The organism is Methanococcoides methylutens (assembly GCF_000765475.1).
GTDB classification, from domain to species: domain Archaea; phylum Halobacteriota; class Methanosarcinia; order Methanosarcinales; family Methanosarcinaceae; genus Methanococcoides; species Methanococcoides methylutens.
The window spans coordinates 1-114,397 of the sequence record NZ_JRHO01000002.1 but is presented as its reverse complement, the minus strand read 5'-3'; the positions used below and the strand labels follow the sequence as shown (position 1 = coordinate 114,397).

Below are 114,397 nucleotides of genomic sequence, written 5' to 3'. Positions count from 1 at the left end.
CTCATAAGACGCAGTATTTCTATGCAATTATGGAGTCGCTGGAAGAGTGAGGTAAGAGTTTACAGTGTGTTTTAGGTTTGGTATTCTGCTCCATATCGTGCAAAAATGGATATATAAAAAACTAAGATATTCTTTGTTAAGGGAATTAAAAGGTGGGAACAATGGAATTAGGCGCATTTTCAGTTAGTCTTAATGTAAAGGATATTGAATTGTTCCAAAAAAAGTTGCTGTAAAAAGTAATAATATTTCATTTAATGAATATTAAAAAATAAGATATTCCTCATTATCAGGACAATAATATGCTTAGACCCTGATCAGCCCAAGTAAACCCAAAGTATAGAGGAATATCATTAAAAATGCAGCAGTTGCCTCTCGTTTAGTCCATCCTTTCTCTCCGTTCACAAGTCCTTTCAATGCGGATATGTAACTTATGAGTTGATCATTTTCATGATATTTTGTTTTCCTTGCTTCTTTTACTTCGGCGATCGAAAGGCATATCCAGAGAAGGAAAACGTATCCTGCTATCAGGGAAAGTAGTGAAAAATCCGGATGTGACCATGTTCCAAGTGTTTCTCCTGCAATTTCATTAAGAAGAGTGAAGAATCCTGTAAAGTATGCAAGTCTTAAAAGGCTTAAATTTGTAAACAGCATAAATGAAGCTATAAATTTAATAGATATGATCAGGGGGTTCTTTGTCAGATCAAAGAGTATGAAATCTGCCAGTATAAGCAGAATAAAACTTAAGATGACGAAATGATCTGTAAAATTGAACCACTTGGATCTTGAATATTGTTTTTCGAATATCTTCCAGAGGTTGTGAGCTGACCAGAATATTGCTCCATACCCGGGTAATATCCAAAGCGGAACATTTCCTAATACACCACTGATGTATGTAAAATATCCGTATTGTACGCCCAATAATTCATGTATGAAACCAAAAATGGATGCTATCAAAAGCAACGTTTTTCCTTCAATTTTGCTGTTCTTCCAAAAAACGATCCATAATACAGAGAGTATAACTGCAGGAGCAAATTCATCCTTTGTCTGGATATAATATGCAAGAATACCAAGTATTGTACAAAGCATGAACAGAAAAAAGTACAATGGAGTATTGACAAGTATTCTGCTTTTGTTTTCAATATACTTCAGGGGGAAGAATCCACTCATAAAAAGTTCTCCTTGATCTTAGACTGATAATCGTTCCAATTTTCATCTTAATAAGTAATTCTTACAAGTTGAAATGGATCATCTGTTAATGTTTCTAATTATACTTTGCCACTAAAGTTTATTTGATAGGGGTGTCGGGCATAGCGATAGCTATCACCCTAATTCTTCGATCTCTCCTTTACATGAGTGTTGAGAGCAAAACTAAAAATTACTTCCATCTCTTTAATTTTGGAAGATTCTGTTGGCTAATCTTTTTTGCTTCTTCCAGTGACATGATCCCATTTTCATCAATTGCTTTGGAGCATTGCTCTATCATTTCATCCAAAGTAATGTTGGGCTGTGTGAACTCGCCATTCTGGTAACAATAATTGCAATATTCTTCACTCTTTGAACCATCTGCATTGGTTCCAAAATCCTCGTCCTTCCCCAAAGGCATTCCACAACTCTGGCAAAAGACCAGACCTTCCAGCTCCTTCATATCCATGCTTTACCCCTGCTCCATTAGTTAAGTACCCGTATAATTATTGTACAGCAGACTATATCAATTTGACTGTGTAAAAAATATTAAACTAAATATTAATAACACTCACCCAATTTCTCCAACCGCTTAAGTGCCTGATTGTTAGGGTCAACGATCCATCACTTTTTGTATTCTCCATCATATAATGTAAAATCGCCTTCGGAGATCCCATGTTCTTTCATTTAACATAAGTCATATCCAGAATCATCCTCTCAGGCATCATAAAATACCCTGATGTCATCGACCCATATAGATCAAATAAACAATGAGAGGATATTTATACACATAAAGTCCCTAAATATACTGGGGAGTATAAATGCTCAGATTAAGATTCCATGGCAGGGGTGGCCAGGGAGCAAAGGTTGCCAGCAGAGTGCTCGGTACTGCTGCATTTCTGGATGGTTACAATGCTCAGGATTTCCCGTTATATGGTGCCGAGAGAAGAGGGGCACCTATCACTGCGTTTACCCGTATATCAAGAGATGATATCATGGAGCGGGGCTTAGTTTCTGATCCTGATATTGTGATCGTTATGGACGAAACCTTACTCTCGGATCCTCAAGCTATGCCATTATCAGGACTTAAAAAAGGTGGTATTGTTTTTGTAAACACACCTCTTAGTCCTCTTGAAACAAAGGAAGAGTACGGGATCGAAGACCATGTGATCACACTGGATATCACAAAGGTCAGCCTTGATATGATCGGAAAGTCCGTCCTCAGCAGCCTTGCAGCTGGTGTTGCTTCCAGGATCGCTGGTATTGGGGAGGAGGCTTTAAAGGGTGCCCTGGAAAAGGAACTATCCGGAATCATATCGGACAGAGATCTTCTAGGAAAAAATACAGAGGCTGCACTTTATTGTTACAATACTTTAGTACCGGTCCAGGTAAAAACTGCTGAGACAATCAGGGAAAAAGAGAATGTTATCACATTACCTTTTGAAACTGCCCGTGTATCCAGTCCTGCCATAAATGCTACCGGCAATACTCCCTTGCGAAGAACAGGAAACTGGCGTGTGTTCAGACCTGTCTGGAATTATGACATCTGCACCAGGTGTATGACCTGTGTTTCCAGGTGTCCTGAGGGTTGTATCCGGCTGAACGAAGACGGCTATCCGTATGCGGATTATGACAATTGTAAGGGATGTTTGGTATGCGCCGAGGAATGTCCGGTAAAAGCTATCACTAAAGTTCGGGAGATTCACTCCCGGTCCGAAGAGGGGGATCAATAATGGGAAAAGAGATGCTTACCGGTAACAGTGCTGCTGCCTGGGGAGTGCGACTGGCAGAGGTGGATTATATTCCGGCATATCCTATAACTCCCCAGACTGAGATAATTGAGACAATTGCAAAGTGGATATCCGATGGGTCTATGGATGCGAGTTTTGTCACCATGGACTCGGAACATTCCATGATCACGGCTGCAGGGGCTGCTTCAGCTACCGGTGCCAGGACCTTTACGACTACGTCCAGCCAGGGACTGCTGTATGGTTTTGAGATGATATATACAGTGGCAGGGTGGAGGGTTCCTCTGGTGATGGTCAACGTATCGAGGGGTTTATCCTCACCGATCACCCTGGGTCCGGACCATAACGATATTCTGGCAGTCCGGGATTCGGGATTCCTGCAGATCCATTGCGAGACCTGCCAGGAGGTACTTGATTCTGTCCTGATGGCATACAGGCTGGCAGAGGATGAGCGTGTGCTCCTGCCGGTGATGGTTAACATGGACGGTTTTTACCTTTCATTTACCAGGGAAGCTGTGGAGATCCCTGATGTGGAGAAGGTCAGGAGTTTCCTGCCAGAATACAGGCCGGAACATGCCTTTTTCAAGGCAGCCAGGCCAATGGCCCAGGGAGTAGCGGTCCTTGGCGGGGATTATTATTCTTATTTCAAGTACCAGATGCACCTTGCAAGTCAGAATGCTCTTGAGATCTACAAAGAGGTCTGTGATGATTTTGAAAGGATATTTGGCAGGAAATACGAGGTCATTGACGAATATATGATGGAAGATGCCGAATATATCCTTGTGATGACAAACTCATTCTCAACTCTCGGGAAGGCTGCTGTGAAAAGGGCACGGGAGGATGGGGTCAAAGCCGGCTTATTAAGGCCGAGGTTCTTAAGGCCATTTCCGGAATCTGAAATAAAGAACGCATTGAAAGGAAAGAAAGCTGTGGCTGTCATCGACCAGAACATCAGCGTAGGAAAGGGAGGTATCATCTATTCAGAGATGGCAGGTTGCTTGTACAATGAGATTGACAGGCCTCTTTTGCTATCTTTCATTGGAGGACTTGGAGGCAAGAACATCAGCCAGAAAGAGTTCGAGTTTATCTTTGAGAAAATGATCAGTGCATCGGATACTGGAATTGTTGAACCTCCTTCTCTACTCTATACGGAAAGTGAGTTGGAAGGCATAACAAAACTGAAAGAGATCGCAGGGAAGGAATAAAGATATGGATACATCAACCATCAGATCCATAAAGGAACTGCCACCTGAAGAGAACATGCTGCCAGGGACTGCTGCATGTGCAGGCTGTGGCGGTCTCCTGACATTGAGGTATTGCCTGAAGGCACTGGGTGATAAGATCGTCATCGTAAATGCAGCAGGATGTTTTACCCTTCTTACCATCTATCCATTTTCACCATTCAGGAATTCCTGGCTTTATACGGCAATGGCCTGTGCACCTGCAGGAGCCCAGGGTGTCCGGGATGCTCTGGACATACTGATCAAAAAAGGGAAGCTTGATCCTGAAGAGAACCTGAAGGTGGTCGTGCTCTCCGGTGATGGTTCTGCATATGATATGGCACTCTCCTCCACATCCGGGGCAATTTACCGCAACCTGGACTTCTACTACATCTGTTATGATAATGAAGCATACGGAAATACCGGTTTCCAGCATTCAGGAGCATCTCCTTTTGGTTCAAGGACAGGAACAACCCCTCCCGGAAAGGAGGTCCCGGTTGGTTCACAGCTTCAAAAGAAGAACCTGTTCGACATCTGGAACAGTCACAAACCGCCATACATTGCAACTGTTTCACCGGCATATCCTGTTGACCTGATGAACAAGTTCAAAAAAGCAGAACAATTCAAAGGTCCAAAGCTTTTCATATCTCACATACCCTGTCCGCCCGGATGGGGATTTGATCCATCCCGATCTGTCAGACTTGCAAAGCTTTCAGTTGAGACAGGGCTCTGGCCATTAAAGGAGTCTGTCCATGGTGAGGTGGAACACACTTATGTCCCGAAGAAATTCAAGCCTGTGGAAGAGTACCTTAAAGAGCAGGAACGATTTTCACATCTTTTCAAACCGGTAAGACAGGAGGATGCTTTAAAAAGCATTCAGGAGATGGTGGATGAGTACTGGAAGAAACATGAGCTCCTTCCTTAAATCCCCCTCCCTCCTCCTTTGTTATACGAATCCCGGAGCTGATGAGAACAGTGACCATCGTCTGTAACCCATAGCCTTGTGGACCCTTGCAAGGGCAAGCTCCAGAGCAGCCTCCCGTGGAAGTATACTTTTGCTTTCTGAGTCAGTCAACACCAATCTGGTATTGAGACGTATCTTCTCCTCTATGGCCTGAAGTGCTGCACATTCACTGGCTCCCTCATATTCCATAGCAGCGCAGATCACTCCTCCTGCGTTGGCAATGAAGTCCGGAACGCACAGGATACCTTTCTCATGCAGGTACTTCTCAGCTTCAGGAGTTATTGGTATGTTGGCACCTTCAACAACAAGTTTTGTTTTCAGGCGGTGCACATTCCCCTCATTAAGGACATCCGGACGTGCTGCCGGGATCCATATATCACAGTCAACATCTATGACTGCATCGAGCTCGAGTTTCTGTCCTCCGGGATAATCGACCACGCTTCCTCCGGAGTCTTTTAAAGCTATCAACGCATCAACGTCGACCCCTTCTGAGTTATATAAAGTACCTCTGGAATCTGCTACTGCAACCACAACTGCTCCTTTTTCCACAAGGAAGCGTGCTGCGTTCTTGCCCACTGCCCCAAATCCCTGTACCACAACTCTGGCTCCTTCCAGTTTGAAGTCACAGAACTCAAGGGCAACTTCAGTTGAATGTCTGAGCCCCCATCCGGTAGCCCCTATCTCATCCAGGGGGATTCCTCCAAGGACTCTGGGCAATCCGACCACCCTGCCGATCTCATCCTTTACACAGGCCATGCAGTCCTCATCCGTACCCATGTCAGGAGCAAAGATGTATTCCTCTATCTCCCTCAATGAGCAGGCCAGGGCTCTTAGAAGTTCTACCTTTTTTTCAGGATCCATCTTCGGGTCAGCATAGACAACAGCCTTTCCTCCTCCATAGGGAAGGCCTGCAGCTGCATTCTTAAGGGTCATGGCCCTTGCCAGACGGAAACACTCCTCTGTGCTAACATCCGGAGCTATGCGTACTCCTCCAATTGAAGGTCCTGCCGCCACATTATCCACCACAAGCACAGCTTTCAATCCAACAGACGGTTCATATATATGGATGATCTTGCTCGGTCCAAGCTCATCCGCAAATCGAAAAATATCTTCCGTATAAACCCCTCCCTTATATATCTCCTGATTCACAAGATCACAGGACATCATGTAGTATTTTCTCTTTACTGAATAATAATATTTACCTACAGACCACACTTTTGATTGTTATTTCAATCGGCTCTTTGCCACAGCCCTTTTTCTTTTAGCTTTTCGATTACATCCATTTTTGTCTCGAACTCGGTGACCCTGAGCTCTTTGCGCTTGATCTTGCCACTGATGGTCTTTGGTAGTTCCCTTAAAAATTCGATTTCCCTTGGATATTTGTAGGGAGCAGTCACCTTTTTGACGTGATTCTGGATATCTTTAATAAGTTCTTCAGATGGCTCGAATTCCTTCCTCAGGACAACAAAGACCTTAACAACCTCTCCTCTTATTGGATCTGGACTCGGGATCATCGCCGATTCAATGACAGCTTCATGAGAATTTACTGCACTTTCAACTTCAAATGGACCGATCCTGTAGCCCGAACTTATACATATATCATCAGCCCTTGATTCGAACCATATGTATCCGTCCTCATCCAGCATTGCAAGGTCACCGGTCAGATACCAGTTTCCAACAAAGCATTCTCCTGTTTTTTCAGGTTTGTTGTGATATCCTTTGAAAAGCATAGGATGATCCCTTGCGACAGCGATTGTCCCCTTTTCGCCTGAGGGTAACTTTTCACCTGTATCGGGATCGACAATTGCCCCCTCTACACCGGGTGTGAACCTGCCCATGGACCCGGGCTTTATTTTCATTCCGGGCAGGGTGCAGGCAATGACACAGGTTTCTGTTTGTCCGTATCCCTCTCTCACAGATACCCCGAACTTTTCATCGAAGAAATTAACGATTCCCGGGGTACAGGGCTCACCTGCAGTTAAGATAACCTTCAGTTCCGTCAGATCGAATCTCTGGTCCGCATCTTCGATCGTTGCCATGGCCCTGAGTTCCGTTGGGGTAAAACATGCCTTATTTATATTCCATTTATCAAGCAGTTCAAACCATTTTTCAGGCTCAAATCTTCCGGAGTAATGAAAGTTGGTAGCTCCTGCATTTAGAACAGCACCGAACGGTCCCCAATACCATTTTGCCCAACCTGGCTCGGTTGTTGCCCAGCATAGCTCATCGGATCGTGTGTTCCACCAATAATATCGATTTAGCCTGTCGAAGCAGTACATCAATGAATGGTTATGCAATACACCCTTTGGTGCACCTGTGGTCCCGGAGGTGTAGTTGATGGCCAAAAGATCTCTTGCATTTAGTGTTTCGAGGTTCAGGTCTGTGGATGCAGAATAGATCTCCTTTTCATAATTTCTCCATCCTTCTCTCTGACCTGAAAAGAATAGGTTGATTTCCGGGATCCTGTCCTTTATTGCATCTACCTCATCAGCAACTGCAGGATCATCTGTTATCAAAGCCTTTGCTCCGGCATCCATTATCCTGTAGTCTATGTCCCTGCTTTTGAGCATGATCGTACTTGGAACGACAGCTCCACCTATGGCCCAGATGCCGAGACTCGCAACATAAACATCCGTTCCCCTGGGAAGTATTACTAGTACCCGGTCACCTTTATGGATGCCTGAACCCCGAAGGATATTTCCAAATCTCATTGCATTGTCCCAGACCTCACAGTACGCTGCTTTCTCAATCTTTCCGTCCGGGTGCTCGGTAACTGCCATCAACTTTTTTTCATTCGTTGCCCATTCCTTTATGGTATTAACAAAATTGTAATCTTCAGGAACATCCCAATTGAAATTCTTTCTTTCCTCTTCATAGTCGAATGCTGCCGTTTCTGTCCCCATTTAAATCTCCCCTCTTGATGGCTATGCTCATCCAAAATATGAATTCTCAGCTTTCTTTTCTTCTTCTCTGCCTTACTGGAATCTCGTGGTAATTATATCAGGCAGATCGTCCCGATTGACTTCATCAACTGTCAGAACCTCGAACTCCTCCCTTATCCTCTGCGCCAGCGGATGTTTGCTCGATCTATGAAGTACAGCAAGTATTGGCCTTTCCGAATCAAGGACCTTTTCCACAGCCCGGATAAAGTTATCAGATTTGAGTTCCATGGGCCCGACCTCATCTATTACTACAAGATCACAACCAATGGCATCCCTGATCGCCTTTGCACCGATATCATTAAGGTCTTCAAGGTTCACATGATATTTTCCCATCTTCGGGCCGGTGCATTCGACATGGCTCAGGATACCTTTTCTGCCAGTATCGATGTCCTCTATCGAAAATCCCTGGCGTTGACCTTCCACGCGTATTTCGGCAGCCCGGATTCCGCAGGCTTTTAGGTCAAGTTTTTCCACAATTTTTGACACTACAGTTGATTTTCCCACACCGGGCTTTCCTGTTATTGCTATTCGAAGCATCCGGTTTTACTCCCCTATATCCCCTATATATAGATGGATATGGTTGTATTTAACTTGAATTGGTTTTCGACTGGTCGATAATTTAAGGTGTATTATTTCTCCTTGTGAAGTGGTTCTGCAGAAACCCGATGTGTTAACTGTAAACAACCATATGATTTAATTATAAGAAATTCCTTGTAGGTGCAGATTAGGAGAAGAGAATAGGCTGAGCAGGTTCAAGTCAGACCTGTGAGTTACTTATTGCTGATCTTAAAGGCTGAGGTCATAGATTCTGTCTTTTTTACTTTTCTTTTATGATATTTAATTTCTTTTTTGTTACCAGATTGTATATCAAAAACAATTAGTAGTTTTAAAACATATACTCTATTACCGTATCATAAGTGATGCGGTGTGGCAGTGAATCAGAAGGTAGAACGCCATCGGGTATAAAACCCCATAATCTTTCAAGGTTTATATGGCATTTGTAAATCCTTTAGGTCGACCTGAGATGGGGGAGAACATCGGGGGAAAGGGTCGCCCAACGAGATGTTGTCCAATAAGGTCGACAGATCGATCCCTGATCACTGCCTTCAACTTACTTTTTTACGATTTATTTTTGTTTAGTTTTGGCTTTTTTGACTTTTCATAATCCAAGCCTCTCCTAGAGAATTCTATATAATCTGTTGTGGCTCATATTAAGAAACTTATACATCTTACCAATATGAAAAATGGAGAGTATAATAGATTTCAGAGACCATTTTCTTTCATTTATTTCACTTACTATATCACCAACTCCCACAAAATACTCGGGTCCACATTTCAAGTTTCTTGATGTATGTGCAGGATCTTTTTGGTCATGTAATTGCCGAGCTTGCTCAGGAGAGGATACTATTGTTCAAGACCGGTGATGTAGGGTGCTTTATATCGTTTAATTTATATTATGTGAACTTCTAATATTTATCAAGAAACTATAATGTAATATTTTTGGATGCTGGTGAAGGAGCTTGTCGAAAATCGATTGGCACCAGGAAGATATGAAAGTCATATCAAGTCATAAATAATAGATAAATATCATTCAAATGAGAATAAGGGGGTTATTAGATTTGGTCTCATCCACAATTATCCTTGTATTTTGTCTGGTAACATTTGCAGTTATTCACAGCTTTTTAGCAAGTCTGCCTTTCAAACGTTTTATAATGCAAATTTTGGGTTCCCGGGTAGAAACATTATTCAGACCAGTGTACAGCCTTATCGCATTGATAACCATATTACCACTCATCTACCTGCTATACAAGAATCCGGGACCTATCTTCTACATAGTACCTTCTCCATGGCGCTGGTTTATGGTTGGCGGTCAATTGATCGGTGCCATCATTGGTGCCAGAGGTTTGATGGATGCACCCCATAGGTTCAAGATCAGTGGACAGTTATCTGCACCAAATACTCCTGAAGCAGGTTCCCTGGATATTCGGGGCATTTACCGATGGATACGTGATCCCTTCCTGCTCTCAGGTCTGATCATTATCTGGCTGACTCCCTTTATGACCTTCAATCTGCTTATCATATACATTTTGTCTACGATATACATATATCTGGGTTCGCTGCATGTGGAAAAAAGACTGCTGTCACGGTTTGGTGACGAATACAGGGAGTACCAAAAAAAGGTTCACAGGATTATTCCTCATTTTGGAGGAGATTATTAAAAAATATTAAACAGCATATTTAATGATCTCAATAAGTATTTGTATTTCACAAGAACTTGGCTGTGAACCAATAGTCATCCAATGAAATATAGACATAGAAAATGCTAAGTATGTTCCTGCTCCCAATTTATAATTGGAAAACGGCCTATTTGCATTGTGTCTGACAGATTTTATAAGGGGGAAACCTATGGATTACAAATATATTTCATGTTTAATACTTATTTTTTGTATTTTTATTAGTGGTTGTGTGACTCTTACATATGATACTAAAGTCGATAGAGACGGTGAGATCTTAGAGCATACGATGATCATAGAGACTAGCTCATATGTATATTCACTAATGAACGAGGAAACCCAGATCAGAGAGATTGTGGCTTCTGAAGGTGGAGAATATAGTGAGATCTGGGATGGCGATAATGTGCAGATGATCATTAGTGGACTTATTCCACCAAACATCTATACGGAAACAGACGGGGATTACCTTATATACCGACATACGATAACCGACAACTTCACGACCGATTATTCAGAATACGGAGCTGCTGCTATAGATGTACATTATTATCTGGAGATGCCTGGTGATATTGTTGAATCTAATGCAAATGTAGTCGATGGAAATAAAGCAGAATGGCATATGGTAGGTAACACTCAGCCCGAAGATATCTATGCCCGGTGCGAGCTTCCTTCAATTCCGGGGTTTGAGACCTTAAGTTCTATTCTAGCGATCTTCGCGATAGCATTCTTCTTTAGAAAGGGATAAAATTCCTTTTTCATTTTTAGTTTAGAGCTTCAGTATTCCGGTTTTAGTTTCTTTCAGATATCTCAGATTAAACTTAGAGTAATCTTCCTTGCTCAAGCATCTAAAGCTAAATTTTAGTATTTCAGTATTTACGATTTCCGAATATTGCAGAACCAACACGTACCATCGTAGCCCCTTCCTCGATGGCTATCCTGTAGTCATTGGACATTCCCATTGATAATTCCTGGATATCGATATTATCTTGATCTACCTGTTTCATTTCATCAAAAAGCGCTTTCATTTTCTTGAAATATGAACGTGTTTGCTCAGGTGATACGTAAGGGGGTATGCACATTAGTCCTTTCACATCAACATTTTTGAGTGAATGGATTTCTGTTAGCACCTGACCGATCTCATCTGACCCAAAACCGAATTTTTGTGGCTCGTTGCCAATATTTATCTGAAGGAAGACTTTCTGTACCTTGTCAATGTCTTTGGCTTTCTTATCAATGTCCTGTATCAACTTTAGTGAGTCAACCGACTGGATCACATCAAAGTGCTGAACGGCTTTTTTAACCTTGTTTGTCTGTAAATGTCCTATAAGGTGCCTTTCACAGGGCAGGATCTCATCACATTTGTCCTCGAATTCCTGAACTCTGTTCTCCCCTATGATGGTGGCTCCGGCCTTGATGGATTCATTTATCCTGTCAGGGTCGATCGTCTTTGTGACGGAGACAAGTTTTGTTCTTCCAAGTTCCTTAAGGATCGTCTTTACATTTTCATCGACTGTCATTTAAGTTCCCAATACGATTTTTGTTCAAGATATAGTGCATTTAAGAGATTAATTTGCGGTCTATATTGACTAAGTACAATGAATTTTATATAAAACGTTCGTTTGGTTTTGCGGGCTTCTTCATCTAATGTAACGTATACTTTGAGGACCTTCTTTTCTTCCATTCAGCATACATGTTAACGATTTTTTTATCACCAGATCATAAATATCGTATTTCAATTGAGATAATGAATGCAAGAGCATAGGTTTACTTCACTGATTCTCGCAGATATCAGATAGCTTCGAAATATAGACCTGATATTTTTGTTCTTACTTCTCACTTTAACGCTTGCTAATAGAAAGCTTACATAAATAAGAATATATGTGATAATGTAAATCTTCTTTATGGGTTTGGGAGAAATGAAATGAAATTCTCTTACCTGATCAGCCGTAAGCCGGGGCTTTCGGCTATAATTAAATGAATGGATGAAATGTAAGTGAATTAAAGGGGAGTATAAAGAAATGTTGTTTATGGACATAATCACATTTGACTCAAAGGACATTAATGAAGTGAGAGAACGTTTTGAAAACTGGGAATATCCGGAAGGAATTACGATCATCGGTGAATGGGATGATCTTTCCAGTTGTCGGCATATTGTTCTATACGATGTAGAGAACTCTGAAGCTTATGCTGCGGGTATGTTCCCTTGGCTGGACATCTGCCGTTTTGACAGTTTTCCCGTGATGGCATCAAGTGACGTCGCGAAATTCGTGTCAGAGCACATGGGATATAATCCAGTAGTTTGATAATCCAGAGATTTCTGTTTTGTTATCGATTTTATATTTTCTTTTTTAATTTTTTCATCATTAAATGTTCTGCATTTGCTATTTTTCTTCTAATTGGATGGGTTTTCTATCTGGCAACTTCAGAAGGTGCAGGTTATGGACGCATGTTGTTGAGGAAAATATTAGCTATCGTTATGGCTCTCTTTGTTGTCAAGAGAAGAAGATGATCATCATTGTCTTAGCTCTACTTTAACTTCTCTGACCTGTTACTTTTTATTTTTGATAGTATACAGGCATCAGTAAGAATATGAGACTACAAGGATGTAACTATCTTATTTGAAGGTCCCAAGATTATAGTGATGTTCTCTGGCAAAATGCATAAATAAAAGTTCAACATCAATAGCTTTTAATACTTATTAAATGCTATGAAAGGTAGAAATTATGGAATGGATATACTTACTAATTGCAGGAATATTTGAAACCGGATGGGCAGTTGGATTAAAATATAGTGATGGTTTAACAAAGTTTTATCCAGTCGTATTTACAGTAGTTACTTTAATTTTAAGTATGTATCTATTGGAAAAAGCTTTGAGAACATTGCCTGTTGGAACAGCCTATGCGGTCTGGACAGGTATCGGGATCATCGGGACAACAGTATTGGGAATATTCCTTTTCAATGAATCAATGAATGTGACCAGGCTCTTCTTTATCGGACTAATTGCTGTTGGAATTGGTGGATTAAAACTGGTATCCGCTTGATCATGCATTTCCCAATATTTAATAGAAAATAATCGGATATACAAGTGAGAAAAATGACTGACATTGAAGAAAAGATAATTGACATTGGTCATGAGATCTTTAGAGGCTATGGAGTTGATGATTCCACTGCACAGATCTTATCGATACTTAATTTTGAATCCAAGGAAATAAGTATGGAGGAACTGGCACAGAGGACCGGATATAGCCTTGCTTCTATCAGCCTTAAGATAAAGAATATTGAACATTTCTGGGGTATAAAACGGATACATAAACCCGGATCCCGCAAGACATATCTTCATATGGAAAAGAATCTGTTGGATGCCTTTGCTATACAGATCAGGAATGGTTTTGAAACCGAATTAAACATTGCAAAAGAAAAGATAACTCCTCTTATAGAAGAGTATAGAGACCATGTCAATACTGAAGAGCAAAAAATAAAACTCCAAACGTATGAGAACTATCTCTTAGAGATCAATAAGTTTGAAGAACTGATCCATCACATATATGATCGAATAGATCAGTTAAAAAAGAAGCAGGTTTAAGCTGTTACTTGCTTTTTCCAATGCCTTTTTTGCATTAATTCAATTTTTAGGTATATGTTGCTTTTATATCATTCATTAATTAGAGGAATTATTTGATATCTTGATAGCTCTAATTATTATGCCAATTAGGCTGGGTCAGATCGTTAAGAATAAGCAAGTTTTCTCCTTTTTTTATTAATTTAAATCACTTCATTAAAGGCATACGTACCACTCTTTATTTAGTTTCAAAGTAATTCTTATTAGAGGGATTATGTGGATACATATACAATCGTAGAGTTTATCTTAAGGGTAATCGCAAGCTTATTTACGATCGTAGGAAGTATTTTAATAACGTATGGTGGCTTGAGATCAATCTATAAAGTGATCATGCTTGAGATCTTTAAGAAACCATATGAATATAATGGAGTCCGAAGAGACCTAACTAATAAAATAATATTCGGACTCGAATTTTACATAGCAGCCGATATTCTTGAGACGGTATTAGCTCCAACAACTGAAGAGCTTATACTTTTAGGTGCAGTCGTAGGTATCAGGACTGTTCTGGGATATTTCCTGGGTAAAGAAACAAAAGAGTATCAGTTAGATTGAATCTATGATGATTCAAAAGCAATGATATTGTAGTATCGATCATTGAATACATAACAAACACCTATATTTATTTTAACTGTTGAAGTGATCCATTATGCAAGAAAACGACCTTTCAATGAAAGAGATCGAAGATCTGGGTTACTATGATTTCATGAGTTACCTTGGGGTGCCATATTTTCATGTGGGTGGCTTAACATCGACAGAACGGTTGGCTGAACTGTGCCAGGTGAACAAGGACAGCAAGGTGTTGATGGTCGGATGTGGCACAGGATTTAGTGCTTGTTTTGTGGCTCAAAGGTTTGGCTGTTCTGTTGTTGGTGTCGATATTGCGGAGGTTTCCATCAGGAAGGCAAAGGAGCGGGCAAAATCATTAGGTCTTGGTGAGAGGGTGGAATTCCGTATGGGTGATGCCTACGACCTGCCCTTTGAGCCTGATACCTTTGATGTGGTGATCACCGAGTTCGTGGCTCAGTTCCTGGATACGAACAGGGCATTCAGGGAATTCGTAAGGGTGTTGAAGCCCGGAGGCATGGTGGGGATCAATGAGATGTACATGGATGCGGATATCCCTCCCTCCATAGCAGAAGAGATCCTGGAGGCTGAACACATCTTTGGTGAGATCACACAATTGCCTTTTTCACTTCCTTCTCCTGAGGAGTGGAAGCAATGGCTTGAAAAGGCAGGATTGAGCGATGTTCAGGTGCACAAAAATAAGATCTCTGTGAGTTTGAAGGAATTCAAATTGGTGACAAGAACAATAGGAGGTTTTGGAGAATTTGCCCGTTTGTTCATGAGCCTGATGATAGGAATGGCCAGATACACCATATCAAGCAAGACGATCAGGAATAGGTTCAGACAGCTCAGTAAAGGTAAAAGGATCCTGATGAGAAATAGATCTACTTCGAAGCATGTGGGTTACGTTCTTGCTGTTGGCAGGAAGGTCTAAAAATCAAATATGTTGAATTCTAATTAATTGCTAAGTTCCCCGGAACTACTGAGCTCCAGCATGTTTTCCTCAAACCATGCGAGTTCCTTCATCGTCTTTGCCAGACATGCGACAAGCCATTCCTTTAGAAGTGTTCTCTCTCCAAGCATTCTACTTGTTTCGCTTATCTCACCGTGCAGCCAGGCATTTTCTCCACATCTAGGGTGTGCACTGCCAATTGAGTCGGGATTAATGTCAATCTCCATCCTTCCAATGGATTCTATTATTCACAGGACATGATGCTTAAATTTAAAATGGCAGATTTCCAGCCGGGTGATCAGGTTGCGGATATCTTGTGCTACCTGTGGAAGGCTGCCTATGCGCTGCTCCAGCCGGTAGATCTCTATTATTTCGAAGTCCGGCTGCTCAAATCCGATATTTGCCCATGGCTCCAGCGGTATTTCTTCCGGCTTTGTAACAATTGTGTTATTCATTATCTTCTGCTCATTTTCCGGTATACTCCCGGTATTTTCTGGCAGTTTGTGACAGTCCCTTGTACTTTTTCTTCTCAAGCCTTTTCAGGCCAATCTCAGCTTTCTCTGACTGGAAAGCAGCTTCATTCATCAGTTTGTGGTAACTGTCAAACCTTTCCTGTGTGATAAGACCATTCTGAACTGCATTCCGGACAGCACAATGAGGTTCATTGTGATGTGTGCAGTCCTTGAACCTGCAACTATTAGATAGGTCAGCAATATCTGAAAATGTCCTATCGATGCCCTCTGAACTATCCCCAAGCTGTATCTCCCGGATACCGGGGTTGTCAATGAAGATGCCACCGTTTGGAAGAAGGAACAATTGCCTTACTGTGGTCGTGTGCTTGCCTTTATCGTCATCTTCGCGAACATCGTTGGTTTTCTGAAGATCTTCTCCAAAAAAGGCATTGATAAGCGTGGATTTCCCAACTCCCGAAGAGCCGATGAGTGCTACCGTTTCGTCGGTGTTGATGTAAGGAATGAGTGCTTCCAGTCCGTCCTTTGAAAGAGCGCTTATGGCAATGACTGGAACATCACCTGCAATTTCCTTTGTTTCTTCTATCACCTGTTCCGGGTCGTCAGCAAGATCGATCTTGTTTACCAGAATAACAGGCTTTGCACCTGATGAATGAACAATGGTAAGATATCTTTCAAGTCTTCGCAGATTGAGATCTTTTCCCACTGCTGTGACAATAAAAATCGTATTAATATTTGCAGCGATCACTTGTTCTTCACTGCTATCCCCCGGGGAGCCCCTTGCAAGACAGGTCTTTCGTGGCAGGATATCCACGATGGTGTATGAGCTTAGTTCAGCCTGGTCCAGCAGGACTACAAAATCCCCGACTACTGGCTGTTTACCTATCCGTCGCATTGCACCTGAGATCGCTGCCTGAACCATAGCACCTGGAATTAAAATATCGCAGACAGTTTTGTGCTGGGCTGCAACTCTTCCGGCTATATAAGTCCCTTTGTAAGCAGAAAATGCTTCTTCAAGCATATCATCCCATCCGGGAATTGAATAAGGATGATCAGGATCGGATTCTTCAGGCTTTTTGGATTTCGGTTGCTTGTCCATTAGAAGTAATTATAAATTCATCATGAATAGTTCTTTTGATTGTGCTTGGATGTGCTACTGCTTTTTGTCAGTTTCATGGCCTTTATATTCATCTATCTCTGGATATTTGTTATCATAAACTAATTGTAGCTATACGTTAATTACTTTTTATGGAAAAGTTCAGGGGTGTAGTTGTACAAACTATTAAAAAGTGGAACGCTGACGACGGGATATCTTTCAGTGCAGCTCTCACATTTTATTTAATACTCAGTCTTCCTTCCTTGCTTTTGTTCTCATTATCCATTGGTGGAATGTTTTTGAAAGTGGAAAGACTTCAGGAAACAATCATCGAGTATGTTTCACCTTTTGCAAATGAAGAGATCATAAACTCATTGAACCTGCTTTTCCAGCAATTACCGGAAACAAGTTCCCTTACCTTTGGATTGATGATCAGTTTCTTACTTTTCCTCTGGAGTGCCGGCAACATCTTTTTGCATTTCCAGAAAACGATCAATAAGATGTGGGGAGTTTTAGAGTATAAAAAAGGATTTGTTCGAAGAATTTTTAAAAAACGTATTTCTTCATTTGTTGCGGTTTTTATATTTAGCTTGTTACTGATCATGAGCATTCTTGCTGAGATATTTTTAGTAGTGATATCAAAAATACTTACGACCATTATTCCATTTTCTCTGGATATTATCCAATATGCTTCTTCTCTCGCAAACGTGTTCGTACTTACAATCCTTTTTATCTATCTTTACAAAACACTTCCTGAAAAGAAGATCGACATCAAGTATATTGCCATAGGTTCATTTCTTACAGTTTTTTTCATTACCATTGGCAAATATCTTTTTAGCTTATATCTTTCATACAGCAATTTAACAACGGTCTATACACAAATTGGGGCTTTTCTTGCAATCTTTTTGTGGTTGTATTATTCTTCTATTATAGTAACACTAATGGCCGAATTTATCAAGATCTATTCAGATATTGAACATCAGGTTGTTGGGGAAAAATGATACTTTTGTATGTGTCCATTATTTATTCAATAATAATTGGGCTATTGCCATGCACCTTTATCCCCTGATTAACTGAGTTCAAAATCTCATATGCTATTCCTCTAAAGAACCTGCGCAGAACACCTAAATAAATTGGATAGATATCTACATGAAGAATGTTTTACAAAATAGAGAATAACTTTCCCGAGGTTTTGTAAATAGATCGAATATCCATATGTCCTTCATATGGCAAAAACGAAGATGTTAATATGATAATATAATGTGGTGGGATCGGCTTGAGATATAATGTAGTTCTGGGTGTACTGGGTTCTATTCTCTGGCTGCTTGCCATATTTATGTTCATTCCATTGTTTGTGGCTCTTTATTATGATGAACCGCTTTTAACTTTTGGCTTACCTTTGATAATCACGATGCTTATTGCTTTTGTTTTTTCATTGTTCTTCACAAAAGTGGAAGAAGAATGGAATATGAAGGAAGGCTTTTTCATTGTAGCATCAGGCTGGCTTATTGCAGCAGTGGTCTATTCTCTTCCTTACATGCTCGAGGGTGTACCTCCGGTCAATGCCTTATTTGAATCCATGTCCGGTGTCACTGCTACCGGAGCGACTGCACTTGTCGATATTGAGAGCCATAGCAAAAGCCTGCTCTTCTGGAGAGGCATGACACAGTGGCTTGGTGGTATGGGAATTATCATGTTGTTCATTGCTATTCTGCCAAAGCTCGGTATTGCAGGACGGCAGATGTTCCGTGCGGAGGTTCCAGGTCTTCACGAAGAACAACTGCGACCGAGGATCAGGGAAACTGCCAAGATATTGTGGCTTGTTTACATTGCTCTGTCAGTTGCAGAAGTGATCGTTCTGGACCTTGCAGGATTGTCCTTTTATGATTCTATCACCCACACGTTCACATCCATCTCATGTTCTGGCTTTTCCCCTTATTCAGACAGCATAGCAGCTTTTAATGACCCTCTGGTAGAGGGTATTTTTATAGTTTTCATGTTCCTTGGAGGAGCAAACTTTGCCCTTCATTACAAAACGATATTTTCTGATAGGACGAGCCTGATAAAAGACCAGGAATTCAAATTCTATTTCGCTATAATTGCAATAGCGACCCTCGTTCTTGCCTATATGCTCTTCAGCACCCGGGTCTATTCACTTTCTGATGCTTTCAGGTACAGCAGTTTCCAGGTAATTTCCATCCTTACGACCACAGGTTATGCGACAGCGGATTTTAATCTCTGGCCAGACTCCTCAAGATTCATCCTCTTCCTGCTGATGTTCATCGGAGGTTGTGCCGGTTCCACTTCAGGCGGTGTGAAAGTAGTGCGTGTACTTCTCCTGCTAAAATACGCACAGAATGTGCTCTTCAAGGTACTTCACCCCAAAGCCATCAGACATGTCCGCTTTAACGGCAAGACAGTTCCTGAGGATGTCATTCATTCAATCGTATCCTTCATGGTAATTTACTTCATGATCTTCGTTGCCAGCTCGACCATGCTCTCACTAATGGGAATGGACTTCGTTACTTCCCTGAGTGCTTCCATTGCAACCCTTGGCAATGTTGGTCCCGGTCTTGGCCCTGTAGGCCCGATGGCCAGCTTTGATGCCATCCCGGACCTTGGCAAGCTGATACTCACTGCTAATATGTGGATCGGGAGACTTGAGGTATTTACAGTGATGGTGATACTGACGCCGGCTTTCTGGAGGAAGTGAAAATAAGTAGCTTAAAGGTTTTTTCATCTTCATTTTTCTTCGTTTTTTATCTTCATTTTTCTTCGTTTTTTATCTTCTGTTTTCTTACCCAACTTTATCCGTATACGCAATAAATAGTTTCGGCAACATCTCTTCTGAAAATTTGAAATATAGTATAATTATTCATCTTTACAAAATTAAAAAACTAATCTGCTTATCATATAAATATAAATATAATAAATGTACTATTTCTGATGGGGTTAATTAATTTGCATTGCTAATATCGGTCTGAACGATATTTCTAGTTTTGTAAATGGGGGCATTTAATGAATGAGTTTACATACTCAAAGACAATTCGTCGTGAACTTTCAGTTATTGCAGTTTTAACAATCTTCGTGGGAATTCTGTCTATAAATCTTGATTTATTTGAAGGAGTACTTCATTATGTGCATGTCAATGTACACAGTGATCTAGATGAAATTTTTTTAACATCTGTATTTTTATTGTTTTCTCTTTTTATTTTTTCATATCATCTATATGCTGAAGTAAAAAGAGAATCTATAAGTCTCGTTGAAGCTAATACAAATTTTCAAAATATTTTTGATAGCTCAAATGATTCGATCGTCGTTTATAGGAAAGGCGGTTCCATCGTAAATGCAAATAATGCTGTCATCAATAAACTGGGTTACAACAAAGACGAGTTACTTCAGATGCATGTTCAGGAACTATATGATCAGAATTCAAGATCTATAGAAATTACAGATGAAATTTTTCGACCTCAGGGAAAATCTTCATTATTAGAGATAGAAGCTATTCACAAGGATGGTTCAAGAATTCCTACGGAAGTAAGTAGTAGTTTATTTACGTCTAATGGTCTTCCTTATATTATTTCCGTTGGCAGGGATATTACGGAACGTAAGAGAATCCAAACTGCAATACTTGAAAAGAATAAGGCCCAAGAAGCCAGCCAGATCAAATCTGAATTCCTCGCAAACATGAGCCATGAATTACGCACTCCACTTAATTCTATCATCGGCTTCTCACAGTTGCTAAATAGCAATCCTTATGGGAACCTGAAAGAAAAGGAAATTAAATATTCATACAATATCATGAATGCAGGGAATCACTTGCTGGAACTTATTAATGACATTCTTGATATTTCTAAGGTTGAAAGCGGTAAAATTGAACTTGAATATGAAAAATTCTGTTTACATGCTTTCTTTTCTGAAGTAGAAGGTATAGTGCAGCATCTGGCAAGCAAAAAAAACATTGAAATATTTAATCATTTTAGTTCTGAAAGCATAGAAGTGTATGCTGACAAATTAAGAATGAAACAAATATTATATAATCTGTTAAGCAATTCCGTGAAGTTCACACCTGAAAATGGGTGTGTATAGGTAACTGCTATTGATCGTGATAACATGCTTGAGATATCTGTGTCGGATAACGGTATAGGCATTCCGAAAGATAAACACGATGAGATATTCGAGACCTTCAAACAGGTTGATTCTTCAACCTCAAAGCAATATGGGGGAACAGGTCTCGGATTAGCTTTGGCCAGGCGGTATGTTGAGCTGCATGGAGGAAACATATGGGTTGATAGTGAAAAAGATAGGGGTAGTACCTTTACGTTTACTATCCCTTTTAATTCTGTTTCTTAAATGAGCATATAAGTCCTTTTATTGCACTCAAAAAACGCTTCAATCGAGAGTCTTCTTCAATGTTATAGCCACAGAACTTGGCATCATAATAGTGATTGATATATTTATCTACAGAATCCTTGAATTTCTCTATCTCTTCGTCAGTAAGGGGATGGCATGAAATACAGAAATCATCTTTTTGAATTGGACGCCCCCCGTATTTTTCTAACAGGCATACAGCGTCAGTTCCAACAAAACTATTGTCCACTAGACAATATCCGGAAAGTTCTCCAAATATTCTCTTTAGTTTTTTACAATTATAGACACGAAGAGAGTCCTGGAAATCATCATAAATGAGAGTAATGTTTTGTAAGTCCGCATCCTGTTCTTCATCAAGGAAACGCCAATTGCTTCCTGCTTTTTCACACCTGCCACCTTCTATGACCTGAGGTGCATAGCAGCTAAGCTCTTCAGGAGAAATTATAAGCTTACTGCCTTTTTTAGCAAAAAAACCTTCTCTTGTAATGAAGTTGTCTGATTCGGAGACATACTTTCCGATTACTGCTACATCATTTTCAAGTACGTCTTTATTTTCAGACATACTATTATTTATGTGGGCTAATAATTTTATATACCTTTTGGTTTGCATGAGATTAATTCTCTTCAGATTCAAGGACAGAATACATGTCACTAACACTTTCCATAACCTTGAGGCCTTCTACTTTATATCTGCAACCTTGCCCTTTTGACCACAACTTCTGCTAAGACCTGTGAAGGATCTATCAATGGAACCGGCACTTCTTCTTTAAGTGAGAGCAAAGTAAGTTCAGTACAACCAAGTATTATGGCTTCAGCACCCTCTTTAATGAGCACTTCAATTATTTCTAAAATATCGTTCCGTGCACTTCCATCTGTATATCCTGCCTTTATCCCTTCTTCTCCATAAATAGAATTCATGACCTTTTCCTGTAACTCTTCATCTGGAGTTATTATTTCGATCCCCCAGATCGCATCGTGATATAGTCTGGTCATTATTGTCCCGGTAGTTGCCAATAGCCCTATTTTTTTGAGATCCGGTAATTCTTTATGGATATAGAATGCAGTTTCTGAGATCATGTTTATTATGGGGATCTATGTACTGCTTTGTAGTTCAGGATAAAAGTAATGCATCGTATTGCATGGTATCGCGATGATCTCGACACCAGCATTTTCGAGGTTCACGATGGACTTTTTTGCTTCCTCTACGGGACTTATGCCAAGTCCAAGTATTGCCAGCGTGCGGTCCGGTATATTTGGGTTATTATCAATTATTATCCTCAAATGGTCCTGATCAGTTTTGGCAGGAGTATTTTTGATAACCTTTAAGAAAAAACGCGCTGTTGATTCAGATCCCACGCCCCCTAAAATACCAACCGTTTTATCATGTGCTCTGACTTTCATTAAATTGCTCCCCAAACTTCCCCATTTGCAAGATTCCCCTTTGTTTTCACTTTGATTGCGAAATCAAGTACCTATATTTTTATAGGGCTATTATCATAAATCAATTTTGTATTCTTATCAATATATCAAAAAAATTTTATTATTTTATATCTGATATAAGCAAACTTATTTTTGGGATAAAAACAAACATTCTTTATTAATTTACTAATTTATTCATTAGTTACATTTGCAAGGGAATATTGGGGTGTAAAATGTGCTCACGTTAAAAAATTCCGTAACAATAAACCAACCACCGGAAGTTGTTTTTGAGTGGTTCACTCATTTTTGTGAAAATTACACTTCATGGCATCAGGACCATATAATTGCGAAATGGATTCGGGGGAAGGATTTTGAAAAAGGTTCGATTCTTTATGCTGAGGAATATCTCAACGGTAAACTGGAAAAATTAAGCTTTGAAATAACCAGATTCACAAAAGGTGAATTAATAGAATACAAACTATTATTCCCACATTCCATTATCTCTCCAGGTGGAGCATTTTACGTAGAACCTCTTGGTGATAATAGATGCTTGTTCACTGCTACGCTTTCTTTTCGATTTGGATGTTTGTTCTCGAAAATTGCAAAAAAAAGAATTGCTTCCCTCAGGATACATATGAAAGAAGAAGGAGAAAATCTTAAAAGTATATTGGAAAATTCAAATATTAATTCCCTATAATGGAGTCATCTCCAACAGTCAGGAACATTTTAATGTCAAATACTACAAACATCCTTCTCAGGAAATCCGCCTGAAAATATACGAGTTGGCTGTTTTAGTATATCCTATCCCTTTCCCAAGTTCCTTAAGGTATTCTTTTGTAACAGGGATCTGCTTTTTTGGAAAGAAATAAGATCCAAGGTCTCTGTTTGTGATGTGATATTTGCCACTCTTTACATAGACAGCTGCGATAAGTTCATAATCATCATCGATGAATGCTATCCCTGCGTCCCCGTGACTATTATTTGCAAGCAGTATTCCATCAATTTTCAGATATTTTTTACATTCCTGTGAAACAAAGCCAGCATACTGTGAGATGAGCAGATCGAAACTATTTTCTTTAAGATCAAGCGGTTTGGAGTAATCAGAAGATATGAACTTGAAAACAGCATCTGTGCAATAGGTCTTTTTCTTTGAGATCAGATCAGCCACTAAACTTCTTTGTTCAAAGAACTTCTTTGCTCGTGGATCATTATCCACATATACGACTTCAGGAATGAAAAAAGAAGGAGTTACATGGGCAAAGCTTCCCGGGTAAAGAGCGCTATCAATGTTGAATCTGGTTTTCAGGGTTTCAAACAGTTCTGCTCTTTCAAAGTTGTTGTCAACATAGGATTCCCTGTACAGTTCCTGTACGTCGACTTTTCTCATAAAATGTAAGAAGGCTTTCAATTTTATAAATGCATTTGTAAAATGAGTTGTTCTTATTTTTAGGTAAAATTGATAATTGTGTCAGCTTTGTGCTGGGGAAATAAATCCCCTTTTCTGCAAGATCAACCATGCGATCAGTATCAGGAAACCACATCCCAGAGATATCAATCCAAGTGTGTTTATCTTGTCCTCCCATTCCAGGGAGATTAGCCACATTCCCACAGCACCCATGGTGAAGTATGTGAAGATTAGCAGCGAGGAAGCCGAGCCTACATCCTTATCGACCTGTTCGAGTACAAGGTTGTTGCTGGGTGGACGGCTCAAACCGATGGAAAATGTTACAAGGAACATTGGAAGGGCAAATTCCCATGGGTACTGGTGCTTATTCATGACGAGAATAAGTCCTCCCAGAAAAATACCTATGAACCCGGCTGTCATTAGGTGCTTTGAGTTTATGAACTTTGTTAACCTAAGACAGAAGAAGGATCCTATCATCAGTGCGAGAGCATTGAACGCGAAAAAGTAGCTGTATTTCTGCTCGGTCAGTCCAAACCCGTTTATGTATATATCAGATGATCCTGCGATGAAGCTGTACATCGGGAAAAGGGTTGCTGACATGACAATGACCATGATGACATAGGTAGGTTTTAGCATCAATCTGCCATAAGCATGCATGATCCTGGAAAGGGGAACATTGGAAACATGAGGTAGAGTTTCCGGGAAGCGAAGGACCCCGATCAGCCCGATAGCTCCCAGAAGGCCCTGGCTGAAGAAGATCCAGGGCCATGAAAGTTCTAGCAGTATCCATCCACCAAGAATCGGAGCCATCATAGGGGCAATGGCCATGATGATCGCTATGTGTGCCAGTATCCTTTCCCTCTCATGACCTGAAAAAATGTCCTTTGTCATGGCCATGGACAGGGATGAGCTGGCTGCTGCTCCTGCAGCCTGGAGTACCCGGAAAAGGATCAGCATATGGGCTGTGGTTGCAAGAGCACAGAGAAAACTTGCAATTATGTATACGCCAAGTCCAAGAAGTAGAGGGCGGCGACGACCAAATCGATCAGAGATCGGGCCGTAGAAGAGAAGGAAGAATCCATAGGTTATGAAAAAGCAGACAAGGATCAGATTAACAACAGAAATTGGTTGGTTCCAGTTTTCTGAAAGTAACGGAATGGCTGGCAGGATCATGTCAGTTGAAAGTGCAGGAAATGCTGTCAGAAGGGCGAGAAGGGGAATTACTCCTTTTAAGCTGCTATTTGTGTTACCTTCACTTTGATTAAATGTCATAATAAAATACTTTTCCTTTTTTGCAAACCGATAGCTGCTATTAGCTGAGGTTGCTGATGATCACATGTTATATAAGTTCAATGTGTGGAGCAGTTCTGTTGATCTCCTATTCACTTTATACTTTTTATGTAGCAATAACAGGTGATTTTTTATTATTTAAATTGTAGCAGATCAGCTGAATTTATAGAAGAGGATTTCCACAAAACCATACTTTGATACAATTTAATTATGGGGAAAGATATATTAGTGGTCAACTTCAAGTTATAGCCTGTACAACCAATATAGAGTAGGTGTATTTTATTTTATAGGCGACAGTCAACGAAAGCGTGACTAAAATATCTATTATTTAAGGTCCAATATGCTTTTTTATGCCAATTTTGGATGTCAAATTATAGATACTATTTTGAAGCCGAAACCTTAGTCGTGGTATTTTGATGGAAAAATACAGTAAGCAACAAAAAGAAATAGCAACAATGATCGATTCTGATGACTTTCTGGACAAATGGAAAGATTGGAATTGGCAGTTAAAACATTCTATTCAGGACATTGAGACTTTCGAGAAACTTCTCGGAATAAGTTTTGAACCTTCTGAAAAAGCAAAGCTCGAAGAAACCCTTGAAAAGTTCCCTTTGTCAATCACTCCTTATTACTTATCACTGATCGACTCTGATGATTTCAGGAACGACCCTATCTTTCTCCAGGCTTTCCCTTCACCTGAAGAATTAAGTGTGTCAGATGAGGAACTTGAGGACCCTCTTTCAGAAGATACAGATAGCCCCGTTGAGGGCATAACCCACAGATATCCTGACAGGGTACTTTTCCACATAAGCAATGTATGTTCGATGTATTGCCGCCATTGCACACGTAAAAGAAAAGTTGGGGACATTGATTGTATCCCCGGAAAAGATAAGGTACTCAAAGGTATCGAATACATCAGGAATACTCCACAAATAAGAGATGTGTTACTTTCTGGTGGTGATCCTTTGATGCTGTCTGATGATTACCTGGACTGGATACTTACTGAGATCAGTAGCATTCCTCATGTAGAAGTGATCCGTATAGGCAGCAGGATGCCTGTAGTACTTCCATATCGTATCACAGATGAACTTGTAGATGTACTGAAAAAGCATCATCCTGTCTGGTTGAACACACATTTCAACCACCCACGTGAGGTAACAGCCTCTTCCAGAAGAGCACTTCGAAAGCTTGCAGACGCTGGCATTCCTCTTGGAAATCAGACGGTATTGCTTGCAGGCGTGAATGACTGCCAGAGGATCATAAAGAAGCTGGTCCATAAGCTGGTCCAGAATCGTGTTCGTCCGTACTACCTGTACCAATGTGACCTTTCCGAAGGACTATCACATTTCAGGACACCTATAGGAAAGGGAATTGAGATCATGGAGAACCTGATCGGTCATACGAGTGGCTTTGCAGTTCCTACCTATGTCATTGATGCTCCTCATGGAGGAGGGAAGATACCGGTCATGCCTAATTATATCATCTCATGGTCAACGAATCGCGTTATCCTCCGTAATTATGAAGGTGTGATTACAACCTATAAGGAACCGGAGTCATACAAACAGGTGTATTGTGACCGCAAGTGTGATGACTGCTATCTCCAGCTTAAGCTTGATGATGCTACTGAATACAAAGGAGTCGGAATTGCCAAACTGCTTGCAGACCATGACGACACCACCAGTCTTGTTCCTGAAGATAATGCAAGGATGGAGAGAAGGGCTTAATGGATTCCATTGGGAAAATAGGCAATTCAATCATTCAGCACGGCAGTTATAACGACCGGATCTATCTTATGAAACTGGATCCGGCAGACATGCCTTCACTTCTGGATGAAATGGATGCCCTTGCAGAAAGGGAAGGTTATTCCAAGATATTCACAAAGGCTCCGAGTTCTTTCAGGGAACTTTTTAGTGATCACGACTATCTGTGTGAAGCATCTATCCCGCGATATTACGATGGAGATGATGCTGTCATCATGAGCAAGTTCCTTGATGACAAAAGAAGCATCAACTCTCTGAATGATATCCATGAGGATGTCATAAAGACAGCTCTGTCTAAAGAAAGAGGCCTGAATTCCAGACTTCCATCCGGATATTCAATAAGGAAATGCGGGAAGCAGGATATTGAACAGATGGCTGAAGTCTACCAGAAGACGTTCGATACCTATCCTTTCCCTATACATGATCCGGAATACCTGATAAAGACAATGGAAGATAACGTTGTATATTTCGGTGTTTTCAGGGACGAAAAAGCAGTTGCACTTTCCTCTGCTGAAATAGACTTTGATAATTCAGCCGTTGAAATGACCGATTTTGCAACATTGGCCGATTTCCGTGGAAAGGGCCTATCCTCACATCTGCTTATGAGAATGGCAGAAGAGATGAAAGCAATGGGAATCAGGACCGCATTTACCATTGCAAGGGCAAGCTCTTACGGAATGAACATCGTGTTTGCAAAATGCGGTTATGAGTATTGCGGAAGACTTGTGAACAATACCAACATTTCAGGCAACATCGAAAGCATGAATATATGGCATCTTGATCTTGGATCAGATTGATATTTTATATCAATCTCTTTCTCTTTCTTTATGTTCTTCTTCTTTATTTTGTGGTTTTTGAGAGAATAAATTTATCTCTTCGCTTAAAATGCGTAACTCTTTTTATTCTCGCTATTTATTATTTTCATATATCTGAAAATACAATTGTCTATAATATAATTGCAAAGTTTCGGATAGAACTTGTACCAGAGATTTTTGTTAACTACTTAAATATGATGATCTCTAACACATCAATTACTTTTTAATACAACCAATCATATTTTTAATTATGAATATAAAATGTGTGTATGTATTAGCATCATCTATTCTTTTGATACTTTGTACAACTTCTACGTGTATTTGTTCTGATGAAAATACTATAGATGAAGCGATGATCGAATCATTGATACAGAATACGGGACATCCGGACGCATTTGTCAGAGTTGATGCGGTGAAAAGTCTTGTTGGGATAGGAGAGCCTGCAGTAGATACTCTGATCCAGTCACTGAATGAAGAAAACCCTAAGATCCGGGAAAATTCAGCAGCTGCTCTTGGGAAAATAGGAGATGAAAGAGCAGTACAACCTCTCATTAATTTGCTGGGTGACGAAAACAATGAGGTCCAGCGTGCTGCAGAATTTGCTCTTTGTGATATCGGGGACCAAGCAGTGGAGCCACTGGTTGATGCTATAAGTGATCCTAATGCAAATTGGGCTGTCCGGTTGAATGGAATACGTGTTCTTGAAACAATAGGGGATGAGAGGGCAGTAGGTCCACTGATCGAGATGCTTGGAGGTGCGGACGCCGTAGATGCTGCTGCAGCTTTAGGTAGTATCGGTGAATCAGCAGTTGAACCCCTTATCGATGTTTTAGGGGATGAAGATCCACACGTGCGGGCATATGCTGCCAGAGCTCTGGGTGGAACAGGTGATTCGCGGGCAGTTGGACCTGTTATTGAACTTCTCAACGATGAAAATGAGAATGTGAGAGCCAACGCTGCAATGGCACTTGGTAAGCTTGATGACAGAAGAGCGATCGAACCACTCACAAAATCTCTGGATGATAGTTCAGATAGGGTGCGTATTCTTGCAAGATCAGCAATCGATGATATTGAAAGACAGGTTAGCAGTTCTAAAGTTATGACCTTCTACGGAGAGGGAAGGGAGTTCTATACAGAAGACGAAAGGCGAAGCTGGCTTGATGAACTTGAAAGTATGAGGAACATAAGAGACGATATGGAGAAATACATGCATCCGGATGGTCCTGTTATTTCCTATGGACAGGGGTATGATGGCTATATATCAGTCACATTCCTGGAAGGTTCTGAGGTCAATGATTCTTTGATGGATGAAATTTATGGGGTAATTGACAAGAAAGCTGTTGAGAATGGTATCGATGATATACCTGTGAAATTCGAATTTGAGGAGATGCCCGTGCTAGATGAAGCACCGTCTGAAGCTCTCATAGAAGAGGACATTGAGACTCCCAATACGCCAGGTTTTACAATTCTTTCACTTATAATGGCACTTTTTATCGTATTTAATAAGCAAAAGTGATTGAACTCACGAATTACCAAGTGGACGATTTCAGGAGCATTTGATCAATCCAATTCGTTTAAAGGTAGAGTAGTATGGTAAATATTGAAATGCAGAACATTCGATGGCTGGCTATAAGTGGTGTGGTGATATTGCTATTTGTACTAATACCACAACTGATTTTTTATATCGGTGAAAGCTTTATTCAAGTAGAACCGATGTGTGTAATTAAAAATTATGACCAGCATCCACATAACGCAACACTTCACATCATTGATTCTTCTGGTGAAATATATCTGGAAGAAAATTATCAACTCAGATCTGGGGAATCTGTTAGTATTCAAAAACCAGAATCGATTCTAGCATGGTCTAATCCACTCAAAAGTAAGGAACCTGAAAATGTATCAAAGGAATGGGACTTCTACTTTGAATCTGAAAATATTTCGACAAATTACAGCACTGTTCCACATCGGGTAAATACTGTGAATTTTAACCTGGTTAATGATAGCAATGGATTTGATATTGGAATAATTGAATATACATAATTTCTTTTAAAGGTGGTGTAGATGATAAGTAAACAAGTAGCAAAGAGAATTGTTCTAGTAACGATTGCAGTATTATCAATATTTGCGATAATTTTCTACAGGTGAAGCATTATGACAAATAATCAAATGCCAAATCGGATTACTCTATTCGCAATTGCAGCAGTGTTTATATTCATCGTATTGTATGCAATCCCATGGTTGCTTGCTGGACCAAGTGAACCAATTTACACAATCGTTAACGAAGACGAATATCCACACAATGCATCTATTTAGATAACACGACCTGATGGTAGCATATATGTAAACAAAACGTTCAGTCTCGAAGCAGGTGAACGCATCAGGGTAGGCAGACAATCTCTGGAATGGAATACACCACCAAAGCTGGGTTATGAACTTATTAAACCCGAATGGGATTATTGTTTCAAATCTGAAAATCAGACAGTAGGTTTTGATACTGAATCCCGTTGGGGAAATACGGTTACTTATATACTAACCAATGATAGCGGTGAAGTTGTTGTTGATGTTTCGGTCTTTACATAATAGGCCGATTATTAAAATTGCAGCAGCTTAGCTGAATTTGAAGATAAGGAGTTCTACAGGGTCTAAAAAGTTATGCAAACATATAAGTTACTATATTCAAATATTAAATTGATGTGGGTAATTATCAAAATACCGTGATCTCTAATTAATTGGTAGTTTCTTCTCTCCTGATAATGTATTAATCTCTTAGTACTGTGCTTGTTAAATAGAGGTGTTAGATATGGATAAAGGATTCTCAAAAGATCTTAGTGAATTGATGCAATTCCCTTCAGAGGGAATTTTCAGTACAGTTCTGGCAAAAGCTGAAGACTATAACTATACCCTGATGTGCCTTGCTGCCGGAACGAACATTGACGAGCATACTTCTACGAAAACAGGAGTTGTTCAGGTCTTGAAAGGAAAAGGTATTTTCAGGCTGTTCGATAATGACATAGAGATGAAAGAAGGGACCTTCATTTTCATGCCAGCAAATGCACCTCATTCTCTTCACGCGGATGAGGACCTGGCAATATTGCTATGTCTCACAAAGTGAGATCGATCGAATAAGGGTCTGCAAAGAATATTTGATAGATTTGAAAAGCTGTTAAGTTCCGGCTTAACAGTTTTTCATTCCAGCTCAATGTCATAAATATTTAACAGGGAGATAACTTCCGGGATAGAAAATTTTGTCTTTTTCAGGAAATTGTTATTTGGGTCTATATCATAGTTTTTTGCATTCCTGAACGACGTTAAGCTCAGGTTCGCATTCTGAATGAGACTTTTCTTAAGATCGGAATTTTCAAAATTCGCTTTTGTAAGGTTGGTATTCAGAAAATCACAATCATGTACCTGACAATTGATAAAATCCGTATTTTCCAAATTCAGATCGGAAAAGATCGACAGTGAAAGAAAAGAGTCTTCAAATCCAAAAGTGAGTATGAAATCATTACATTTTGAAAAATCCAGTCCCTGAATTTTGCAGTTCCTGAATCTAACATCCTGCAATTTTGTGTTGTCCAGATCGACGTTTGATAAATTGCAGTTCTCAAAAACACAATCAATAAACCTTGAATTTTTGAAAGATGCGTCCCTAAGGTCGGTATCCTTAAAGGTTTCCGCTTCAAATTCTTTGTTCTGGTACTGCATGCTCTGGAAATAATGCTGCTTTTTATATGAGTTCTTCGCACACGGGAGATGTGAGTTTATGATTCTGGAATCGATTGAAAAACTCTTAACTTTAATTTAAGCCTCTTTATTCCGACAAGATTTTTATGTAAATCTCAAGCTTCACATTTTTTAAGTGATACCAAAGAACTTATCTTTGTTGAACCAGATAATTTCTATTAATGAATGACCAATATGAGCCAGATATCTCTGGTCATTCCTGCACAAATACCCTTCCGGGTTGGAATAAGGAGCTGGAATCGGCTTTTTCTACCTATTCAGGTCCATGCTTAGCTGGAAGAGTGGTAGCTCGACACAGATCAGCCTGCGATATTCTTGTTTCAGATGAGATTCTAAGTGCAGAAACTGATGTCTCACTTCTTAAAACCAGTAAACAACCAGTAGTTGGAGACTTCGTCGTTCTCTCGGATCACCTGGGATCAGGCTCACATGTTATTGTGGACGTCTTGCCCAGAAACACTTGTCTATCACGAGGAGCTTCCGGGGATGGTCGTGAGGAACAACTGATCGCTGTAAATATTGATACCATATTTGTTGTAACTTCGATCGAAAAGGATCTTAATTTGCGAAGGCTTAAACGCTATCTTGCCATTGCGCATTCATCTGGTGCTAAACCATTGGTCCTGCTTAATAAGATCGACCTTGCAGATGATGCATCTCAAATGGTAAAAAGAATACATTCTGTTACAGGGGAAGTACCTGTTATTGCTGTCAGTGCTCTTTCAAAAGATTGCGCTTCTGTGCTTAGTCTTTACATTAACCCAGGCGATACTGTGGCACTTCTTGGTTCACCAGGGGTTGGAAAATCTACGCTTATCGGTTCTTTTATTGGCGAAAATGCTTCGGAAAAGATGGATGTTCGGGAAAACGATGGGTATAAAGATCACATAACTACAATGCGGAAGTCATTCCTTCTTCCCAATGGTGCGATCATTTTTGATGATCCGCATATTCCTTCATGAAATTGCCTGGATGCAGAGTTTCATTTTCTTCTCACATGAGCATTGAGGCTGAACGCTTCATCGATCTTCCCATTCTGTTTCATCCAGCATTCCGTCACATCAACCACCTTCTCCGCAGCATCAACTATAATACCATCAGCAGTTGCTATCACTGCACTTGTTCCCGCTTCCTTGAGATCGAAATCAACATGTTTTGAGGTCTTTGAATCGGCTTTGAAATTGTTACTTTCGGCTCTTTCCCTGATAAATTTTGCAAGTTTTCCACTGTTGCTCATCTGGGAATCAAGAAGGATGGTAGCTGACCTTAATTTCAAAGTTGAGAGTGTTGATAGCATCTCTTCAACTGCTACGTAGGTTGTGTCAGTGACCCTGTGGTTTCTGAATATTCCACTGGTATCGCGCAGGAATCCATCGTCTGCAGACCATATTGTTTCATTTTTCAGTGAGCTTTCTATGGTTATTATGACATTGTAGCCATCAACAAGGACATCGCAACCTTCTAGTTGGGAACATTTGAGTTTCTTTTTCATGCGGCTTTCTGCAGTTTCTGGTGAGAAAACCAGTCTTGCGAGTACATGCCTTTCATGTTCAGTCAGTTGGTAATGGTTGCTTACAAAAGTAATTGCAGTCTTTCTTACATATCCTCTTGAGAGCAGGTACCTTATGTCTATTGCAGGCTCTAAAAGCTTTTTTTTCAGTTCATCTACTGAAATCATATTTTCATGAGGCATTGCAAATACTTTGATTTGAGTAAGATTTATAGATGTCGCAGAACAATGTATTATTTTGATGAGTGGGAATACAGAAAAAGACAGAAATGATCAGTTTGATCCAGGAACATATCCTGTAGACCAGTCACTTGAGCTCGAACTTCCTGAACCGATTCTTGAAAGCAGTACTTCCATCGAACAGGCCCTTGCAGAAAGGCAGTCCGTTCGTTCCTATTCCGGCAGGTCGCTAGCACTTTCTGACGTGTCCCAACTTCTTTGGGCTGCACAGGGAATAACGCGGGATAGTTTCTTCAGGACAGCACCTTCAGCTGGTGCCCTTTATCCGCTCGAGGTGTATCTGGTTGTGGGTAATGTAGATGGGGTTGTTGCTGGTGTTTACAGATATGTGTCATCTAGGCATTCAATGTTACGCGTTCTTGATGGTGACAGGAGGGACGAGCTGTGCAGGGTCTCGTTGTCACAGCCACAGATCAGGGATGCTGCTGCAGTTGTTGTGATCGCAGCGGACTATTCACGCACGACGGTAAAGTATGGAATCCGTGGCATCAGGTATGCACATGTCGAAGTGGGCTTTGCTGCTGAGAACGTTTATCTGCAGGGAGTATCACTTGGTATCGGGACGTGTGCTGTGGGTGCATTTGATGACGGGGAGGTTGCTTCCATCCTTGACCTGCCAGTCAATGAAGAGCCATTGCTGATAATGCCGATAGGGTATGTGTAACATCATTACATATTGAGTTGGCGTAGTTACCGATAGCTACGTTCTGATATCGAGTTTTATCTTTCACGCATATACATTGAAACTTAAATTTACTAATATTTGATATCTGGTTGAGAATATATAGAATAACCCGGAATAGTAAATCGATACCTTCCACGTTGAAGATGGGATGTTTTTCGTTCAGAATATGATTCTGAAAGAGTCTGTGTTCAGGGACTAAGCCATGTCATAAAAAAGTATTATTCAAAAATAACAGTTTTGATAATATCAAATCCATGAATCTCATAGGGGATATGGTCTGGTGGTGATAAAAGATCCTATGAAAATAGGATCTCTACAAAGCAGACATTTAAAAAATATTCGAATACAATCAAGGGTTAGCCACTTTAATTATTTGTGCTTGCTAAAGCTGCGAGTATGGCACCAATTCCGGCAGCAGGAACTCCCGATAATGTTGCAATCCCTGCAACTGCACCATATTTGGCAACACCAAGTAGTGTGTTTACAATTGAATTCTTTGTTTGATCTGTATCATCTATCCACTCATATATTTCATCCAGGTATAGCTCTTCATCTTCATTATAATCTAAAGGCAAGAATTTATCCATCTCTATAAGGTAAACGAACCATGCATTTAGTATTTCCAGGTATGTAGCAAAACCATCGAAAATTGAATCTATTCCAGACTCTACTTCTTTACACTGAAGATTACGTGCGTCCAGATCTACAAGAAGAGAGAGCCCATATGGGGAAAAGCCGAATTTACATATATCCAATTCAAAATTTGCTGCTAGAAGACTATGCATCAACATGGGATCTAGCCAAAGCTGTTCATCTTCATCAAGTTCAGCTAAAACCATTTGTATCGTTATGATATTTCGATCGTAGGTTGCAATAAGTTCAACTTCAGTTCCATCTCCTGAAAGATCGGATTCAGAAATTGTATATGGTATTAGGATATGATCATCGTAGATTGTATACATTAGACCAGCTTCATCAAGAAGCTGGCAAAGTTTGCTTTTTAATTTTGTTATAATAAGTACCCCCAAACTCTAAGTGACAACAGATATTGTATAGCTTATTGAGATTTGGTTGGTTTTATAATATATCTTTTTCTAAAAATGGGTTTGAATACTTCAGATAGTATACCAAAACTCTTTCCCTGATACTTTAAAAATAAGCACAAGAAGTAAATTAGCAATTATAATAACTACATATTTATAATATCATCTCTTATTTTCTTGAAATTAGTTCATTAACTGAAGGTATTGTCATGCTATATCCTAGTTTATATTCATTTTTCTTGATTATTTCCGGTATCTTGCTTATAGTGATGGGACTGTATATCCGCCAGTTCAAGGATTCTGAATATATTACTTATTTTTCAATGCTACTATTTTCGGTTGCAATATATTCAATATTTTATGCTTTGGAAATATCTTCGACAACAATGAGGACTTCGTTGTTCTTTTATAAACTTCAGTATGTTGGCATCGTTTTGATCCCTGTTTTTTTGCTCCTATTCTCGATCAGCTATACAAGAGAAGAAAAATGGGCAACTCCTTCGAGGATCTTTGTTCTCTTTATTGTTCCAGTGATCACGCTGATCCTTGTATTCACTACTGAGATGCATTACCTGTTCCACGAAGTTATTTACATCAAGACTACAGGTCCACTTTTTGGTCTTTACTTTGAACCGGGTATTTACTATTGGTTCTATCAGTTCTATTTGATCATACTGGTAGTATTTTGTATTGTTATTTTCTTCAAGACGTACTTCTCTAACAGATCCTTTTTTGGTATACACCTGCTACTTCTAATTATCTGCTCTTTGTTACCTTTTTCAATATACCTGCTTTATCTGGCAGGGATCTTTCCTGAGGGTTTCGATCCTATACCTTTTGCTTTTACTTTAACTATGATAATGATATACATCGGTATATTTCGTTATAGATTACTCGATATAACTCCTCTTGCACGTAGTTTCCTTTTTGAGAATATGCCTTCAGGTTTCATAGTTCTTGATGGAAAAGGTAGAATTGTTGATGTTAACCAATTTGTAGAAAAATATATGGACTTGGGTGCAAAAGATATTGGCAAACCGGCATCAGAAGTGTCTGGATACTGGCATGAACTTCTGGATCTTGAACTTAATGATAATGATATGAAAAATATCGTGCTAAAGAAAAGCCTCGGTGGTACAACTTTCTGGTTTGCTGTTAATGTATCAATCCTTTGCAATGAACATGGTGACTTTCATGGAAAAATGATCGTTCTGGATAATATTACAGATAAAAAGCTTACAGATGATATTCTATCCATTCAGCATGATCTTTCAATTGAAATGGGGACACGTTCTGACCTTATTAGCACCCTGAATTCTCTGGTGGAACATCTGGTAACGATCGAAGCTATTGATTCCGGTGGGATCTATCTGGTAGGTGATAATGGGGACCTGGATATGATCGTACACAATGGGCTTTCACCAGAGTTCGTAGCACAAAGCAGCCATTACGATAAGGATTCATTGAATGCAAAAATTGTAAGGGATGGCAAAGCTGCATACATAAAGTATTCTGACATGCTATCAGGCAATCTTATCAATAGTATGTCCGAAGATTTTTTGTCTGAGGGATTGAAATCAATGACTGCAATTCCTATCCATTTCGAAGGCAAAGCTATTGCATGCATGAGTCTTTCATCTCACACTTACAACGAAATCCCGGAACAAACAAGGAATGGGCTTGAAAGTATAGCCTCTTTTGCAGGGGAATATATTGCAAGAGCAAAAATACAGGATATGATGAACAGGCAGAAAACAGATCTGGAAAACCTGTTCAATTCAATGGATGACCTGTTCTTTGTTCTGGATGAATCGGGCAACATCATATCAACAAATAAATCAGCAAGGTTAAAACTTGGATACAGTGAAGAGGAATTTTCATCAATGAAAGTTACTGATGTTCATCCTGAAGAAAGCATAGATCAGGTCATATCAGTTGTAAAGGAACTGCTTTGTGGTAAGATTGATTCATGTTCAATTCCTCTTGTTTCCAAAGATGGAACACACATACCCGTTGAGACAAGGGTCACGGTCGGTAAGTGGAACGGTCAAAAAGTAATGTTTGGAATTTCAAGAGATGTGAGTGAGCGTCAAAAATTTGAACAAGATATCATTGATGCTAAAAACAAAGCCGAAGAAGCTAACCGGATAAAATCTGAATTCCTGGCAAATATGAGCCATGAGCTACGTACACCTCTTAATTCGATCATTGGTTTCTCACAGTTGTTGCATAGCGATCCTTTCGATAACCTGACTGCAAAGGAGATTGGTTATTCTCAAAATATTGCAAGCAGTGGCAAGCATTTACTCGATCTTATCAATGATATTCTGGATCTTTCAAAGATCGAAAGCGGAGAAATGGAACTTGAATGTGAAAAGTTCAATTTGACTACTTTCATTTGTGAAGTGGAAGAGGTAATGAAACATCTGGCAAGTAAAAAGAACATTGAAATTCATAACAAGACTCGTTCTGAAAGTATCGAAGTGCATGCTGATAGATTGAGGATGAAGCAAATATTGTATAATCTGCTAAGTAATTCCCTGAAGTTCACACCTGAAAATGGCTGCATATAGCTAAATGCTATTGATCTTGATAATAGAGTAGAGGTTTCGATATCCGATAATGGTATTGGTATCCCACGAAATAAGCAAGCTGAAATATTTGAATCTTTCAAACAGGCGGATTCATCAACTTCAAAGGAATATGGGGGTACAGGCTTAGGGTTGACTTTGGTGAAACAATACGTTGAGATGCATGGTGGAAACATTTGGGTTGACAGTGGAGAAGGCTTGGGCAGTACCTTTACTTTTACTATCCCTTCGAATTCGGATTATTGTGACTAACATACTAGTTTTAGATTTACTATAATTTAAGGAAAACAGTCTATTGTTTTCTTAGAGGTCCACCAGCTTAACAGTTCTCAGTCCCTACAATAAATATATATGTTTTCATTTCACCTTTTTATCTTGGGGATTTTTGATATCATGTTTACAGGACAGATTGAAGTTACAAATGTAGAAGTGATTAATGAACGAGTAGGACTAATTCCATCACAGGGTTGGGAATAACATGGAACTAATTCCCTATTTTCATGTACTTGTTGGCATTCTTGTCTTTATTGTAGGGTTCATTTTCCATTGGTTAGGTCAATCTATCTCAGTATTGAATTGGGATCTTGCCACAAAAATAGGACTTCAGGAAAAGAAAATGATTCCTGAGTTTAAGGTATATGAGCATGCAATAGCTTTTGCTGATGTATCAATTGGCTGGATCTATGGGCTTGTGGCTATCGGTCTGGTCCTGAATTTACCATGGGCGTTTAAACTGGCATGGATCCCGGGTGTGATCTTTCTATATCATAGCTTAAGTTTTTGGTTTTGGGTCGGGAACCAGAACAGGTTAGGGTATCAGACCACCACGAACAGATTTAGGATCATCTGGTTCCTTACAAATTTCATAACCGGTATTCTGACAATTATAGTTGCGTGGTAATATGGTGTTGATCGAATATGATCACAAAATATGAAGCACATCTAATAAATTCAAAACGAATATAATATTTATTAATAAAATCCAAACTGAGGTTTAGAAGATGCAGGAACTTGAACTTCTGTCGCGAGTGACCTTATATGTTCTTTTGGTATTGTTCGGTTTAATTACACTAATCCTTGGATGGTTCCAGATCAATGTCTACAAAGGTAAAGCCATGGATAATCCGGATGGTTCAACCGATGATTGGCATGAGCAAAAGATACTATTTGGAATGTCACTTGCAGACATAATCATAATTTGTCCGGCTACTTTTGTAGGCATTGCCTTAATACTGATAGATTCCCACTGGGGCTTTTTCATTCTTGTAGTGCTTAGTTTCTGGCATGTGTGGGTGAATACTTCTTTTACAGTTACCAGCTTACGGTTTGAAAAGCCAGAAATGACTTTCATGTGGTTCATGGCTTATCCGTTTGGAATATTGCTTGGCATATCTTACCTTATTTGGATCGTTGTTCACTTTGATGTGATATTTTTCCCATAATGAAGTTGTGGAAAGGTACACAATCCTCGTCAACCATTATAATATCATAAGTTCACGATGATTTGTATTATGGTGGCCTGATGCACGGTTGGGGAACTGTGAACTCAGAAAGGGCACTTTCTTTGTTTATGTAAGTACTGGTATGAATTTCATCTAGTGATGGTGTGTATGGTTCAATTTGCAAAACTATGATCTACCGGTCCGTACATCAGCACTTCTTTTTTGTCTTCTTTGTGAAAGGCTGTAAACAGGATATCATCTATGTATAATTTTAAGTAGAAGGAATCTCAAATTTATTAATTAGCAAAGGGGGTATTTTATTTGCAAAAGAAAGAAAATAATTCATCAATTCAGCCAGAACCAATACCTTGTCCGGAACCTGAGCCAGAGCCATCGCCTGAACCTGTTCCATATCCTGAACCAACCAAAAAGCCAAGGGATAAGAAAGATTGAATAGAACATCATAATATTACAATGACCTCTGCTTTAGTAATTTGATCTTTAGATGCTTAGTTGAATTCAAGCATTTTCATCTTCAATTTCTTGAAATAAGCAGAGGGAGTCTGGGGGTATTCAATAATGATAACCAGAGTCTATATTTCCCACTCTGAGCAGGACATCGGCCTGGCCGAAGAACTGGAACAGGCCCTGTGGGCTGTGAATCTGGAGAGTTTTTCCTCTCTTACCAAAAAGACCGAATCAATCTCCGATGCGGAACTGATCAGCTTTGGGATCCGTCATTCTGATTGTGTGATTGTCATTCTGACAATGAATGGAGTGTTATCACCCAAAGTGAATGAGGAGATCGGTTTATCTGTGGGTACGGACCAACTGATAATTCCATTGTTGGAATACGGGGAAAAATTACCGTCTTTAATAAGCCACCTTCATTCAATCGGTTTTTCCAGGGATACCTATGAAGATGCACTGGGAGTGGTCATAAAAGATATACGTCAACTCACGAAACTTGACTGGCTGAAAATCAAATGTCCTCACTGCGGGGAAGAAATGACTCAATATATCACACCTCAGGAAGAGGTAGAGAAGGTTCTCCTGGAAGGTACTGATCTTAAGACCATGTGTAGCTACTGTGAAAATGTTGTCTATCTGAACCCGAGGACATTCAAACCTCGTTCTCCTGAGTGATCCTTGCAGGAGCATTCAGATAGATAGATAGATAGATTGATTGATTGATTGATTGATTGATTGATTGATTGATTGATTGATTGATTGATTGATTGATTGATTGATTGATTGATTGATTGATTGATTGATTGATTGATTTATCTATAGATCTATCAGATTTTAAACCAATTCAGATCAAACTGTATCCAAGTTTTGAAAGCTCCACAAGCAGAACAATAAGTGTAAAATTACCCGCAAGCAACGGAACTATCATTTTCCGGAACGGGAATTTCACAATTGCAAGTGCTATTGCGATCACATCACTTGGAAGGGGTGTGAGGGAATAAAGGAAGATCATTAACATTGTGATCCTGTCATCGATCCCTTCCATCCATTTTGTCAGGCGGAGAACATTGCCTTCATATTTTCCTTTTATGCATTGCCTGCCTTTTGAACCCATGTAGTAGAATACCAGATCGCCAAAAGTGAGACCTATGCTTGCGAAAAATGCGATCCAGAAAGAATTTACTCCTCCAAGGGATATTGTGATCAAGGCTGTGTAGAATGTGGTGGAAGTAAATGTGGAAACACCACCTATCATAGCCAGCAGGAAGACAAAAATGTAAACGTTGCGTACTCCCAGCCTTTCGACTATTTCTCCCGGGGGGTGATAATAAAGAAGAACTGACCAGGAAGCTATGAAGAGAACAATTAGCCCGAGAACCTGTATGTTCCTTTTACTATTATAATGGTGACAAAATTCCATTTCATTGTCATCTGCTTTTAATGGGATCAGCTTTTCATTTTTATCCTGCATTTAACCTCTAATAATTTGAATAGTTATAGGGTAAAATCCTTTCATTTATATTATATACTTCGCTATCAGGAAATAATACTTTTAAATGGATGTGGCTATAAGGGTGAATACAGTAATAAGAGTCCCGAATTTCAAATACTATTACGTTGCCACATTTTTATGATGGCATCCGATTCCTTATTTTGATTGCGTTTCATTTCACTCCAAATATTCAAATAGATTGCAAGCAGTTATTCTTATTATGAGCTCGATTCATGAAGATCTGGTCCGATCGCTCGATTCCAAACAGGCAGCTTATGTGAATCTGGAACTTCCGGACCCTACGAATGGGGAATATCTTCTTGGAGTTTTTCACTTTATTCCGGGGGGAGATCTGAATATATTGCAGGCAGCAGCGGAGATCGCAGCTGAATCATCAACTGGTACGAACTTTAAGGTCAATACTGAGACTAAGTTCTCACAGACGATGAATGCTCTGGTCTATCAGCTTGACCTGGAAAGAAACCTTGTCTGGATAGCTTATCCATGGAGACTTTTTGACAGGGGAGGAAATGTCCAGAACATCCTGACGTACATTGTCGGAAATATTCTGGGAATGAAAGAGGTAGCAGCACTGAAGTTGCTGGATGTATGGTTCCCGCCATCCATGCTCGAGCAGTATGACGGTCCTGGCTTTACTGTTGATGACATGCGAAAATACTTGGATGTATATAACAGGCCGATCCTTGGTACTATCGTAAAGCCGAAGATGGGACTTACTTCTGCAGAGTATGCAGAGGTCTGTTATGACTTCTGGGTAGGCGGAGGAGATTTCGTCAAGAACGATGAGCCCCAGGCAAACCAGGATTTCTGTCCATATGACAAGATGGTATTGCATGTAAAGGAAGCCATGGACAAGGCAGTCAAAGAGACCGGGAAGAAAAAGGTTCACTCATTTAACGTTTCAGCTGCTGATTTTGACACCATGATCGAAAGGTGCGAAATGATCGTCAATGCAGGATTTGAGCCAGGAAGCTATGCATTCCTGATCGATGGCATAACCGCCGGCTGGATGGCAGTCCAGACCATCAGGCGCCGATATCCTGATGTGTTCCTGCATTTTCACAGGGCAGCCCACGGAGCTTTCACAAGACCTGAGAACCCCATCGGTTTTTCAGTACTTGTCCTGTCCAAGTTCGCACGCCTTGCGGGCTCTTCAGGTATACACACAGGTACCGCAGGTGTCGGCAAAATGAAAGGAACTCCTGAAGAGGATGTTGTTGCTGCACATGGTATCCAGTACCTGAGTTCAACCGGCCATTTCTTCGAGCAGTCATGGGCCAAGATAATGGACACCGACAAGGATGCTATAGAGCTTGTACACGAAGACTCAGCTCACCATGTGATCCTCGAGGATGACAGCTGGAGAGGCATGAAGAAATGCTGCCCGATAGTTTCCGGTGGCCTGAATCCGGTAAGACTGAAACCTTTCATTGATGTAATGGGCAATGTGGATTTCATCACAACAATGGGTTCAGGAGTTCATGCACATCCCGGAGGTACTCAGGCAGGAGCAAAAGCGCTTGTTCAGGCATGTGATGCTTATCTCAAGAACATAGACATTGCAGAATATGCGAAGGATCATGAGGAACTGGCACAGGCTATTGAGTACTTCCCTAAAGTTTGAGGTCGTTACAAGGTTTCGTTGAGAATATTTTGGAATGCTATACAGAGCTGGTCAATACTCATTTATTTTCAGACCAGTCTCTGTAATAATTCATTTTTTGATATGATTTTGATCTTTGGTATTGCCACCCCGAGCATGGGAAAGACGAATCAAAACGTTTCTCTTGAGCAGCACAAATGCATCTTGGATGGGAAGTGATTCGTGACGCTCTGGTACTTACAACAATTTTAAAAAAGGCGATAATTCTATCTGGATGTTCAACTGGTCTCAGTGTCAATGAAATTATCAATCTGGGAGTGGGATATTTCTTGGAAGTCTATGATCAATTCTGGAATGCTTTTGTTATGAAAAATAAAAAAGAAAGCGTATGCCCTGATCAATCTATATGCCTTAACCCGCTTCCGAATCGTATAAGGGCAGCAACGGCGATAGCTTCATTAATCTCATCATCTGTAAATCCTGCTTTTCTGGCAAGGTTTTTCTGATGATCTACACATTCATCGCAATTGATCGCAACCGCACTTCCCAACGCTATCAATCTCTTAGTCTTCCCTTCCAAATTATTGTCTTCGAATAACCTGTCCTTCATGTCCGAAAATCCTATTTCTTGTTCAATGTTTTCCGAACTCATTTTTTAACACCGGTTTTTACATTTTCTAAATATGCCTCTCCCCTGATAGTCAGCTCATATTCTGTTTTATCAGAAGGATCGATCTTGCTGATATAGAATGCATCCTCCAGCATATCGAGGTTCAGTTTTGCCTGCATATCACTCATATCGAGTTCGATCTTTATCTCCTCAAGACTTTTCGTCCCATCCACTAAAAATTCCATTATCATCCTGCGTTTGGGGTTTTGAAGTGTTTTCAAACCAATTGCATGGTCTTCTGAAGGATTTCGTTCTTTTCCACTTTCATTCATCTGTTTTATCAATTTCTGTTTTTTTCTGGCAATTTCATCTAGATCCATAACAACCATTTATCATGAATAATCCTTATATTTAATATATTTTCTGGTGTCATTGAATTTCTGATAACAGACCAAAAATCTAAAATTCAATCTAAAAATATTTGTCCAGTTCCTCAGTAAGATTCTCTGAGGAACGGGAGATTAGTGACTATTTTTGATCAGGAATTATTCTATTTGCCCGCCAAATCTGAAATGAAATTTAAATCTTAACAAAAAGGGAGGCATGGTCTTACTCATACCTCAAAGCGTCTACAGGTTTCATTTTTGATGCATTGTATGCAGGTACCACACCTGATATAATGCCTACACAAATAGCTATGGAAATTCCTATTGCTATCAGTTCAGGGGATAGGGTCGATCCCATCGAAGAACGCATTATTGACAGTCCAAGGCTGGGTAGCATGGATGTCAGTACAAGGCTTAGAAGAATTCCAAGAACACCGCCTACAACCCCTACCATTGCGGAGTTGAACAGGAATATCATCAATATGTCCCTGTTCTTTGCTCCTATTGCCTTCATCGTTCCTATGTCCCTTGTCCTTTCCATCACGGATGTGAACATTGTGTTTGCAATTCCTACTGATCCAACTACAAGGGAAACACCAGCTATAGCTGCAAGGAAGAGGCTCATTGAGTCCATCATCTCAGTTGCACTTTCTAATTGTGCTTCCGGGTCTGAAACACTGAAATCCCTGTCACTTTCTGTAACATGCCTTGAGATCATTAGTTTTTCTTCTACATCCTCTCTCACAGTATCAACGTTGTCGATGTCATCAACCTTTACAATTATAGAATCAAAAACATCATCTTCCGCATCTTCGATTATCTCTACTGCTGCATCTATGGGCATGATAATCCCGTTATCATTATCTCCGGATTCCAGGATGCCTACTACTCTTACGGACTGTCCATTGATACTAATTACCTGGTTGAGACTTATTGGCTGGTCAAACATATCATTGGCAATCCTGTCTCCTATGACAGCAACATAGTTGTCTGAAGCTTCAAGCAGTCTTCCGGAAGCAGCAGTATAGGATGTTGTGTACTGCCAAACCTGTGAGTCAACACCTGTTATGGAAAGATCTGCCGACTCTCCCAAGTAGTATACATCTTCTTTACCCGATATCTGGCCATACAGATAATCGACATTCCCAACCAGCTTGAGAGCCATAACATCCTTGTCTGTCAATTCGGCATCATCTGCTGAAGAACCACCTCCACTATCTCCAGGTCTCATTCCCATTGCTGATGATGCTTTGGTATATCCGGGAGTAATGGTAAGGGACGTCATGTCCATGTCCGCAAATCTGCTTTCCATATCTTCCTCCATGCTATCACTAATTGCCAGGATGGTGACAACAGACCCTACACCTATCACAATGCCTATTATAGTGAGCCAGCTTCTGATCTTGCTGTGAAAAAGGATATTGGCAGCAAGTTTAAGATATGTCTTGTACCTCATCGTCTTTTTCCCTGGAAGTTTTCATTTTCCTGTAATACATTGCTCCGCCAACTACGATTCCCACTACTGCCAGATACATCAGGTAAGTAGTTATGGAGGAACTATTCTTTCTCGCACCACCATAACCTGCAGTGGTTACATCTCCTGTTGTGGATGTAAGCTCAATAGGAACATTCTTTTCAACTGAGATCCTTTGGCCGGTTGAATCCGTGTATTCTATTAGAACTTCGAGTTCGTTCTGTGAAGACTGTGATTGACGCAGTGCTGCTACCTCTTCAGGATCCATCTCATCCATGGACATGGATGATCTGTCAGTACTTCCTGAAGTGGAACCCAAAGCATTGTTGGTAATACTAAATGACGTGATGGTGTAGTCACCTTTGTCAAGATTGCCTACTATAGATGCAGAACTTCCACTTACTTTGTAGTTTTCCTGTTCAGGAATAGAGACTTTTACAGAATATGCTTCATTGTTACCGACATTGGCGATCGACAGGGAAACTTCCCCTTCATTTCCCTCGGAAAAGGCAACATCGAAGTCTGTGCCCCCACCGATAAAGAGACCTGCTTTGGTGTTGATCTCATTCATATTTGAGTCGTAATCCTCAAATTCCAGATTAATGTCCAGCTGGTAAAGCCCGGGGTCTGCATTCACATCTGCTATAACTGAATACGTGACTGTAGCTGATTCTCCGGTTTCAAGGTATGATATGAATTTGGTATTGTCTGAATATACCGGAAGGATCTCTCCGTTTTGTTCATCCCATGAGATCGCCATGTTCTTGAGGGGTGAACTTCCTGTGTTTGTTACTGTGAACTCCAGTGTCTCTTCTACTGCACGATCGATAATTGCTTCGTTAATTACTACCTGAGCGTATTCCTTTCCACGTACCTCAACATCAATTGTTGTACATTTAGTTGCACTGTCGCCTTCATTGACATTGATGTCGAGCTCATAGAAACCTTCTGCTACATTAGGGTCAACATTCAATGTGAACCTGAGGATAGCTGCATCTTCTTCGTCCTGGCGTGCATCGAGGAACGAGATGGTTTTGGTCAATGGTTCGTCAGATACTTGTGAAAAAGGATATTCGGGTTCAATTTCGACCTCTACATCGGCAAGATCTTCATTCCCAATGTTCTGTACAGTTATTGTCATTTCAACGGTCTCGCCGGGTCTTGCAGGGTTCGGGCTCTGGCTCATTATGTCTACGCTGACACCAGGAGCACTTGTATAAGTTGCTGCAGACACAGTTGCAATCGGTAACGATAATAGCATTAATAATATCAAAAAACCTTTCATTTTTTTCATTCCAATCGCTTCTCCTTTGTTTCTATCTTTTCTATCATCCCATCTTTGATGTGTATCACTTTTTCAGCATATTTTATAAGTTCAGTGTCGTGGGTAACGATAATTATCGTCTTATTCTGTTCTTCATGCAAATCATTCAGAAATTCCAGTATGTAGTCTCCGGTCTTGCTGTCCAGGGCTCCGGTAGGCTCGTCTGCAAGAAGTATTTCAGGATTGACTGCAAGCGATCTTGCAATAGCAACTCTCTGTCTTTGTCCTCCTGAGAGCTGGGAAGGTGAGTGTTGCATTTTGTCTTCAAGCCCCACGACCTTCAACAGTTCTTTGGCTCGATTTCTTGCAACATTGATGTTTTCTTCCTGAAATTCCAGTGGAAGCATAACATTTTCCAGAGAATTGAGAGTGGGGATCAGGTTAAATTGCTGAAAAATGAATCCGATAGTTTTACCTCTGATCTGCGCCAGTTCGGATTCATCAAGACTGGAAATATTATGGCCATTTAAACTGACAATTCCCTTTGTAGGAATGTCCAGACAACCGATCTGGTTCATCAGGGTACTTTTGCCACTTCCACTTGGTCCGAGTATGACCACAAATTCACCTCTATTGATATGGAGATCAACTCCTTTCAGTGCTGCAAATTCAATTTCACCCATCTGGTAGATCTTCCATACATCCTTCAGATCTATGAGGGGAGCTTCATTATCGATCATTGTTGTTGAAACCTCGTGAATTTAATTGTTTGTCCTTTTCTTGAGCTCTCACTTGATCTCCCCCTAATTCCTCCTTTGGTGAATTTAATGAGTCCATTCGAGTGTGGGGTATAATGTCTCATCAATCAGCCTACGTGGGTAGTGCTATCATCTCGGGAGGAGTGGGTGGTAGTCAATCAGCCAATTAGCTAGTTTGAATATAACCTTACTTAATTTTCAAAGAGAAAATATGGCTATAAAGTCAAAATAAAACTTTTTAATCCTTAATAAATCTTAAAAATACATTATAATGAGTTTAAATGCAAATTTAAGTATTTATAAGCCTTTATTTTAAATTATAATGGGAAATATAAATCTTCAATTTTGGGATGGCATAAAAAAAATGATAGCTAACAATAAGGTCTGACCTTGTATGTTTCGCTGTAATTGGCAGGTAGAATCAGAATTCTGTGTTCCGGATCAATGAACTCGGAACGTCAGGAATAAAGAAAAAGGTAAAGTTGTAGGTTTAAAAATAAATTGTTGATCTCATTTTCGATCTTTTAATATAATGACGTTGCCACGTCCCTTTCTGAACTTCTCCACATAACCTTTGGCCTCAAGTTCCGATAACATCAGGCTTACTTTTCCTTCGGAGTATCTGATCTTGCTTCGAAGGTCTTTTTGTGTAATCCTTCCTTCGTTTGCTATTATTATATCGAGCACTTCCTGAAGGTCGGATGGGAATTCTTCATTTTCTTCTTCCGGTTCGACGATTACTTCCGGCTGATACGTTACATGATCAGTTCCTTTTTTCTTGTGTAAAAAGGAATATGCACCAACCGCCATCAATGCAAGTAATATGAACGCGATAGAATAGGTTCCTATAGAAGACTGGTTGGTCTTTTCGGAATCTGTTGAGCTCTCTTCGATCGGAGCTATTTCTGCAAGATCGTCTTCAGTTATGAGCCCTTCGGAGTAGGCAGGGTAAAGCAGGAGATCAATAATGTAGTTGCCTTCATCTGTGATGACAATGTCTTCTTCTGAAATATATACAAGAGTATCATTCTGGAAATATTCAGCCTTGATGGTATAGCTGCCGGGATTAAGATCAAATGAATATACTCCATATTTTGCCACAACAGATTGTGAGGGGGTTGAATTGACCGATATTATGGTATTCTCCAGAAGTTCAAATGTGTTCCACTCATATGTTGCTCCATGGACGGTAGCTGAGCTGTTCGCAGCTGCTATTCCTGCCGTCAGCATACTTATAAAGAAAAAAAGAAACAATATTAGATATCTAGCTTTCATGTTAACAGCTGCTGAAGTTATCTTTTGCCTAAAGGCTTCATCCATTGTTCCTGTTCAGTCTGGCCATCAATAGTGCTATAGTTGTAGGTTCCATTTCCAGACATCATCACCGCTCCCTGACCAGTTGAACTAAATGATATGTTATTTCCTTTTATCATAACCGCCAGGTTAGAGCCAGATATGTTTGCATATCCATTAAATTCTTTGTATAAGGATACCTTGTGTCCTTCACGAAGAACCGTTGAACTGACATGATCACCGTCGATAACTATCTTCATATCATTTTTGTAATCGGATATGGCAATCATTCCATTTACGACATATAAGTCAATACTAAGGTTGCCGGAAAGTATTGCTGTGCCCTTTCCATTAGCAGAGAGACTATCTGTCAGATCGAGTTCTACAGAGCCAGGGTTTATAAGCTTCAGCTCTTCGAATATCTCTTTTAAGATCCTGTTCGCTTCGTCTAATTCCTGCAAGGACTGAGTGAGATAGTATCTCTTGTTGATCTGTGTTACTGGTTCAGTCTCATATGCCAGTTTTTGATTTTCTCTTGCTCTTTCGATGGCTTGTTCATAGTCCTCAAGCAGACCTCTAAGTTTTTCAACGTCTTTGCCCCTTGCTTCCAGCTCATTTATTCCATCTTCGATCTGAAGGGCCGTGGTTTCAGACCTTGTTATCATATCCTCGATGAAAGTTTCCGGATCCTTTCTAATAGGACGGATCTCATCTCTGGGTGGGATATTATCATTCAGGTGATGGAATTCAAATCTGTCATCAGGTCCAAATATTCGTAGGGGGGAATCTTCAAGACTTTTCCAGGGAGTGATATTCTTATCCTGGGAATCTGTTATTTTCTGGTCGACACATCCTGATACGAAAAGTGAGAGTATAAAGAGTGCAATTAATGCTAAATATGCTGCTTTTTTCATATTCATTAGTTCTCCTTATGCTGGATGATCTGTCGATAACTTGTGGATGCACTGATTTTCCTACAAACAATATATTTTTATTGATTGAATAACAGGCATTTGTATCATTTGTTATCAGCTACTTGATGGTGACTTAAATATATATGCATACTTTACATGAATGAAAAAACGGGCGTTTCGATTTTGCATTTGAATATCTGGATTTTAATTGTTTTCTTTATAATGCTTTATTGTTGGCTTAAAATCAAAATAAATGCATTTTTTTGTCTTAAAATCCTATTGAAATTTAAATATGGTATATTTCTTAAATTATTGTATTAATCTCTATTTTCATTGAAAAGAGATACTGATCTAAACATCATAAATTCAAACTTAATTTTAGACAAAAATTTAGTGATTGTATTTTAGGATAATATAAACTTCTAATTTAGATTAAAATCAAATATTAATCTTATTTATGCAAAAAATAGTATTATAATGCTTCATTTAATCTTTAGTATCATTTTATGTGTTATATAAAGAAAGTATGCTTATATTCAACCCGGAGAATGTCCCGATTGTAAGCGATCAGTGATATGCTGGTGCTTAAGGAGCGATAGTATGACAAAGAAAATACTGAAATTGTTGTCCTGTCTTGCAGTCATATTGATGGTGGCATGCATTCTGCCATCTGGTGCATTTGCTGCAGAAAATGACCAGCTTGACAAAGGGGACATGAAGTTTGGAAAGATGAACAGATTTGCAGATTCCGGAATGGACCGTTCTGATATCAGGGAGAAGTTCCAGAATGACATGCCAGAATTCGAGACAGATGAAGAGAAATTCGAGTATCTTCTGGAAATGATGTCCGAATCCATCAATAAAAGGATCGAAGCCCTTGAATCTATTGATCTCGATGAGATCGACGATGAAAGGATAACTGCTGAGGGTATTGAGAAGCATCTTGAATCTCTCGATAATGTAAAAGAAGAGCTTGAAACTGCAGAGTCTCTGGAAGATCTCAGAGAAATAAGGGAATCAATTGCTTCAGTGAAACCTCAGGATGGACCTGGGCACAGAAATATGGAAAGGATCGAAAATATGCCTGAATTCGAAAGCGATGAGGAAAAGTTCGAGTATATTCTGGAAAAAATGTCTGATTCCATCGATAAAAGAATTGAGCTTCTTGAATCTCTGGATCTCGATGAGATCGACGATAAAAGGATAACTGCTGAGGATGTCGCGGAGCGTCTCGATAATCTCGAACAGGCACAGGAATTTCTTACAGATGCAACGTCTCTTGAGGACCTTAAGGAAATAAGAGAAGACCTTAAAGAAATGAGGAGATCCCATCCTCCAATGGAGCTTCAGGAGGATGAGTAATAGCTGGAAAGTTTGAAAAAGGGAGAATTAATCCCCTTTCTTTTTTCAGCAAAATCCATTGTCTGATAATCAATTAAGTTTTGATGAACAAATTATCCCAATAGATGTAGAGTCATGACACTGACAGTTGATGAGGTCATATTTATGGCTATAGGATTCCTGTTTTTTGTTGCTATTGTGCTTGTTATAGTTATTACTTGCAGGGAAAACACTTGAAACAGGACTATCCGGGTTTTAGTTTTGTGATTATTGTGAGAGATAATACGTTATCAGGTAATCAGCAATCCAATGATTCTTGAGGAGTTGGTAGTATGGTAAAAAATGTAGTAAAAATATTTTCCTGTCTTGTAGTTATGTTAATGATGGTGAGTCTTCTACCATCGGATGCACTTGCTGCAGAAAATGATGTAAAATTAGACAACATGGGCAGACAAGATCCTAGCATGGATAGATATGGTAACATGAGTAAATCAAATGCCGGAATGGATAAACCTGACAATATGAATGACAGAATTCCGGAATTTGAGACCGAAGAAGAAGAGTTCGAGTATTTCCAGAACGATATGTTCGAATTAATTGATAAATGGATCAATGACCTTGAAAATAAAAAAGAGGATCTCGATGAAAGTGACAATGAAAATATAAATGTTGAGAAGATCGATGAGCAAATTGAGGTTCTCAATAGTATAAAACAAGAAGTTGAATCGGCAGAGTCTCTGGAAGAACTTGAAGTGATAAGAAAATCAATTGTGATGTCTCAGGTGGATGAGAATGAATATCCGATGTCTAGAAACATGAATGGATCTGATTCTGGAATTGATGGCGATAAAAAGGTGATTCAGAAAACATCTGAATTCAATGCTGAAGAAGGAACATTTGATTCAATCAAGAATAAGGTGTTCGGATTCTTTGCGAAGTGGATCTAAGCGCATTAGAATGCTGAATTCCGAAAGTGGATAAGAATTGTAATGGTTGTGAATCAATGGTGTTATTTTCAGAAGATCTTATAATAGCGACTTTGGCAATCCTGTTCATTACTATTATTGTGCTTGTTATATCTCATTGGGTATACAATGCACAGAAAGCACTTGAAAAAGGTCGTATCAGGGTTAAAGCCATGGATAAATTCCCTCAGGAAAGTGATGAATAAGATGTATAATTTTACTTTATTGGATGAATAAAGAACTTTTAAGATAATTTCTCCTTTCTCATTTTTTCTTTTTTCCTAATATGATTTGCAACATTTGCCGCAATACTAACTAAAATATATCACCCCTATCATTGTTAGGTATACCAAACAATAATAGGAATGATTAATATGTTCTCAAGCTTTATGATAACATTCAGGGAAGGGCTTGAAGCCTTTCTAATAGTGGGGATTATCCTCGCGTATCTTGTGCAGACAAGACGAACTGAACTAAACAAATACGTCTATAGTGGTACAGGACTTGCTATCGTTGGAAGCCTGATCGCTGCAGTTGTCTTCAACCTTCTTGCAATACAATTCGAAGGCCGTAATGAGGAGCTCTTTGAAGGGCTTGTGATGCTGATAGCAGCAGTTATCCTGACATCCATGATCATTTGGATGGCACGTGAGAATAACAATATCTCATCAACGATAAAGGAGCAGGTCGAAGGGAAGAAAGCCTACGGACTCTTTGCACTGGCATTCCTCTCTGTCCTGAGGGAAGGTATTGAGACCGTACTCTTCCTGGGTGCAGCAGCAATGAACACGGAAACCAATGCTGTTCTCTATGGGGGAGTTGCAGGTCTTTCTGTATCCATCGTGGTCGCATACCTGGTATTCAGATACTCTTCACACACTGACCTGAACAACTTCTTCAAGATCACCAGCATCTTCCTGATCCTCTTTGCAGCGGGACTGGCAGCACATGGTGTACACGAGCTACAGGAAGCAGGCGTGGTTCCGATCATTGTAGAACATGTATGGGATATCAATCACGTCATCGATGAGAGAGGAACCTTTGGTTCTATCATGAAATCTCTGCTCGGATACAACGGAAACCCATCGCTTATCGAAGTGCTGACCTATGTTGGATACTACATTGCGGTTGGTATCGGGCTGAGGGTACCCGGAAGACGGGAAAAGGTTGCAATAACAGCCTGATCTTGTCTTAGCTTAACCTAGCTGACTGCTACTATCAACAAAGATGGTAGCATCTCTCTTTCTTTAATATCCTTTTTTGAACCAAATACCTTTGTTTGATGCCGATATTCTTAAAAAATATAATTCTTGCATTATGGTTTTGAATGGTTAGGGCACAATCCTTAAATATAAATGAGTACATGTGTAACATATAGGCTACATATACAAACTATGGTTACATAGTTTAAAATGAATAAAGGATGTGAGCAAAATGAGAAAAATAACAAACATGCTTTTGGTAGGTGCTATATTTCTTGCCGGTGCAGGAATGATCGCACTGACGATGCAAACTGATACTGTCCAGGCTGCTTATGGTTCAGGCCCGGGGTCTGGATGGGGTGGATGCCCTGCATATGGTGCTTATAGTTCAGGCTATTCGGGCTATTCCGGATATAACATGGCAAATACCTATTCCGGTAACTATGAACTGACCGTTGAAAGCATTGAAGATGCATTAGACATAGCTCAGGAACAGATCGATGCTGATGTGAATGAGGAGAATATCTACCAGATGGGTAGATGGTGGGTTGTGTATTACACAAACGATGATGGTATTGTAATGCGTAGCTACATTGATGCATTCACTGGTGACGTTCTGGACACTACAACTCAGTCATACGATTATTCTAACACAGGACGTGGATACGGTATGATGTACAGTGCTGGATATGGTATGGGGCATGGTCCCGGAATGGGATATAGTAGAATGTATCGTTACTGATTAATGAATTATGTGGATTCCCTGCTATTTATTTTTGAATTGTACCCCCCACTCCCAACTATGGCAGGGACCATCCACTTACCTTTATGAAGAGTCTGATCTTAGCAGGAATGTGATAATATGATGGGCTATGGAATGTATGGTGATTATGGGATATTTGGAGGTTTAGGAGGTTTTTCTATGATATTTAGCTTGCTTATACTGATAGCTCTTATCTGGTTGATTTCTTCCGTTTTCAGTAACAGGTCGTGTATTTTCAACAGTGGGTCATGCAATACCAAAGACGATCGTGACACGCGCTTATCCCATATTGAAGAACAGGTGGAGAGCAATCGTGAATCACTGGATAAGATCTTGAAGAAGCTGGATTGAGTCCCATTTTTTGTTTATTTATATGGGATATTAGTAAAGATTAATATGAAAACAAAAACATCTTATGAATAACTATGATGCACTATTACAATACATTTAGTTTATTTGATCTTTTCTTGGAAGTTCTCCTTATACTATTGGTCGTAGGTATAGTCATTTTCTTCATTAACAAATCCGGGTTTGCAGGTGCAGGTGCAGCTAGCAACGAGAAACTCGTGAGCATGGAGAAAGATGTTGCTGAGATCAAGAAGACTGTCGAAGAGATCAAAGAGAAACTGGAAGAGATCTAAGTCTAACTCAACAACCTAGCCGGTCTTACTATGGGAAAAACAATGCAGCAGATAGTATCTATAGGCGAGGCTATTTCACACCCTCTGAGGCTTAAGCTTCTCTATATGCTCTCAGAAAGGGAATGGTATGTGTATGAGCTTGCCAAAGAGCTGAATGTCTCCCGGCAGGTCCTCTATCTTCATTTAAAGCGTCTTGAGAAGGCTGGATTTGTAGAAAGTGATCTTCGTCTTGAAGATGACGATATGAGGGCGAAGAAATTTTTCAAGCTCAAGGAGTTCGATGTCTCACTCAATATCGAAGACCTGGGAACTTTCTTTGAATGATATTTTCTGTTTTTTGATCCTCTACTCATCTATGGGAAACTAACTAAAAGTATCAGAGATCATTAATTGATATCCCATTCCGGTTCCATTTTTCAATATCTGTATTTTTAGAAAAAAGAAAGCAGGAATTCTTCACTTAAAAATAAGGATCCCTGTATCAAAGCGTTTTCAGATATTCGATCAGATCTTCCATGTCTTCATCTGAAAGATCCCATCTGGGCATTGTGTAATCAAGTTCTTCACCAGAAGGATCCTTTCCTTCCCTTATGGCAATACTGATCGTTTCATCAGTGTATGGAGGATGCTCTTCATGTTCATCTTCGTGGTCTTCTTCGGAAGTCAGGACTTCATAGGTTATATCTGAAGGTATTACAGTTCCCATCATTATTGGAACTCCACCTTTCCCATCAACACCATGACAGCTTACACAACTTCCACCATGGACATACAACCAATGAGGACCACCACTAACCGGTATTTCCTGTCTATTTTCATTAAGACCTGTATAATAGATCATTTCTCCGTTCGATGAAAAATCTGTAATGATGTTCGGATCTGTCATCGAATCATATTGTGCCGGGTACATATATCCGGGATCATGCCACTCATATCCACGATCAGTTGTATCAGGTCGTTCATCGTAAACATTTATACATCCTGCGACCATTAGTATTATTCCGATCGAGATCAATGTTCTGGCAATTGGTATTGTCAACTTCAATTTCCCCCTTGATTTTAGAAATTATTGATCAAAGCAATTTATTCTAAATAAATAAAAAAGAAAGAAAAGGCCTTTAATATATATCAAACGTTAGCCATCATTACCGATCGCATCTACCGGGCATGAATCCCTTGCATTCTCGCAGTCCTTTGTCTCGGAATCATTTTCCGGTTGCTTAAAGACAAATGCAGTCGATTCATCTTCAGTCATCCTGAAGTTATCCGGAGCATCATTTGTGCATAAACGACATCCAATACATCCTTCATCTACATAGAAAGGACCAGGTACATTTTCAGCTACTTTATTTTCGTTATCAGCCATTGTCAGTTCCCCCACTTTTGGATACTATTAAACAAATTTGAATTACCTTTCTACTTATAGTTTATTGTGAAGTCATCAACCTTCAGGAAACTATCCAATCACTGTAAACAACTGTCTGTTCAGCGTTTGAACCCCAGGCTACCACAGCGACACGATATTCCTGACCAACAGGTACCTTCATATTGGTCACTGTATAAGTTACCCCGCCTTCTGCTTCAATTTCAGCGATTTCATCACTCTGGACCTGGTCCCAGGCCATGCCTTCATCTGTTGATTCAAGGTACGTGTATATTATCACGTCTTCTGCAGTTGCAGAACCGACGTTCATGACCTCAATATCCAGATTTGCATATATGTAGGCCGCTTGCCTCTGGCTGCTTCCCGTAAATTCAATTTGCAGCTGAGGGTATCCGAAGCCTATCGGAGTTATTGTTGCCTCTACATCTCGATACTCATCAGGTATTACGCCTACGTCCCAGCCGGAATTAGTCGTTTCAAGGTAGAAATACCTGATCCCGTTGTAATCATAGTAACTTCCGGAGATGCCTTCATCACCCTGCACACCGACTGCCATATGATCGGGCAATGTGATCAATGCTACTCCATATCCCATATCGTGCAGAAGTGATGCGAGAAGGATCGATGAATCTTCGCAATCCCCTCCACCGTGATATAGCGTTTCGAATGGGAATCTCGGGTATTCATCGTATCCTGCAGAAGCACTGTCACTGACATAAGGAAGTGATTGAACAAAAGCTGTTGCAATGTATGGTATCTCATCGCTGTCATAACCGCCTTCATCAGCGAGATATTCCAGTTGTGTGGTTACCTGTGAGATCAGTTCGTCATCGTAAGGATCATTTGCAAATTGGTCATAGTCCCTGCTTCGGCTTCTTTCGGAATACAATTCGTAATCGTCTTTGTAGTATTCGTTCTTTATCCAGAACTCTGTGTTGTCGTATTCCCACTCATAAGTACGTGTAATGGAATCTTCAGTTAGTGAAACTGCTATCCTGGGTTCAGATTCAATGTTGATAGGTTCTGTTTCTAGGTATATATCCGGCTTTAGTTCATAGGTCAGATCAATAGAAAAACTGCTATCATAGATCTTATCCAGCCTGATAGAATAAACAATATTTTCCTCCTCAGGGTCCTTTATGTTATACGTCTGGCCTGTGGATAATGTTCTTGTAGAATACTGCTCTCCGTTCTTCCTGAAAGAGATAACCGTAAAATCTTCTTTTCGATCGATCTCCAGAACCTTCAGTGAGTATCCATTTTCAAGATCAAGTATGGCAGTTTTCTTGAGAGTAGTGTTGTATTGCTCAGTATAGTCCTCAGTCGCGATATCAGTTTCATCAAGATAAGTTGATCCGCTCTCTCCGGGATATTCTTCTTCTGCTATGCAACCTATGCATGAACAAATGATAATAAATAGTAAAAACCACGAGATCGATCGTTTGATACCCATATAAAATGGAATTTACTGCTTAAATATAATAGCATTGTGGTTGCTACCAATGATCAGAGTTGCTGCTTTGATCACAGTAGTTTCTATCAAACATCGGAAGAAACAGTTGGCCCTGTTTCAAAAGGTCTGGTGTCTCCTTCCTACAATTAATGCATTCCATAATGTGTTTTAAAAGAGCAATTCAGAAGCTTTGAAATAGGTTTGCTAATAAAGAATGAATTAGAAATCAAGTTCTAATTATTGAATCCTGAAATTAAAAGTGTATTATGATGTTGTGGGAGTTCAGAAAATGATTTATCAGATATTGAATCAGGCATCTTGTTGTGATTGTGGAACTGAAGAGGATAGTTGTTGTGGTCCAACGAACAGTAATTGTTGCGTGTCTGAAAATATTGGTCTGAACAAAAAAGAAAATGCTTGTCCCGTTTGTTGTACAATTGGACAGCCTGTTGAGAACGTCACGGTCAGGCATCTTGTCAAAAAAGAGCTGATGTTATCTGTTGATGATAACAGCTACTGGCTTTGTCTTGATGAGGATTGTGATGTTGCATATTATACAGAAACAAAAGCAATGTTCAGAAAAGATGATCTGAAAGTTCCTTTATGGTTCAAAAGAGATGCTGATCCAAAGTATGCATGCTACTGTAATGAGATAACAGAGGAACAGGTCATTGAAACGGTTGTTAATACTGGTATAGATAGCATGAAGGATATTATTAATGCTATCAAAAGTAAAGCAAATGCCCAGTGTCGGGTCAGGAATCCTGCAGGCAAATGCTGTACAAAGGCGTTTAATGAAGCTATAGAAAAAGGAAAAGATATCAGGGACAATTGATAATCTTCTCAAGTAAATAAAAGGATGGGAATATTTTTAGTTTAGTTCTCATCCTATCAAAAAGGCTCTTTAAAAATTATCGAATATGATGTCCTCTTCTTCGATGAAACCATAGTTGATGAAAGTATCAGTTGTTGTAATATTCACTTTTGCATAAGGTTGACCTTCTTCACTTTCTTCGATACTGTTCTCTATGCTTTCCCATTTCTCTCCCGGTTCAAGGACGATGGTCTCATCATGGTAGAATATCACTGCAACCCCTTCTTCGGAAATAGAAACAACTTCATAGCTGTTTAGTTCAAAAGGTAATGAGTATGCAGCATAGCTCATTGTGCCTGCCCCCATTCCGATTACCCCGGAAAGGGATGATCCGTCACCTGCTACCATTACAAGGGAACTGTTCACCTTAAATGATTCAAGTGGTGTTACGATGTGAAGATCCCGATCTTCTTCATCAAAGTAGTAGGTTGGGAAATCAATTGCAAGCATTGGCCATGTGTCTCCTTCTATGAATTCACCATGGCTGTTGATATGATGGTCAAGGAAAAGGATCTTTTCAGAACCTGCAGTGTCATTTTCAGGGTTTTCATTATCAGATATGCAGCCTGCAGTAAAGATTAGCCCGGCCATCACAAAGCAGACCAACATTAAGTTTATGATTTGCAATCCTTTGTTTGTCATTTTATTTCACCTTGAGAAAAGAACTCATTAAAAATATATAACCCTGTCTTTAGCTATAAATAAATTTGAAGCTTTCTGATATTGATTATTCTTTATTTACAGAATACCTGGTTAAAGTACGTTTACGATTTTAAAAATTAATTAGATTTATATATGAATCAATTTTTTATTTTAAACAAGTAATAAATAGTAGACGTTTCATATTTACTTTTGTAAATTTACTGGAGGGTACATTGTATGGTAGAGAAAACTGCATTAGACTGGATAGCAATAGCTCTGGTAGTTATTGGAGGTTTGAACTGGGGATTAGTCGGAATTTCACAGGACTTCAATCTTGTGGCTTTGATCTTCGGTTACAGCATAATTGCGAGAATTGTGTATCTGCTGGTTGGATTATCAGCACTCTATATGATCTATTTCGCAAACAAACAACACTGAGGCAGCAACCTGCTGCCCTTCTTTTTAAATATGAGTTCTGACTTATATTTTATTATAAGTTGATGGGATTGGGAGGTTTAAATGTCAAACTGTAATATTCCCGAGTATCCATACTCAAGACCTCGCGTGGTTGCAAGTAAATGTCTTGAGTTTGAAGCTGTGCGCTATAATGGAAGCGTTATTAATTGCCCTACTGTTCGTGCTCTAATTCCATTTGTAGATTTTATCACAGTTTGTCCGGAAGTTGAAATTGGACTTGGGGTTCCACGTGATACTATAAGGATCGTGCTTGTAGATGGCAAAAAAAGACTGATTCAGCCAAAAACAGAGACTGATCTAACAGAAAGTATGGATAAGTTCACTGACAAATTTCTGGAAGATCTGCCTGATGTTGATGGTTTCATTTTTAAATCCGGTTCACCTACGATCGGAATAAGGAAGATCAAGATATATTCGGCTTCTGATAATGGATCCGTAATTGAATATGGATCTGGCTTTTTTGCAGACAAGTTCGTTCAAAAATATGCAGACTATCCTCTTGAAGAGGACGATCGGCTTAGAAACAATATTATAAGGCATCATTTCCTTACAAAACTTTTTGTTTTTTCAGATCTTCGGAATGTGAATGGGTCGGGTTCATTTGAAAAGCTGGAGAGGTTCCATAAGTATAATCGCTATCTTTTCCGCCTGTATGATCGTGATCTGGCTGTGAAAATGGATCAGTTATTGGAAAATAAAAGCTCATTAGGATCTGATAAGATCATGACAGAATATGGTAAACTCATTCCACAGGTTTTTTCCAGATCGCCGGGATCGAAAGAATTTATAGATATTGCAAATGAGTTACTCTTAAGTGTAGCTTCTTCTCTGAATGAAGTTGAAGAGCAATACCTGGAGCAGGTAATTAAAAAATATGCGGATAATCGAATGGCATGCGATGCATTACTTGAGATGCTTAAGCTTTATGTTATGCGTTTCAGTGATTCAAAAGAGGAATATTCCAGATTGTTCTTCCCATATCCGGAAGAATTAAAGAATGAATCAGAACCTGATAGGGACAGGGATTTCTGGGCAAATTTCCCGATATCAACTAAGCCTGATTGATTCCAGAATTAACAATTAATAAATACTGAAGCAATCTAAAATTATATTAGCGTTTTACATATGTTGGGGGTTAAATGACTGTAAATACGCCTGAAGAGGCTTTACTAGATATCTTAAAAGGGCAGAGTCTTGCAGTTCTTGCTACTGAAAAAGAAGGAAGGCCGTATACAAATCTTATAGCGTTTGCTGCCACCGAAGACCTCAAAAACATACTTTTTGTAACTCCCAGGTTTACAAGAAAATATTCCAACATACAAGGTTCAAGCTATGCATCAATTATGGTGGATAACAGGTCGAATACGGTTTCGGATTTTAAGGATGCAACTGTTGTTAATGCAATGGGAATTGTAAAAGAAGTGGATAAAATTCCTGTTTTTTCTGATCTCTATCTTTCAAAACAACCACATTTAGAAAAGTTCCTTAAGGCCCCCACATCTGCATTGATGATGATGGAAGTTGAAAAATATATTATTGCAACGAGTTTCCAGAATGTTGTGGAGATGGAGTTGAAATGAGCGATCTTATCATCCCGATGGAAAGTATCAGCGAGGAAGATAAAGAAAATGTTGGTGGGAAAGCTTATTCTTTATCAAGGCTCAGGGAAAAAGGATTCAATGTTCCAAAATATTTTTCGGTAACAGCCGATGCATATAGAAAGTTTTTAAAAGACAGTGGACTTGAAGGTCAGATCTTACTTGAGATTGCCAGAAAAGATTTCGGCAAGATGAGGTGGGAGGAGATGTGGGACACATCCTTGCGTCTTAAAAATCGGTTTTTGAATTCATCCATTCCTGAAGACCTCGAAAATGTGATCAGGTCAGAAATTAAAAAGAGTTACGAAAAAGTGCCGGTCGTTGTAAGATCATCAGCACCGGGTGAAGATTCAGCAAATACTTCTTTTGCAGGCATCCATGAGTCTTATGTGAATGTCAGGGGCGTCGATCCAATACTTGAACATGTTAAGCTTGTCTGGGCATCTCTATGGTCAGATGCTGCAATTCTTTATCGAGAGGAGTTAGGTCTTGACATAAAGGAAAGTTCAATGGCAGTCTTAGTTCAGGAACTCGTTGAAGGCCAAAGGTCCGGAATAGTTTTTAGCAAAGATCCAAATAATGAAAGACATCTGGTCATAGAATCAGTTTATGGTCTTAATGAGGGTCTTGTTAGTGGTGATATTGAACCTGACAGGTGGATACTGGATAGAGAGAACGGTGCAATTGTCCAACATGTAGTTGCTTCCAATAGGGAGAAAAGTGTCAGGTTAAAAGAAGGTGGAACTTTTATCGAAGAGCTGTCGTCTACTTTTTCAGATAAGGAACCGCTAAGTGAGGATGATATAAGCAGGATCTATGAGATGGCAATGCTCTCAGAAAAAGTGTTTGATTCTCCTCAGGATATGGAATGGACAATTCGGGATGATGAAATATTCCTCCTGCAGTCAAGGCCAATTACAACCCTTGAAGATAAGGAAAAGAGCTGGTACATTTCTTTAAAAAGGACCTTTGATAACCTGAAAGCTCTCCGTATTAAAATAGGGGACATATTGATCCCGGAAATGATCTCTGATTCCGGATCAATGTCGCAGGTAGATCTTCAAAGCCTGAATGATATTGAACTTGCGGAGATGATCGTTTCCCGAAGAAGTACATTCGAGAAGTGGGATTCAATATACACAAAAGAATTCATTCCTTTTGCTCATGGTATGAGGTTGTTCGCAGATGTGTATAATGAAAAGATGAAGCCTTCAGATCCCTATGAGTTTATGGACCTTCTGTCAAATTCGGATCTTTTAAGCATGCGTAGGAACAGGAAGCTTAACTTACTTGCAGGAATGATCCGAAAGAACGATTCGCTGAGGAAAAATATCGAGTCTGGAAATATCGGGGGGGATTTTGGAAAGTATTTTGATGAATTCATGGAAGTTTTTGGACGATCATCTTATGTCGAGGATAAAAGACAGATGATAAAACTAATACTGGAATTATCTTCACATCCGGAGAATGAGATCATAAGTCAGAAAGATCCAAAAGAATTAATAGAGAATTTCCTTGCGATTTTCGACCGGAAAGAAAAAAAATATGCTTCGGAGTTGCTTGATATTGGTCGAGCAAGTTATAAACTCCGTGATGATGACAACATCTATCTTGGAAGAATTGAAGGACATTATCTGGATTCAATTAAGGAAGGAAAAAGCAGACTTTCAAAAAGAGGAATTGAGCAGAACATAACTGATGATGATGTCATAAAGGCGTTAAAGGAAAAAAATTACATTCCAAAAGCACAAGTCATTACCCGGGATCTTAGTCATCCAGGTAATGTCAGGATAAGGCAGATCCAGGGGCAACCAGCCAGTAAAGGTGTTGTTACAGGCATAGCAAGAGTTATAGAAACAAAGGATGATCTTTTTGCTGTAAGATCGGGTGAAATTCTGGTATGTGATGCGATCGATCCGAACATGACCTTTGTTGCGTCTCTTGTTTCCGGTATTATTGAGCGTAGAGGGGGCATGCTCATACATGGGGCGATAATCGCACGTGAGTATGGGATCCCTTGTGTAACAGGTATTCCGGATGCTATAGATATAATAAGTAACGGGGATGAAGTTACTGTTGATGGTTATCTGGGCATCATAGTTATACAAAGACAGTAAGATTTTTTAATTTTATTATTAGAAAATAAGTTATCTGACGATTGCTTCAGAAATTCGAGTTTCTCCGGAATATTTTGAGGGTATTTATTATAATAGAATACAAGAGAACCCTTAATTTTCAATTCAGTTTATGTATAATCTCTCAAAAATAGATTAAAAAGCTATATATAGTATAAATTACAAAGTTGACATGTATAATTTATTTAGTGGCCAAGGGGGGCGACATGTGAAAATGGTAAAAATATTAGTAGCTTTGCTTTTAGCAACAATAGTATTAGTGTCAGGTTGTACTACCAGTGAACCTGAGGAGGAAGAAATGGACATTGTGGACACGGCAGTGAGCGCTGGTTCATTTACTACTCTTGTACAGGCAGTACAGGCCGCCGGACTTGAGGATACATTGAGAGGAGAGGGTCCTTTCACAGTATTCGCACCAACAGATGAGGCTTTTGCAGCATTGCCTGAAGGAACTCTTGATGCATTACTTGCAGACGAAGAGGCCCTTGCAGCTGTGTTGACATATCATGTGGTTGCAGGTGAGGTCATGGCAGCAGACGTTGCAGGTCTGGAATCTGCAGAAACTGTCCAGGGTGAATCAGTTACTTTTGATACCATGGATGGTGTAAAAGTAAACGATGCAAATGTTGTTCAGGCTGATATTGAGACCAGCAACGGTGTGATCCATGTTATCGATAAGGTGCTCCTTCCACCTTCAATGATGGAGGAAGAAGCAGAGGAAGAAATGGACATCGTTGATACTGCAATAGATGCAGGTTCATTTACAACTCTGGTACAGGCTGTCCAGGCTGCCGGTCTTGAGGAGACACTGAGAAGTGAAGGTCCTTTCACAGTATTTGCACCAACAGATGAAGCATTTGCAGCATTACCTGAAGGAACTCTTGATGCATTACTTGCAGATGAAGAGGCTCTTGCAGGTGTACTGACCTACCACGTGGTTGCAGGTGAATACATGGCAGCAGATGTTGTAACAATGGATTCAGCTGAAACTGTACAGGGAAGTGAAATTACATTCACTGTAACAGACGATGGTGTAATGGTCAATGATGCAACTGTTGTGATTACAGATATTGAAGCAAGTAATGGGGTCATACACGTCATTGACGCAGTACTGATACCATAATATCTACCATGAGATTCTTTTGAATCTCATTTTTTTTATATGATCTGAATTTAAAACTAAAAGTGGAGAAATGAATATGCTATACATGGAAATAAGCACCTGGGAACCAGAGAATCGTGATAAGATACTTGAACACTTTAAAGAACTGAAGATGCCTGCCGGAGTAACAGTCCACAATCAATGGGTTGATCTCACAGGATCTCGGTATTTCATCTTATATGAGTGTGATGATGCAGAAGCTTTTGCAGCATTTAATCTTCCATGGTCGGATGTGTGCTACATTGACACGGTTCCTGTAATGAAATCAACCGAATTCATATCATTAATGAGCAAAAAGAGCTGATATCAGAGATTATTGAAAATAAATAATTTGAAGACAATGCAGAAAGACAAGTGTTAAATTCAAAATGGGGGAGAAGAATATGTTATATATGGAAATTAGTTCATGGGAACCACAGAACCGTGATAAGATACTTGAGCACTTTAAAGAGATCAAGGTGCCTGCAGGAATAACTATCGTCAATCAGTGGGTCGATCTGACAGGATCCAGATATTTTATCCTGTATGAGTGTGACGATGCAGAGGCTTTTGCAGCATTCAACCTTCCATGGTCGGATGTATGCTATATTGAGAGTGTTCCTGTGATGGAATCAACCAAGTTCATGTCTCTCATGAGCAAAAAATAATTGAAACCAAAAATAGTAAAATCCTCTGTTTTTCAGAGGATTATCTTTATTTCTTTTTTTTCTTGGCCTAAAAACAAGTCGACAGTTCCATTTGGGAATGGTTTTGTTGAGTATTCGCAAATAAAATCGCCTTTGCTGTCTGAAACAATTGTTTGGGAAGCTTTAACGTTTAATAGCACGTTCTCAATATCTTCATCAGTTTCACCTTTTATGGTTATGTCATAGTTTCCTGTAGGAACATTTTTATCAACATATATTGCCTTTCCATTTTCAGCGTCTCTATGCTGCTTAAAAGGTATCAACATTTGAACTGTGAATGTCATATTTTTTACAGTTTGAGCTACAACCTGAAACTCGTTTGGAATCGAAGTTATTGCTACATCATCAAACCTGTGCTCATATTTTTGATCGTTTACAGGAATTTGAATCTCAAAATTGACATTCATTTTTATGCTTCTTTCAGGTTTCGTTCTACCTGAAATTATCAAATTATCTCCTTTCTTCAATTGAAGAGCAGATACTTCCCATTCGATCTGATCTTCATCAGATACTTCAGGAACAGGACTGTAGAACAATGAATCTATTTTTTTGATAATTCCAAGGAACAGGTTATAATTTTCTTTGATCGTGATAATTCCCCCAATGATCAAAAACGATCCTCCTTTGAGTCTCAGGAGTACCGTCCTTGGAATTGCATCTGCTGACAGAAAGAACTGCAACAGATCCAATTCTTGATATTATGATTTCAGCTTATGTATCCAAAGGATATCAGGTACACAGCAATTCCAAGAAGCAATGTTATTGCCCAGCATCCAGTTGCAATATCCATGTGAACTTTCTTTTTGAATCTCCATCTGTTGGTAACGAAAAGTATTATGAAAAGTATAACAATTGACCCCAGAAGCCTGTGCAGGATCAGCACAATGCCATAGGATGCCAGCTGAAAACCCTGACTGATCGAATAGAACATGAACAGGATAGTAGGGATAATTGTGTAAACAGCAAGTGATGCTCCTCTTGCATGTTTATCTATGCCCTCTGTCTTCTGCTTGATCGCATATATTAGCATTAGAAATGCTAGTACCTGTAAGAAAAGTGAAAGGTTAGATAAAGTTCTAAATACATCTGGTTCCACTAAATTCCCCCATTTAGTTATACAAATAAATTGAATTGTATACTATTTAGTTTTATTGAGAAGTTATCATTCTGATAACAAATTTTGTTCTTGATATTCATCTTCTTAGTCTAATTTAATAAAACATAAATACAATCAATTCTTTTCTTGCACTTTATTTCCCACTTTGGAAAGTAAATAGCTAATATATCCTTAAATTCAAAAGGTGTACAAGAATTATGAGTCAGCAGAGTGAAAGTCTCTTCACAAGTGCCCTCAAGACAACGCTACCGGTCTTCCTGGGATATATCCCATTAGGTATGGCTTTTGGCTTCCTTCTCGAAGGAGCCGGCTACCACTGGATATATGCACCCTTGATGAGCATCTTCATCTATGCCGGTGCAGGCCAGTTCATTGCAGTTGCATTGCTGGCAGCCGGTGCAGGCCTCACAGAATTTGGCATTACCACACTGCTGATCAATCTCAGGCATTCTTTCTACGGCCTGTCTTTGCTGGAAAAGTTCTCCGGTGTCGGAAAGATCAAAGCTTACCTCATCTTCGCCCTTACCGATGAGACTTATGCTCTTCTTACAACCACCAAAGCCCCGGACGAAGGGTCAAAGGGAAAGTTCTACTTTTACATAACTGTGCTTGACCACTCATACTGGATCCTGGGTTCGGTCCTTGGAGCTGTACTTGGTTCAGTACTTGATCTCCGCCTGGAAGGAATGACCTTTGTGCTTACTACACTGTTCGTGGTGCTGACCATTGAGCAGTACCATGCTTCAAGGTCCCGTTTTCCGTTCATGGCAGCCATGGGTGCAGGTATCATTTCACTGATGCTCTTCAGTCCTGAAAACATGTTGCTGTTCTCAATTTTCATCGGCACCCTCATCCTGATAGCACATGAAAGGTTCGTCCAGGAAGACCGTGATATCGGAAATATTGTAGATCAGAACCCTGATCAGGAGGAGATCCCATAATGGAAGATCCGGCACATTTACTAGTCGTTACAGCAGTAGTAGCAGTGGCAACCTTTGCGACAAGGGCTATTCCTTTTGTATTCTTTAATACGCGAGCTCCCCCGCAGATCCTCTCCACCATCGAGAAGAACCTTCCCCCGATGATCCTCCTGCTGCTCGTGATCTACTGCCTGAAGGATGTACAGTGGCTTTGTGCTCCATACGGAGTCCCGGAGATATTCACAATAACAGCTGTAATGGCCCTGCACTTTTGGAAACGCAATGCAATGCTCAGCATCTTTGCAGGAACAGGGCTGTATATGATGCTGGTGCAGTTGGATGTTTTTTCAATTCTATTTGGATAATGATAGAATTGGTATGAAAACAGAATGGAGCCCAAGCTCCGGAAAGATCATATCATGGATCCCTGAAGGGTCAGCAACAAAGAAAAATGAGTTGAACAAGAAGTGTGGGAGTCATAGATCTGAAATACCACCTTTTAGCGGCATCTCAGCCCCACGTAATTTCCCCAAACTCGCTTTTTAACATACAACTCCCACACCCATATAGTATATTGGGTTCTAGGTTAAAGCTAGTTTCGGTGGGGGGTGTTGGATAAGTCTATAATCTCGATTTTTTCTTGAAATTCAAAAGCAAAATAATAGCATGTAGTTGCAGAGTACAACTTTTGGTGGGATACAAAGGATTTTTGGTGGCTGGTTACTGATGATTGTGATATCCAGATAAAAGGGTTGTTTAGATCGGGTGAAATATAAATAAAATCACTTTTATTCAAACAAATAATCCAGATAGAGCTTCCTGACACATTTGGAACCGTATGGACCAAGCAACCCGGATTTTAATTCTATGTAGTGACTTTCTTTCATGCTCTTACCACAACATCTACAGCTGTTGATCTCTTTTGAGCGTATAATTTTTGGTTTGTAAAATTCCAGATCGTTTGCCTCATAAGTGAAGTGGCACATGCCATCTTTATCAGTTATGATACCTTCCTTTCTGGCAGCTGACATTATCTGATCGATGATATCAAAGCGTTTGGTCACTGTTTTACGCAGCAGCTCTCTGATCTCAAGTGGAGACAATTCTGTTGCATCCATTGCTACGATATAGTCCAGTCCTTTTTGGATAGTCTTTGGATGTTTCATTTTATTCCTTTATTGTAACGATTTCTAGATCCATATGCACATTATTTAATGAGATCTGGATTCCTGAATTATGTTTAAGATCAATGAATCTAACTGTCTCAATGTATAAAATATCTAAAATAATTCAGATGCATTTAATAAGAGTGTGTAAAATATAAAATTATCTACTTGTTCCTTCCAGATACGAAGAACTAAAAAGAGACATTTTAACTTCCGATATTAGCTCACAGACTATAGATCTTCACGCCAATATAAAGCACATAAAGCATTATCAACACAAACGCCTCATTCTTTTTCAATTGCATATGCCTTCTGAAGAACAACAAAACTAGAAGTGAAACGAAGAACAAGGCTGGAATGTCAAATCTTACCAGAGCTTCACTTACGGTAAAGCTGCTTATCAGACTGCCTACTCCAAGGGTGAACAGTATGTCGAATATATTGCTTCCGATCAGGTTGAACACGGAGAGGTTGACGGCCCTTTTCCTGATACTGCTCCAGGAAAGTGCAAGCTCCGGGAGGGAAGTTCCAAGTCCGATGAGTACTATCCCTATGAAGGATTGTGAGATCCCCCACATATCTGCCAGGTATAGTGCGTTATTGAGAACTGCATAGGACGATAGTATGAGGATGGCAAAACCGGCACTAATAGAAAGGATCGTCCGTGTAAAGTATAATGGCGGAGCACTCTTGAATTTCTGGTGGACCTCTTCTTCCCTGTATAACAGGAAAAAATAGACTGCATAAGCTCCAATAAAGATCAGGCCGTCTGTCCGGCTAAGTGTGCCATCCAGTCCTGTCAGGAACAGAAGAGCAACGGAGACGAGCATCATCACTCCGTCCCTGGAAAGTTCACGTTTTGTTAAGGTCAGAACCCCAAACATACCGACAACGCCCATTGTTATGCATATTTGGCCAAAGCAGGATCCTATTGAATCACCAATGATAAGTCCGGATGTCTCGGTTCCCATTGATCGCTGGATGGAACCGGTCACGCTAATGACAAGCTCCGGCAGGTTGGTTCCCAGAGTTAGTAGTGTAAGACCGATAAACGCATGTGAGATCTTGTAGTGTTCTGCGATGGTCAGGGCTGCTTTGATGATAAGTTCAGCTCCTAACATCAGGCCTGCAAGTCCTATCAGTAGAATTAAGAGTTCGTACATTTTAGCGAGTTCCCCACGATGTGCTCAAATGTGATGCAGTTCGGTCTATTATTAGTGTTTTCTCTATATTGCTATTGTAGTTCAATGCATAAAAGCTTCCTTATGTGAATATTAAAGAAGTTTTTGTTGCCGGTTTAAGGATTAGAATCTGCAGGATCAGATTATTGTAATAAAACGGAAAAAAGAAAATGGTGGTCTCACATTGAGACCAGTATTTTTGCCTTACTGTTTAGATATATCCTATTGTACTCTCCAATGTGGAGGACGAAACATTCCATTCATATCCAAGACAAGTAACGTCATTTACAGTGAAAGTAAATGTTAAGGCATCTCTCTTTAATCTAACATTGTCTGAAGATAATGTTACATCCCCAAATTCTCCGGTTGGACCAAAGTCAATGTTGTTAGCACTTCCAGTCCATTGTCCTGTAACTACAGCATTTTCCACAGGATATCCTGTTTCATTTACAACTGTCACGGTTGCTTCAGCATAGACAAAAGGACTATTACGCACTTTGTTTTGGACAGTGTTCATTGTTATGCTACTGATGTGCATTTGTTCTTTTGTAGTATCTGCAGCAGTAATAGTGATCTGAGCATAATCTGTGTCCTGTGCACCATTATTGTCCGTTACTGTGAGCGTTGCTGTATAGCTTCCAACCGAATCGTATGTATATGTTGGAGCAATTTCGCTGCCTGTGCCACCATCTCCAAAGTTCCAGTCATAGGAAACGATTGATCCATCAGAATCGCTCGATCCAGACCCATCAAATGCTATTGCTTCTCCTACAACACCACTGTATGGAGCATTTATAGAAGCAGTTGGAGCTATATTCTCAAGAGGTACAGCGTTCAGAGAGTCCAGTGCAGCCTTTGCATCAATAAGACCATATCCATAGGCTGTGTCCCAGCCGTTTTTTCCAAGATCCATTGCAGTTGATTCAAGTGCAGTTCTAACTTCATCGTTGGAAGCACCCTGAGATATCAATAAAGCTGCAACACCTGAAACATGTGGTGTTGCCATGGAAGTACCCTGGAAGAAGTAGTAACTAAATACCTGGGTGCTTGGGTCAAAAGTGTTCTGAAGTATGCCGTCTCCATATTCATCGTTGTTCAGGTCCTGTCCTGTATTACCACCAGGTGCTACCACATCAAGTCCTGGTCCATAATTCGAATATGGTGCTAAGTTTCCATCATAACCGGTTGCTCCGACTGCAATACATTTATCGTAAGCAGCAGGGTAGCTAATGAAACGTGTTCCGTCATTACCTGCAGCAGCTACAATGGTAACACCCTTTTCGTCTGCATATTCAAGTGCATTGTCTAAGGCCACACCAGGGTAATACCTAGGTGGGTAACCAAGACTCATGCTTATAACATCTGCACCATTATCGGTTGCAAAGTATATTCCCTCCACCAACTGAGCAAGGTTTCCACTTCCGTCAGCACCAAGCACTTTTACGGGCATGATGGAGCAATCATATGCAACTCCTGCTACCCCAATTCCATTGTTGGTACTTTGTGCAATGGTTCCTGCAACGTGGGTTCCATGGGAGTGATCATCGCTTGGATCATTATCTCGATTTATGAAATCGTATCCAGAAACGAAGTTTGTGTCTTCGAGGTCAGGAGCATTTTGGGCAACTCCGGTATCAAGTATAGCTACGACAACACCATCGCCAGTGGTAATTTCCCATGCAGGTTCAACATTGATCCCATATGTACTGTGCAAATTCCACTGGTAGTGGTAATATGGATCATTCACAGCAAAAGCAGTCATGATAGCATTTGGGACAGCATATTCCACATTTGGATTCTTACTGTACATCTCTACCATCTTTTCAGCGTTCCTGTTCTCAGGAATCTTCAGCACCTTGAAACCGGCATACTGGCTTGTGTATTTTACTTTAGCCCCGTTTCTGGCATTTATGTTTGCGATCTTTTCCTCTGAAACACCGGGACTGAACTTGACAATAATCTCGTCATGTACGTATAGTTCATTATCTGGCATTTCTACGGTCAGTTCATCATAAATATCATATTGAGCATTGATCGATGGAGCGAATGCAGAGACGGGGATCACCATCCCTGTGATCAATAAACAAACGGTCAATACAGTAATTTTCCAACTGTTTAAACTCATTGTACTACCTCTTTTAAATACATACCACAAATTATTCCTGAATATTAATTATTAGGCTTTAATATAAAAATAAGTTTTTGTTGATTTCTAAAACGAATTAAAAATCTGATTATCATTATGGGGAAAAATGGCTCTTTTTTCTGGTTTAGTATGTTATTTTGAATATTAAGGTATTTGATTTATACTTATATATAAAGTCAATATTTCATTTTATACGAGTAGATGCATAATATCTATGCATAGATGGCTTTTTATAGCTACCAACTCCATTATTATTTACACTAAAAAAGTCACATTTTCAAAAGATCAAGATCTTTTACCGGAGGGTTATAACATGCCATCACTATACCTTGTGTCCTGTCGTATGTTCGAAGATGAGCTTGTAAATATATTCGAAGGAGAAGACGAAAAGACCCATTTGTTATTGGTCGAGAACGAAAATATTGAAGGAATTGAAAAGAAGCTGGATGAGGTTTCTTTGGACTACGAAAAAGTATCACTTGAAGATGTAGCTTCAAAGCTCGGTCCGCCGGATGATTTCGTGGTTGTCCTGCATCTTCTGGAGTTCGCGCTGGATGCTGATCCTGATCTTCTCAAGGATAAGGTGTACATGACCATCGAGGAAAATGGAGAACTATTTGACGGTGTGCTGGTATTTTACGGTCTTTGTGGCAATGTGCTTGGAACGATAGAATCTGATTTTCATCACCTCGGAATCCCGGTTCGGATCCTTAAAGATGCTGAAGGTAACATCGTGGACGATTGTATCTGTGCTGCATTCGGGAACAGGAGTGCTTATGTTGAAGCCATGTCCGGTGAAGAAAGAGGCACAGGCACATACTTCCTAACCCCCATGCAGGCTGCTAACTGGAAAGAAATGCTCGTTCTTGCAAAATTAACTCCTGATCCGGATAATGTCGAAATGACAAAAATGGTATTTGATTACTCTGGTTACAAACATGTCGGAAAAGTGGATACCGGCCTGTGCTATGAAAAGAAGTTCGATGAGACAGTTGATGAATTTGCATCCCGGTTCGATTTTGAAAAGAAGTTATTTGAAGGATCCACAAAAGTAGCAGATCAATGCTATCATTCCATCAAAAAAGAGATCATTGGCTGATATACTGCATGAAGTTCTTTTAAAAAATAGATGTTTATAGCTTCAGGAACTTTCATCCTATTATGAGTGCAGGCAACACCAGGGCAAATATCAAAATTGGAGCAAAAGTAGGGATCGTCTTAAAGAAAGATCAACGATCCGGCAAAATAACTCACGGAATTGTCAAGAGAATCCTAACGAAATCTTCTTCACATCCCCATGGAATAAAGGTTCAGCTGGAGGATGGTCAGGTTGGGAGAGTAAAAGAAATACTTTCATAAAGGCTATAACATATCCTGGTTATTATAAAAATCTATAAAAGCCGGGACGGCTGTGTCCGCAGGCTTTGACGGGTGATGGCAGATTTAAAGAATTTAGATCAATAATTTCCCCTGTTGCCAGTCATTGATGATCCTTACAGCAGCCCTTATCTCATCGATTTCGCCTTTTTTCTTAAGATAATTTAATTTCAACCCTATGAGCTCAAGGATTTCGTAAGCATTCTCGTTCCTGATCTCGATCTTATAGAACTCTTCAAGGGCATGCTTGTTCTTTTCACATGCATTCTCGATGATCTTCATGGCCACTCCCTCAAGATCATCCAGATGTGTGGCATCTTTTACTCCAAGAAGGCCCTGCCTGTACTCGTCATTCTCGTCAAAAGGTATGACTCCCGGAGTGTCAATAAAAACAATGCGTGAGCCAGCTTTTACAAGCTGTACCCCCTTAGTGTGTCCGGATATGGATGATGTGCTGGTCTTTCCTTTCCCCACCACTCCGTTGATCACCGAGGATTTTCCGGTGTTTGGATAACCAAGACATCCGATGAGGATCTCGCGTCCCTGTATGTCGGCAACTTCAAGGATCTTATGTCTCAGCATGGTGGTGCCATACCTTTCCTTGCTGGAAACGAAGACCGTAGGTGCGATCTTTGAAAGGCGGGATTTGGATTTCTCAAGCGTTTCCTTTGAGACAAGGTCGCATTTGCTGAGCACTATTATCAATGGTTTGCGTGAACGTTTGACATTGCGCTCTACCTCACTGTTCCGTGTCTCATCCGGGAAGCGGGCGTCCACTACTTCGAGAAGGACATCGGCCTTTTTTATTACATCCTGTACCATCAACTTGTAGTTTGCCATCAACTCTTCTTACAACAAAGCCCTATAAGGATTTGTTGAGAGGTCTGTATTCTTCCATCCTATGATGCTCTTACAAAGCACCATCGATGATCGAATCCAGCCCTTCTCTCTCATCTGTATACAGCATCAGTTCGCTCCATCTCTTTTGCAGCTGGCAAAGATGGCCGAAGGGTTCAAGGTCGGGTATCGCATCGTCGAGTGAAAGCTCGATGTTCCTGAGGGCTTCCTTGCTTCCAACCGCATCGCCCTTACCAAGATACTCTTCAGAGAGGAGCCTGCAAGCATTTGCTATCTTTTCCTCAAGATCATCACCAAGGAAATTTCCGGGATAACAACCCATATCTTCTACAGATAATATTGTCATCCCATCGGTCTTTTTCTGGCTCATTAGCTTCGCCCGCTCATAGACGAACCTGTAAATGTCTTCTCGCACCCGCTTCCATGTCGGGTGGGACTTAGCAGGGGGGATGTGCTTGATGGCAAGTTCGTTATCCAGGAAGAATGAATGGCCGAACATCCTGGCATTCATAAGATAATCAATATCTTCCCCTCGCGGTACCATGGGGTCGAATGGGACTTCCATGAACAGGTCCCGGTGGATGACCATATTTCCTCCAAATACGAAAGGAGTTTCCTTAAGCCGTGGGGATGTGCCTATTACCTGTTCAAAACCTTCATTCATACAGGCATTCTTGTTCCAGTATCTGGTCCAGGGGCTGTCAGGAGCACCAACAAGGTAATCTCCGTCTGGCTGGAGGTAGTAACCGGCGATGGCATTGATAAGCTTCCCATCATGATGGTTTCCGATGAATTCCTTTGCCTTGGATATGAATTGCGGGTCTTCAAAGACCTCATCGTCATCGATCAGAAGCGCAACATCTGAGTTCATGATATGCGGGATGAAAAGGCACATGTTCCTGATGTTGGAATAACCTGTTAGCGAGAGGAGGTCACAGTATTCGGTCATACCACCGTTCTTCAGTTCCTCATGCAGTTTTTCCAGATGGGAAGGGCCGAACATATGGACTTTGATATTACCATTTGAAGAGGACCTGATGATCTCTCTTACCTTCTGCTCCACTTGGTCGGTGATCTCTGCATTATTCGGAGCGACAAGTATGACCAGCTCGAAGTCCGTGTCTTCAAGTATTGCTGTACTTTCGATGGCGCGTCCAAGTGTTCCATCAGAATCCAGCGGAGTGGCATGATCATATACAGAATCACCTTCAAGCCATCCCACATTGCTTTCTCTTCCCCAGTAACTGGGAATAACCATTGTTAGTTTCAAATATCCATCTCCCCGATATCCACTTAGCGTGAACATTATTTCCAGTTGCTATAATTTATAGGTCGATATGATATAATTACTTTCATTTTTACTCTGGAGATATTCATTCACTGTCAGTATTTTTGTTATAGTGGCAAGCACTAGAAATTAATCTAAAGAACAGCATATGGAACTATAATGCTAATGACGGACATCATTATCTAACAACCGTTCTCAATAGCAATATCGAAGTGAGCGATATGTCAGGAAGACTGCCGGATCCGGATGACTCCGGTATCATGAGATGGATGAGGTTGGAGGTGGGCAAGATCAACAAGGAGATCGTTGCTGAGAGAAAAACCCTTTCTCAGTTGCTTAAGGAGGAGATACCATCCTCAAAGACAAAGGGTGGTAATGAGCATTTATTTGATAAAAAAGTACTAACTCTTCTTGAAGAGCAACTACCAGCAGAGCTTCATGGAAAGCTTCGCCTCCCTATTCTTTTCTTTCTCGACAACCGTGTGACAGACAGTAGTTTTCTTAATGATGAGACTGCTGCCAGATCCCTGCAGATCCTGGGGGAACTAAGCAAGTTCCGCAGTTTTAGTAAAGGAAGGCTCTGGGTTGGTAAGAGCATTGCCTATTCTATCATGCGAAAGTATCCCATTGTAGTGCAGATCGTAATGGGATGAATTCAGTAATGCAATGACCTTAAGGAATAAAAGCCCATAAATACACCAGGTATGTAATGCTTATATAGGATACATCGAATTAACGTTCAGAAAATAAACTTATCAATATCATCGATTCCCTGGATCAACTCGATAACGAACCAATACAACCAGCGGATCAAAACAAGAGTCCTGATAATATGAAACTCTACAGCACTAATCTCAACGCAGAAGAAGTAAATTTTGAAACTGCACTCATCACAGGTCTTGCTCCCGACAAAGGCCTTTACATGCCAAAGACTCTTCCACATTTCTCTGAAGAGGATCTCGTAGCCTTAAAGGACGAAGAGTATCCTGAGATCGCTTTCCAGCTGCTTAAAAAGATACTTGAGGGCGAGATCGATGAGGAATCTCTCAAAGCGATAACCTATGATGCTTATGACTATGAAGTACCACTGGAAGAGGTAAATGAGAACACATACATAATGAGGCTTGACCGGGGTCCAACTGCATCCTTCAAGGACTTTGCAGCCCGTATGATGGCAAGGCTCATGCAGTTCTATCTCAAGAAGGAGAACAAGGAGCTGACCATACTTACAGCAACTTCCGGAGATACAGGAAGTGCAGTTGCTCATGCATTCTATGGTCTTGACAACATCAAGGTCATCGTACTGTTCCCTGAAACAGAGGTCTCAGACCGCCAGAGAAAGCAGATGACTACCCTTAACAAGAACATTTCTGCACTGGCAATAGACGGAAAGTTCGATGACTGCCAGGCAATGGTCAAGCAGGCGTTTGCAGACAGTGAGCTCAAACACCTGAACCTTTCATCAGCAAATTCCATTAACATAGGCCGTCTGGTTCCACAGACACTCTATTACTTCTATTCCTACCTGAAGCTGAGGAATTACCCTGAGGAGATCATATTCTCCATACCATCAGGCAACTTCGGTAACATGATGGGCTGTGTGCTGGCAAAGAACATGGGCGTGCCTATCAAAAAGATAATCGCTTCTGTTAACGAGAACGATGAGGTCCCGGGTTTCCTTAATTCCGGCGAATATGAAAAGATCGTTCCTTCAAAGAACTGCATCTCAAACGCAATGAACGTTGGTCACCCAAGCAACCTTGCCAGGCTCATCGCGATCTATGGCGGGGAAATGGATGAGCAGGGCAATATCAACAAGCTTCCTGACATGGACAGATTGAACGGTGATATCTATTCAACGTCTGTTACCGACGAAGAAACCAAAGCAGTGGTCAAAGAGTTCTTCGAGGAGCACAACATCTGTATTGAGCCTCATGGTGCTGTTGGCATTAAGGGCCTGATGGATTATCGTGCAAGCACCAATGACAACACGCTTGCAGTGACACTGGAAACTGCTCATCCTGCAAAGTTCCCTGCAGAAGTAATGTCTGCTATCGGAATTGAGCCAGAACCTCCTCAGAGTCTGAAAGAGATCGAGGGAAGAGAGGAACACATGGAATTCCTGGATACGGATTATGAGAAGTTCAAGAGTTATTTGAAGGAAAGGCTTGAGTGAAGCCTTTTTTTTAATTAATTTTCTATTTTATTTCTTAAACTAATTTTTAATAAATATCTGAGCTTTTTCACTTCCGTTTCATCAACAAATAAACAGCCAGTATTCCTATAATTGCTAAATAAGGAACTAAACCTGGGGTATCCTCACTATCACTTTCCTCCTCGATAGGAGCTTCAGCAATCCTGTTAATAGTCTCCTGTGAAAGGAACGATCCACCGGCACCGAGTATCACTCCGTCATTTTCACCAACGAATATCTCAGTGTTCTCATGGCAGAATTCACAATCCTTTGCTTCGGTGGTGGTTGTGTGAGGGACCCATTCAGCAAATGCCGTATGTGTAGAATTGTTGTAGGATGCGGTCATGTTGATGAATGGTTTGATGGTTCCTTCAACTGATCTTGCAAGGTGGAACTTGCTAACATCTATCCTATCCAGCTGACCTGTTTCAAGATGGCAGTTCTCACATGTGATGACCCAGCCGGAATGGCAGGCTGAGCAGTCGAGTTTGCCTTCATGTATGCTGTGTGCAGGACTATCAGGGTAATATTGTGTAACGGCCATGCCATTAACCTCCTTTTCAGGGTCCGTGTGGCATTCCGCACAGGTCACTTTCACAGCTTCCATCTGTGACTCGTATGCAACCCCATCACCATGGACCTCTTCTGCTGTATGGCAATCGGTGCATTCCAGTTCCTTTTCATAGTGGACATCCGGATTGGGAGCTACATCCTTGTGTGCAGGTAATTCTCCCTGGAAATATGAGGTCTGCTTCTTGAAGTGACACTGGTCACAGGTTTCTATAGTAATGTCGCCACCATGTCCTCCTTCGACTGTGTGACATGATGTACAGGAGGATGCATGGCAAGCAGAACAGCCTCTTTCCTCATAGAAGGTGTGCATGTCAATTCCAAATTCGCCTGCTGCACCTTTCTCATATTCTCCTTTCATACCGCTGCCGGTGTAGTGGAGTGAAGAAGAAAAATTGGTGATAATGTCTGCATGACAGGGCTGACAACTTTCAAAGCCAGATTCCGTTCCTGTTTCCTCGACAGCAAAAGCAACATTTACTGCCATGATGCATAAGACCGAGACCATTACAAGAACGATAGCTACTGTACAATGTTTGGATAATGTCTTTCCGGAAATATTGGTGAATATTCTGCTTAGTTGAAACCCCTGGCTCATTAGCACTCCCCCTGCCAATATTAAATATGTATTGTGATACATTTAATCTTGCTGTGATACGTAATCCATCCTTGAATTAATACCTCATTTAATAGTCTTTCATTTTCCGCTTCAGTCTATACTTATTTTGTAAGAACACGTAAGACTCTTATCTGATATAGGGTATATGACCGCCAATGTGGATCGATGGATTATATGCAGCATTTGAATATCTCATCAAGGTGATCCCGCCGATCGTTATCGGAACTCTGATAATGGATATCATGGTGGAGATGGGCTGGGTGAACAAGCTGGGCTTTATAGCATCCCCTCTCATGCGTTTTGGTCACCTGAGGGAAGAGATCGGCCTGAGCTTTCTCACATCCTTTGGTTCTTCAGCTGCTGGAAACTCAATGATCGCAAAACTGCATGATGATAATCACATCGATAGAAAAGAGACCATCATAGCGACAATGGTAAATTCCTTCCCTTCAGGCATCGTACTCTCAAGAGATCTTCTGCCCGTGATGGTCATATTGCTTGGTACCACCGGCCTCATCTATCTGGGGATAGTGGTGCTCATAGGATTCCTGAAAACACTACTGGCACTAATAGCTGCACGTATTCTTCTAACACCCCGGCCTTCGGGAAATATCCACCGCAATACAGAAAAGATCAGTTTCCGGGAAGCTTCTGTGAAGTCCTTGAAAAGGTCTCGTAGATCTCTGACAAGGATCGTCCTGACCATGACCATTGTATCGATCGTAGTATTCCAGCTGATGGATACAGGTCTTTTTGACTGGGCAGCATCTATAATGAAAAATTCATTCATGATCCGATATGTGCCTGCTGAAGGCCTTCCCATAATCGCTGGCTGGTTTGCCAGCAATATTGCTGCATTTACCATAGCAGGAAATCTTTTGGATACCGGGATGCTTTCTTCCAAAGATGTGATCCTTGCACTTCTCATCGGAAGAATACTGGCAGGTGTTGCAAGGATAAGGACCATGCTGCCTTATTATGTGGGGATATTCAGTCCGAATCTGGGTGTGAGGATAATGGTCGTATCGCTGGTCATGCAGAATGGCATCATGCTAGGAATAGTGGGTTTCATCTTTGTGTTATTCTAATGGAAACAACCTATCCCGACAACACAAAAATAAGATATACAAATAAAAGTGAAATCTAAAAATAAATATGAAACAGAAATGAACCCTGATCAAACGATAAGTTTGTTAAGGTTCACATTTCCATTTGTTGTCTTTATACTTATTTTACTTCCACCTTCACCAAGGATCCCTTCTACATGAGTTGATTCCAGCTTTGTTACTACCAATTCCACTTCATTCATTGAAATCTGGCCATTGGTTGTTTCCACTTCTATCTCAGCATCCAAAGACGGATCGATATGGATTATGACCGCTCCATTAGTGCATCTGATGTCGAGATCGTTTTTAATGTCAAGTATCTGGGCTTCTATTTTTCCATTAGTGGTCTTCAGGTCGTTGATACCTGTTGTTCTTTGTATGTCCAGTGCACCATTGCTTGATCTTGCAGTTATGTAACCTTCGACGTTGGTTATAGTCACAGCTCCATTAGTGGTTATGGCTGTAGTATTTCCCTTTGTGTCTGAGATCACTATGTTTCCATTGGTTGTTTCTATAATATCAACTGTAACATTTTCCGGAACTTTGATCTTCATATCAACTGAGACTCTGACATTTTCAATAGGGGGATATTTTGTTTCCACTTTTAACACATCATCGATCTCATTGACAATAATATGGACTTTTTCAAGTTCATCTTCGCCATAATTTGTTCTTTTGATAGCTTCCAATTCGACTTTATCGCCATCCCAGCTATCGATCTCGATCTGTCCGTTTATGTTGTTAACGGCTAAGGTTGTGTTATTATCTGCTTCATAATCTCCGCTGAAATATTCAATTTTTTCAGCTCCAAAGTCCGGTCCGTAGGTCGTGCAGCCTGAAACAGCAGCTACGATCAATGTTGAAAATAATAGGAATGTGATCTGGTATTTGTTCATTGCAGAAGCCCCCAATAAGAATTGGGGACAGTTAATAATAAATCTATCTGTTGAATACTCTCTACAAATTCGTTACCTATTATTAAACACTCCACAAATCAGCTAAATCTTCAAAATAGCAGTGTCTCGTATCCTTTCAGAAATTATTTCCATCATTTATCAAGTCGAATTTTCTTTGTCCAAATTCTGCAATCCATTCTTCATTTAGCATTTTAGTCTCATCGGTCGATGAATTATAAATTGTTAGAACATTTCCAGTTTCAAAATAATTAATATCCACAACTGTTCCTGAAAAGCTACGACTGGCTGTATTAAACTATTTCGATGTACTTACATTTTCACCAATTTTAAATACATAATCATTTTCGACTTTAAAGTTATCAGATATATTATTTTTATTTCCAAAAGACAGTTTTGTGTTATTTTCAAATGACATTTCTATATTATTTATCCCTAAAGTATATCCTAAAATAAACATAGAATTCAATACAAGAAACAACAACAAAATGTTTTTTAGTTTCATTTCATCCCCTCAATTTCTTTCAATTTTTTCAATATACGATTTACACATTTTCCTATTAAAGTTCTTTACTTCATAAGGAAATATGTGCGTTGATAACCCAATTCACCGCTGAAATCTCTGGCACCTCACGATATAGCTGCCATAAGTCCAAAGAAAACCATCAGAAATTCAGCAGGTACTACACATTTATTCTCTTAGAATAAATATATTATTGAAGTAATTTGGATTTATACTTTCCGCTTTCTGTATGATATATTTTTAAAAGCGAAATCATTTAATTACTATATGGTCACGAATTTCGAGAAGATGATTTCTACAGAGCCAAAATATCAGAAATTTTCATCTAAGCTCAAGCCGAGATGAACACAATAGCAATAAGTGCAGCAGCTACACCAATCCATTGCTTTAGGGAAAGTTTTTCCTTGAGTATCAGCCATGCAAGTAAGACTGTTCCTGCAGGGTAAAGTGAAGATATAATGGATGCTATGTCGAGCCTACCTGCCTGGGAAGCCAGTGCAAAAAAGGTGTTTCCTCCTGTATCAAAAACTCCTGCAATGATTATTATCGGAAGGACATTTTTTGGTGGTAAGTAGACCTGTTTGCTTAATGCGATAAATACGATCAATGTTATCACGGCTGCGATCCTTGCAGCGGTAAGGGGCCAGAGTACAGCCGTATCACTAACTTTGTCAATTGATATGAAGAATAGTCCGAATCCGGTTCCGGCGATCAATGGAAGTATAAGGTCTGTGCGTTCGATCTTGCTGCTCTCATCTCCTCCGCCGGCAATGAGCCAGACTGCTACAAGTGCAAAAACAAACCCGACCAGTTGATGAACAGCAGGCAATCCTTCATAGAATGTACCATAGATGGCTGGTACGGTAGCAGCTACAACCGCGGAAATTGGTGCAACAAATCCCATTCTTCCCTGTGAAAGACCACGATAAAGTGCCAGAAGTCCGATGCTGATGAAAACTCCGGCAACAGCTCCCCATATCATACCGCCAAGAGGTGGCATTTCTTCTGCCATCAGATGGGCTGAAGCTGCAAGAAGGAATACTCCGACTGCCTGAGTTATCAGGACAACACTATAGACATTCGCACGTTTAGAGGCGAACCCGCCGCTGAAATCTCCGGCACCCCAGGATATGGCTGCCATAAGTCCAAAGAAAACCACAAGGAATTCAGCAGGTATCATGTATTTTGTCCTCTGGAATAACTATAATGTTGAAGCTATTTGGGTTTATGCCTCTTATTTTTATTTTTTGAGAATATTGTATTTATCGAATTATGACTAATATCTATATGGGGATTATAACTTGGATTTTACAATTTAGGGCTTTCTATGATCCATATCCAGAAGAAATACAGGGTTGATGCAGAAGAGGTCAATGAAGGTAATGTATGCAGGATCGAGATAACTCTGATAATGTAAAAAAAGTCTGTTGTGGGCACAAGGAAAAGAAAAGAAAAGAAAAGAAAATTATGAATATTTGATGGGTTAGTGAACCAAAGGATATGCAGTTGTCAAATGCAAAGGAATATTCGATCGAGAATAGAATTCTTAGTGTATTTATCGAGATATGATCTGCAAATTGCTTTATGTGACATGCTCCAAATATTTATATATATTGACTTTTAATGTTATAGCGGGTGGCATTTGTAGTTTTCAAATGCGTTTTAACTTTAACAACTGTAGTGGTTTATAAAAATCCCTTCATATTTTGGATTTCAATATTTATTGATTTCTACAATAAAATGTATATTTTATGACCCCTACCTTTGACCAAGGAGTATTCACTATAATGAGTGAAGAATGGAAAGATCAAATAAACAACCAAATCAATACCTTAGAAAAGCTCGAAGAAATAATAAATTTAACAGATTCTGAAAAAGAAGCCATCAATACCCTTGATACACGCTGGGGTACCACACCTTATTTTGCTTCTCTTATGGACAAAGATGATCCCGAATGTCCTATCAGAAAACAAGTGATCCCTTCTCTTGAAGAAAAACATAATAAGTATGGGATGCACGATTATCTTGTCTGGAAGGAAAACAGGGCCACCGATGAAGTGCGCCCTGACAGTATAGCCAGACAATATAAGGACAGGATCGCTTTTACAGTATTCAAGAAATGTGGGATCTATTGTCGTCATTGTTTCAGGAAAGAACTAGTTGTTGACCACGATCTGGAACTTGATTTCAATATCGATGAAGGTCTTGAATGGATCAGTCAGCATGAAGAGATCCGGGATGTCCTGATAACTGGTGGAGATCCGCTTTTGTTATCCGATGATAAGATCGAATACATTATCGCAAGTCTCCGTGCAATTCCACACATTGAAATGATACGTATTGGGTCACGTTTGCCTATTGTCCTGCCACAAAGGATCACTGAAGACCTGAAAAGGATACTTGGCGGTTATCATGATGTGCCTATCTGGCTGAACACTCAGTGTAATCATCCCAAAGAGATTACCGAGAAAACAAAACGTGCGGTATATGACCTCGTTTCATCAGGTGTTAATGTAGGAAACCAGGCAGTTCTCCTTAAAGGTATCAATGATGATGTGAAGGCCATACGTGAACTTCATCAGAAATTGCTTACTGCAAGGATAAGGCCATACTATCTGTTCTATTGTGAACCTGCACCAGGTATAGATCATTTTCGTACACCTGTTGAAAAGGGAGCTGAACTTATACGTGACGGACTCAGAGGCCATACTACAGGACTTGCTCAGCCAATGTATGTCATAGCTACAAATATTGGTAAGATTCCGTTGATGCCTGATTATTACATCATGGACAAAACTGATGAGAAGTATATCCTGAAAAATCATCGCGGTGAACTGACAGAGTTCCCGAACATCCCTGAGTGATCTGAGTATCTAACTATAAAACATAAAATGCCAGCTCTGCTGGCATCAATATGTTGAAGATGACATTCTTTGCGATTTTTCAATTGAAAGGTATCGACCTTCTACATTGTAATGTGTTTCTTATCCCAGTATATCAGAAGGTACTTTGTAATGCGGATCTTCCCAGTGATTGACATCAATTATGGCAGATGCATTATCCAGCAGTACCAGACAATCTTCGCTTAAGTGTCGAAGATGGACCTTTTTACCAACCTTTGCATAGCGTTCAGTTATCTTATTCAACGCTTCGATGGCAGAATGGTCAGCAACTCTTGATTCTTTGAGATCGATTATTATCTCGTCAGGGTCATTTAATACATCGAATTTATTTTGGAATTCAGTAACTGAACCAAAGAATAACGGGCCAAAAAATTCGTAATGTTTGATCCCGTTATCATCAATTATTTCCCTTGCACGGACAAGTTTTGCATTTTCCCATGCAAAAGCCAGTGCAGAAATAACGACACCTGCGATCACAGCTACTGCAAGGTTGTGGTAAATGACGGTTATGCCTGCAACGACCACCATAACAAGTACGTCTGTAATGGGTACTTTTCTGAATATCTTTAATGATGCCCATTCGAATGTTCCGATGGCAACCACGAACATCACACCAACCAATGCTGCCATTGGTATCTTTTCGATAAGAGGGGCACCTACTAGTACAATAAGTAATAGGCCCACAGCTGCAACGATCCCTGAGGTTCTGTTTCTGGCACCTGAGTTTATGTTGATGAGACTCTGTCCTATCATGGCACATCCGCCCATGCCTCCAAAGAGTCCGCAAACAAAGTTGGCAATACCCTGTGCAACACTTTCTTTATTTGCCCTGCTTCTTGTTTCTGTCATTTCATCGATCACTGTCAGTGTCAACAGACTTTCGATCAATCCGACCAATGCCATGACGAGTGAATACGGGAAAACAATTTTCAGTGTTTCCAGATTTAGTGGAACCTGTGGTATGTGGAATTCAGGAAAACCGCCTGCAATTGATGCAATATCACCAACTGTTCTTGTCTGGACCTGGAAATAGATGACAATAGCTGAAACAACTATAATTGCAGTTAGTGAAGCAGGAACTGCTTTTGTTAATTTTGGCATTATATAGATAATACCCATGGTCAATCCCACTAAACCTAACATGACCAGAAGTGTCTGTCCTCCCAGCCAATGTTCGATCCCATTAATATCAGTAAATTTGAACTGGGAAAGCTGGGCCATGAAGATCACGATTGCCAGCCCATTTACAAAGCCGAACATTACTGCATGTGGTACAAGCCGAATAAATTTACCCAACTTAAAAAATCCAATGGTCATTTGAATAATACCCATCAGAATTACAGCAGCGAAAAGATACTCAACTCCGTGCCTGATCACCAGGGCTACAACTACAACTGCGATTGCACCCGTAGCACCTGATATCATTCCCGGTCTGCCACCGATAATTGCGGTTATTAATCCAATGATGAATGCAGAATAGAGTCCAACCAATGGACTTACATTTGCTATTATTGAGAAGGCTACAGCTTCAGGCACAAGTGCCAGTGAAACTGTCATCCCGGATAATACCTCATTTTTGAAATTCAATTGATCGTTCTTTAGTTGTTCTATAAATGCCATATTTATACCAAATTTTAAAGATTGCTATGCACCCGTAAGTTATGCCAACGGTTGAAACTGAAAAGTGCCAAAATAAATTTTGGAACTTAATGATAATGTAATTCCAGATCGAGGAATCTGGTGATTACTTATCTGGATAGGGAATGTTGTGAATTATCAAAGGAAAAAACAAGCAGGCCTCTAATAATAGCATCACAAAGAACTATTATCGGTTCCGGGCCAGAAGTTATTGCAAAGGCAATTGGAAGTGCTACAATTGCTAGAATAAAACCTGTTTTTAGATCATTCAGGAATGATCTATGATATATTTCTCGAATTCCATTATTTCGATCCTTTTAGAGATCTCCTGTTAAAGTTATCAGGGTTCGTAAAACATACTTTCAGTATATAAATGTAATCATTCTTTGGAAATTAAAAAAAGAGTGGGTCAATCTGAATTACCCGACTTAATAAAAGTCCCATTCCTGTATTCTTCAAAAGCCACCTTCAATTCTTCCTGCGTGTTCATCACGATCGGACCATACCAGGCAACCGGCTCATTGATGGGCTTACCCGAAATAAGCAGGAATCTCAATCCTTTATTTCCCGCCGTTGCTACTATTTCATCACCATCATCGAACATAACCAGATTCTCAGGTCCGATCGTTGATGATTCATTGAGATCAAAATATTTTGAACCCTCCACTTCGAAGGAATATGGTTCCTGATCTTTTCCAAAAGAGCCTTCACCTTCGAGAACATAGGCAAATACAGTATATCCGGTCTTTGTCGGATGTGAAAATGATGTTTCAGGAGGAATTGTAATATCCAGATATTCCGGATCGGTTACAATGTCCTGTACGGGACCCTTTGTACCATTAACTTCACCGCAAATGACCTTGATCCGGATACCATTATTCATTGGCACTTCCGGTATCTGCTCGCTCTTAACTTCCTGATATCGTGGTTCCATCATTTTATGGGATGCCGGTAGATTGGCCCAAAGCTGGAATCCCCAGAGAGTTGTTCCTTCCTGACTCTTTGGCATTTCCTGATGAACGATCCCGCTTCCGGCGGTCATCCATTGAACATCCCCTGACTCAATGACCCCCTTGTTCCCCATGCTGTCTCCGTGTTCAACTTCTCCGGACAACATATAGGTTATTGTCTCAATCCCTCTGTGAGGATGCCAGGGGAAACCCATAATGTATTCTTTCGGATCATCCGAATGAAAATCGTCAAGCAGTAGAAAAGGGTCCAGTTGCGGTACATGATTGAATCCAAAGGCTCTTTTCAGGTGAACTCCTGCTCCTTCAATGGTCGGCATGCTTTTCATTATCTTTTTGATGGATCTTGTAACTCCCATGATAATTCCCCATAATGTATGCTTGGCTGATGTTATATGAGAGTTTTCTATGTCTGTTTCCATTATTATTTTCCATTCAACAGATGAAAAGCTTATAACCTTCAGCGACCAACATTGAATGGATATATTTTTTGGGAGCTGAGGTGACTTAATGACTGTGATATCAATTGAACCAGAATTGTGTACGAATTGTGAGATATGCGTAGAAATCTGTCCGATGTCTATAATCCTTCCTTCAAAGGAAGGCGAAACCCCTTACTCACCTGAAGATGCTGCTGAATATTGTGCAAAATGTGGGCATTGCGAGGTATTCTGTCCTGAAGGTGCTATCTCTACTTTGTTTGATTCAACTTACTATCAGCTTCAGGATGATGAATTTCCTACCATACCCCCTTCAGAGCTAGGCAAATACATGGTAATGCGCCGCTCTATCAGGAGCTACAAGGACGAATCCGTCGACAAGGACACAATAGAGAAAATACTTGATATTTCCCGCTATGCTCCTTCCGGAATGAACAAGCAGCCTGTACACTGGACCATCGTTCATGATCCTGAGGATGTGAAAAAGATCGCCGGTTTGAGCATCGACTGGATGCGTGAGGTTGTTGCAAGTGAAGAAGATCATCCTCTCAAACCACTAATGCCGGGTCTGATCTCTGCCTATGAAATGGGCGTGGATCCTATATGCAGGGGAGCCCCTCATCTGGTAATAGCACATACACCAGCTGAGAGCCCGACCGGTTACACTGACAGTATCATAGCACTTTCGTGGTTCGAACTTGCAGCACAAGTCTTTGAGGTCGGAACATGCTGGGCAGGATTCCTTGCCATTGCAGCTGCATCTTACAAACCACTGATTGATGAACTGGAACTTCCTCAAGGGAATGCGATCCAGTATTGCATGATGTTTGGACACCCTGAACACAAGGTGAAGGGAATTCCGGGAAGGGAGCCTCCAAGAGTGACGTGGAAATAAAAAAGATAGTTCCTTATAGATCGATCTCTGGAGAAGGCAGCTCTTTAAGTTTAGAGCTTGCCTTTCTCCAGACATATGGTACAACATTTCTAATAATCAACTTCTGTTATCTGAATGGTGGAGGTACTAAGCTTTTAATGTTCATGGAGGCTAGAAATATGGTTGTGATTATAAGAAAATTATGGCGAATTCTGAAGCAATCTCGAAAGGGACAATTTTTTAATTGATACTATCCCTAATTCCGATGTATGAGAGCTTATAATATTCTTCTTGTAATTACACTCGTGCTGATGGCTATTCTTGGTGCTGGATGCACGGACACCAATCCCGAACCTTCTCAGAATCAATCGGAAGCATCGTTGACCGGCACATTGTCTCCAGACCTCAGTTCCACTGCATCTCCAGAGGAACTCATTGCATTCGTCGAGAATGCTTACGAATATGCGAACGTTCAAGGACAGGAAGCCGCCCTTCGCGAATTCAACAACCAGACTGGTCAGTTCGTTGACGGCGAACTCTACATCTTTGCCTACGATATAGATGGCACCACACTGGCTCTTCCATTCCAGCCTGAGATAATCGGGACGGACCGATGGAACATCACAGATGCGAACGGTACAGCATATATCCAGGAAATGGCAGCCACCGCACAGTCCAACGGGAGTCTCTTCCGGTATCTCTATGTAGACCCTGCAGATAACTTCACGGTCAAACAAAAACTCAGTTACGTTATGATGGTGGACGATGAGTGGTTCCTCGGAGCTGGTATATACGATTCGCAGGCTGTGTGAGGACACCCCCAGATCCTCATGGTATGAGGGAGTTTAAAATTCTTGTAGGGGATAGATAGAATGGGATTAGATGGAGAGAAAGTAAAGTAATGTAAAGTAAGGCATTCCGAGATCGCGGACTTCACCGACCAAAATAGTACGTTATCCGCGACAAATTTTTATTTTTATAGTTTATCTAAAAATGTTATATGTATTTGTATGGAAAATTCTATCTTTTCAAAATCCATCGAAACCGGATCTTATATTTAACGCAGTTATTCTTTAGTAGTCTGTGAATGCTAAAATGATGGATGTAATATGATCCTATTACCCCTCTTTCTCCAGATAATATTCATCTCTTGAATCAACGAACGCCTTCAAATTATTAAGTGAGGTATGCGGAGCTAATCCACATCCGGGTGCAAGTATATCGATACCATCGTCAATACATGCTTTTGCCTCTTCCTTTAGCTTTTCCGGAGGCATTCCAAGAAGCGTATGTACAGGTGATATATTTCCTATCAGGCAGGCTTTGTTCCCGATGATGCTCTTTGCATATCCGACATCGACCTTTTCCTCGATACTTATGCCGTCAAAGCCGGAAGTTGACAGAGGCTCGAGGATATCGGAAGCATCTCCGCAAATGTGTGCAATTGTCTTCCCGTGCACTTTCTGATTGAGTCTCTTATACTCGTCCAATATCATCGTTTCGAAGAACTCAGGCGGTATCAGGTCAGGTCCGGCTTCGGAATCGGGAAGGCAGATCACATCAGCCCCATGTTCTAAAAGAGCATTGGAATATTCTATACATATATCAGTGCCGATCGTGAGCAGTTCCTTTATGGTGTCGGGTTTTGAAATAAACCACATGAGGTAGTTCCTTGCACCAACCAGTGACATTGCAAGTGCTGCCGGTCCGAGCATCCCTGCAACTATCGGGATGTCATCACTAACTCGTTCTTTAACGATATCTGTTGTTTTCAGGAGAGTTGCTACCCTTTCACATTCAAGGAGATTCTCAGGGATGTCCAGATCGTTCACATCTTTCGATTTTTTACAGGGGAAATCAACGATCGATGGCTGTGTATCATAAGTTCCTTCGATTATCTTGCATCCAAGTGTCTGTGGAATGTCCGTCCCATCAAAAGGATAGCGTACTGCTTCAAGTCCTGCGACCTCATGTCCTGCAATTGCAAGGGTTGCCATTTTCTCTGCATCAAAATGTGCTTCCGGCCATTTTGCACCTGTGATCTCCATAAGTTGAATAGTGCCTGTCTGGGTAACTGAACAGACCGGAACTTTGTCTACATCTTTGCATTCTAAAGCTCGCATGAACCTTTCTTTTGGTGTTAGATCTGTCAATTTAAACCCTCTATTTTTGTTAGTGATGCTCAGTTTTACGAATTATTTATCCTTGAATGAATGTATGTTTTAAATAGGGCTTATTTTAATGTTCTGTTTTTTGTTACTTTAACGTCTTTTATTTCAATCTTAGTTGAAAACTCTCCCCCGCGTCAGAAAAAATTCTCTTATATACTTTAAAACCGATCATCTATTGAGCACAATGAAATTCGATCGAATACCAATTGGCAAATTCTCCTTAATGACACACTTAACCCAAAAAGCTCTCAGGCTATACGACCAGAAAGGGCTTCTTGTCCCCGAAGCAAAAGATGCTTTCTCGGGCTACCGATGCTACAGTTATCCTCAAATCGAGAGGGGGGTTAAGATCCGGATACTCTCATGGATGGGATTCGGTCTGGATGAAATATCCTCTTTGTTAGAGGCAGAAAATCAAAGGGATGGTGAATTCATTGGTGGGATGATGCAAAAAAGATATACTGAAACCCAGCTGGAGATAAGGAGACTCCAAAAAATACAGAATCTTTTGCTCAATCAGACAGATACACTGGAGTTGATCAGCATGTCAGTATCAGAACCAATTACAAAAGAAATACCAAAGATGCGTGTACTTAGTATGCGTGAAACAGGAAGTTATGAAGTAACGATCGGAAAACTGATCGGTGAATTATTTGGGTTTGTTGAAAATTCAAGTGGTACAGGTAAGACCATTAAGTTGACTGGTCCGGCAATGTTCCTTTGTCACGATAAAGAATATAAGGAAAACGATGCGGATATAGAAGTTTCACTGCCGATCTCAGGAAATCTTGGCTTGGAAACACCCTCTATTACCCTTAAGACACTTCCTGCTATCAAAGCAGTATCTGTGATCCATAAAGGACCATATCAGGAAGTAGATGTTGCGTATTCCCGTATTTTCGAATATATGGCTGAAAATGGGATGGAACAGGCAGGTCCTTCAAGAGCTCTTTATCTTAATGATCCGAATGATGTTTCAGAGGAAGAATTATTGACAGAAGTACAGGTCCCTATAAGATAAGATAAGATAAGATAAGATGAGATCTCACTAAAATAAAGTGGCAGAATAAAATAGGATGGATGGAATTTCCATCCATTTTTATCCAAAATACTCAGTTTTCAGGCGATCATTTTAAGCTTCTACTGTAATCTCTCCTTCCATATATGGATGGAAAGTGCATATATAACCAAAAATTCCTTCTTCTTCGAAAGTAAAGCTGAAACTTTCACCTTTTGAAAGACTTCCTGAATCGAAGCCTTCATCACTTGAGGTGGCTGTGTGTGCTGCTGAATCCATATTGATCCATGTGACAGTGTCACCAACTGATATCTGAAGTGTGGCAGGTTTGAACTCAAAGTCCTCGATCAGAACCTCATGGTCCTTTGACAGAGTTTCATCGATATCATCGGCTACTTTTACCTCATCTTCAGCATCCTCGACAATGTTTTCTTCTGTTGTGGCTTTATCCGTATCTTCAGGTGTGGTTATATCTGTTTCCTGTACAGGTTGTTCACTATCCTGTACACATCCTGCCATTAATATTGTCGTCAATAGGACGATAAATAGAATTAATGCTCTCATCATAAGTCCCCCTTGATTATTTCTAAATTAACTAAATTTAGGTTAACATCAATAATATGCATTTTCCCAACGAAAGTCTTGCGAAATTTATTAATAGTTAAGTTGATGATATTTGATTGGGAGTTTTATCGAGTTGTGGCATTTTTGTTTTTGTTTAAATGCTTACTATGATCGACTCGATATCATCATAGCTTTAAAGGGTGCAAACATGCTATCAAAAATACCGATCGACTTTTCAAAAGTAGCTGCTGAAGATGTCAATAAAGAGATTCTGAGGCTTGGGATAATTGCCGAGTTGGATGCTATAAGTCTCTATGAGCAAATGGCTGCTCTTACAGATAATGTTGAAGTAAAACGAGTCCTTCTGGATGTTGCAAAAGAAGAAAAGACTCACGTGGGTGAGTTCCAGACACTTTTACTCAAAGAAGATGAACAGCAGGACTATGAGCTAAAGATGGGCAAAAGGGAAGTTGAAGAAAAGCTCGAAAAATAAAGGAGGCTCCTGTAATGTTATCAGAAATACCTATTGAACTTGAAAAAGTGGATAAGAAAAATATTGACAAGGAACTCATGAGGCTTTCCATGATAGCTGAATTGGATGCTGTCAACCTTTATGAGCAAATGGCTGCTCTGACCGATGATGAAGATCTCAGGGCGATACTTCTTGATATCGCAAGAGAAGAGATGATCCATGTGGCCATGTTCGAGACGGTACTGATGGAAGTGGATGATGAATACCTGAAGGTGCTTGGCGAATACTCCCTTGCAAGGAGCTGATTTTTATACTTAATCATTGTTTGAAGAAGTTCGAAGGATCTCACCCCATCTTGAGATCTCGATGAACTTTTCTTCTATCTAATTCTTCATTTCTGTTCTTTTTTCTTCTTTTCCCAAAATGCTTTAATTACTTGCGATCCTTCCTCTCAAAAGATGCCCCAAAATAATATACTCTCCGTGCTGAAGTACGTCTCACGTATGAACAAGGAGTTCATGCTATCGGAGATAAAAGATTACATAGAAGAAGAGATGTCAACACAGGACATCTACCAAGTCGTATCACCATTTTTATTTGATCTTAAGATCAATGCAACACCTCAGGATGAAGATTTCAGGATGACTCGTGCTCTCATTAAAGAAAAGCTGGAGCTTACAGTTGAAGAGCAGGGTAGGACCAGGTCATTCTTCAGGTCTCCTGTTGTCTCAAAACAACTCCAGAAGGATATTGAGCAGTACATCGAATATAAGACTACAAAGGACTGGGACGACCCTCTGGTTCTGGAAAAAATAAGAAAAGCGATAGTAGCACAGAAGAATGCTTACTGGAAATCAGGAAAGTCCAGGAATATCTCTTATGAAAAAGGCTATAGCATCCTTGCCTATCTTGCTTATCAGTTTCCGGTCTATTTCGTACAGTTCGAACACATCCTTTACAGTATGGCACTTGATGGTATGCTGAAGACAAGGATGAAGATCCTTGACATCGGCACCGGTCCGGGTACAGTACCACTTTCTATTATTGACTTCTACAAGCGACTCGACGTTGCAGAAGCATCTATCCATAGCGTTGAACTCTATGATGAGAATATCGAGGCATATGATCACATCGTGCCGGAATATGCAAAGAACAAAGCAAGAGTGTCCGTGGAAAAACCCATTAAAGCCAATATTGTGGACCTTAAGCCTGAGGACCTACCTGATAACATCGACCTGATGGTATTCTCCAACGTTCTCAATGAGATCAAAGAGCTTACAATCAAGGAGAAAGCAGAGCTTGTCAAAAAACTGTCCGAGAAGCTCACAGGCGATGGTAACATTGTTCTTATCGAGCCTGCGGACAGGGTTAATTCAACTGAGTTCAGGAAGCTTACCCTTGCTCTTAAGCATCTTGGTCTTGGGATCTATAGTCCATGTTCCTTTATCTGGTGCAGAGGCTGTAACCCTGACGAGTGCTGGAGCTTTGAGCAGAAAGAGGATATCAAGCCACCTGTCCTTATGTCAAAACTCGCGGAATGCGAGGAGCCTTTCAGGTACCTTAACACTGATATCAAATATTCATATGCCATAATGAGAAAGGATAATTTGTCCAAAGTAAGCTACAAGGTACCACTAAAAGCAAAATTTGCCAGATTGTCTGATATGAAAAAGTATGTTGACAAACGCATTAACGTTGTTTGTTCCCTCATGTCCGGAGATCTTGGTGACAATAAATATTCCGTCTATAAGTTATGTGATGGAACTTCAAATAAGCAGGTATATGCTGTCTTACCTTCACATAATGTCGTTTATGAAAATGCGCTTCTCAAAGAGGAAAGTTATGGAAATGTTCTTGAGCTCCATAATGTCCTTGTTAAGTACAACAAAGATAAAGGTGCATACAATCTGCTTTTGAGCAAACAAAGCATTGTTAAAAAGGTGAAGTAATATTCTCAGCCTTTTTTATTTACTTCACTCAACTTTACTTTTCTTTTTTTCTGATTGTCTTTTTAATATTATTTTAATTTGAGTCTCCTTGCTTTCGAATTTAAACTATTTTTAGTGTCTATTGAACATGATTTCAAATAAAAAATGGCACCTTGTCTTCTCCCTTTCTTTATAAGGGCTTACGGGTATATTTTTATCCTTATTTTCTAAATCAATAAAACAAGACTTAAATATGATTGAATTACAATACTATATATTGGTTTTTTTAGTAAAAATACTGGTATTTCATAGGGGGTTATACCATATCATACGAAGACACAATGGACAAAGTGAGGATCAAGCTAAATTCCACAAGGGGTATCGATCAAATAGTGCTTCTTAATAATGTGGACCGAAAGAAAATAATTGAACTGGAGGGGGAGGATGAAAAGGTCAAATCAGTTCTCTTCGGTAAAAAGAACAACCTTGGTGTTAAGCAGGTTCTTGATTGTGATGTAATGATGGCTTTCCTGACGAACAAGGAGTTTGGATGGCCGGCCAATAATATCAAATTGATGCATGGCGATAAGATAATAGGCGGTGATGTGACTGATCCTGTCAAACTTCAGGAGTACCAGGAACATTCAGGTTACTGTGTTTTTGGAAATATCGTTGTAGAACTTGATAAGTTAGTAAAAAAAGGGTCTTCTGCTGATTCTATCTGTATGGTAGTTAATCCGAAACCCTTCCCTCACATAGGCCACATCCCTGGCATTTCCGATGCTCTCATGGCTTCACCTTCCCGTTTTACGGATGAATATATAAGATCAAGGTTGCAGCCTAATAGCAAAAAACACTGCATTGGTTCTTTCCTTCTGGGATTCAATATCAAAAATCACATTTTTGGGAACTCTGCAGAGTGTACTTCTGTTAAGGGTAGTGTTTATTGATCCAAGATCGGAAAAGAAGGTGAATGGATGTGGTTTTACTTCCTTTGACACATCCATTATCCTTATTTCTGCTATATCTTCTTTCGTTTAAGCTTACTTTTTTGTCATTTTTTCATTTAATTTTTCTTTTCCCGCCCTATGTAATAAATTATTATTACACATCAATCTTCATTTGGTACAACTATGCGGAATCCATTCAATTCTTCCACGGTTGCAGAAACACCGTATACCTGTTCAATAGTTTCAGGCACGACTATCTCATGTCCCCCATGGGCGAAAATGTTTCCATCCTTCAGGAAAATATACCTGTCCGCGAAACGGAGTGCAAGATTAATGTCATGCATTGTTATGACGGCAGACACTCTGTTATCTTTTACAACCTGCCTGACAGTACGTAATATCTCCAGTTGTTTTTTAAGGTCAAGACTGCTGGTCGGCTCATCAAGCAATAACAGCTTTGGTTCCTGAACGAGGGCTCTTGCTATTGCAACTCTTTGAAGTTCTCCTCCACTTATTTCATTGATGTACCTGAGTGCAAGTTTTTCAAGTTCCAGCTTCATAATGATGGACTCAACGATACGGTGATCCTTTTCTTTGATGTTCCAGCCAATATGTGGCTTCCTTCCGAGCAGGATAGCATCATAGGCAGTTAGCCTTCCGGCTTCAGACCTTTGTGGAACATAACCGATCCTCTTTGCGACCTCATGTTTTTCAAGAGAAAGGACCTCTTCACCATCAACGAAAATAGTTCCTGTAGCAGGTGGATGTATGGTATTTATGCATCTGAGAAGTGTCGATTTCCCAACACCGTTGGGACCAAGGATGGCAAGGACCTCTCCTGGTCTTAACCCGAAGTGTATTTGCTCGAGTACTTTTCTGGTCTTATAGTTAAAGCCAAGTCCTTCTACGTTCAACATTAGTGTTGATACCCCCTGATAAGTAAGTAAAGGAATAGCGGAGCACCCATAAATGCGGTCAGTATAGCTACCGGGAGCTCGTGGGGTGCGAGCATAAGGCGTGCTGCAGTGTCTGCACCAAGTAACAACAGCCCACCTGTAAGGCAGGATGCCGGCAGGAGGAATCTTTGTTCATCACCTACGAACTTGCGTGCAATATGCGGACAGACCAGCCCGACAAAACCGATCACACCCAGGAAAGCCACGACAAAAGCGGTCATAAGGGATGCTACCAGCATACCCCAGAGCCGGATCTTTTCCACGTCAACACCAAGTCCTTTGGCTGTTTCATCTCCTGCATCAATGGCATTGTAGTTCCAGCGGTTGAGGATGAAATATACCATTGAAGGAACAATGACTGCTGTCAGTATCCCGAGATCTCCCCAATCGGCTCTTCCGACATCCCCGAAGGTCCAGAAAACTACCGCTGCAAGCTGGACATCGTCTGCAAAATACTGTAAGAACATTGTACCCGCAGTAAAAAGAGATGCCAGTGCAACCCCTGTGAGGATCATAACTTCCGGGGAAGCATTCCTGTACCTTGCGATAGCTATCAGGATGAATGTGGCTATCATGGAGAACAAGAATGCAACTGCTGTTGTCATGTAAGGATTGTTCAGCATGACCGCATCTGCTCCTGTGCTTCGCATACTGCCGCTGCCAAGAACGATCACTGACAATGCTGCACCGAATGCAGCAGCATGTGATATTCCCAGCGTGTATGGTGAACCAAGCGGGTTTCGGAGGATTGACTGGAGCGCTACGCCTGCAACAGATAGCCCTATGCCTGAAACAATGGCTGTCAGTGCTCTTGGGAGGCGTATGTTCCATATAATGGTGGAAACATTTCCAACATCGTAACCCAGCAGTGCAGCCATAACATCTGTGAAAGAGATATTTGCAGCGCCTACAGCTATGGAATAGATCAGTAACAGGAACAATAGGATCGATGAGATGATCATGAAGGAGATCTTCTTTCTTATGTAATCTGTATAGGCCAAAGGAAGTGTATCTTCCTTTAGATCATCCATTTTACCTTCTATATATTCCATTTTTCCTCCGATATTCTCCAGGTTCCACTCACTCTTTATTGATCCAGTTCGATCTGTCCGAATCCTGCACTGAATCCGGAGCTCAGGTTTTCATAAACTGGTTCCCCAAGAAGGAATGTAGAGATCTCATCTGCTTTGTCGGAAGGTTCGATGTCCTGGAACCTTTCAGGGTAGATCACCTTTCCTGAATAGTAAGCAGCAGCAAGGACTGAACCATGGTTTGTGGTGTACCAGTTGTATGGCAGCACTCCATAGACATCGCCGTTCTTTACAGCTGTCAATGATGTATATGCGGGATCAGTTTCTAGCTCATCAACTGCGGAAGGCGTTGTCTGGTACGTTGAAAGGTCAACAAAAATGATCTCCGGGTCCCATTCAATGATAGCTTCCTTTGACACATCAGCGTGCTCGGTCCCAAGTGAAGTTGCTACATTTTTTGCTTTGATCAGGGTAAATGGCGGGTAGGATGGTTCTGTTGACTGGAATCCATGCGGACCCCTGTATGCTATGCCACCAACATAGACTGATATCTTTTCGTCTTCAGGGATATCCGATGTCCGGGATTCGAGGTCTTCAATTGTCATATCGAAGAACTTGATGACCTCTTCAGCTCTCTCTTCCTTCCCCATTACTTCTGCCATTATATTCAGTGAAAGGTACATATCAGTGCGATAGACGCCGAGATCTCCATAATTAAGGGCTACCACAGGGATCCCTGTCTTTGCCTGAAGTTCATCTGCATCATCAGCTGACTGTACGTATGTCCAGAAGATCACATCCGGATCGACAGTAACGATCTTTTCGGGGTCAGTGTTTCCCCTGTATTCGCCGATCAGAGGCATGTTCTGGAATTGGGGATTAGCAATAGCATAGGGTCTTTTATTTTCATCTTTTCTCAATTCAATGTCTTCCACGCCAACAACTGCATCCTGTGCACCAAGATAGCAAATATACCTTAATGCTCCGGAGCCCTGACAGACAATTCTTTCAGGATCAACAGGGACAGTTACTTTTCTGCCAAGACCATCGGTTATGGTCTGAACTTCAACATTTTCCTCTGATGACTGGCCGGAGCCTGAAAGACAACCAGCACCGATACAGGACAGCATCAGTACGAGGATAATTAGTATTCCACTATATGCTTTGAGTTTCATTTTGTTAACACCACCGATATGATGTTACAAATCTTTTTCATGAACAGAACCTGAATTTTTAAGTTAATTCCCGTTTATGGCTGCATTTTTTCTTTGTTTTAAGTTCTATTGGCATGATCATCTGCAACAATCAAATGCTATGTAATATAATATTTCACTTATTTATTAATACGAAATTCAATTTTTGTAATAATAAATAGCATACAACTTAAACTTTATGTTAATAGTGTTAACAAACTAAAAAAATCGTGGGTGAAGTGCCATCTATCTACATTGAGCAAAAGTAGATTCCTCAATCGCATGCTTTTTAAAATACCATGGCCTTTTACTAATTAATGGACTTAATCGGATATTTTATCTATTCTTTTGTCACTTTATTTATTATTGTAAGCCCTATTACCGGAGTAATTACTTTTATAACACTAACCAATGGTCTCACTCTGAATGCAAAGAATGTGATCGCAAAGAAATCCGTTTTGTTGGCATTTGTTATTGCCATGTTCTTCATTTTAACGGGAAACATTATTCTTGATATTCTTGGGATCAGTCTTGATTCGTTGAAGGTTGCCGGTGGATTGTTACTTTTCACGATATCTTTTGATATGATGCATGCCAAGATATCAAGAGAAAGCATTACTGACAAAGAGATAGACGCATCTGCTGATCGTGAAGATCTCTGGATCTTCCCAATTGCAATGCCTATTCTAACCGGTCCTGCCACTATAACAACAGCTATAATTCTTACAGAGACCGCTGAAGTGGTCCAGGAAAAATTGCTCGTAATACTTGCAACAGTCCTGACCTATTCAATAGCCCTGGTAACATTTCTCTTTTCTAGGAGAATACATAAAAAAATGGGATATAATGGAATGCTTGTACTTACCAGACTATTTGGCCTGTTCCTGGGTGCGATCTCAGTAACTATGATCGCAAGTGGTATCTGGGGAATTTACCTGAGCATGATCGCATTGCCAACTTGAATTCAGTTTAATGCTTCTTCAGATCCATTTCAGTTTTCTGAAATAAGCAAGCATTACAAGAGCTACAGTTATCATTAGTGCCCAGATCACAGGATATCCCAAATGCCATTTCAGTTCTGGCATATATTCAAAGTTCATACCATATATCCCTGCAATAAATGTGAGGGGAATAAAGATGGTAGCTATGATGGTAAGCACCTTCATGATCTCATTCATTTTATTGCTTGCAGTCGAAAGATAAAGATCGAGCATCGTGGAGAGAATGTCTCTGTATGATTCAATTGTATCCATTACCTGAATTATGTGGTCATAGATATCTTTCAGGAAAATTGATGTTGACTCTTTAACAAAAAATGATTCATCCCTCTGCAAACTGTTAACAACTTCTCTTAAAGGCCAGACGAATTTTCTTAAAAGAATAACTTCCTTCTTTAATCGATGGATGCTTTCGAGAGTTTTTGGTGTAGGACTATCCAAAAGTTCGTCATCTAGCGATTCTATATTTTCACCTATTATCTCAAGCATAACAAAATAGCTGTCAACTATAGAATCCAGAAGTGCATAAGTCAGATAGTCCGGACCTTGCTTTCGTATCCGGCCCTTTGATGTTCTTATTCGATCTCTTATCGGATCGAAAGTATCTCCCAGAATTTCCTGGAACGAAATTACAAAATTTGAGCCGAGGATAATGCTGACCTGTTCAGCTATGATCTCTTCTTTTTCCTTATCATATTGTAGCATCTTCAGGACGATGTAGATATAAGAATCGAAGAACTCTACTTTTGGTCGTTGATCAGTATGGACGATATCTTCAAGCACAAGGGGATGTATTCCAAAGTTAGTACCTATCTTTTCGATCAGGTCGACATGATGTACTCCGTGAATATTGATCCAGGAAACATTTTCACTATCTTTAAATGGATATGCTTCCTCAATGTTTTCTGCTACCATTTCCTGGAAATGATCTGCATTGTAATCAATAACAGTTATTTTTGGCTCTGTTAGCTGCTTTTTCCCAATATGGATCAGTGTTCCGGGAGCAACACCTACTTTTCTGGAACCCGTATGAATTATTTTACCCATAAAACCCCTTTATGTAATATTCTTCAATGCTTTTTATTTCTATTCATACATTCATATGGAGTGAATTTTATCATAAAGCAAATAAAAAAAGTTAGTTTCAAAGGCCAAAATGTAAAAAAAGAAAATGGGGAGGTCATTTCTTCTCTTTGGCATATGCTACAAGAGCTTCTTTGATACCCCATTTGAAAGCCACAACAACAGCGATTCCCCAAGCCAGTGGTCCTATCAGCAGATAGAAGATGCTCGTATCTATGAGCATTGTATCAAGTGCCAGTAAGATCAATATCAGTGCAAGAAAACCCTTTAATAGTGGGATCCAGACATTAGCGCCCTCTACTTCCATTCCTTCCATGATCCCTTTTAGGTAATCTGTGAGGAAATCAATTACTAATAGGCCAACTACAAGTATTAGAACTCCTGCAAATACATTTGGTATGTAATCAAGGATTCCTACCAGGAAATTAGATATGACATCCAGTCCCAGGATATTAGAAGCTGCCAGGATGAAGATAAGATATCCGAAAGCTTTCACAATGCCTGAAATTATACCTGAAGTTGTTAATCCTGATGCATCAAGACCTTCTCCTATACCACTCTTACCGATCTTATCATCAACACCTGATGCCATGATGATCGTCTTTATCAGTCCGGCCAGGAAATCAACAATAAGCAACCCAATGATAAGGGTTATCAGTGCCGAGACCACAAGAGGCAGGAATAAGATTATTTGGGTGATAAAATCTGCCACTACCTGTATCTTCAGCAGGTCTATAATGATCACAGCAAATATGATGTAGACGAACCATCTGATAATCGCATCAAACGTTTCAACGGTGGTTGTTCCGGTTTTTTGTATCATGCCACCTAAAGCCGTCTTATCAATAAGATCATCCAGACCGACCTTATCAAGGATCTTCGCTCCGATCTTTCCAAGTGCTTTTCCGACAAATTTTCCTAATATCAACAATATTATGACAGCTATCAGTGTTGGAATAAAAGCAATGAATTGATCTACCATTCCATATAAACTTTCCAGTATTGGTGATTCCGCCATTATATATACCCCCGTATATTATTTCTGAAGAATAAATGTCTAAAATTTAGACGTGCAAAAAATTTTCTTCATAAAGATATCTGTTACTTATCTATATAAACCTTTTTAAAAAGAAAGCGGAAGATATTGAATTTAATAAATATATTAATCATATGATAATTTAATAATGGCTTAATAATTCTGCTGACATATTGGCAAGCTTACTGCAAAAGGTGACTATAATTCCTTTTTCTATATGCTAACTCTTAAATAAACAGAAACCCAATATTTCTATGGAGTTATTGTACTATTGATGTATCAATATTGTATCTGATTATTGCAATAGAAACCGTCTGTTCATATTGCTGTGATCAAATCTTATTTAGACTTGATGAATACCTACCTGTGATCTTTTAGAGGTGAATATTTGGAAACAACTCAGAGTTCGGATATTGAAGATCCCGCTGTTGTAAGGGCTGATAATGTCTGTCGTGATTATCAGGTAGGTGAGATGACCATTCCTGTTCTTAAAAATGTGAACATGGTCGTTAAAAAAGGGGAGTTTGTAGCTATAATGGGTCCTTCAGGTTCGGGTAAAAGTACGCTTATGAACCTGATAGGTTGTCTGGATCGTCCTACATGTGGTGCTGTGCTTCTTATGGGGAAAGATGTGAACAGCATCTCTGACAATGAACTGGCAAAACTTCGGGGGCTTGAAATTGGTTTTGTGTTCCAGAGCTTCAACCTTGTTCCAAGACTTACCGCTCTTGAGAATGTAGAACTTCCCACTTATGCCAATAGCAGGCCAGGTGTTGATAATCGAAAATATGCAAAAGAACTTCTGGAACTGGTGGGCCTGGAAGACCGAATGAATTACCGTCCGACTGAGCTTTCGGGTGGTCAATCTCAGAGAGTTGCTGTTGCACGTGCTTTGATCAATGATCCGTCGCTTATCCTTGCTGATGAGCCTACCGGTAATCTTGATTCAAAGACCGGCAAGGAGATCATGGAATTGTTCACTGATCTCAATAATAAGGGACGTACGATCATAATGATCACGCATGATCCGAATCTTGCAAAAAAATATGCTGACCGGGTGGTATACCTGAAAGATGGGTATGTCGAAGACCGTACTAATACTGCTAACTGATAGAAGGATGGATTAACTGATTAAAGGTGGAGTATATTATGATGAATTATAAAAAACCAATAGGGATCCTGGTATTGTTGATGTTATTATTTGTTACTGCAGGTCCCATAATTGCTGGTGCAGCATCTTCCAGCAGTACATTAAGAGTGGACCTGTTGAGGTATGATCCTTATCCTGCGGAAATAGGTTCCTACGTAGATGTGTGGATCAAAATTGAGAACTTTGCATCAGGTACTGCTGAAGACGTTTCAATAAAGATCGAACCAGAGTATCCTTTTTCACTGGATTCGGAGAATAATGCAATCAAGAACTTTGGTAACTTGCCTCCTGAAAGGACTGCTATCCATGAGTATCGTCTTTATGTGGATGATGGCGCAAAGGCAGGTACAGGAAGTTTTGATATACTGTATCGTGCAAGTGACGAATCTTCCTGGCAAAAGACCACTTTTGATATCAAAGTAGGCTCCACCACTTTTGATAGTAAGGGTACGGTAGGACTCTCAAACGTGATCTCCTCTCCTGAGGTATTCATGCCGGGTGATGAGGGCAGTGTAAGTTTCACTTTGATAAATACTGCTCAGCAGAGTACGATCATTATCGACGATGAAAGTTTTGATACCTATGCAAGAGTGCAGTCAGCAACGCTCATGGGCACTGATATGATCACAGTGACCAGCCAGCCGTATGAAGGTAAGGGTGTACTGGGACCCGGGGATTTCGTACAGGTCACTTATAACATCAAGGTAAGTGATTCGATGGAGGATGGTACTTATTTCCTTGATCTGGTCATGGTAGGTAACTCCCATTCTTTCAATAACAACTGGATGGTACCGGTTGTTGTGGACTCCTCTGCTGTGAGGGTGATCCCTTCCATGCCACTTGTCCTGGAGAATGGCAAGGCTGAACTGGAGTTCGATGTTGCTAATGTCCATCCGAACGCATTGTCCTCTGTGCTGGTAAAGCTTGAAGCAGATGGTGTGGAATTCCTTCCACAGGAATATTTTGTTGGATCTATGGATCCTGATGAACTGTTTACCATTGAGATAGAAGCAAATGCAGAAGATCCTGATAAGACCGGTCCGGTGAACCTCAGCATCTACACGGATTACAGGAACGGTTTGAACGAACACGAGGAAGTCATTGGATCACATGTTCTTACACTGGAACATGTTGAGGAGGACGGCAATAATACTGCACTTGCTATACTATTGATCGGTGGTATCATTGTAGCTGTTGGCTATTACATGTACAGGAAGAAAGGCCTGAGAATATCTATGGACCGCTGAAACAATGGTAAATCTCTCACAGGCAACGAAGATAGCACTTGGTAGCATACGTAGTGCTAAGGTACGCTCTGCTTTGACCACTCTTGGTATTGTCATAGGGGTAGCGGCTGTTATTGTGAACATTTCGCTTGGTGTGGGATTTAGCCAGAGCTTTGAAGATAACATTGGAGCTGTAGGCTCTAATTTTATTGTTGTCTTTACTCAAAAGAACAATGTATTCCATGACAATCAGCTTGAGGTTGTAAAGAACACAGCAGGTGTCGAGGCGGTATCACCTGTCAATGCACAAATAGGGACTCTCACGTATCAATCTTCAAGCAGGAGTGCCTCAATAAATGGTGTCAGTTCCGAATATGAGGAAGTAGGTAATATCTTGATGGAAAAAGGTCAGTTCCTTACTGACCAGGATCAGTTCGTTGCTGTGATAGGTTCGGATATAGCATATGATAAATTTGAAAGGAATCTTTCTGTAAAGAACTCCATCAACATTTCAATAAACAGGATAGATGGTACTGTAAGCACCCGCAAGTTCACGGTGAAAGGTATCGTTCAGGACCCTGATGCTACTTATATTGCTCCTGAGGTCGATCCAAGGTTCAGGGTATTTATCCCACTGGACGTGATGCAGGAGATGCAGGGTGTAAATGATATCGGTGGCTTTTTCATAAAAGCTGAGAGCCTTGAGGGTCTTGAAGCTACTACTGATGAGGTTGACGAGAACCTTGCAAGGTCCGTTGGTGTTCCAAGTCGTGATATTGATAACGAGGACGCAAAACCCTATGTGATCTTCAGCCAGCAGGAGATCCTTGAGCAGTTAAACCAGATCTCCAATGCACTCACATCGATCCTGACAGCGATCGCATTGATAGCCCTTCTTGTTGGTTCTATTGGTATTACGAACATCATGCTCGTGACGGTTACCGAAAGGACAAAAGAGATAGGTATTCTCAAGTCCCTTGGATATACCTACAGGGATATTCTGACGATCTTTGTTGTGGAATCGGCTATTATTGGTTTCTTAGGCGGTATCTTTGGTGTTATCCTTGGAGTTATAGGCTCTTACATTGTGAACCAGTACCTTGATGTACCGTTCATCTTCCCGATATCCCTTGTTTTCCTGGGATTTGGTATCGCACTCTTTGTAGGTGTCATATCAGGAGTATATCCTGCTAATAAAGCAGCTAGAATGGACCCCGGGGAGTCGTTGAGATATGAATGATGGTACGTGTGATGTTATGAATGAAAGAGGTGTTCCCGGATGCTGAAGTTCTCACAGGCCCTGCATCTTTCCATTGGCAGCATCAGTAGCTACAAGCTGCGGTCTGCACTGACCACTCTTGGTATTATCATAGGAATAGCTGCTGTTGTTGCAAATGTATCTCTTGGTGCCAGCTTCAACCAGTTCTTTGTTGATGAGCTTGGTTCACAGGGGTCGAATTTCATCGTCATTTACAGCGAGGATATTAATCTCTTCTATGACAATCAGCTTGATGTAATAAAGAACACTCCAAAGGTCGAAGGAGTGTCCCCTATCCGGCAGCAATTGGCGGGTGTTACATATATCAGTACTCTCCGGCAGGTTGATATTCAGGGGACTTCGGCCGATTATGAACAGATCGGCAATATACAGCTGGAGGTCGGAAATTTCTTCTCGGAGCAGGATAAGTATGCTGCTGTGCTGGGTTCGGATGTTGCATACGAGAAGTTTGATCAGAAGGTCTCCTATCGAAACTCCATTGATATCGAGTTCATACGCAGGGATGGTACACCTGTATCTCGCAGTTTCAAGGTGATCGGCATTATTGATAGCCCTGATACTACTTTTATCCAGAGCGGGGCTGAGTCTGATGTAAGGATATTCATTCCGATAGATACGATGAACGAGATGCTGGGAATTGAGGACTATGGTGGATTCTCGATAACCGTTGAGGATGCTGAATCGGTGCGTCCTGTTTCTGATGAGATCGATAAGAAGATAGCCAGAAGCCTTGGTGTCTCTGAAAGGGAACTTGATAATGAGGACGTAAAGCCTTATAGCATTTTTAACCAGGCTGATATTCTTGATCAGCTTGATGAGCTCTCAGCCGGTCTGACATCCCTCTTTATCTCGGTTGCTCTGATCTCACTAATAGTCGGTTCTATCGGTATTATGAATATCATGCTTGTGACAGTGACCGAAAGGACAAAAGAGATAGGGCTTTTGAAATCGCTTGGTTATACTAGATCAAATATTCTCTACCTGTTCATTACAGAGTCAATAATACTCGGTTTGATCGGTGGTATCCTGGGAACGATACTGGGCTTTGTTGGCTCTTACGCTGCAGTAAGTTTCCTTAATCTCCCTTACATCTTCCCGTCATATCTTTTAATTCTCGGTGTTGGCATAGCCGTAGTTGTTGGTCTGATCGCAGGTGTCTATCCTGCAAATAAAGCATCAAAGCTCGATCCGGTGGATTCCTTAAGAAAGAGCTGATTCTTTTATGTTTTTAGTGCATCCCACTGCTTAAGTTGAGTCCGATGACACCAATGATAATAAGGGCAATGGAACCTACTTTCAGGGCTGTCAGCGTTTCATCAAAATAGAAGATGCCAATAGCAGTAATGCTCAGTGTACCGATACCTGACCAGATCGCATATGCAAGGCTGACCTCAAGACGTTTGAGGGCCAGTGTGAAGAGGGTGAAACTTACTCCGTAGAACACAAATATCATTATGGAAGGAAGCGTTTTGGTAAAACCTTCTGATAGTTTCATGCAGGTAGTTCCCATGACTTCGAAAAGTATGGCTGCAAAAAGAAATACGTAGCTCATTGATGTATTCACCCTTACCTGGCAGATAGTTCCTTCTTAGCAAGAGGGATAGTATTGGCTTTAAAGCTGATCGTAGTTCTATGACAAAAAGATACTTTAGCATTCCATTCAAATTTAGTATAACTTGATCGATCATTTTCGTTATATTCATTAAAGTTAATCTAAAGAACGGAAACACAATATGAACAATGTTAAAATTCTTGGAGTCGGAGGAAGCCCCCGTAAAAACGGGAACACTGATATTCTGCTTGATACTTTTTTGAAAGGAGCAGAATCCGAAGGAGCTGAAACAAAGAAACTCCATCTAAGGGATTATTCTATCGAATCCTGCATTGGATGTGAGGCCTGCAGGAAAGCCGGTACTTGCACGCAGTTCCACGATGGTATGAACTTGCTCTATCCGGAAATCGAAGCTTCTAATGGTCTTATCCTTGGTTCTCCCACTTATAATTACAACATAACTGCCCCCATGAAATCTTTCATTGATCGTCTCTATCCATTCTACAATTTTGCTGAAGAACGTCCGGGACCCTACTCGAGCAAACTTGGAGATCAGGGAAGAAAAGCACTTGTCTTTACCGTCTGCGAACAGGTCAAAGCCGAAGAAATGGGATTTACGCTTGAGGCCCTTGGAATGCCTCTTGAAGCACTGGGTTATGAGGTACTGGAAAAATTCCTGTCAACCGGCTGCTTCAGGAAGGGTGAGGTCTTAAAAGATGAAGATATTCTGGAGAAAGCTTTCGAATCTGGCAAAAAGATGGCATTGGCTCTTCGATAAGTTGCTGAACCGGGATATAATTAGCTTATATCTCAATTCTTTTTATCGTTATGGCCATACTATTGATAGAAGAAAGTATCATCCGATAGCTATGGCCATCATGTTTACTTCTTAGATGGGTTTTTGTATCTGTATGTCAATATTATTGTGAGGTAATAAAATGGCTAAAACATCACTTTCTGCAGGCGAAAAAGCCCCAAACCTTTGTCTACCGGATCCTGAAGGCAATGACGTATCTTTAGAGGACCTTAAAGGAAAATGGGTAGTTCTTTATTTCTATCCCAAGGATAACACATCAGGATGCAGCATAGAAGCCATGGAATTCACAAAGCTCAAGATTGATTTCGAAAAAGAAGGTGCTTTCATACTCGGTGTCAGTAAGGACAGCCAGAAATCACATCAAAGGTTCATTGAGAAGAAAGAACTGGGGATTACCCTTCTTTCAGACGAAAGTACTGAGTTACAGCAAAGCTATGATGTGTGGCAGCTGAAGAAGATGGCAGGCAAGGAGTACATGGGTACTGTCAGGACAACTTTCCTTATCGATCCAGAAGGGAATATCGCGAAGGTATGGGATAAGGTCAAGGCCAAAGGGCATGCAATGGAAGTACTTGAAGAGCTGAGGGCGATCAAGGGAGAATAAACCGTTTTTCTTTTACTTTTTCTATATTGTATTCTTTATGCACAAATCTCTTCCTTCGCTGTCTTTTCATGCTGTTTGAACACTTTGGTTAAAAAATACCCTATACTTGAGTTATCTTGTATCATACCAAACAAAGTAAAAGAACTAAAAAAAGGTGAGGGTTCGAATTTCTCCCCTCGCATAGCAAGTCGGGGTAATAGGTATCTTGAAAAATAGATACTTAAAAATTCAAGAAGTTATTTCTGAAAATAGAAGAGTTAAAAACTATAAATTAAACTCGTTTGACTTCATCTGACAGATCTTCAATTGTGTTTTTTGCTTCATTGAATAATTTGATTGCATTATTTTTTTGTATAATTTATGTGCACATTTGCAGAGTGAAAATAGATTGAATATTATATCGTTAATTTTAACAATATTTACTTTTGACTATAAATAAGTAGTTAAAATTGACTACCTATTTCATCTGAGAAACAATTATACGCTGAATAGCATACATGAGGCAAAGATATTATTTCCCTTTTAAGCTCACAAATTTCAAAGTGAATTCCCCATCTGATGTTAAAATGTACTCTTTCTCCTTCTTACTACCCTCTACATGTTTTTCACCAATAAGTTTCCAGTCGAGAAGATTCGATGTAAGTGAGTTGAAAACACCGTCTTTAAGTTCTCTTTTTGTCCTGTTTTTCTCTCTGATTGGAATATATTCCTTTGATAACTCTTTAAATAGTTCTTTTCTTGATAGTTTCTTCAGTTTCTCATCATCAGAAGGTTTTTGCGCAGCCAGTATTTTCAGAATTGTTACTCGGTTTGGGTTTGCTTGGAAATCTTCGATATGTACTTTCGGAATTGGAATTTCGTTAGCTTCACCTTCCATATCTATGTGGTAAGGTTTTGCTTCAAGCCATAAAGCCATCATGAACAGACCAATCGATAAGATCTTTGTACCTCCAGAAACGTTAAAGTAATATTGTGCATCAGGATTATTTTTGTATATTTCAAAGACTGCATCTTTTATGTGATCTAATGTGTCCTTTTCTATGATCTTAACATACACTCCTTTTTTTGCTATCGGAGTTGCAAGCTTTTTTAGATCCCCTATAGAATTTCTAATCGCTTCTCTTGCTTCTTGGGTCTTCGGATTTTCTGAATCAGCAAATATTCTCTTTTCAGCAATAACATAAACTTCGGACGCTGGTGATATATTGTAGATAGCTATTGAGAATGTATTATGCACATTTGCACCTGCAGTCATTATATGGATTTTGTCCTTCTCTGCCATGGTTATACCTTCAATGTTCAAACCAATATTAATCTATTATATAATAAATCTATTTATTAAATAATAGGAAAAACTAAAAAATTATTAAGTTTTTTAATGTGGTTATTCTCAATTGATGACAAACGCAACAATAAGATCGGTAAACTGGCACGTTACTATGAACTGCAACTACAACTGTAGATTTTGCTTTTACAAAAATATGAGTGGGGAATTCAAAGACATTGAAAAAGGCAGACAAAAGCTTGAAACCTTAAAGGCTAAGGGAATTGAAAAAATTAATTTTGCTGGTGGAGAGCCTCTGTTATACAAGAACCTGAATCAACTTTTGAAGATGGCAAAGGATATTGGGTTTACTGTCAGCATTGTCACAAATGCGGCTCTGCTCAATGAGAAGAACCTCAGAGAAATGAGCGAGTACGTGGATTGGGTGGGCATATCTGTCGATTCTGTCGATGAAGAGATCGAAAGACAACTGGGGAGGGGAAATGGAAATCATGTGGAACATGTTCGAAAGGTTTGCAAGCTTGTTCATGAGAACGGTATGAAGCTGAAGATTAACTCAACTATCACCAAAATAAACTACTCTGAAGATATGAAGCCGTTCATTTTATCCCTGGCCCCTGACAGATGGAAAGTCTTCCAGATACTCCACATGAAAGGCCAGAACGATGATGCTCTGGACCTTACCCTGACCAGTGAAGAGTTTAACGTCTTCAGGAGTTTGAATGGTGGGTTAATGCTTAACAATGGCTCTTATCCAACCTTTGAATCTGCAGAAGATATGCTTAACTCCTATTTCATAATAGGACCTGATGGAAACATCCTCTTAAGTAAGGGCAATCAGCGCTCTACTATTCCGTTCGAATCACTGGAGAATATGGAGCTTATTGATCTTGTCGATGAAGACAAGTATTTGGGAAGAGGTGGTAACTATGACTGGAACTAACCCAGTCTCTTCTTTTTCGGGCTCATCTCAGGATGATCTGAATTCACTTAGAAGGATCTGCTTTACCGGAGTAAGGGGAGTTGGAAAGTCGACCGTGCTGGAAGAGATAGATAAACAAAGTATCAATATGTGCTTTGCTTCCGGGTCTGGCATGCTGCAGGACATAATGGGAGAAGCCTATGCTCATTTTGAGTTCTTACCTGAAAATGAGAAGTATGCCTACAGGTTGGAAATCAGAGAGAAACTACAAAGAATTCAGGAGATTCACAAGAGAGATCTGCTTATCGATTCACATCTTACTGTCTACAATCTGAAGACTGGAGATATCGATGTGATTTTTACTCATATGGATTATAAGTTCTATACGGACATAATACTGCTTGATTCTTATCCTGAACGTATCCAGGATCACAGACAGAGGGATACTAAGAAGAAACGGGTCACCGACCTTGAAATTATCCGTTGGGAGCTTGATTTCGAAAGACAAAAAGCTGCAGAGATAGCAAAAAAGTATGGAATAAGGTTTAATGTAGTTGAGATGGGAGAGGGTGCTACACAGAATCTAGAAAGAATACTTGTAAAGCTACAGTAGATTATTAATAAAGAACAGTATGATTATTTAAAATCATACTTTTAAATGTGTCTGATTATCAATAAATTATTTTTATCGCATCATTTATTGGTTCAATGACACTTTTTCTCAAATCCCAGACTTCGTCTATTCCCTTAATCCCACGATGAGCTGATCCATTCCTTAACTCTACGATAGTGTCACACACTTCATAGATCTTGGGCATATCATACTGGGTATTTTCTTTTAGGTATTTAGAAACCAGTCTAACCACATCATTGTTTTTAGCTTTCTTGAGATCCTCTTCAACATATCCCCACTGCCCTAAAGAAATTGTTTTTGGTTCCTCTCTTAATATGTTCTTTAAAGTTTGTGGTAGAGAATGTGTGTTTTTTGTTCCATAAAAATATCTATTTTTAACCTTGCCATCAGTGTACAGATACTTTTTTCTTTTTTCAAGTGGAACTTCTTCAAAAATGTATTTTCTTATCTTCCGAGAGATGTGCTCATCAAGCATTGTCTCAACGGCTTTGCCATATTCCAAAAGAACAAGCGAAAAATCAAAACTTTCTTTAATTTGCTTATTCATAGATAGCTTAAACATTATTGATTCAGCAGTTCTTAACAATTTATCAACTTCAGGATCATTCTTTATTTGTGTAAAGAGAATTGTGCTTGAACTGAGATTGTCGTATGTTTCTTTTTGTTTCCTGTATGATTGAAGTTTCTCAGATTGGTAGTTCTCATTGGAATTTAGGTAAAAAATTGCCTTTTCCATGCTTTTAGCACCATCTTTATAGTTTAACAAAAAACCTTCTGATGATGCTTTGTTTCTCCATGCTTCATGATAATCTTTTTTCAGTTTGATTGACTTTGAATAATTTACTATTGCATCACGGTGCAAATTCTGGTTTGCATAATTAGTTCCAATGTTACAATATACAAGAGCCTGATGTTCTTGGACTTTTTCAATTGCTGAAAGTCTTTCAAGGCACTTATTATAGTAGCTCAGTCCCATTTCAAAGAAACCAAAGTCTGTAAAAGCATTTCCTATATCTGCAAAAAAAGTTTTCATATATTTTTCTAGACATGGCTCTATTCCATCAAAGATATTGCACATTTCACGATATTTACCTGTAGAAGCCAGCTCTTTTATGAAAATTCGTATAATCATATCAAAAGCAATTAGGGGTGCAGGAGATTGTAATTTATTTGTATCAATATCTAATGTTAACAAAAAATCAAATGCCTGATGAGAATTACCTGTTGCATATGAAATATCTAATGATTTCTCCAAATTCAAGGCAGCTGACTCAAAATTTCCAATTTCGAAATCTATAAGGCTCAAATATAGATATGGAAAATTGTCTTCTGGATAATGAAAAATAACATCTTCAAATAATGGTCTTGTCTTCTTTTCTAATTGATTCATATTTCCTTTGTTAAGCAAATACGAAATCATTGATTTTGTTAGCAATAGATTATTGTCACCGTTGATATTAGGAATAGTATTCAAATATCTTGTAGCATCTTCAAATTGGAAATGGAATCTTAACTGGTTAACATTGTCTAAATGTGAAGAGTATCCATATTTTAAAGCCGATTCCTTGAGTAGAGAGTTACAATCTCTTGAAGTAGATGATAATTTATTTTTGAATAGATTAACAATTTCTGTGCATGGTTCTTCATCTAAAGATAATAGTTCTTCAAGGAACAGATTATTTTTATTAAAAATGATAAGACGATTCGAAACTATAAGGCCTTCAGTACATAATTTTATTTTATCTTCCGGGGTGGAAAGCATAAGATGTTTAAAGTATTCATCTTTATGGAAAGAAGCCTCTTTTTTCTTGTTTAGAGCAAAACATGACTCATAGAGGAACAAATTAACTAGCGATACATCATATTCGTGACCTGAAAAGCTTTTAATTAATTTTAATGCTTTTAAAAGTAATTTATAACCAGATTTATGTTCACTTTTCTGAACAGCTATCTTTCCTAAATAAAGATAACAAATGTATTGTTCACCTTTTGTTTTAGCATCTTTAGTTAGCAAATAAGAATAAATTGACTTTGCCTGATCAAAATAACCAGTTGTATAAACAAACTCGGCTAAATGGTATGGAGAATTGAAAGCCTGCATGTATATTGGATATTTATCTTCATTAGGTTTCATGTCTACAATAAAAGGATAACTTTTATTCAAAATATCCAACATTTCAGATTCATCCTTTTCCAAAAACCATGCAAAATGTGCAATTTTTATGACATCATTTACTTCATCAGGATATTTTTTTGGTTCTTGTTTATATCCTACCTGTAGCATAGTTTCAAGAATCCAATAATGAAAATAGAAATCATCTACAAGCGATGCAATATTTTTGTGTTGGGGACTAAATGGAATGCTATAGTACTCAAGCATATGAATATTTTCGATAGCAAACTTTCTAGAAAGATAGTTCCATTTCTCGGTATAACTTGTTCCATAGTAGAATGTATTGTCTGCAAACAGCATATGATGTGTTGATTCATATGTTGGTTTTGAAAAAACTGATTTTTTGGTGTAGTTATGATGAATATTTCTCTGTTCAAGGTCAATTTCCTCTATTATAGAAGATACCGATAAAATTTCATCGTCATCCTTATTTTTCTCAGCAATATCTTGCCTCATATAAAGATAATTTAATTTATCTTTTAAATGTGGCGGAAATCCAGCTTTGAATTTATCGTCTATTTTTTGAAAAGAAGCATCCCATTCGTCATAAATCTCTTTTTTGGATTGATCTATAACATTAGCATGTTCATTGAAATAAATAAAATTTTCAATATCATCAGAATTATCAAAAAGGAGCTTTGAAAGAATCAATCGTACTCTTGGAAGAACTGTGCCTTTTTCCTTGTTATTTGCAATTTGATCTGAAATGTATAGATAAAATCCTGGATCATACTTTCTCCGAATAAGGAAATGATGAATTAATGTAAGACGATTATTAATTATAGTTTGTTCATCTTCCGAAGCTACTTTTATAGATTTACGAATAGCTTTCCTGTATCCAATATAGTATGACTCCCAAAGACAATTTTTAAGATTTAATAGCTGATATGACATAGTGATGCTTTTCCTTTTGAAGAAGTGTTTTTGTATAAACTTAATTATTATTTAAAATATTTGTATGGTGTATAACTTTATTTTTACTATGATATAAAGGTGGATCAAATGCTAACAAAAATCAACTCTACTCATCATGTCAATGTCCAGTACCGAATCTATCTTGACATGGATAATGTCATCACTGATTTCAATTATACTTGCAACAGCATTTCATCTGACCTTGTTAAGTTACATAGTTTTGACAGACATGAATTCTGGAAGGTAATTGGATCACAAGGAATCTCTTTTTGGTCAGAGATGCCATGGAAAAGAGATGGTAAAGAACTTGTTGACTATCTACTGAATTATAACACAACAATTCTTTCAGCGCACCCAAATCCTAAAAGAGGAAGTGTAGTAGAATTCAGTAAGAAAGGAAAGTACGACTGGCTGGCCAGAGAGATTGGAAAGGACTTTGCGGATAAAGCCATTATTTGCAGGCGTTCGGAAAAAAAGATGTATTCAACCCCTAATTGTATCCTTGTAGATGATAATGCTGAAAATATTGAAAATTGGAAAGATGCTGGAGGAATTGGTATCCTGCATTTTGCTGCTGAAAATACGATTGGTAAATTGAGATCATCAAATTAGCTTTTCGCTTTAAAAGCGTAACTCTTTTTTCAAGACTACTGATACTACTCTGAGCATAGCTCATGCACTACATTTATAAGGCATAAAATGTGCCAGTCCATGAAATATTAT

122 protein-coding genes and 1 pseudogene (1 of these 123 cut by a window edge) are annotated in these 114,397 nt (G+C 39.9%); 72 read left to right on the top strand and 51 right to left on the bottom strand.

Annotation, left to right across the window (positions count from 1 at the left end):
* Positions 1 to 50, top strand: partial view of a type 1 glutamine amidotransferase family protein gene (locus LI82_RS00640; protein WP_048193038.1) — the 3' portion only. Its footprint begins 580 nt before the window's first position; 50 of the gene's 630 nt are visible here — the last part of the coding sequence; the start codon falls outside the window, past its left edge; its stop codon occupies positions 48 to 50.
* Between the two features lie 253 nt (positions 51 to 303).
* On the opposite strand, the gene LI82_RS00635 is transcribed toward LI82_RS00640, so the two are convergent.
* Both LI82_RS00635 and LI82_RS00630 read right to left on the bottom strand, forming a co-directional pair.
* Entirely contained in the window at positions 304 to 1,167 is an 864-nt protein-coding gene (locus LI82_RS00635; protein ID WP_048193037.1) for a hypothetical protein, read from the bottom strand.
* A 208-nt stretch (positions 1,168 to 1,375) separates the two neighbouring features.
* Positions 1,376 to 1,651 (bottom strand): zinc ribbon domain-containing protein, encoded by a 276-nt coding sequence (locus LI82_RS00630; RefSeq protein WP_048193036.1) that lies wholly within the window; start codon positions 1,649 to 1,651, stop codon positions 1,376 to 1,378.
* A 352-nt stretch (positions 1,652 to 2,003) separates the two neighbouring features.
* On the opposite strand from LI82_RS00630, the gene LI82_RS12295 reads away from it, so the two are divergent.
* From LI82_RS12295 to LI82_RS00615, 3 genes are read left to right on the top strand one after another with little or no spacing between them, the layout of a single operon-like run.
* Positions 2,004 to 2,915: a 2-oxoacid:acceptor oxidoreductase family protein gene (locus LI82_RS12295; protein ID WP_052402634.1), complete on the top strand. Its 912-nt coding sequence runs from the start codon at positions 2,004 to 2,006 to the stop codon at positions 2,913 to 2,915.
* Positions 2,915 to 4,135 carry a pyruvate synthase gene (locus LI82_RS00620; RefSeq protein ID WP_048193035.1) on the top strand — a complete coding sequence of 407 codons (1,221 nt, stop codon included), beginning with the start codon at positions 2,915 to 2,917 and terminating at the stop codon, positions 4,133 to 4,135. The genes LI82_RS12295 and LI82_RS00620 overlap by 1 nt, the downstream gene beginning before the upstream one ends.
* Positions 4,136 to 4,139: 4 nt before the next feature.
* Positions 4,140 to 5,075: a thiamine pyrophosphate-dependent enzyme gene (locus LI82_RS00615; protein ID WP_048193034.1), complete on the top strand. Its 936-nt coding sequence runs from the start codon at positions 4,140 to 4,142 to the stop codon at positions 5,073 to 5,075.
* A gap of 21 nt (positions 5,076 to 5,096) precedes the next feature.
* Here the strand turns inward: LI82_RS00615 and LI82_RS00610 are convergent, their stop codons facing one another.
* The 3 genes from LI82_RS00610 to LI82_RS00600 all read right to left on the bottom strand — a co-directional run bounded on the left by LI82_RS00610 (position 5,097) and on the right by LI82_RS00600 (position 8,593).
* Positions 5,097 to 6,281 carry a Glu/Leu/Phe/Val family dehydrogenase gene (locus tag LI82_RS00610; RefSeq protein ID WP_236622629.1) on the bottom strand — a complete coding sequence of 395 codons (1,185 nt, stop codon included), beginning with the start codon at positions 6,279 to 6,281 and terminating at the stop codon, positions 5,097 to 5,099.
* Positions 6,282 to 6,343: 62 nt separating this feature from the next.
* The gene (locus LI82_RS00605) at positions 6,344 to 8,017 is read right to left on the bottom strand and encodes an acyl-CoA synthetase (RefSeq protein ID WP_048193033.1); all 1,674 of its coding nucleotides are present in this window, start codon (positions 8,015 to 8,017) and stop codon (positions 6,344 to 6,346) included.
* A gap of 72 nt (positions 8,018 to 8,089) precedes the next feature.
* A complete protein-coding gene (locus LI82_RS00600) occupies positions 8,090 to 8,593 on the bottom strand; it encodes an NTPase (RefSeq protein ID WP_048193032.1) in 504 nt (167 codons plus the stop codon).
* Between the two features lie 1,082 nt (positions 8,594 to 9,675).
* Between LI82_RS00600 and LI82_RS00595 the strand changes: the two genes are divergently transcribed.
* Together LI82_RS00595 and LI82_RS12290 are read left to right on the top strand one after the other, a co-directional pair.
* Positions 9,676 to 10,275: a methyltransferase family protein gene (locus tag LI82_RS00595; RefSeq protein WP_048193031.1), complete on the top strand. Its 600-nt coding sequence runs from the start codon at positions 9,676 to 9,678 to the stop codon at positions 10,273 to 10,275.
* 340 nt (positions 10,276 to 10,615) lie between these two features.
* A complete protein-coding gene (locus LI82_RS12290; RefSeq protein WP_167879786.1) occupies positions 10,616 to 11,035 on the top strand; it encodes a hypothetical protein in 420 nt (139 codons plus the stop codon).
* Positions 11,036 to 11,156: 121 nt separating this feature from the next.
* Here the strand turns inward: LI82_RS12290 and LI82_RS00585 are convergent, their stop codons facing one another.
* Positions 11,157 to 11,807: a YggS family pyridoxal phosphate-dependent enzyme gene (locus LI82_RS00585; protein ID WP_048193030.1), complete on the bottom strand. Its 651-nt coding sequence runs from the start codon at positions 11,805 to 11,807 to the stop codon at positions 11,157 to 11,159.
* 501 nt (positions 11,808 to 12,308) lie between these two features.
* On the opposite strand from LI82_RS00585, the gene LI82_RS00580 reads away from it, so the two are divergent.
* The 5 genes from LI82_RS00580 to LI82_RS00560 all read left to right on the top strand — a co-directional run bounded on the left by LI82_RS00580 (position 12,309) and on the right by LI82_RS00560 (position 15,407).
* A complete protein-coding gene (locus LI82_RS00580; protein ID WP_048193029.1) occupies positions 12,309 to 12,593 on the top strand; it encodes a DUF3303 domain-containing protein in 285 nt (94 codons plus the stop codon).
* Positions 12,594 to 13,013: 420 nt separating this feature from the next.
* A complete protein-coding gene (locus LI82_RS00575) occupies positions 13,014 to 13,331 on the top strand; it encodes a DMT family transporter (protein ID WP_048193028.1) in 318 nt (105 codons plus the stop codon).
* A 53-nt stretch (positions 13,332 to 13,384) separates the two neighbouring features.
* Positions 13,385 to 13,873 carry a GbsR/MarR family transcriptional regulator gene (locus tag LI82_RS00570; RefSeq protein WP_048193027.1) on the top strand — a complete coding sequence of 163 codons (489 nt, stop codon included), beginning with the start codon at positions 13,385 to 13,387 and terminating at the stop codon, positions 13,871 to 13,873.
* A gap of 252 nt (positions 13,874 to 14,125) precedes the next feature.
* Positions 14,126 to 14,461: a DUF1622 domain-containing protein gene (locus tag LI82_RS00565; protein ID WP_081955692.1), complete on the top strand. Its 336-nt coding sequence runs from the start codon at positions 14,126 to 14,128 to the stop codon at positions 14,459 to 14,461.
* 94 nt (positions 14,462 to 14,555) lie between these two features.
* Positions 14,556 to 15,407 (top strand): class I SAM-dependent methyltransferase, encoded by an 852-nt coding sequence (locus LI82_RS00560; protein ID WP_048193026.1) that lies wholly within the window; start codon positions 14,556 to 14,558, stop codon positions 15,405 to 15,407.
* 23 nt (positions 15,408 to 15,430) lie between these two features.
* Here the strand turns inward: LI82_RS00560 and LI82_RS00555 are convergent, their stop codons facing one another.
* From LI82_RS00555 to rsgA (LI82_RS00545), 3 genes are read right to left on the bottom strand one after another with little or no spacing between them, the layout of a single operon-like run.
* A complete protein-coding gene (locus LI82_RS00555; RefSeq protein WP_048193025.1) occupies positions 15,431 to 15,652 on the bottom strand; it encodes a hypothetical protein in 222 nt (73 codons plus the stop codon).
* Positions 15,653 to 15,673: 21 nt separating this feature from the next.
* Complete coding sequence (locus LI82_RS00550; RefSeq protein WP_048193024.1) at positions 15,674 to 15,880, bottom strand: hypothetical protein; 207 nt, start codon at positions 15,878 to 15,880, stop codon at positions 15,674 to 15,676.
* A 10-nt stretch (positions 15,881 to 15,890) separates the two neighbouring features.
* Entirely contained in the window at positions 15,891 to 16,994 is a 1,104-nt protein-coding gene (gene rsgA, locus LI82_RS00545; RefSeq protein WP_048193023.1) for a ribosome small subunit-dependent GTPase A, read from the bottom strand.
* A 149-nt stretch (positions 16,995 to 17,143) separates the two neighbouring features.
* On the opposite strand from rsgA (LI82_RS00545), the gene LI82_RS00540 reads away from it, so the two are divergent.
* The 4 genes from LI82_RS00540 to LI82_RS12285 all read left to right on the top strand — a co-directional run bounded on the left by LI82_RS00540 (position 17,144) and on the right by LI82_RS12285 (position 21,344).
* The gene (locus tag LI82_RS00540; RefSeq protein ID WP_048193022.1) at positions 17,144 to 17,992 is read left to right on the top strand and encodes a YihY/virulence factor BrkB family protein; all 849 of its coding nucleotides are present in this window, start codon (positions 17,144 to 17,146) and stop codon (positions 17,990 to 17,992) included.
* Positions 17,993 to 18,267: 275 nt separating this feature from the next.
* Positions 18,268 to 19,704, top strand: a complete 1,437-nt coding sequence (locus LI82_RS00535) for a TrkH family potassium uptake protein (RefSeq protein ID WP_135607292.1) — start codon at positions 18,268 to 18,270, stop codon at positions 19,702 to 19,704.
* A gap of 305 nt (positions 19,705 to 20,009) precedes the next feature.
* Positions 20,010 to 21,080 carry a sensor histidine kinase gene (locus LI82_RS00530; RefSeq protein WP_052402632.1) on the top strand — a complete coding sequence of 357 codons (1,071 nt, stop codon included), beginning with the start codon at positions 20,010 to 20,012 and terminating at the stop codon, positions 21,078 to 21,080.
* 24 nt (positions 21,081 to 21,104) lie between these two features.
* On the top strand, positions 21,105 to 21,344 hold the full coding sequence (locus LI82_RS12285) for an ATP-binding protein (protein WP_052402630.1): 240 nt from the start codon (positions 21,105 to 21,107) through the stop codon (positions 21,342 to 21,344).
* Here the strand turns inward: LI82_RS12285 and LI82_RS00525 are convergent.
* Both LI82_RS00525 and LI82_RS13330 read right to left on the bottom strand, forming a co-directional pair.
* Positions 21,328 to 21,924 (bottom strand): hypothetical protein, encoded by a 597-nt coding sequence (locus LI82_RS00525; RefSeq protein ID WP_048193021.1) that lies wholly within the window; start codon positions 21,922 to 21,924, stop codon positions 21,328 to 21,330. The genes LI82_RS12285 and LI82_RS00525 overlap by 17 nt on opposite strands.
* Positions 21,925 to 22,046: 122 nt before the next feature.
* Positions 22,047 to 22,763, bottom strand: a pseudogene (locus LI82_RS13330) (aspartate/glutamate racemase family protein).
* 253 nt (positions 22,764 to 23,016) lie between these two features.
* Between LI82_RS13330 and LI82_RS00515 the strand changes: the two are divergent.
* Positions 23,017 to 23,478 carry an SRPBCC family protein gene (locus tag LI82_RS00515; protein ID WP_048193020.1) on the top strand — a complete coding sequence of 154 codons (462 nt, stop codon included), beginning with the start codon at positions 23,017 to 23,019 and terminating at the stop codon, positions 23,476 to 23,478.
* A gap of 57 nt (positions 23,479 to 23,535) precedes the next feature.
* Here LI82_RS00515 and LI82_RS00510 read toward each other — a convergent pair whose 3' ends face one another.
* On the bottom strand, positions 23,536 to 24,168 hold the full coding sequence (locus LI82_RS00510; RefSeq protein WP_052402628.1) for a hypothetical protein: 633 nt from the start codon (positions 24,166 to 24,168) through the stop codon (positions 23,536 to 23,538).
* Between the two features lie 81 nt (positions 24,169 to 24,249).
* A complete protein-coding gene (locus LI82_RS00505; RefSeq protein WP_048193019.1) occupies positions 24,250 to 25,458 on the bottom strand; it encodes a multidrug effflux MFS transporter in 1,209 nt (402 codons plus the stop codon).
* Between the two features lie 434 nt (positions 25,459 to 25,892).
* Between LI82_RS00505 and kamA the strand changes: the two genes are divergently transcribed.
* The 5 genes from kamA to LI82_RS00480 all read left to right on the top strand — a co-directional run bounded on the left by kamA (position 25,893) and on the right by LI82_RS00480 (position 31,163).
* Positions 25,893 to 27,200, top strand: a complete 1,308-nt coding sequence (gene kamA / locus LI82_RS00500) for a lysine 2,3-aminomutase (RefSeq protein WP_048193018.1) — start codon at positions 25,893 to 25,895, stop codon at positions 27,198 to 27,200.
* Complete coding sequence (gene ablB / locus LI82_RS00495) at positions 27,200 to 28,033, top strand: putative beta-lysine N-acetyltransferase (RefSeq protein WP_048193017.1); 834 nt, start codon at positions 27,200 to 27,202, stop codon at positions 28,031 to 28,033. The genes kamA and ablB overlap by 1 nt, the downstream gene beginning before the upstream one ends.
* A 370-nt stretch (positions 28,034 to 28,403) precedes the next feature.
* The gene (locus LI82_RS00490) at positions 28,404 to 29,567 is read left to right on the top strand and encodes a HEAT repeat domain-containing protein (protein ID WP_052402626.1); all 1,164 of its coding nucleotides are present in this window, start codon (positions 28,404 to 28,406) and stop codon (positions 29,565 to 29,567) included.
* Between the two features lie 74 nt (positions 29,568 to 29,641).
* Complete coding sequence (locus LI82_RS00485; RefSeq protein ID WP_052402624.1) at positions 29,642 to 30,091, top strand: hypothetical protein; 450 nt, start codon at positions 29,642 to 29,644, stop codon at positions 30,089 to 30,091.
* Positions 30,092 to 30,851: 760 nt separating this feature from the next.
* The gene (locus LI82_RS00480) at positions 30,852 to 31,163 is read left to right on the top strand and encodes a cupin domain-containing protein (RefSeq protein WP_048193016.1); all 312 of its coding nucleotides are present in this window, start codon (positions 30,852 to 30,854) and stop codon (positions 31,161 to 31,163) included.
* Positions 31,164 to 31,237: 74 nt separating this feature from the next.
* Here the strand turns inward: LI82_RS00480 and LI82_RS00475 are convergent, their stop codons facing one another.
* The gene (locus tag LI82_RS00475) at positions 31,238 to 31,756 is read right to left on the bottom strand and encodes a pentapeptide repeat-containing protein (RefSeq protein ID WP_048193015.1); all 519 of its coding nucleotides are present in this window, start codon (positions 31,754 to 31,756) and stop codon (positions 31,238 to 31,240) included.
* A gap of 200 nt (positions 31,757 to 31,956) precedes the next feature.
* Here LI82_RS00475 and rsgA (LI82_RS00470) point away from each other — a divergent pair, with 200 nt between their 5' ends.
* Positions 31,957 to 32,757 (top strand): GTPase RsgA, encoded by an 801-nt coding sequence (rsgA, locus tag LI82_RS00470; protein WP_052402623.1) that lies wholly within the window; start codon positions 31,957 to 31,959, stop codon positions 32,755 to 32,757.
* 20 nt (positions 32,758 to 32,777) lie between these two features.
* Here rsgA (LI82_RS00470) and LI82_RS00465 read toward each other — a convergent pair whose 3' ends face one another.
* Positions 32,778 to 33,488, bottom strand: coding sequence for a DUF434 domain-containing protein (locus LI82_RS00465; RefSeq protein WP_048193014.1), 711 nt, complete (start codon positions 33,486 to 33,488; stop codon positions 32,778 to 32,780).
* 58 nt (positions 33,489 to 33,546) lie between these two features.
* Here LI82_RS00465 and LI82_RS00460 point away from each other — a divergent pair, with 58 nt between their 5' ends.
* Positions 33,547 to 34,209, top strand: coding sequence for a SagB/ThcOx family dehydrogenase (locus tag LI82_RS00460; protein WP_048193013.1), 663 nt, complete (start codon positions 33,547 to 33,549; stop codon positions 34,207 to 34,209).
* 386 nt (positions 34,210 to 34,595) lie between these two features.
* On the opposite strand, the gene LI82_RS00455 is transcribed toward LI82_RS00460, so the two are convergent.
* The gene (locus LI82_RS00455) at positions 34,596 to 35,258 is read right to left on the bottom strand and encodes a hypothetical protein (RefSeq protein WP_135607291.1); all 663 of its coding nucleotides are present in this window, start codon (positions 35,256 to 35,258) and stop codon (positions 34,596 to 34,598) included.
* Between the two features lie 224 nt (positions 35,259 to 35,482).
* On the opposite strand from LI82_RS00455, the gene LI82_RS00450 reads away from it, so the two are divergent.
* From LI82_RS00450 to LI82_RS00435, 6 genes are all read left to right on the top strand, one after another.
* The gene (locus LI82_RS00450; protein WP_081955690.1) at positions 35,483 to 37,846 is read left to right on the top strand and encodes a histidine kinase N-terminal 7TM domain-containing protein; all 2,364 of its coding nucleotides are present in this window, start codon (positions 35,483 to 35,485) and stop codon (positions 37,844 to 37,846) included.
* A gap of 9 nt (positions 37,847 to 37,855) precedes the next feature.
* Positions 37,856 to 38,116 carry an ATP-binding protein gene (locus LI82_RS13655; protein WP_081955689.1) on the top strand — a complete coding sequence of 87 codons (261 nt, stop codon included), beginning with the start codon at positions 37,856 to 37,858 and terminating at the stop codon, positions 38,114 to 38,116.
* Positions 38,117 to 38,342: 226 nt separating this feature from the next.
* Positions 38,343 to 38,765: a hypothetical protein gene (locus LI82_RS00445; RefSeq protein WP_048193010.1), complete on the top strand. Its 423-nt coding sequence runs from the start codon at positions 38,343 to 38,345 to the stop codon at positions 38,763 to 38,765.
* A 100-nt stretch (positions 38,766 to 38,865) separates the two neighbouring features.
* Positions 38,866 to 39,306 carry a hypothetical protein gene (locus LI82_RS00440; protein WP_048193009.1) on the top strand — a complete coding sequence of 147 codons (441 nt, stop codon included), beginning with the start codon at positions 38,866 to 38,868 and terminating at the stop codon, positions 39,304 to 39,306.
* Between the two features lie 321 nt (positions 39,307 to 39,627).
* Positions 39,628 to 39,759 carry a hypothetical protein gene (locus tag LI82_RS13510; RefSeq protein ID WP_269078500.1) on the top strand — a complete coding sequence of 44 codons (132 nt, stop codon included), beginning with the start codon at positions 39,628 to 39,630 and terminating at the stop codon, positions 39,757 to 39,759.
* A gap of 126 nt (positions 39,760 to 39,885) precedes the next feature.
* Positions 39,886 to 40,452 carry a toll/interleukin-1 receptor domain-containing protein gene (locus tag LI82_RS00435; RefSeq protein WP_048193008.1) on the top strand — a complete coding sequence of 189 codons (567 nt, stop codon included), beginning with the start codon at positions 39,886 to 39,888 and terminating at the stop codon, positions 40,450 to 40,452.
* 169 nt (positions 40,453 to 40,621) lie between these two features.
* Here LI82_RS00435 and LI82_RS00430 read toward each other — a convergent pair whose 3' ends face one another.
* Positions 40,622 to 41,248: a VTT domain-containing protein gene (locus LI82_RS00430; protein WP_236622628.1), complete on the bottom strand. Its 627-nt coding sequence runs from the start codon at positions 41,246 to 41,248 to the stop codon at positions 40,622 to 40,624.
* A 241-nt stretch (positions 41,249 to 41,489) separates the two neighbouring features.
* On the opposite strand from LI82_RS00430, the gene LI82_RS00425 reads away from it, so the two are divergent.
* On the top strand, positions 41,490 to 42,914 hold the full coding sequence (locus LI82_RS00425) for a ribulose-bisphosphate carboxylase (RefSeq protein WP_081955688.1): 1,425 nt from the start codon (positions 41,490 to 41,492) through the stop codon (positions 42,912 to 42,914).
* Positions 42,915 to 43,290: 376 nt separating this feature from the next.
* On the opposite strand, the gene LI82_RS00420 is transcribed toward LI82_RS00425, so the two are convergent.
* The 7 genes from LI82_RS00420 to LI82_RS00390 form a co-directional block, all read right to left on the bottom strand.
* Positions 43,291 to 43,545, bottom strand: coding sequence for a carboxymuconolactone decarboxylase family protein (locus tag LI82_RS00420; protein WP_048193007.1), 255 nt, complete (start codon positions 43,543 to 43,545; stop codon positions 43,291 to 43,293).
* Entirely contained in the window at positions 43,542 to 43,892 is a 351-nt protein-coding gene (locus LI82_RS00415; protein ID WP_236622627.1) for a helix-turn-helix domain-containing protein, read from the bottom strand. The genes LI82_RS00420 and LI82_RS00415 overlap by 4 nt, the downstream gene beginning before the upstream one ends.
* A 220-nt stretch (positions 43,893 to 44,112) precedes the next feature.
* A complete protein-coding gene (locus LI82_RS00410) occupies positions 44,113 to 45,345 on the bottom strand; it encodes an ABC transporter permease (RefSeq protein WP_048193006.1) in 1,233 nt (410 codons plus the stop codon).
* Entirely contained in the window at positions 45,323 to 46,597 is a 1,275-nt protein-coding gene (locus tag LI82_RS00405; RefSeq protein ID WP_236622626.1) for a COG1361 S-layer family protein, read from the bottom strand. Before LI82_RS00405 ends, LI82_RS00410 begins: the two co-directional genes overlap by 23 nt.
* Before the next feature lie 56 nt (positions 46,598 to 46,653).
* Complete coding sequence (locus LI82_RS00400) at positions 46,654 to 47,367, bottom strand: ABC transporter ATP-binding protein (protein ID WP_048193004.1); 714 nt, start codon at positions 47,365 to 47,367, stop codon at positions 46,654 to 46,656.
* A gap of 528 nt (positions 47,368 to 47,895) precedes the next feature.
* Positions 47,896 to 48,615 (bottom strand): helix-turn-helix transcriptional regulator, encoded by a 720-nt coding sequence (locus tag LI82_RS00395; RefSeq protein ID WP_160174922.1) that lies wholly within the window; start codon positions 48,613 to 48,615, stop codon positions 47,896 to 47,898.
* A gap of 62 nt (positions 48,616 to 48,677) precedes the next feature.
* Entirely contained in the window at positions 48,678 to 49,598 is a 921-nt protein-coding gene (locus LI82_RS00390; protein ID WP_048193003.1) for a hypothetical protein, read from the bottom strand.
* A gap of 594 nt (positions 49,599 to 50,192) precedes the next feature.
* Between LI82_RS00390 and LI82_RS00385 the strand changes: the two genes are divergently transcribed.
* From LI82_RS00385 to LI82_RS00355, 8 genes are all read left to right on the top strand, one after another.
* Entirely contained in the window at positions 50,193 to 50,954 is a 762-nt protein-coding gene (locus LI82_RS00385; RefSeq protein ID WP_048193002.1) for a hypothetical protein, read from the top strand.
* 311 nt (positions 50,955 to 51,265) lie between these two features.
* Positions 51,266 to 51,880 (top strand): hypothetical protein, encoded by a 615-nt coding sequence (locus tag LI82_RS00380; RefSeq protein WP_048193001.1) that lies wholly within the window; start codon positions 51,266 to 51,268, stop codon positions 51,878 to 51,880.
* A gap of 92 nt (positions 51,881 to 51,972) precedes the next feature.
* The gene (locus LI82_RS13505) at positions 51,973 to 52,104 is read left to right on the top strand and encodes a hypothetical protein (protein WP_269078498.1); all 132 of its coding nucleotides are present in this window, start codon (positions 51,973 to 51,975) and stop codon (positions 52,102 to 52,104) included.
* Positions 52,105 to 52,263: 159 nt separating this feature from the next.
* Positions 52,264 to 53,082, top strand: coding sequence for an FTR1 family iron permease (locus LI82_RS00375; protein ID WP_330217361.1), 819 nt, complete (start codon positions 52,264 to 52,266; stop codon positions 53,080 to 53,082).
* Positions 53,083 to 53,332: 250 nt separating this feature from the next.
* Positions 53,333 to 53,842 carry a PepSY domain-containing protein gene (locus LI82_RS00370; RefSeq protein ID WP_048192999.1) on the top strand — a complete coding sequence of 170 codons (510 nt, stop codon included), beginning with the start codon at positions 53,333 to 53,335 and terminating at the stop codon, positions 53,840 to 53,842.
* A gap of 180 nt (positions 53,843 to 54,022) precedes the next feature.
* Positions 54,023 to 54,214, top strand: a complete 192-nt coding sequence (locus LI82_RS00365; protein ID WP_135607290.1) for a hypothetical protein — start codon at positions 54,023 to 54,025, stop codon at positions 54,212 to 54,214.
* A 116-nt stretch (positions 54,215 to 54,330) separates the two neighbouring features.
* The gene (locus LI82_RS00360) at positions 54,331 to 54,504 is read left to right on the top strand and encodes a hypothetical protein (protein WP_236622625.1); all 174 of its coding nucleotides are present in this window, start codon (positions 54,331 to 54,333) and stop codon (positions 54,502 to 54,504) included.
* 30 nt (positions 54,505 to 54,534) lie between these two features.
* On the top strand, positions 54,535 to 54,828 hold the full coding sequence (locus tag LI82_RS00355; RefSeq protein ID WP_048192996.1) for an ArsR/SmtB family transcription factor: 294 nt from the start codon (positions 54,535 to 54,537) through the stop codon (positions 54,826 to 54,828).
* Positions 54,829 to 54,985: 157 nt separating this feature from the next.
* On the opposite strand, the gene LI82_RS00350 is transcribed toward LI82_RS00355, so the two are convergent.
* The 3 genes from LI82_RS00350 to LI82_RS00340 all read right to left on the bottom strand — a co-directional run bounded on the left by LI82_RS00350 (position 54,986) and on the right by LI82_RS00340 (position 57,341).
* Positions 54,986 to 55,543 (bottom strand): c-type cytochrome, encoded by a 558-nt coding sequence (locus tag LI82_RS00350; RefSeq protein WP_236622624.1) that lies wholly within the window; start codon positions 55,541 to 55,543, stop codon positions 54,986 to 54,988.
* Positions 55,544 to 55,639: 96 nt separating this feature from the next.
* The gene (locus LI82_RS00345; protein WP_048192994.1) at positions 55,640 to 55,870 is read right to left on the bottom strand and encodes a ferredoxin; all 231 of its coding nucleotides are present in this window, start codon (positions 55,868 to 55,870) and stop codon (positions 55,640 to 55,642) included.
* 82 nt (positions 55,871 to 55,952) lie between these two features.
* The gene (locus LI82_RS00340; RefSeq protein WP_052402621.1) at positions 55,953 to 57,341 is read right to left on the bottom strand and encodes a hypothetical protein; all 1,389 of its coding nucleotides are present in this window, start codon (positions 57,339 to 57,341) and stop codon (positions 55,953 to 55,955) included.
* Positions 57,342 to 57,630: 289 nt separating this feature from the next.
* Between LI82_RS00340 and LI82_RS00335 the strand changes: the two genes are divergently transcribed.
* Positions 57,631 to 58,176 (top strand): copper chaperone Copz family protein, encoded by a 546-nt coding sequence (locus tag LI82_RS00335; protein WP_135607289.1) that lies wholly within the window; start codon positions 57,631 to 57,633, stop codon positions 58,174 to 58,176.
* Between the two features lie 69 nt (positions 58,177 to 58,245).
* Here the strand turns inward: LI82_RS00335 and LI82_RS00330 are convergent, their stop codons facing one another.
* The gene (locus tag LI82_RS00330; RefSeq protein WP_048192992.1) at positions 58,246 to 58,857 is read right to left on the bottom strand and encodes a hypothetical protein; all 612 of its coding nucleotides are present in this window, start codon (positions 58,855 to 58,857) and stop codon (positions 58,246 to 58,248) included.
* Positions 58,858 to 59,094: 237 nt separating this feature from the next.
* Between LI82_RS00330 and LI82_RS00325 the strand changes: the two genes are divergently transcribed.
* The 7 genes from LI82_RS00325 to LI82_RS00295 all read left to right on the top strand — a co-directional run bounded on the left by LI82_RS00325 (position 59,095) and on the right by LI82_RS00295 (position 64,876).
* Positions 59,095 to 59,295 carry a DUF378 domain-containing protein gene (locus tag LI82_RS00325; RefSeq protein WP_048192991.1) on the top strand — a complete coding sequence of 67 codons (201 nt, stop codon included), beginning with the start codon at positions 59,095 to 59,097 and terminating at the stop codon, positions 59,293 to 59,295.
* An 81-nt stretch (positions 59,296 to 59,376) separates the two neighbouring features.
* Entirely contained in the window at positions 59,377 to 60,399 is a 1,023-nt protein-coding gene (locus LI82_RS00320) for a YbgA family protein (protein ID WP_048192990.1), read from the top strand.
* 74 nt (positions 60,400 to 60,473) lie between these two features.
* Positions 60,474 to 60,914, top strand: coding sequence for a pyridoxamine 5'-phosphate oxidase family protein (locus LI82_RS00315; protein ID WP_048192989.1), 441 nt, complete (start codon positions 60,474 to 60,476; stop codon positions 60,912 to 60,914).
* Positions 60,911 to 63,049 carry a PEP/pyruvate-binding domain-containing protein gene (locus tag LI82_RS00310; RefSeq protein WP_048192988.1) on the top strand — a complete coding sequence of 713 codons (2,139 nt, stop codon included), beginning with the start codon at positions 60,911 to 60,913 and terminating at the stop codon, positions 63,047 to 63,049. Before LI82_RS00315 ends, LI82_RS00310 begins: the two co-directional genes overlap by 4 nt.
* Before the next feature lie 232 nt (positions 63,050 to 63,281).
* Positions 63,282 to 64,190: a fasciclin domain-containing protein gene (locus LI82_RS00305; protein ID WP_052402615.1), complete on the top strand. Its 909-nt coding sequence runs from the start codon at positions 63,282 to 63,284 to the stop codon at positions 64,188 to 64,190.
* A 76-nt stretch (positions 64,191 to 64,266) separates the two neighbouring features.
* Positions 64,267 to 64,533: a DUF3303 domain-containing protein gene (locus LI82_RS00300; protein ID WP_048192986.1), complete on the top strand. Its 267-nt coding sequence runs from the start codon at positions 64,267 to 64,269 to the stop codon at positions 64,531 to 64,533.
* Positions 64,534 to 64,612: 79 nt separating this feature from the next.
* Positions 64,613 to 64,876: a DUF3303 domain-containing protein gene (locus LI82_RS00295; protein ID WP_048192985.1), complete on the top strand. Its 264-nt coding sequence runs from the start codon at positions 64,613 to 64,615 to the stop codon at positions 64,874 to 64,876.
* A 32-nt stretch (positions 64,877 to 64,908) separates the two neighbouring features.
* On the opposite strand, the gene LI82_RS00290 is transcribed toward LI82_RS00295, so the two are convergent.
* The gene (locus tag LI82_RS00290) at positions 64,909 to 65,526 is read right to left on the bottom strand and encodes a hypothetical protein (RefSeq protein WP_048192984.1); all 618 of its coding nucleotides are present in this window, start codon (positions 65,524 to 65,526) and stop codon (positions 64,909 to 64,911) included.
* Positions 65,527 to 65,621: 95 nt separating this feature from the next.
* Positions 65,622 to 66,011, bottom strand: coding sequence for a hypothetical protein (locus tag LI82_RS00285; RefSeq protein ID WP_135607288.1), 390 nt, complete (start codon positions 66,009 to 66,011; stop codon positions 65,622 to 65,624).
* Between the two features lie 218 nt (positions 66,012 to 66,229).
* On the opposite strand from LI82_RS00285, the gene LI82_RS00280 reads away from it, so the two are divergent.
* The gene (locus LI82_RS00280; protein ID WP_048192982.1) at positions 66,230 to 66,973 is read left to right on the top strand and encodes an AzlC family ABC transporter permease; all 744 of its coding nucleotides are present in this window, start codon (positions 66,230 to 66,232) and stop codon (positions 66,971 to 66,973) included.
* Positions 66,973 to 67,317 carry a branched-chain amino acid transporter permease gene (locus tag LI82_RS00275; protein WP_048192981.1) on the top strand — a complete coding sequence of 115 codons (345 nt, stop codon included), beginning with the start codon at positions 66,973 to 66,975 and terminating at the stop codon, positions 67,315 to 67,317. Before LI82_RS00280 ends, LI82_RS00275 begins: the two co-directional genes overlap by 1 nt.
* A gap of 423 nt (positions 67,318 to 67,740) precedes the next feature.
* Here LI82_RS00275 and LI82_RS00265 read toward each other — a convergent pair whose 3' ends face one another.
* From LI82_RS00265 to LI82_RS13610, 3 genes are all read right to left on the bottom strand, one after another.
* Entirely contained in the window at positions 67,741 to 68,118 is a 378-nt protein-coding gene (locus LI82_RS00265) for a DUF5830 family protein (RefSeq protein ID WP_048192979.1), read from the bottom strand.
* Between the two features lie 224 nt (positions 68,119 to 68,342).
* Complete coding sequence (locus LI82_RS00260) at positions 68,343 to 69,281, bottom strand: calcium/sodium antiporter (RefSeq protein ID WP_048192978.1); 939 nt, start codon at positions 69,279 to 69,281, stop codon at positions 68,343 to 68,345.
* A gap of 229 nt (positions 69,282 to 69,510) precedes the next feature.
* Positions 69,511 to 71,424 carry a S8 family serine peptidase gene (locus LI82_RS13610; protein WP_280176653.1) on the bottom strand — a complete coding sequence of 638 codons (1,914 nt, stop codon included), beginning with the start codon at positions 71,422 to 71,424 and terminating at the stop codon, positions 69,511 to 69,513.
* Between the two features lie 334 nt (positions 71,425 to 71,758).
* Between LI82_RS13610 and LI82_RS00250 the strand changes: the two genes are divergently transcribed.
* Together LI82_RS00250 and LI82_RS00245 are read left to right on the top strand one after the other, a co-directional pair.
* Positions 71,759 to 72,544, top strand: coding sequence for a DUF1638 domain-containing protein (locus tag LI82_RS00250; RefSeq protein ID WP_048192977.1), 786 nt, complete (start codon positions 71,759 to 71,761; stop codon positions 72,542 to 72,544).
* A 62-nt stretch (positions 72,545 to 72,606) separates the two neighbouring features.
* Positions 72,607 to 72,804, top strand: a complete 198-nt coding sequence (locus LI82_RS00245) for a YwbE family protein (RefSeq protein ID WP_048192976.1) — start codon at positions 72,607 to 72,609, stop codon at positions 72,802 to 72,804.
* 93 nt (positions 72,805 to 72,897) lie between these two features.
* Here LI82_RS00245 and LI82_RS00240 read toward each other — a convergent pair whose 3' ends face one another.
* Entirely contained in the window at positions 72,898 to 73,662 is a 765-nt protein-coding gene (locus LI82_RS00240; RefSeq protein ID WP_048192975.1) for a GTPase, read from the bottom strand.
* Positions 73,663 to 73,732: 70 nt separating this feature from the next.
* Complete coding sequence (locus LI82_RS00235; RefSeq protein ID WP_081955687.1) at positions 73,733 to 74,950, bottom strand: glycosyltransferase family 2 protein; 1,218 nt, start codon at positions 74,948 to 74,950, stop codon at positions 73,733 to 73,735.
* 239 nt (positions 74,951 to 75,189) lie between these two features.
* Between LI82_RS00235 and LI82_RS00230 the strand changes: the two genes are divergently transcribed.
* Together LI82_RS00230 and thrC are read left to right on the top strand one after the other, a co-directional pair.
* On the top strand, positions 75,190 to 75,621 hold the full coding sequence (locus LI82_RS00230; RefSeq protein WP_048192973.1) for a DUF61 family protein: 432 nt from the start codon (positions 75,190 to 75,192) through the stop codon (positions 75,619 to 75,621).
* Positions 75,622 to 75,800: 179 nt separating this feature from the next.
* Positions 75,801 to 77,144, top strand: coding sequence for a threonine synthase (gene thrC, locus LI82_RS00225; RefSeq protein ID WP_048192972.1), 1,344 nt, complete (start codon positions 75,801 to 75,803; stop codon positions 77,142 to 77,144).
* A gap of 67 nt (positions 77,145 to 77,211) precedes the next feature.
* On the opposite strand, the gene LI82_RS00220 is transcribed toward thrC, so the two are convergent.
* Positions 77,212 to 78,330, bottom strand: a complete 1,119-nt coding sequence (locus LI82_RS00220) for a cytochrome c3 family protein (RefSeq protein WP_048192971.1) — start codon at positions 78,328 to 78,330, stop codon at positions 77,212 to 77,214.
* A gap of 176 nt (positions 78,331 to 78,506) precedes the next feature.
* Here LI82_RS00220 and LI82_RS00215 point away from each other — a divergent pair, with 176 nt between their 5' ends.
* Positions 78,507 to 79,439, top strand: coding sequence for a nucleoside recognition domain-containing protein (locus LI82_RS00215; protein WP_048192970.1), 933 nt, complete (start codon positions 78,507 to 78,509; stop codon positions 79,437 to 79,439).
* Positions 79,440 to 79,528: 89 nt separating this feature from the next.
* Here the strand turns inward: LI82_RS00215 and LI82_RS00210 are convergent, their stop codons facing one another.
* From LI82_RS00210 to LI82_RS00200, 3 genes are all read right to left on the bottom strand, one after another.
* A complete protein-coding gene (locus LI82_RS00210; RefSeq protein WP_048192969.1) occupies positions 79,529 to 80,353 on the bottom strand; it encodes a DUF4097 family beta strand repeat-containing protein in 825 nt (274 codons plus the stop codon).
* 316 nt (positions 80,354 to 80,669) lie between these two features.
* Entirely contained in the window at positions 80,670 to 80,876 is a 207-nt protein-coding gene (locus tag LI82_RS00205; protein WP_048192968.1) for a hypothetical protein, read from the bottom strand.
* Between the two features lie 349 nt (positions 80,877 to 81,225).
* The gene (locus LI82_RS00200; protein ID WP_048192967.1) at positions 81,226 to 82,074 is read right to left on the bottom strand and encodes a DMT family transporter; all 849 of its coding nucleotides are present in this window, start codon (positions 82,072 to 82,074) and stop codon (positions 81,226 to 81,228) included.
* A gap of 607 nt (positions 82,075 to 82,681) precedes the next feature.
* On the opposite strand from LI82_RS00200, the gene LI82_RS00195 reads away from it, so the two are divergent.
* Positions 82,682 to 83,758 (top strand): KamA family radical SAM protein, encoded by a 1,077-nt coding sequence (locus tag LI82_RS00195; protein WP_048192966.1) that lies wholly within the window; start codon positions 82,682 to 82,684, stop codon positions 83,756 to 83,758.
* A gap of 120 nt (positions 83,759 to 83,878) precedes the next feature.
* Here the strand turns inward: LI82_RS00195 and LI82_RS00190 are convergent, their stop codons facing one another.
* Positions 83,879 to 85,417 (bottom strand): SulP family inorganic anion transporter, encoded by a 1,539-nt coding sequence (locus LI82_RS00190; protein ID WP_048192965.1) that lies wholly within the window; start codon positions 85,415 to 85,417, stop codon positions 83,879 to 83,881.
* 120 nt (positions 85,418 to 85,537) lie between these two features.
* Between LI82_RS00190 and LI82_RS12845 the strand changes: the two genes are divergently transcribed.
* Positions 85,538 to 85,720 carry a hypothetical protein gene (locus LI82_RS12845; RefSeq protein WP_135607287.1) on the top strand — a complete coding sequence of 61 codons (183 nt, stop codon included), beginning with the start codon at positions 85,538 to 85,540 and terminating at the stop codon, positions 85,718 to 85,720.
* Between the two features lie 124 nt (positions 85,721 to 85,844).
* On the opposite strand, the gene LI82_RS00185 is transcribed toward LI82_RS12845, so the two are convergent.
* Complete coding sequence (locus tag LI82_RS00185; RefSeq protein WP_048193093.1) at positions 85,845 to 86,762, bottom strand: pirin family protein; 918 nt, start codon at positions 86,760 to 86,762, stop codon at positions 85,845 to 85,847.
* Positions 86,763 to 86,913: 151 nt separating this feature from the next.
* Here LI82_RS00185 and LI82_RS00180 point away from each other — a divergent pair, with 151 nt between their 5' ends.
* Together LI82_RS00180 and LI82_RS00170 are read left to right on the top strand one after the other, a co-directional pair.
* On the top strand, positions 86,914 to 87,738 hold the full coding sequence (locus tag LI82_RS00180) for a nitroreductase family protein (protein WP_048192964.1): 825 nt from the start codon (positions 86,914 to 86,916) through the stop codon (positions 87,736 to 87,738).
* Between the two features lie 248 nt (positions 87,739 to 87,986).
* Entirely contained in the window at positions 87,987 to 88,529 is a 543-nt protein-coding gene (locus LI82_RS00170; RefSeq protein ID WP_048192962.1) for a cache domain-containing protein, read from the top strand.
* 306 nt (positions 88,530 to 88,835) lie between these two features.
* Here LI82_RS00170 and mtaA read toward each other — a convergent pair whose 3' ends face one another.
* A complete protein-coding gene (mtaA, locus tag LI82_RS00165; RefSeq protein WP_048192961.1) occupies positions 88,836 to 89,870 on the bottom strand; it encodes a methylcobamide:CoM methyltransferase MtaA in 1,035 nt (344 codons plus the stop codon).
* A gap of 202 nt (positions 89,871 to 90,072) precedes the next feature.
* Between mtaA and LI82_RS00160 the strand changes: the two genes are divergently transcribed.
* Complete coding sequence (locus LI82_RS00160; protein WP_048192960.1) at positions 90,073 to 90,909, top strand: MerR family transcriptional regulator; 837 nt, start codon at positions 90,073 to 90,075, stop codon at positions 90,907 to 90,909.
* Positions 90,910 to 91,020: 111 nt separating this feature from the next.
* Here LI82_RS00160 and LI82_RS00155 read toward each other — a convergent pair whose 3' ends face one another.
* On the bottom strand, positions 91,021 to 91,425 hold the full coding sequence (locus LI82_RS00155; protein ID WP_081955685.1) for a cupredoxin domain-containing protein: 405 nt from the start codon (positions 91,423 to 91,425) through the stop codon (positions 91,021 to 91,023).
* A gap of 253 nt (positions 91,426 to 91,678) precedes the next feature.
* Here LI82_RS00155 and LI82_RS00150 point away from each other — a divergent pair, with 253 nt between their 5' ends.
* The 4 genes from LI82_RS00150 (at position 91,679) to LI82_RS00135 (ending at position 94,820) form a co-directional block, all read left to right on the top strand.
* Complete coding sequence (locus tag LI82_RS00150; RefSeq protein ID WP_048192959.1) at positions 91,679 to 91,963, top strand: ferritin family protein; 285 nt, start codon at positions 91,679 to 91,681, stop codon at positions 91,961 to 91,963.
* Positions 91,964 to 91,977: 14 nt separating this feature from the next.
* Complete coding sequence (locus LI82_RS00145; RefSeq protein ID WP_048192958.1) at positions 91,978 to 92,247, top strand: ferritin family protein; 270 nt, start codon at positions 91,978 to 91,980, stop codon at positions 92,245 to 92,247.
* Positions 92,248 to 92,400: 153 nt separating this feature from the next.
* Positions 92,401 to 93,891 (top strand): small ribosomal subunit Rsm22 family protein, encoded by a 1,491-nt coding sequence (locus LI82_RS00140; RefSeq protein WP_048192957.1) that lies wholly within the window; start codon positions 92,401 to 92,403, stop codon positions 93,889 to 93,891.
* 320 nt (positions 93,892 to 94,211) lie between these two features.
* Entirely contained in the window at positions 94,212 to 94,820 is a 609-nt protein-coding gene (locus tag LI82_RS00135; RefSeq protein ID WP_048192956.1) for a hypothetical protein, read from the top strand.
* A 161-nt stretch (positions 94,821 to 94,981) separates the two neighbouring features.
* On the opposite strand, the gene LI82_RS00130 is transcribed toward LI82_RS00135, so the two are convergent.
* From LI82_RS00130 to LI82_RS00120, 3 genes are read right to left on the bottom strand one after another with little or no spacing between them, the layout of a single operon-like run.
* A complete protein-coding gene (locus LI82_RS00130) occupies positions 94,982 to 95,737 on the bottom strand; it encodes an ABC transporter ATP-binding protein (protein WP_048192955.1) in 756 nt (251 codons plus the stop codon).
* Complete coding sequence (locus tag LI82_RS00125) at positions 95,737 to 96,828, bottom strand: FecCD family ABC transporter permease (RefSeq protein ID WP_081955684.1); 1,092 nt, start codon at positions 96,826 to 96,828, stop codon at positions 95,737 to 95,739. Before LI82_RS00125 ends, LI82_RS00130 begins: the two co-directional genes overlap by 1 nt.
* A 35-nt stretch (positions 96,829 to 96,863) precedes the next feature.
* Positions 96,864 to 97,982 (bottom strand): iron ABC transporter substrate-binding protein, encoded by a 1,119-nt coding sequence (locus LI82_RS00120; RefSeq protein ID WP_048192954.1) that lies wholly within the window; start codon positions 97,980 to 97,982, stop codon positions 96,864 to 96,866.
* A gap of 335 nt (positions 97,983 to 98,317) precedes the next feature.
* Here LI82_RS00120 and LI82_RS00115 point away from each other — a divergent pair, with 335 nt between their 5' ends.
* Positions 98,318 to 98,962, top strand: a complete 645-nt coding sequence (locus LI82_RS00115) for a MarC family protein (protein ID WP_048192953.1) — start codon at positions 98,318 to 98,320, stop codon at positions 98,960 to 98,962.
* 18 nt (positions 98,963 to 98,980) lie between these two features.
* On the opposite strand, the gene corA is transcribed toward LI82_RS00115, so the two are convergent.
* Positions 98,981 to 100,045 carry a magnesium/cobalt transporter CorA gene (corA, locus tag LI82_RS00110; protein WP_048192952.1) on the bottom strand — a complete coding sequence of 355 codons (1,065 nt, stop codon included), beginning with the start codon at positions 100,043 to 100,045 and terminating at the stop codon, positions 98,981 to 98,983.
* Between the two features lie 133 nt (positions 100,046 to 100,178).
* On the bottom strand, positions 100,179 to 101,099 hold the full coding sequence (locus LI82_RS00105; RefSeq protein ID WP_048192951.1) for a mechanosensitive ion channel family protein: 921 nt from the start codon (positions 101,097 to 101,099) through the stop codon (positions 100,179 to 100,181).
* A gap of 406 nt (positions 101,100 to 101,505) precedes the next feature.
* Here LI82_RS00105 and LI82_RS00100 point away from each other — a divergent pair, with 406 nt between their 5' ends.
* From LI82_RS00100 to LI82_RS00085, 4 genes are read left to right on the top strand one after another with little or no spacing between them, the layout of a single operon-like run.
* Positions 101,506 to 102,228, top strand: coding sequence for an ABC transporter ATP-binding protein (locus LI82_RS00100; RefSeq protein WP_048192950.1), 723 nt, complete (start codon positions 101,506 to 101,508; stop codon positions 102,226 to 102,228).
* A gap of 38 nt (positions 102,229 to 102,266) precedes the next feature.
* On the top strand, positions 102,267 to 103,514 hold the full coding sequence (locus LI82_RS00095) for a COG1361 S-layer family protein (RefSeq protein ID WP_048192949.1): 1,248 nt from the start codon (positions 102,267 to 102,269) through the stop codon (positions 103,512 to 103,514).
* Positions 103,515 to 103,518: 4 nt separating this feature from the next.
* On the top strand, positions 103,519 to 104,733 hold the full coding sequence (locus LI82_RS00090) for an ABC transporter permease (RefSeq protein ID WP_048192947.1): 1,215 nt from the start codon (positions 103,519 to 103,521) through the stop codon (positions 104,731 to 104,733).
* A 39-nt stretch (positions 104,734 to 104,772) separates the two neighbouring features.
* Positions 104,773 to 105,987 carry an ABC transporter permease gene (locus tag LI82_RS00085; RefSeq protein WP_048192945.1) on the top strand — a complete coding sequence of 405 codons (1,215 nt, stop codon included), beginning with the start codon at positions 104,773 to 104,775 and terminating at the stop codon, positions 105,985 to 105,987.
* Positions 105,988 to 106,000: 13 nt separating this feature from the next.
* Here LI82_RS00085 and LI82_RS00080 read toward each other — a convergent pair whose 3' ends face one another.
* Entirely contained in the window at positions 106,001 to 106,324 is a 324-nt protein-coding gene (locus tag LI82_RS00080) for a DMT family transporter (protein ID WP_048192944.1), read from the bottom strand.
* 181 nt (positions 106,325 to 106,505) lie between these two features.
* Here LI82_RS00080 and LI82_RS00075 point away from each other — a divergent pair, with 181 nt between their 5' ends.
* Both LI82_RS00075 and bcp read left to right on the top strand, forming a co-directional pair.
* Positions 106,506 to 107,102, top strand: coding sequence for a flavodoxin family protein (locus tag LI82_RS00075; protein ID WP_048192943.1), 597 nt, complete (start codon positions 106,506 to 106,508; stop codon positions 107,100 to 107,102).
* A 160-nt stretch (positions 107,103 to 107,262) separates the two neighbouring features.
* A complete protein-coding gene (bcp, locus tag LI82_RS00070) occupies positions 107,263 to 107,745 on the top strand; it encodes a thioredoxin-dependent thiol peroxidase (RefSeq protein WP_048192942.1) in 483 nt (160 codons plus the stop codon).
* Positions 107,746 to 108,256: 511 nt separating this feature from the next.
* On the opposite strand, the gene LI82_RS00065 is transcribed toward bcp, so the two are convergent.
* Complete coding sequence (locus LI82_RS00065) at positions 108,257 to 109,027, bottom strand: DUF6293 family protein (RefSeq protein ID WP_048192941.1); 771 nt, start codon at positions 109,025 to 109,027, stop codon at positions 108,257 to 108,259.
* Between the two features lie 115 nt (positions 109,028 to 109,142).
* On the opposite strand from LI82_RS00065, the gene LI82_RS00060 reads away from it, so the two are divergent.
* Positions 109,143 to 109,973 (top strand): viperin family antiviral radical SAM protein, encoded by an 831-nt coding sequence (locus LI82_RS00060; protein WP_048192940.1) that lies wholly within the window; start codon positions 109,143 to 109,145, stop codon positions 109,971 to 109,973.
* Positions 109,960 to 110,565: an AAA family ATPase gene (locus LI82_RS00055; protein WP_048192939.1), complete on the top strand. Its 606-nt coding sequence runs from the start codon at positions 109,960 to 109,962 to the stop codon at positions 110,563 to 110,565. Before LI82_RS00060 ends, LI82_RS00055 begins: the two co-directional genes overlap by 14 nt.
* A 58-nt stretch (positions 110,566 to 110,623) precedes the next feature.
* Here LI82_RS00055 and LI82_RS00050 read toward each other — a convergent pair whose 3' ends face one another.
* Positions 110,624 to 113,653: a tetratricopeptide repeat protein gene (locus LI82_RS00050; protein WP_048192938.1), complete on the bottom strand. Its 3,030-nt coding sequence runs from the start codon at positions 113,651 to 113,653 to the stop codon at positions 110,624 to 110,626.
* 108 nt (positions 113,654 to 113,761) lie between these two features.
* Here LI82_RS00050 and LI82_RS00045 point away from each other — a divergent pair, with 108 nt between their 5' ends.
* A complete protein-coding gene (locus tag LI82_RS00045; RefSeq protein ID WP_052402612.1) occupies positions 113,762 to 114,286 on the top strand; it encodes a hypothetical protein in 525 nt (174 codons plus the stop codon).
* Positions 114,287 to 114,397: the final 111 nt, after the last annotated feature.

Excerpts from the sequence above, each read along its gene's own strand:
- LI82_RS00635 (WP_048193037.1), bottom strand. The coding sequence starts at position 1,167 with ATGAGTGGATTCTTCCCCCTGAAGTATATTGAAAACAAAAGCAGAATA.
- LI82_RS00630 (WP_048193036.1), bottom strand. The coding sequence starts at position 1,651 with ATGGATATGAAGGAGCTGGAAGGTCTGGTCTTTTGCCAGAGTTGTGGA.
- LI82_RS12295 (WP_052402634.1), top strand. The coding sequence starts at position 2,004 with ATGCTCAGATTAAGATTCCATGGCAGGGGTGGCCAGGGAGCAAAGGTT.
- LI82_RS00620 (WP_048193035.1), top strand. The coding sequence starts at position 2,915 with ATGGGAAAAGAGATGCTTACCGGTAACAGTGCTGCTGCCTGGGGAGTG.
- LI82_RS00615 (WP_048193034.1), top strand. The coding sequence starts at position 4,140 with ATGGATACATCAACCATCAGATCCATAAAGGAACTGCCACCTGAAGAG.
- LI82_RS00610 (WP_236622629.1), bottom strand. The coding sequence starts at position 6,281 with ATGATGTCCTGTGATCTTGTGAATCAGGAGATATATAAGGGAGGGGTT.
- LI82_RS00605 (WP_048193033.1), bottom strand. The coding sequence starts at position 8,017 with ATGGGGACAGAAACGGCAGCATTCGACTATGAAGAGGAAAGAAAGAAT.
- LI82_RS00600 (WP_048193032.1), bottom strand. The coding sequence starts at position 8,593 with ATGCTTCGAATAGCAATAACAGGAAAGCCCGGTGTGGGAAAATCAACT.
- LI82_RS12290 (WP_167879786.1), top strand. The coding sequence starts at position 10,616 with ATGAACGAGGAAACCCAGATCAGAGAGATTGTGGCTTCTGAAGGTGGA.
- LI82_RS00585 (WP_048193030.1), bottom strand. The coding sequence starts at position 11,807 with ATGACAGTCGATGAAAATGTAAAGACGATCCTTAAGGAACTTGGAAGA.
- LI82_RS00580 (WP_048193029.1), top strand. The coding sequence starts at position 12,309 with ATGTTGTTTATGGACATAATCACATTTGACTCAAAGGACATTAATGAA.
- LI82_RS00575 (WP_048193028.1), top strand. The coding sequence starts at position 13,014 with ATGGAATGGATATACTTACTAATTGCAGGAATATTTGAAACCGGATGG.
- LI82_RS00570 (WP_048193027.1), top strand. The coding sequence starts at position 13,385 with ATGACTGACATTGAAGAAAAGATAATTGACATTGGTCATGAGATCTTT.
- LI82_RS00560 (WP_048193026.1), top strand. The coding sequence starts at position 14,556 with ATGCAAGAAAACGACCTTTCAATGAAAGAGATCGAAGATCTGGGTTAC.
- LI82_RS00555 (WP_048193025.1), bottom strand. The coding sequence starts at position 15,652 with ATGGAGATTGACATTAATCCCGACTCAATTGGCAGTGCACACCCTAGA.
- LI82_RS00550 (WP_048193024.1), bottom strand. The coding sequence starts at position 15,880 with ATGAATAACACAATTGTTACAAAGCCGGAAGAAATACCGCTGGAGCCA.
- rsgA (WP_048193023.1), bottom strand. The coding sequence starts at position 16,994 with ATGGACAAGCAACCGAAATCCAAAAAGCCTGAAGAATCCGATCCTGAT.
- LI82_RS00540 (WP_048193022.1), top strand. The coding sequence starts at position 17,144 with ATGGAAAAGTTCAGGGGTGTAGTTGTACAAACTATTAAAAAGTGGAAC.
- LI82_RS00530 (WP_052402632.1), top strand. The coding sequence starts at position 20,010 with ATGAATGAGTTTACATACTCAAAGACAATTCGTCGTGAACTTTCAGTT.
- LI82_RS12285 (WP_052402630.1), top strand. The coding sequence starts at position 21,105 with ATGCTTGAGATATCTGTGTCGGATAACGGTATAGGCATTCCGAAAGAT.
- LI82_RS00525 (WP_048193021.1), bottom strand. The coding sequence starts at position 21,924 with ATGTCTGAAAATAAAGACGTACTTGAAAATGATGTAGCAGTAATCGGA.
- LI82_RS00510 (WP_052402628.1), bottom strand. The coding sequence starts at position 24,168 with ATGAGAAAAGTCGACGTACAGGAACTGTACAGGGAATCCTATGTTGAC.
- LI82_RS00505 (WP_048193019.1), bottom strand. The coding sequence starts at position 25,458 with ATGACATTTAATCAAAGTGAAGGTAACACAAATAGCAGCTTAAAAGGA.
- kamA (WP_048193018.1), top strand. The coding sequence starts at position 25,893 with ATGGAAAAATACAGTAAGCAACAAAAAGAAATAGCAACAATGATCGAT.
- ablB (WP_048193017.1), top strand. The coding sequence starts at position 27,200 with ATGGATTCCATTGGGAAAATAGGCAATTCAATCATTCAGCACGGCAGT.
- LI82_RS00490 (WP_052402626.1), top strand. The coding sequence starts at position 28,404 with ATGATCGAATCATTGATACAGAATACGGGACATCCGGACGCATTTGTC.
- LI82_RS00485 (WP_052402624.1), top strand. The coding sequence starts at position 29,642 with ATGGTAAATATTGAAATGCAGAACATTCGATGGCTGGCTATAAGTGGT.
- LI82_RS00480 (WP_048193016.1), top strand. The coding sequence starts at position 30,852 with ATGGATAAAGGATTCTCAAAAGATCTTAGTGAATTGATGCAATTCCCT.
- LI82_RS00475 (WP_048193015.1), bottom strand. The coding sequence starts at position 31,756 with ATGCAGTACCAGAACAAAGAATTTGAAGCGGAAACCTTTAAGGATACC.
- rsgA (WP_052402623.1), top strand. The coding sequence starts at position 31,957 with ATGAATGACCAATATGAGCCAGATATCTCTGGTCATTCCTGCACAAAT.
- LI82_RS00465 (WP_048193014.1), bottom strand. The coding sequence starts at position 33,488 with ATGCCTCATGAAAATATGATTTCAGTAGATGAACTGAAAAAAAAGCTT.
- LI82_RS00460 (WP_048193013.1), top strand. The coding sequence starts at position 33,547 with ATGAGTGGGAATACAGAAAAAGACAGAAATGATCAGTTTGATCCAGGA.
- LI82_RS00450 (WP_081955690.1), top strand. The coding sequence starts at position 35,483 with ATGCTATATCCTAGTTTATATTCATTTTTCTTGATTATTTCCGGTATC.
- LI82_RS00445 (WP_048193010.1), top strand. The coding sequence starts at position 38,343 with ATGGAACTAATTCCCTATTTTCATGTACTTGTTGGCATTCTTGTCTTT.
- LI82_RS00440 (WP_048193009.1), top strand. The coding sequence starts at position 38,866 with ATGCAGGAACTTGAACTTCTGTCGCGAGTGACCTTATATGTTCTTTTG.
- LI82_RS00435 (WP_048193008.1), top strand. The coding sequence starts at position 39,886 with ATGATAACCAGAGTCTATATTTCCCACTCTGAGCAGGACATCGGCCTG.
- LI82_RS00430 (WP_236622628.1), bottom strand. The coding sequence starts at position 41,248 with ATGCAGGATAAAAATGAAAAGCTGATCCCATTAAAAGCAGATGACAAT.
- LI82_RS00425 (WP_081955688.1), top strand. The coding sequence starts at position 41,490 with ATGAGCTCGATTCATGAAGATCTGGTCCGATCGCTCGATTCCAAACAG.
- LI82_RS00420 (WP_048193007.1), bottom strand. The coding sequence starts at position 43,545 with ATGAGTTCGGAAAACATTGAACAAGAAATAGGATTTTCGGACATGAAG.
- LI82_RS00415 (WP_236622627.1), bottom strand. The coding sequence starts at position 43,892 with ATGGTTGTTATGGATCTAGATGAAATTGCCAGAAAAAAACAGAAATTG.
- LI82_RS00410 (WP_048193006.1), bottom strand. The coding sequence starts at position 45,345 with ATGAGGTACAAGACATATCTTAAACTTGCTGCCAATATCCTTTTTCAC.
- LI82_RS00400 (WP_048193004.1), bottom strand. The coding sequence starts at position 47,367 with ATGATCGATAATGAAGCTCCCCTCATAGATCTGAAGGATGTATGGAAG.
- LI82_RS00395 (WP_160174922.1), bottom strand. The coding sequence starts at position 48,615 with ATGCTGACGGCAGGAATAGCAGCTGCGAACAGCTCAGCTACCGTCCAT.
- LI82_RS00390 (WP_048193003.1), bottom strand. The coding sequence starts at position 49,598 with ATGAATATGAAAAAAGCAGCATATTTAGCATTAATTGCACTCTTTATA.
- LI82_RS00385 (WP_048193002.1), top strand. The coding sequence starts at position 50,193 with ATGACAAAGAAAATACTGAAATTGTTGTCCTGTCTTGCAGTCATATTG.
- LI82_RS00380 (WP_048193001.1), top strand. The coding sequence starts at position 51,266 with ATGGTAAAAAATGTAGTAAAAATATTTTCCTGTCTTGTAGTTATGTTA.
- LI82_RS00375 (WP_330217361.1), top strand. The coding sequence starts at position 52,264 with ATGATTAATATGTTCTCAAGCTTTATGATAACATTCAGGGAAGGGCTT.
- LI82_RS00370 (WP_048192999.1), top strand. The coding sequence starts at position 53,333 with ATGAGAAAAATAACAAACATGCTTTTGGTAGGTGCTATATTTCTTGCC.
- LI82_RS00365 (WP_135607290.1), top strand. The coding sequence starts at position 54,023 with ATGATATTTAGCTTGCTTATACTGATAGCTCTTATCTGGTTGATTTCT.
- LI82_RS00355 (WP_048192996.1), top strand. The coding sequence starts at position 54,535 with ATGGGAAAAACAATGCAGCAGATAGTATCTATAGGCGAGGCTATTTCA.
- LI82_RS00345 (WP_048192994.1), bottom strand. The coding sequence starts at position 55,870 with ATGGCTGATAACGAAAATAAAGTAGCTGAAAATGTACCTGGTCCTTTC.
- LI82_RS00340 (WP_052402621.1), bottom strand. The coding sequence starts at position 57,341 with ATGGGTATCAAACGATCGATCTCGTGGTTTTTACTATTTATTATCATT.
- LI82_RS00335 (WP_135607289.1), top strand. The coding sequence starts at position 57,631 with ATGATTTATCAGATATTGAATCAGGCATCTTGTTGTGATTGTGGAACT.
- LI82_RS00330 (WP_048192992.1), bottom strand. The coding sequence starts at position 58,857 with ATGACAAACAAAGGATTGCAAATCATAAACTTAATGTTGGTCTGCTTT.
- LI82_RS00325 (WP_048192991.1), top strand. The coding sequence starts at position 59,095 with ATGGTAGAGAAAACTGCATTAGACTGGATAGCAATAGCTCTGGTAGTT.
- LI82_RS00320 (WP_048192990.1), top strand. The coding sequence starts at position 59,377 with ATGTCAAACTGTAATATTCCCGAGTATCCATACTCAAGACCTCGCGTG.
- LI82_RS00315 (WP_048192989.1), top strand. The coding sequence starts at position 60,474 with ATGACTGTAAATACGCCTGAAGAGGCTTTACTAGATATCTTAAAAGGG.
- LI82_RS00310 (WP_048192988.1), top strand. The coding sequence starts at position 60,911 with ATGAGCGATCTTATCATCCCGATGGAAAGTATCAGCGAGGAAGATAAA.
- LI82_RS00305 (WP_052402615.1), top strand. The coding sequence starts at position 63,282 with ATGGTAAAAATATTAGTAGCTTTGCTTTTAGCAACAATAGTATTAGTG.
- LI82_RS00300 (WP_048192986.1), top strand. The coding sequence starts at position 64,267 with ATGCTATACATGGAAATAAGCACCTGGGAACCAGAGAATCGTGATAAG.
- LI82_RS00295 (WP_048192985.1), top strand. The coding sequence starts at position 64,613 with ATGTTATATATGGAAATTAGTTCATGGGAACCACAGAACCGTGATAAG.
- LI82_RS00280 (WP_048192982.1), top strand. The coding sequence starts at position 66,230 with ATGAGTCAGCAGAGTGAAAGTCTCTTCACAAGTGCCCTCAAGACAACG.
- LI82_RS00275 (WP_048192981.1), top strand. The coding sequence starts at position 66,973 with ATGGAAGATCCGGCACATTTACTAGTCGTTACAGCAGTAGTAGCAGTG.
- LI82_RS00265 (WP_048192979.1), bottom strand. The coding sequence starts at position 68,118 with ATGAAACATCCAAAGACTATCCAAAAAGGACTGGACTATATCGTAGCA.
- LI82_RS00260 (WP_048192978.1), bottom strand. The coding sequence starts at position 69,281 with ATGTACGAACTCTTAATTCTACTGATAGGACTTGCAGGCCTGATGTTA.
- LI82_RS13610 (WP_280176653.1), bottom strand. The coding sequence starts at position 71,424 with ATGAGTTTAAACAGTTGGAAAATTACTGTATTGACCGTTTGTTTATTG.
- LI82_RS00250 (WP_048192977.1), top strand. The coding sequence starts at position 71,759 with ATGCCATCACTATACCTTGTGTCCTGTCGTATGTTCGAAGATGAGCTT.
- LI82_RS00245 (WP_048192976.1), top strand. The coding sequence starts at position 72,607 with ATGAGTGCAGGCAACACCAGGGCAAATATCAAAATTGGAGCAAAAGTA.
- LI82_RS00240 (WP_048192975.1), bottom strand. The coding sequence starts at position 73,662 with ATGGCAAACTACAAGTTGATGGTACAGGATGTAATAAAAAAGGCCGAT.
- LI82_RS00230 (WP_048192973.1), top strand. The coding sequence starts at position 75,190 with ATGTCAGGAAGACTGCCGGATCCGGATGACTCCGGTATCATGAGATGG.
- thrC (WP_048192972.1), top strand. The coding sequence starts at position 75,801 with ATGAAACTCTACAGCACTAATCTCAACGCAGAAGAAGTAAATTTTGAA.
- LI82_RS00220 (WP_048192971.1), bottom strand. The coding sequence starts at position 78,330 with ATGAGCCAGGGGTTTCAACTAAGCAGAATATTCACCAATATTTCCGGA.
- LI82_RS00215 (WP_048192970.1), top strand. The coding sequence starts at position 78,507 with ATGTGGATCGATGGATTATATGCAGCATTTGAATATCTCATCAAGGTG.
- LI82_RS00210 (WP_048192969.1), bottom strand. The coding sequence starts at position 80,353 with ATGAACAAATACCAGATCACATTCCTATTATTTTCAACATTGATCGTA.
- LI82_RS00205 (WP_048192968.1), bottom strand. The coding sequence starts at position 80,876 with ATGAAACTAAAAAACATTTTGTTGTTGTTTCTTGTATTGAATTCTATG.
- LI82_RS00200 (WP_048192967.1), bottom strand. The coding sequence starts at position 82,074 with ATGATACCTGCTGAATTCCTTGTGGTTTTCTTTGGACTTATGGCAGCC.
- LI82_RS00195 (WP_048192966.1), top strand. The coding sequence starts at position 82,682 with ATGAGTGAAGAATGGAAAGATCAAATAAACAACCAAATCAATACCTTA.
- LI82_RS00190 (WP_048192965.1), bottom strand. The coding sequence starts at position 85,417 with ATGGCATTTATAGAACAACTAAAGAACGATCAATTGAATTTCAAAAAT.
- LI82_RS00185 (WP_048193093.1), bottom strand. The coding sequence starts at position 86,762 with ATGGGAGTTACAAGATCCATCAAAAAGATAATGAAAAGCATGCCGACC.
- LI82_RS00180 (WP_048192964.1), top strand. The coding sequence starts at position 86,914 with ATGACTGTGATATCAATTGAACCAGAATTGTGTACGAATTGTGAGATA.
- LI82_RS00170 (WP_048192962.1), top strand. The coding sequence starts at position 87,987 with ATGAGAGCTTATAATATTCTTCTTGTAATTACACTCGTGCTGATGGCT.
- LI82_RS00160 (WP_048192960.1), top strand. The coding sequence starts at position 90,073 with ATGAAATTCGATCGAATACCAATTGGCAAATTCTCCTTAATGACACAC.
- LI82_RS00155 (WP_081955685.1), bottom strand. The coding sequence starts at position 91,425 with ATGGCAGGATGTGTACAGGATAGTGAACAACCTGTACAGGAAACAGAT.
- LI82_RS00150 (WP_048192959.1), top strand. The coding sequence starts at position 91,679 with ATGCTATCAAAAATACCGATCGACTTTTCAAAAGTAGCTGCTGAAGAT.
- LI82_RS00145 (WP_048192958.1), top strand. The coding sequence starts at position 91,978 with ATGTTATCAGAAATACCTATTGAACTTGAAAAAGTGGATAAGAAAAAT.
- LI82_RS00140 (WP_048192957.1), top strand. The coding sequence starts at position 92,401 with ATGCCCCAAAATAATATACTCTCCGTGCTGAAGTACGTCTCACGTATG.
- LI82_RS00135 (WP_048192956.1), top strand. The coding sequence starts at position 94,212 with ATGGACAAAGTGAGGATCAAGCTAAATTCCACAAGGGGTATCGATCAA.
- LI82_RS00130 (WP_048192955.1), bottom strand. The coding sequence starts at position 95,737 with ATGTTGAACGTAGAAGGACTTGGCTTTAACTATAAGACCAGAAAAGTA.
- LI82_RS00125 (WP_081955684.1), bottom strand. The coding sequence starts at position 96,828 with ATGGAATATATAGAAGGTAAAATGGATGATCTAAAGGAAGATACACTT.
- LI82_RS00120 (WP_048192954.1), bottom strand. The coding sequence starts at position 97,982 with ATGAAACTCAAAGCATATAGTGGAATACTAATTATCCTCGTACTGATG.
- LI82_RS00115 (WP_048192953.1), top strand. The coding sequence starts at position 98,318 with ATGGACTTAATCGGATATTTTATCTATTCTTTTGTCACTTTATTTATT.
- corA (WP_048192952.1), bottom strand. The coding sequence starts at position 100,045 with ATGGGTAAAATAATTCATACGGGTTCCAGAAAAGTAGGTGTTGCTCCC.
- LI82_RS00105 (WP_048192951.1), bottom strand. The coding sequence starts at position 101,099 with ATGGCGGAATCACCAATACTGGAAAGTTTATATGGAATGGTAGATCAA.
- LI82_RS00095 (WP_048192949.1), top strand. The coding sequence starts at position 102,267 with ATGATGAATTATAAAAAACCAATAGGGATCCTGGTATTGTTGATGTTA.
- LI82_RS00090 (WP_048192947.1), top strand. The coding sequence starts at position 103,519 with ATGGTAAATCTCTCACAGGCAACGAAGATAGCACTTGGTAGCATACGT.
- LI82_RS00085 (WP_048192945.1), top strand. The coding sequence starts at position 104,773 with ATGCTGAAGTTCTCACAGGCCCTGCATCTTTCCATTGGCAGCATCAGT.
- LI82_RS00080 (WP_048192944.1), bottom strand. The coding sequence starts at position 106,324 with ATGAGCTACGTATTTCTTTTTGCAGCCATACTTTTCGAAGTCATGGGA.
- LI82_RS00075 (WP_048192943.1), top strand. The coding sequence starts at position 106,506 with ATGAACAATGTTAAAATTCTTGGAGTCGGAGGAAGCCCCCGTAAAAAC.
- bcp (WP_048192942.1), top strand. The coding sequence starts at position 107,263 with ATGGCTAAAACATCACTTTCTGCAGGCGAAAAAGCCCCAAACCTTTGT.
- LI82_RS00065 (WP_048192941.1), bottom strand. The coding sequence starts at position 109,027 with ATGGCAGAGAAGGACAAAATCCATATAATGACTGCAGGTGCAAATGTG.
- LI82_RS00060 (WP_048192940.1), top strand. The coding sequence starts at position 109,143 with ATGACAAACGCAACAATAAGATCGGTAAACTGGCACGTTACTATGAAC.
- LI82_RS00055 (WP_048192939.1), top strand. The coding sequence starts at position 109,960 with ATGACTGGAACTAACCCAGTCTCTTCTTTTTCGGGCTCATCTCAGGAT.
- LI82_RS00050 (WP_048192938.1), bottom strand. The coding sequence starts at position 113,653 with ATGTCATATCAGCTATTAAATCTTAAAAATTGTCTTTGGGAGTCATAC.
- LI82_RS00045 (WP_052402612.1), top strand. The coding sequence starts at position 113,762 with ATGCTAACAAAAATCAACTCTACTCATCATGTCAATGTCCAGTACCGA.